This is a genomic window from Rhodococcus indonesiensis, from assembly GCF_047782815.1.
In the GTDB taxonomy this organism is placed as follows: Bacteria; Actinomycetota; Actinomycetes; order Mycobacteriales; family Mycobacteriaceae; genus Rhodococcus; species Rhodococcus indonesiensis.
Map to the genome: position 1 here is coordinate 965,569 of NZ_CP180630.1, position 113,210 is coordinate 1,078,778.

The 113,210-nt window shown below is 70.6% G+C and carries 105 protein-coding genes, 5 tRNA genes and 1 riboswitch (2 of these 111 only partly in view); of the genes, 65 read left to right on the forward strand and 45 right to left on the reverse strand.

Going from position 1 to position 113,210, the window contains the following annotated elements:
• Positions 1-802 carry the 5' portion of a siderophore-interacting protein gene (locus ACM26Y_RS04520; protein WP_416062757.1) on the reverse strand. Its footprint begins 29 nt before the window's first position, so 802 of the gene's 831 nt are visible here — the first part of the coding sequence; the start codon lies at positions 800-802; its stop codon lies beyond the left edge, outside the window.
• Positions 803-831: 29 nt separating this feature from the next.
• The gene (locus tag ACM26Y_RS04525) at positions 832-2,268 is read right to left on the reverse strand and encodes an MDR family MFS transporter (RefSeq protein ID WP_416062758.1); all 1,437 of its coding nucleotides are present in this window, start codon (positions 2,266-2,268) and stop codon (positions 832-834) included.
• Between the two features lie 109 nt (positions 2,269-2,377).
• On the opposite strand from ACM26Y_RS04525, the gene ACM26Y_RS04530 reads away from it, so the two are divergent.
• The gene (locus ACM26Y_RS04530) at positions 2,378-3,271 is read left to right on the forward strand and encodes a phosphoribosylaminoimidazolesuccinocarboxamide synthase (RefSeq protein WP_003936737.1); all 894 of its coding nucleotides are present in this window, start codon (positions 2,378-2,380) and stop codon (positions 3,269-3,271) included.
• Positions 3,268-5,409 carry a S9 family peptidase gene (locus ACM26Y_RS04535; RefSeq protein WP_416062759.1) on the forward strand — a complete coding sequence of 714 codons (2,142 nt, stop codon included), beginning with the start codon at positions 3,268-3,270 and terminating at the stop codon, positions 5,407-5,409. The genes ACM26Y_RS04530 and ACM26Y_RS04535 overlap by 4 nt, the downstream gene beginning before the upstream one ends.
• A 91-nt stretch (positions 5,410-5,500) precedes the next feature.
• Here ACM26Y_RS04535 and ACM26Y_RS04540 read toward each other — a convergent pair whose 3' ends face one another.
• A complete protein-coding gene (locus ACM26Y_RS04540; protein ID WP_416062760.1) occupies positions 5,501-6,190 on the reverse strand; it encodes a response regulator in 690 nt (229 codons plus the stop codon).
• Positions 6,187-7,743: an ATP-binding protein gene (locus ACM26Y_RS04545; protein WP_416063613.1), complete on the reverse strand. Its 1,557-nt coding sequence runs from the start codon at positions 7,741-7,743 to the stop codon at positions 6,187-6,189. The genes ACM26Y_RS04540 and ACM26Y_RS04545 overlap by 4 nt, the downstream gene beginning before the upstream one ends.
• Before the next feature lie 191 nt (positions 7,744-7,934).
• On the opposite strand from ACM26Y_RS04545, the gene ACM26Y_RS04550 reads away from it, so the two are divergent.
• Complete coding sequence (locus ACM26Y_RS04550; RefSeq protein ID WP_416062761.1) at positions 7,935-9,338, forward strand: cation:dicarboxylate symporter family transporter; 1,404 nt, start codon at positions 7,935-7,937, stop codon at positions 9,336-9,338.
• Between the two features lie 92 nt (positions 9,339-9,430).
• Here the strand turns inward: ACM26Y_RS04550 and ACM26Y_RS04555 are convergent, their stop codons facing one another.
• The 5 genes from ACM26Y_RS04555 to ACM26Y_RS04575 form a co-directional block, all read right to left on the reverse strand.
• Positions 9,431-10,474, reverse strand: a complete 1,044-nt coding sequence (locus ACM26Y_RS04555; RefSeq protein ID WP_416062762.1) for a nucleoside hydrolase — start codon at positions 10,472-10,474, stop codon at positions 9,431-9,433.
• Between the two features lie 58 nt (positions 10,475-10,532).
• Positions 10,533-11,450, reverse strand: coding sequence for a LysR substrate-binding domain-containing protein (locus tag ACM26Y_RS04560; protein WP_003936731.1), 918 nt, complete (start codon positions 11,448-11,450; stop codon positions 10,533-10,535).
• Positions 11,451-11,460: 10 nt separating this feature from the next.
• Complete coding sequence (gene ahpF, locus ACM26Y_RS04565; protein WP_416062763.1) at positions 11,461-13,053, reverse strand: alkyl hydroperoxide reductase subunit F; 1,593 nt, start codon at positions 13,051-13,053, stop codon at positions 11,461-11,463.
• 133 nt (positions 13,054-13,186) lie between these two features.
• Positions 13,187-13,750 (reverse strand): alkyl hydroperoxide reductase subunit C, encoded by a 564-nt coding sequence (gene ahpC, locus ACM26Y_RS04570; protein WP_003936729.1) that lies wholly within the window; start codon positions 13,748-13,750, stop codon positions 13,187-13,189.
• A gap of 195 nt (positions 13,751-13,945) precedes the next feature.
• A complete protein-coding gene (locus ACM26Y_RS04575) occupies positions 13,946-15,262 on the reverse strand; it encodes a nitroreductase/quinone reductase family protein (protein WP_416062764.1) in 1,317 nt (438 codons plus the stop codon).
• A gap of 298 nt (positions 15,263-15,560) precedes the next feature.
• Between ACM26Y_RS04575 and ACM26Y_RS04580 the strand changes: the two genes are divergently transcribed.
• Positions 15,561-16,307, forward strand: coding sequence for a Mut7-C RNAse domain-containing protein (locus ACM26Y_RS04580; RefSeq protein ID WP_416062765.1), 747 nt, complete (start codon positions 15,561-15,563; stop codon positions 16,305-16,307).
• Positions 16,308-16,312: 5 nt separating this feature from the next.
• Here ACM26Y_RS04580 and ACM26Y_RS04585 read toward each other — a convergent pair whose 3' ends face one another.
• Positions 16,313-17,017, reverse strand: a complete 705-nt coding sequence (locus ACM26Y_RS04585; protein WP_416062766.1) for an ANTAR domain-containing protein — start codon at positions 17,015-17,017, stop codon at positions 16,313-16,315.
• A gap of 191 nt (positions 17,018-17,208) precedes the next feature.
• Between ACM26Y_RS04585 and ACM26Y_RS04590 the strand changes: the two genes are divergently transcribed.
• Complete coding sequence (locus ACM26Y_RS04590; protein ID WP_416062767.1) at positions 17,209-19,362, forward strand: NAD(+) synthase; 2,154 nt, start codon at positions 17,209-17,211, stop codon at positions 19,360-19,362.
• Here ACM26Y_RS04590 and ACM26Y_RS04595 read toward each other — a convergent pair.
• The 3 genes from ACM26Y_RS04595 to ACM26Y_RS04605 all read right to left on the reverse strand — a co-directional run bounded on the left by ACM26Y_RS04595 (position 19,333) and on the right by ACM26Y_RS04605 (position 24,185).
• The gene (locus ACM26Y_RS04595) at positions 19,333-20,565 is read right to left on the reverse strand and encodes a MalY/PatB family protein (RefSeq protein WP_416062768.1); all 1,233 of its coding nucleotides are present in this window, start codon (positions 20,563-20,565) and stop codon (positions 19,333-19,335) included. The genes ACM26Y_RS04590 and ACM26Y_RS04595 overlap by 30 nt on opposite strands.
• 200 nt (positions 20,566-20,765) lie before the next feature.
• Positions 20,766-21,359: a maleylpyruvate isomerase family mycothiol-dependent enzyme gene (locus tag ACM26Y_RS04600; RefSeq protein ID WP_416062769.1), complete on the reverse strand. Its 594-nt coding sequence runs from the start codon at positions 21,357-21,359 to the stop codon at positions 20,766-20,768.
• Positions 21,360-21,464: 105 nt separating this feature from the next.
• Positions 21,465-24,185 (reverse strand): LuxR C-terminal-related transcriptional regulator, encoded by a 2,721-nt coding sequence (locus tag ACM26Y_RS04605; RefSeq protein ID WP_416062770.1) that lies wholly within the window; start codon positions 24,183-24,185, stop codon positions 21,465-21,467.
• A gap of 254 nt (positions 24,186-24,439) precedes the next feature.
• Here ACM26Y_RS04605 and ACM26Y_RS04610 point away from each other — a divergent pair, with 254 nt between their 5' ends.
• Positions 24,440-25,645, forward strand: coding sequence for a cytochrome P450 (locus tag ACM26Y_RS04610; RefSeq protein WP_416062771.1), 1,206 nt, complete (start codon positions 24,440-24,442; stop codon positions 25,643-25,645).
• 221 nt (positions 25,646-25,866) lie between these two features.
• Here ACM26Y_RS04610 and ACM26Y_RS04615 read toward each other — a convergent pair whose 3' ends face one another.
• Positions 25,867-26,442 (reverse strand): hypothetical protein, encoded by a 576-nt coding sequence (locus tag ACM26Y_RS04615; RefSeq protein WP_416062772.1) that lies wholly within the window; start codon positions 26,440-26,442, stop codon positions 25,867-25,869.
• 466 nt (positions 26,443-26,908) lie between these two features.
• Between ACM26Y_RS04615 and ACM26Y_RS04620 the strand changes: the two genes are divergently transcribed.
• The 3 genes from ACM26Y_RS04620 to ACM26Y_RS04630 all read left to right on the forward strand — a co-directional run bounded on the left by ACM26Y_RS04620 (position 26,909) and on the right by ACM26Y_RS04630 (position 28,763).
• Positions 26,909-27,136: a hypothetical protein gene (locus ACM26Y_RS04620; RefSeq protein ID WP_152975314.1), complete on the forward strand. Its 228-nt coding sequence runs from the start codon at positions 26,909-26,911 to the stop codon at positions 27,134-27,136.
• Between the two features lie 190 nt (positions 27,137-27,326).
• Entirely contained in the window at positions 27,327-28,304 is a 978-nt protein-coding gene (locus ACM26Y_RS04625; protein WP_003936718.1) for an LLM class F420-dependent oxidoreductase, read from the forward strand.
• Between the two features lie 123 nt (positions 28,305-28,427).
• The gene (locus tag ACM26Y_RS04630; protein WP_003936717.1) at positions 28,428-28,763 is read left to right on the forward strand and encodes a hypothetical protein; all 336 of its coding nucleotides are present in this window, start codon (positions 28,428-28,430) and stop codon (positions 28,761-28,763) included.
• An 18-nt stretch (positions 28,764-28,781) separates the two neighbouring features.
• On the opposite strand, the gene ACM26Y_RS04635 is transcribed toward ACM26Y_RS04630, so the two are convergent.
• Positions 28,782-29,030: a hypothetical protein gene (locus ACM26Y_RS04635; RefSeq protein ID WP_289380684.1), complete on the reverse strand. Its 249-nt coding sequence runs from the start codon at positions 29,028-29,030 to the stop codon at positions 28,782-28,784.
• 434 nt (positions 29,031-29,464) lie between these two features.
• Positions 29,465-29,584: riboswitch (cobalamin riboswitch) on the forward strand.
• A 118-nt stretch (positions 29,585-29,702) separates the two neighbouring features.
• Between ACM26Y_RS04635 and ACM26Y_RS04640 the strand changes: the two genes are divergently transcribed.
• From ACM26Y_RS04640 to ACM26Y_RS04655, 4 genes are read left to right on the forward strand one after another with little or no spacing between them, the layout of a single operon-like run.
• Complete coding sequence (locus ACM26Y_RS04640; protein ID WP_416062773.1) at positions 29,703-30,731, forward strand: ABC transporter substrate-binding protein; 1,029 nt, start codon at positions 29,703-29,705, stop codon at positions 30,729-30,731.
• Positions 30,728-31,837 (forward strand): FecCD family ABC transporter permease, encoded by a 1,110-nt coding sequence (locus ACM26Y_RS04645; protein WP_416062774.1) that lies wholly within the window; start codon positions 30,728-30,730, stop codon positions 31,835-31,837. The genes ACM26Y_RS04640 and ACM26Y_RS04645 overlap by 4 nt, the downstream gene beginning before the upstream one ends.
• A complete protein-coding gene (locus ACM26Y_RS04650; RefSeq protein WP_416062775.1) occupies positions 31,834-32,616 on the forward strand; it encodes an ABC transporter ATP-binding protein in 783 nt (260 codons plus the stop codon). The genes ACM26Y_RS04645 and ACM26Y_RS04650 overlap by 4 nt, the downstream gene beginning before the upstream one ends.
• Complete coding sequence (locus ACM26Y_RS04655; RefSeq protein ID WP_416062776.1) at positions 32,543-33,373, forward strand: hypothetical protein; 831 nt, start codon at positions 32,543-32,545, stop codon at positions 33,371-33,373. The genes ACM26Y_RS04650 and ACM26Y_RS04655 overlap by 74 nt, the downstream gene beginning before the upstream one ends.
• Positions 33,374-33,379: 6 nt before the next feature.
• Here the strand turns inward: ACM26Y_RS04655 and ACM26Y_RS04660 are convergent, their stop codons facing one another.
• Positions 33,380-33,784 (reverse strand): DUF1304 domain-containing protein, encoded by a 405-nt coding sequence (locus ACM26Y_RS04660; RefSeq protein WP_054371071.1) that lies wholly within the window; start codon positions 33,782-33,784, stop codon positions 33,380-33,382.
• Positions 33,781-34,242: a hypothetical protein gene (locus tag ACM26Y_RS04665; RefSeq protein ID WP_003936710.1), complete on the reverse strand. Its 462-nt coding sequence runs from the start codon at positions 34,240-34,242 to the stop codon at positions 33,781-33,783. The genes ACM26Y_RS04660 and ACM26Y_RS04665 overlap by 4 nt, the downstream gene beginning before the upstream one ends.
• Positions 34,243-34,330: 88 nt before the next feature.
• Between ACM26Y_RS04665 and ACM26Y_RS04670 the strand changes: the two genes are divergently transcribed.
• Together ACM26Y_RS04670 and ACM26Y_RS04675 are read left to right on the forward strand one after the other, a co-directional pair.
• The gene (locus tag ACM26Y_RS04670) at positions 34,331-35,398 is read left to right on the forward strand and encodes a helix-turn-helix transcriptional regulator (protein WP_416062777.1); all 1,068 of its coding nucleotides are present in this window, start codon (positions 34,331-34,333) and stop codon (positions 35,396-35,398) included.
• A gap of 34 nt (positions 35,399-35,432) precedes the next feature.
• On the forward strand, positions 35,433-36,698 hold the full coding sequence (locus ACM26Y_RS04675; RefSeq protein ID WP_416062778.1) for a serine hydrolase domain-containing protein: 1,266 nt from the start codon (positions 35,433-35,435) through the stop codon (positions 36,696-36,698).
• A 69-nt stretch (positions 36,699-36,767) separates the two neighbouring features.
• On the opposite strand, the gene ACM26Y_RS04680 is transcribed toward ACM26Y_RS04675, so the two are convergent.
• Positions 36,768-37,517 (reverse strand): IclR family transcriptional regulator, encoded by a 750-nt coding sequence (locus ACM26Y_RS04680; protein WP_416063614.1) that lies wholly within the window; start codon positions 37,515-37,517, stop codon positions 36,768-36,770.
• Between the two features lie 8 nt (positions 37,518-37,525).
• Positions 37,526-38,989 (reverse strand): APC family permease, encoded by a 1,464-nt coding sequence (locus ACM26Y_RS04685; RefSeq protein ID WP_416063615.1) that lies wholly within the window; start codon positions 38,987-38,989, stop codon positions 37,526-37,528.
• A 436-nt stretch (positions 38,990-39,425) separates the two neighbouring features.
• Here ACM26Y_RS04685 and ACM26Y_RS04690 point away from each other — a divergent pair, with 436 nt between their 5' ends.
• The 12 genes from ACM26Y_RS04690 to ACM26Y_RS04745 all read left to right on the forward strand — a co-directional run bounded on the left by ACM26Y_RS04690 (position 39,426) and on the right by ACM26Y_RS04745 (position 49,499).
• Positions 39,426-40,016: a MauE/DoxX family redox-associated membrane protein gene (locus ACM26Y_RS04690; RefSeq protein ID WP_416062779.1), complete on the forward strand. Its 591-nt coding sequence runs from the start codon at positions 39,426-39,428 to the stop codon at positions 40,014-40,016.
• Positions 40,017-40,057: 41 nt separating this feature from the next.
• A complete protein-coding gene (locus ACM26Y_RS04695) occupies positions 40,058-40,672 on the forward strand; it encodes a redoxin domain-containing protein (RefSeq protein WP_416062780.1) in 615 nt (204 codons plus the stop codon).
• Positions 40,673-40,709: 37 nt separating this feature from the next.
• The gene (locus ACM26Y_RS04700) at positions 40,710-41,372 is read left to right on the forward strand and encodes a methylamine dehydrogenase light chain (protein WP_416063616.1); all 663 of its coding nucleotides are present in this window, start codon (positions 40,710-40,712) and stop codon (positions 41,370-41,372) included.
• Entirely contained in the window at positions 41,369-42,682 is a 1,314-nt protein-coding gene (locus ACM26Y_RS04705; protein WP_416062781.1) for a hypothetical protein, read from the forward strand. Before ACM26Y_RS04700 ends, ACM26Y_RS04705 begins: the two co-directional genes overlap by 4 nt.
• Positions 42,679-44,289 (forward strand): multicopper oxidase family protein, encoded by a 1,611-nt coding sequence (locus ACM26Y_RS04710; RefSeq protein WP_416062782.1) that lies wholly within the window; start codon positions 42,679-42,681, stop codon positions 44,287-44,289. The genes ACM26Y_RS04705 and ACM26Y_RS04710 overlap by 4 nt, the downstream gene beginning before the upstream one ends.
• A gap of 11 nt (positions 44,290-44,300) precedes the next feature.
• Positions 44,301-44,645, forward strand: coding sequence for a plastocyanin/azurin family copper-binding protein (locus ACM26Y_RS04715; RefSeq protein WP_416062783.1), 345 nt, complete (start codon positions 44,301-44,303; stop codon positions 44,643-44,645).
• Positions 44,642-44,968, forward strand: a complete 327-nt coding sequence (locus ACM26Y_RS04720; protein WP_371382952.1) for a cupredoxin domain-containing protein — start codon at positions 44,642-44,644, stop codon at positions 44,966-44,968. The genes ACM26Y_RS04715 and ACM26Y_RS04720 overlap by 4 nt, the downstream gene beginning before the upstream one ends.
• 45 nt (positions 44,969-45,013) lie before the next feature.
• Positions 45,014-45,850: a methylamine utilization protein gene (locus tag ACM26Y_RS04725; RefSeq protein WP_416062784.1), complete on the forward strand. Its 837-nt coding sequence runs from the start codon at positions 45,014-45,016 to the stop codon at positions 45,848-45,850.
• A 69-nt stretch (positions 45,851-45,919) separates the two neighbouring features.
• A complete protein-coding gene (locus ACM26Y_RS04730) occupies positions 45,920-46,414 on the forward strand; it encodes a glutathione peroxidase (RefSeq protein WP_003936557.1) in 495 nt (164 codons plus the stop codon).
• A 5-nt stretch (positions 46,415-46,419) separates the two neighbouring features.
• The gene (bluB, locus tag ACM26Y_RS04735) at positions 46,420-47,073 is read left to right on the forward strand and encodes a 5,6-dimethylbenzimidazole synthase (RefSeq protein ID WP_003936556.1); all 654 of its coding nucleotides are present in this window, start codon (positions 46,420-46,422) and stop codon (positions 47,071-47,073) included.
• A 29-nt stretch (positions 47,074-47,102) separates the two neighbouring features.
• On the forward strand, positions 47,103-47,807 hold the full coding sequence (locus ACM26Y_RS04740) for a DUF2334 domain-containing protein (protein ID WP_416062785.1): 705 nt from the start codon (positions 47,103-47,105) through the stop codon (positions 47,805-47,807).
• Positions 47,808-47,855: 48 nt separating this feature from the next.
• The gene (locus ACM26Y_RS04745) at positions 47,856-49,499 is read left to right on the forward strand and encodes an FAD-binding dehydrogenase (protein WP_003936554.1); all 1,644 of its coding nucleotides are present in this window, start codon (positions 47,856-47,858) and stop codon (positions 49,497-49,499) included.
• A gap of 54 nt (positions 49,500-49,553) precedes the next feature.
• Here ACM26Y_RS04745 and ACM26Y_RS04750 read toward each other — a convergent pair whose 3' ends face one another.
• Positions 49,554-50,198: an MBL fold metallo-hydrolase gene (locus tag ACM26Y_RS04750; RefSeq protein WP_003936553.1), complete on the reverse strand. Its 645-nt coding sequence runs from the start codon at positions 50,196-50,198 to the stop codon at positions 49,554-49,556.
• A gap of 103 nt (positions 50,199-50,301) precedes the next feature.
• Complete coding sequence (locus ACM26Y_RS04755; RefSeq protein WP_416062786.1) at positions 50,302-50,844, reverse strand: flavodoxin family protein; 543 nt, start codon at positions 50,842-50,844, stop codon at positions 50,302-50,304.
• Positions 50,845-51,000: 156 nt separating this feature from the next.
• Here ACM26Y_RS04755 and ACM26Y_RS04760 point away from each other — a divergent pair, with 156 nt between their 5' ends.
• Positions 51,001-52,479: a carboxylesterase/lipase family protein gene (locus ACM26Y_RS04760; RefSeq protein ID WP_416062787.1), complete on the forward strand. Its 1,479-nt coding sequence runs from the start codon at positions 51,001-51,003 to the stop codon at positions 52,477-52,479.
• A gap of 151 nt (positions 52,480-52,630) precedes the next feature.
• Here the strand turns inward: ACM26Y_RS04760 and ACM26Y_RS04765 are convergent, their stop codons facing one another.
• The 3 genes from ACM26Y_RS04765 to ACM26Y_RS04775 form a co-directional block, all read right to left on the reverse strand.
• Positions 52,631-53,347, reverse strand: a complete 717-nt coding sequence (locus ACM26Y_RS04765; protein ID WP_416062788.1) for a hypothetical protein — start codon at positions 53,345-53,347, stop codon at positions 52,631-52,633.
• Positions 53,348-53,425: 78 nt separating this feature from the next.
• A complete protein-coding gene (locus tag ACM26Y_RS04770; protein ID WP_416062789.1) occupies positions 53,426-55,666 on the reverse strand; it encodes a heavy metal translocating P-type ATPase in 2,241 nt (746 codons plus the stop codon).
• A 27-nt stretch (positions 55,667-55,693) separates the two neighbouring features.
• Positions 55,694-56,002 carry a heavy-metal-associated domain-containing protein gene (locus tag ACM26Y_RS04775; RefSeq protein ID WP_416062790.1) on the reverse strand — a complete coding sequence of 103 codons (309 nt, stop codon included), beginning with the start codon at positions 56,000-56,002 and terminating at the stop codon, positions 55,694-55,696.
• A gap of 194 nt (positions 56,003-56,196) precedes the next feature.
• On the opposite strand from ACM26Y_RS04775, the gene ACM26Y_RS04780 reads away from it, so the two are divergent.
• The 3 genes from ACM26Y_RS04780 to purQ all read left to right on the forward strand — a co-directional run bounded on the left by ACM26Y_RS04780 (position 56,197) and on the right by purQ (position 59,612).
• Positions 56,197-58,578 (forward strand): response regulator, encoded by a 2,382-nt coding sequence (locus ACM26Y_RS04780; RefSeq protein ID WP_416062791.1) that lies wholly within the window; start codon positions 56,197-56,199, stop codon positions 58,576-58,578.
• A 114-nt stretch (positions 58,579-58,692) separates the two neighbouring features.
• Entirely contained in the window at positions 58,693-58,938 is a 246-nt protein-coding gene (purS, locus tag ACM26Y_RS04785) for a phosphoribosylformylglycinamidine synthase subunit PurS (protein WP_003936546.1), read from the forward strand.
• On the forward strand, positions 58,935-59,612 hold the full coding sequence (purQ, locus tag ACM26Y_RS04790) for a phosphoribosylformylglycinamidine synthase subunit PurQ (protein ID WP_416062792.1): 678 nt from the start codon (positions 58,935-58,937) through the stop codon (positions 59,610-59,612). The genes purS and purQ overlap by 4 nt, the downstream gene beginning before the upstream one ends.
• Here purQ and ACM26Y_RS04795 read toward each other — a convergent pair.
• From ACM26Y_RS04795 to ACM26Y_RS04805, 3 genes are read right to left on the reverse strand one after another with little or no spacing between them, the layout of a single operon-like run.
• Positions 59,579-60,700, reverse strand: coding sequence for a sensor histidine kinase (locus tag ACM26Y_RS04795; RefSeq protein ID WP_289378185.1), 1,122 nt, complete (start codon positions 60,698-60,700; stop codon positions 59,579-59,581). The two genes, purQ and ACM26Y_RS04795, sit on opposite strands and share 34 nt — an antisense overlap.
• Positions 60,697-61,509: a response regulator gene (locus tag ACM26Y_RS04800; RefSeq protein ID WP_416062793.1), complete on the reverse strand. Its 813-nt coding sequence runs from the start codon at positions 61,507-61,509 to the stop codon at positions 60,697-60,699. The genes ACM26Y_RS04795 and ACM26Y_RS04800 overlap by 4 nt, the downstream gene beginning before the upstream one ends.
• A complete protein-coding gene (locus ACM26Y_RS04805; RefSeq protein WP_003936542.1) occupies positions 61,506-61,745 on the reverse strand; it encodes an SHOCT domain-containing protein in 240 nt (79 codons plus the stop codon). Before ACM26Y_RS04805 ends, ACM26Y_RS04800 begins: the two co-directional genes overlap by 4 nt.
• 174 nt (positions 61,746-61,919) lie before the next feature.
• On the opposite strand from ACM26Y_RS04805, the gene ACM26Y_RS04810 reads away from it, so the two are divergent.
• The 4 genes from ACM26Y_RS04810 to ACM26Y_RS04825 all read left to right on the forward strand — a co-directional run bounded on the left by ACM26Y_RS04810 (position 61,920) and on the right by ACM26Y_RS04825 (position 65,794).
• Complete coding sequence (locus ACM26Y_RS04810) at positions 61,920-62,501, forward strand: DUF305 domain-containing protein (protein ID WP_054371093.1); 582 nt, start codon at positions 61,920-61,922, stop codon at positions 62,499-62,501.
• Between the two features lie 107 nt (positions 62,502-62,608).
• Positions 62,609-64,699: a copper-translocating P-type ATPase gene (locus ACM26Y_RS04815; protein ID WP_371382941.1), complete on the forward strand. Its 2,091-nt coding sequence runs from the start codon at positions 62,609-62,611 to the stop codon at positions 64,697-64,699.
• 318 nt (positions 64,700-65,017) lie between these two features.
• Complete coding sequence (locus tag ACM26Y_RS04820; RefSeq protein ID WP_289378198.1) at positions 65,018-65,383, forward strand: hypothetical protein; 366 nt, start codon at positions 65,018-65,020, stop codon at positions 65,381-65,383.
• A 60-nt stretch (positions 65,384-65,443) separates the two neighbouring features.
• The gene (locus ACM26Y_RS04825; protein WP_003936538.1) at positions 65,444-65,794 is read left to right on the forward strand and encodes a VOC family protein; all 351 of its coding nucleotides are present in this window, start codon (positions 65,444-65,446) and stop codon (positions 65,792-65,794) included.
• A gap of 25 nt (positions 65,795-65,819) precedes the next feature.
• Here ACM26Y_RS04825 and ACM26Y_RS04830 read toward each other — a convergent pair whose 3' ends face one another.
• Complete coding sequence (locus ACM26Y_RS04830; protein WP_416062794.1) at positions 65,820-66,947, reverse strand: ATP-binding protein; 1,128 nt, start codon at positions 66,945-66,947, stop codon at positions 65,820-65,822.
• Positions 66,948-67,037: 90 nt separating this feature from the next.
• On the opposite strand from ACM26Y_RS04830, the gene ACM26Y_RS04835 reads away from it, so the two are divergent.
• The 8 genes from ACM26Y_RS04835 (at position 67,038) to purM (ending at position 77,207) form a co-directional block, all read left to right on the forward strand.
• A complete protein-coding gene (locus ACM26Y_RS04835; protein ID WP_416062795.1) occupies positions 67,038-68,336 on the forward strand; it encodes a M18 family aminopeptidase in 1,299 nt (432 codons plus the stop codon).
• A gap of 69 nt (positions 68,337-68,405) precedes the next feature.
• Positions 68,406-69,017, forward strand: a complete 612-nt coding sequence (locus tag ACM26Y_RS04840; RefSeq protein WP_416062796.1) for a Uma2 family endonuclease — start codon at positions 68,406-68,408, stop codon at positions 69,015-69,017.
• Positions 69,018-69,082: 65 nt separating this feature from the next.
• Positions 69,083-71,401, forward strand: coding sequence for a phosphoribosylformylglycinamidine synthase subunit PurL (gene purL / locus ACM26Y_RS04845; protein ID WP_416062797.1), 2,319 nt, complete (start codon positions 69,083-69,085; stop codon positions 71,399-71,401).
• A 3-nt stretch (positions 71,402-71,404) separates the two neighbouring features.
• A complete protein-coding gene (locus ACM26Y_RS04850; protein ID WP_416062798.1) occupies positions 71,405-73,177 on the forward strand; it encodes an alpha/beta hydrolase in 1,773 nt (590 codons plus the stop codon).
• On the forward strand, positions 73,174-73,857 hold the full coding sequence (locus ACM26Y_RS04855; protein ID WP_289378174.1) for a CPBP family intramembrane glutamic endopeptidase: 684 nt from the start codon (positions 73,174-73,176) through the stop codon (positions 73,855-73,857). Before ACM26Y_RS04850 ends, ACM26Y_RS04855 begins: the two co-directional genes overlap by 4 nt.
• An 11-nt stretch (positions 73,858-73,868) precedes the next feature.
• The gene (locus tag ACM26Y_RS04860; RefSeq protein WP_371382937.1) at positions 73,869-74,255 is read left to right on the forward strand and encodes a sterol carrier family protein; all 387 of its coding nucleotides are present in this window, start codon (positions 73,869-73,871) and stop codon (positions 74,253-74,255) included.
• A 116-nt stretch (positions 74,256-74,371) separates the two neighbouring features.
• Positions 74,372-75,958 carry an amidophosphoribosyltransferase gene (purF, locus tag ACM26Y_RS04865; RefSeq protein WP_416062799.1) on the forward strand — a complete coding sequence of 529 codons (1,587 nt, stop codon included), beginning with the start codon at positions 74,372-74,374 and terminating at the stop codon, positions 75,956-75,958.
• A gap of 175 nt (positions 75,959-76,133) precedes the next feature.
• The gene (gene purM / locus ACM26Y_RS04870; protein WP_026137732.1) at positions 76,134-77,207 is read left to right on the forward strand and encodes a phosphoribosylformylglycinamidine cyclo-ligase; all 1,074 of its coding nucleotides are present in this window, start codon (positions 76,134-76,136) and stop codon (positions 77,205-77,207) included.
• A 244-nt stretch (positions 77,208-77,451) separates the two neighbouring features.
• Here purM and ACM26Y_RS04875 read toward each other — a convergent pair whose 3' ends face one another.
• The 4 genes from ACM26Y_RS04875 to ACM26Y_RS04890 form a co-directional block, all read right to left on the reverse strand.
• Positions 77,452-77,661 carry a DUF3073 domain-containing protein gene (locus tag ACM26Y_RS04875; RefSeq protein WP_003936528.1) on the reverse strand — a complete coding sequence of 70 codons (210 nt, stop codon included), beginning with the start codon at positions 77,659-77,661 and terminating at the stop codon, positions 77,452-77,454.
• A gap of 184 nt (positions 77,662-77,845) precedes the next feature.
• Positions 77,846-78,820 carry an asparaginase gene (locus ACM26Y_RS04880; protein ID WP_003936527.1) on the reverse strand — a complete coding sequence of 325 codons (975 nt, stop codon included), beginning with the start codon at positions 78,818-78,820 and terminating at the stop codon, positions 77,846-77,848.
• Positions 78,817-79,491, reverse strand: coding sequence for an MOSC domain-containing protein (locus ACM26Y_RS04885; protein ID WP_416062800.1), 675 nt, complete (start codon positions 79,489-79,491; stop codon positions 78,817-78,819). Before ACM26Y_RS04885 ends, ACM26Y_RS04880 begins: the two co-directional genes overlap by 4 nt.
• A complete protein-coding gene (locus ACM26Y_RS04890) occupies positions 79,488-80,618 on the reverse strand; it encodes a YgfZ/GcvT domain-containing protein (RefSeq protein WP_416062801.1) in 1,131 nt (376 codons plus the stop codon). The genes ACM26Y_RS04885 and ACM26Y_RS04890 overlap by 4 nt, the downstream gene beginning before the upstream one ends.
• Positions 80,619-80,673: 55 nt before the next feature.
• Between ACM26Y_RS04890 and ACM26Y_RS04895 the strand changes: the two genes are divergently transcribed.
• The 6 genes from ACM26Y_RS04895 (at position 80,674) to ACM26Y_RS04920 (ending at position 89,740) form a co-directional block, all read left to right on the forward strand.
• Complete coding sequence (locus ACM26Y_RS04895; RefSeq protein WP_416062802.1) at positions 80,674-81,519, forward strand: aminodeoxychorismate lyase; 846 nt, start codon at positions 80,674-80,676, stop codon at positions 81,517-81,519.
• A gap of 202 nt (positions 81,520-81,721) precedes the next feature.
• On the forward strand, positions 81,722-83,218 hold the full coding sequence (locus ACM26Y_RS04900; RefSeq protein WP_003936523.1) for a cytochrome ubiquinol oxidase subunit I: 1,497 nt from the start codon (positions 81,722-81,724) through the stop codon (positions 83,216-83,218).
• A gap of 10 nt (positions 83,219-83,228) precedes the next feature.
• Positions 83,229-84,266, forward strand: coding sequence for a cytochrome d ubiquinol oxidase subunit II (cydB, locus tag ACM26Y_RS04905; RefSeq protein ID WP_289378170.1), 1,038 nt, complete (start codon positions 83,229-83,231; stop codon positions 84,264-84,266).
• Positions 84,263-86,050, forward strand: a complete 1,788-nt coding sequence (cydD, locus tag ACM26Y_RS04910; RefSeq protein WP_416062803.1) for a thiol reductant ABC exporter subunit CydD — start codon at positions 84,263-84,265, stop codon at positions 86,048-86,050. The genes cydB and cydD overlap by 4 nt, the downstream gene beginning before the upstream one ends.
• Entirely contained in the window at positions 86,050-87,711 is a 1,662-nt protein-coding gene (gene cydC / locus ACM26Y_RS04915) for a thiol reductant ABC exporter subunit CydC (RefSeq protein WP_416062804.1), read from the forward strand. The genes cydD and cydC overlap by 1 nt, the downstream gene beginning before the upstream one ends.
• Positions 87,712-88,027: 316 nt before the next feature.
• Complete coding sequence (locus ACM26Y_RS04920) at positions 88,028-89,740, forward strand: BCCT family transporter (RefSeq protein ID WP_416062805.1); 1,713 nt, start codon at positions 88,028-88,030, stop codon at positions 89,738-89,740.
• Here the strand turns inward: ACM26Y_RS04920 and ACM26Y_RS04925 are convergent.
• Positions 89,728-90,399 carry an FABP family protein gene (locus ACM26Y_RS04925; RefSeq protein WP_003936518.1) on the reverse strand — a complete coding sequence of 224 codons (672 nt, stop codon included), beginning with the start codon at positions 90,397-90,399 and terminating at the stop codon, positions 89,728-89,730. The genes ACM26Y_RS04920 and ACM26Y_RS04925 overlap by 13 nt on opposite strands.
• A 229-nt stretch (positions 90,400-90,628) precedes the next feature.
• Between ACM26Y_RS04925 and ACM26Y_RS04930 the strand changes: the two genes are divergently transcribed.
• Positions 90,629-91,864, forward strand: a complete 1,236-nt coding sequence (locus ACM26Y_RS04930; RefSeq protein WP_416062806.1) for a cutinase family protein — start codon at positions 90,629-90,631, stop codon at positions 91,862-91,864.
• Between the two features lie 54 nt (positions 91,865-91,918).
• On the opposite strand, the gene ACM26Y_RS04935 is transcribed toward ACM26Y_RS04930, so the two are convergent.
• From ACM26Y_RS04935 to ACM26Y_RS04955, 5 genes are all read right to left on the reverse strand, one after another.
• Complete coding sequence (locus ACM26Y_RS04935) at positions 91,919-92,224, reverse strand: DUF1416 domain-containing protein (RefSeq protein ID WP_003936515.1); 306 nt, start codon at positions 92,222-92,224, stop codon at positions 91,919-91,921.
• A 2-nt stretch (positions 92,225-92,226) separates the two neighbouring features.
• On the reverse strand, positions 92,227-93,063 hold the full coding sequence (locus ACM26Y_RS04940; protein ID WP_416062807.1) for a sulfurtransferase: 837 nt from the start codon (positions 93,061-93,063) through the stop codon (positions 92,227-92,229).
• Between the two features lie 61 nt (positions 93,064-93,124).
• Positions 93,125-93,592, reverse strand: a complete 468-nt coding sequence (locus ACM26Y_RS04945; protein ID WP_416062808.1) for a DUF4395 domain-containing protein — start codon at positions 93,590-93,592, stop codon at positions 93,125-93,127.
• Positions 93,593-93,810: 218 nt separating this feature from the next.
• The gene (locus ACM26Y_RS04950; protein ID WP_048772577.1) at positions 93,811-94,290 is read right to left on the reverse strand and encodes a thioredoxin family protein; all 480 of its coding nucleotides are present in this window, start codon (positions 94,288-94,290) and stop codon (positions 93,811-93,813) included.
• A complete protein-coding gene (locus tag ACM26Y_RS04955; protein ID WP_003936511.1) occupies positions 94,287-95,066 on the reverse strand; it encodes an LmeA family phospholipid-binding protein in 780 nt (259 codons plus the stop codon). The genes ACM26Y_RS04950 and ACM26Y_RS04955 overlap by 4 nt, the downstream gene beginning before the upstream one ends.
• Positions 95,067-95,193: 127 nt before the next feature.
• Here ACM26Y_RS04955 and ACM26Y_RS04960 point away from each other — a divergent pair, with 127 nt between their 5' ends.
• From ACM26Y_RS04960 to pstB, 6 genes are all read left to right on the forward strand, one after another.
• Complete coding sequence (locus tag ACM26Y_RS04960; RefSeq protein ID WP_054371123.1) at positions 95,194-95,922, forward strand: winged-helix domain-containing protein; 729 nt, start codon at positions 95,194-95,196, stop codon at positions 95,920-95,922.
• Between the two features lie 10 nt (positions 95,923-95,932).
• Positions 95,933-96,829 carry a mycothiol synthase gene (gene mshD, locus ACM26Y_RS04965; RefSeq protein ID WP_416062809.1) on the forward strand — a complete coding sequence of 299 codons (897 nt, stop codon included), beginning with the start codon at positions 95,933-95,935 and terminating at the stop codon, positions 96,827-96,829.
• Between the two features lie 228 nt (positions 96,830-97,057).
• Positions 97,058-98,176: a phosphate ABC transporter substrate-binding protein PstS gene (pstS, locus tag ACM26Y_RS04970; RefSeq protein WP_003936508.1), complete on the forward strand. Its 1,119-nt coding sequence runs from the start codon at positions 97,058-97,060 to the stop codon at positions 98,174-98,176.
• A 58-nt stretch (positions 98,177-98,234) separates the two neighbouring features.
• The gene (gene pstC, locus ACM26Y_RS04975; RefSeq protein WP_003936507.1) at positions 98,235-99,290 is read left to right on the forward strand and encodes a phosphate ABC transporter permease subunit PstC; all 1,056 of its coding nucleotides are present in this window, start codon (positions 98,235-98,237) and stop codon (positions 99,288-99,290) included.
• Positions 99,291-99,294: 4 nt separating this feature from the next.
• Complete coding sequence (gene pstA, locus ACM26Y_RS04980; protein ID WP_003936506.1) at positions 99,295-100,203, forward strand: phosphate ABC transporter permease PstA; 909 nt, start codon at positions 99,295-99,297, stop codon at positions 100,201-100,203.
• Between the two features lie 52 nt (positions 100,204-100,255).
• Complete coding sequence (pstB, locus tag ACM26Y_RS04985) at positions 100,256-101,032, forward strand: phosphate ABC transporter ATP-binding protein PstB (RefSeq protein WP_003936505.1); 777 nt, start codon at positions 100,256-100,258, stop codon at positions 101,030-101,032.
• A gap of 76 nt (positions 101,033-101,108) precedes the next feature.
• Here pstB and phoU read toward each other — a convergent pair whose 3' ends face one another.
• The 6 genes from phoU to ACM26Y_RS05015 all read right to left on the reverse strand — a co-directional run bounded on the left by phoU (position 101,109) and on the right by ACM26Y_RS05015 (position 107,566).
• Positions 101,109-101,816, reverse strand: a complete 708-nt coding sequence (gene phoU, locus ACM26Y_RS04990) for a phosphate signaling complex protein PhoU (RefSeq protein WP_040782189.1) — start codon at positions 101,814-101,816, stop codon at positions 101,109-101,111.
• 74 nt (positions 101,817-101,890) lie between these two features.
• Positions 101,891-103,888 (reverse strand): LCP family protein, encoded by a 1,998-nt coding sequence (locus tag ACM26Y_RS04995; RefSeq protein WP_416062810.1) that lies wholly within the window; start codon positions 103,886-103,888, stop codon positions 101,891-101,893.
• Positions 103,889-104,045: 157 nt separating this feature from the next.
• Complete coding sequence (gene dusB / locus ACM26Y_RS05000; protein WP_416062811.1) at positions 104,046-105,188, reverse strand: tRNA dihydrouridine synthase DusB; 1,143 nt, start codon at positions 105,186-105,188, stop codon at positions 104,046-104,048.
• 120 nt (positions 105,189-105,308) lie between these two features.
• Positions 105,309-106,265 (reverse strand): acyl-ACP desaturase, encoded by a 957-nt coding sequence (locus ACM26Y_RS05005; protein ID WP_289378106.1) that lies wholly within the window; start codon positions 106,263-106,265, stop codon positions 105,309-105,311.
• A gap of 217 nt (positions 106,266-106,482) precedes the next feature.
• The gene (locus ACM26Y_RS05010; protein WP_416062812.1) at positions 106,483-107,064 is read right to left on the reverse strand and encodes a DUF937 domain-containing protein; all 582 of its coding nucleotides are present in this window, start codon (positions 107,062-107,064) and stop codon (positions 106,483-106,485) included.
• A 58-nt stretch (positions 107,065-107,122) separates the two neighbouring features.
• Positions 107,123-107,566, reverse strand: coding sequence for a hypothetical protein (locus tag ACM26Y_RS05015; protein WP_416062813.1), 444 nt, complete (start codon positions 107,564-107,566; stop codon positions 107,123-107,125).
• Between the two features lie 161 nt (positions 107,567-107,727).
• Here ACM26Y_RS05015 and ACM26Y_RS05020 point away from each other — a divergent pair, with 161 nt between their 5' ends.
• Entirely contained in the window at positions 107,728-108,306 is a 579-nt protein-coding gene (locus ACM26Y_RS05020; RefSeq protein WP_416062814.1) for a hypothetical protein, read from the forward strand.
• Between the two features lie 80 nt (positions 108,307-108,386).
• Here the strand turns inward: ACM26Y_RS05020 and ACM26Y_RS05025 are convergent.
• A tRNA-Lys gene (locus ACM26Y_RS05025) sits at positions 108,387-108,459 on the reverse strand.
• Between the two features lie 230 nt (positions 108,460-108,689).
• Between ACM26Y_RS05025 and ACM26Y_RS05030 the strand changes: the two genes are divergently transcribed.
• The 8 genes from ACM26Y_RS05030 to ACM26Y_RS05065 all read left to right on the forward strand — a co-directional run.
• On the forward strand, positions 108,690-109,343 hold the full coding sequence (locus ACM26Y_RS05030) for a TetR family transcriptional regulator (RefSeq protein ID WP_416062815.1): 654 nt from the start codon (positions 108,690-108,692) through the stop codon (positions 109,341-109,343).
• 98 nt (positions 109,344-109,441) lie between these two features.
• A tRNA-Glu gene (locus ACM26Y_RS05035) sits at positions 109,442-109,514 on the forward strand.
• A 57-nt stretch (positions 109,515-109,571) separates the two neighbouring features.
• Positions 109,572-109,645, forward strand: a tRNA-Asp gene (locus tag ACM26Y_RS05040).
• A 37-nt stretch (positions 109,646-109,682) separates the two neighbouring features.
• Positions 109,683-109,759 (forward strand) — tRNA-Phe (locus ACM26Y_RS05045).
• Positions 109,760-109,831: 72 nt separating this feature from the next.
• Positions 109,832-109,905: transfer RNA gene (locus tag ACM26Y_RS05050), tRNA-Asp, on the forward strand.
• A 282-nt stretch (positions 109,906-110,187) separates the two neighbouring features.
• A complete protein-coding gene (locus ACM26Y_RS05055) occupies positions 110,188-111,426 on the forward strand; it encodes a glycosyltransferase family 4 protein (protein WP_054371131.1) in 1,239 nt (412 codons plus the stop codon).
• Positions 111,426-112,157 (forward strand): class I SAM-dependent methyltransferase, encoded by a 732-nt coding sequence (locus tag ACM26Y_RS05060; RefSeq protein WP_003936495.1) that lies wholly within the window; start codon positions 111,426-111,428, stop codon positions 112,155-112,157. Before ACM26Y_RS05055 ends, ACM26Y_RS05060 begins: the two co-directional genes overlap by 1 nt.
• On the forward strand, positions 112,144-113,210 hold the 5' portion of the coding sequence (locus tag ACM26Y_RS05065) for a prenyltransferase (RefSeq protein ID WP_289378113.1). 34 nt of this gene lie beyond the right edge of the window; the window shows 1,067 of its 1,101 coding nt (coding positions 1-1,067); the start codon lies at positions 112,144-112,146; its stop codon lies beyond the right edge, outside the window. The genes ACM26Y_RS05060 and ACM26Y_RS05065 overlap by 14 nt, the downstream gene beginning before the upstream one ends.

Here is a 113,210-nt window from a genome sequence, read left to right on the forward strand (position 1 = left end):
CGTGGTCGGTGGTACGGCCGTACCCGGTCTCGGTCATGCCGCGGCGCCAGTAGCCGATGACGAGGGTGGACCTGCGGTCGAGACCGGCCTCGTCGCGCAGGTAGCTGCGCATCCGCAGCACGGTCTTCGATTCGGCCGATACCCACGCGAATCGCTTCAGTTCGCCGGCGGGGATCGGCACGGCGGTCGCCGCGTCGGCCAGGTGCGTGGTGGTGCCCGCGGCGGCGCCGTCGCGGTGCACCCAGCGGATCTCGATGTCGGCGGGGGAGCGCAGGTCCTGGTGCTCGCCCTCGTCGGCGACCTCGACGACGGCGGTGCCCCGCGCGCCCTCGGGGAGGCGTTCGAGCATGCGGCCGATCGCGGGCAGCGCCGTCTCGTCGCCGACGATCAGGTACCAGTCGGCCGGGGGTGCGACGATTCCGCCGCCGCCGGCCGCCGCGATGCGATCGCCGGGACGGGCCCGCTCCACCCAGGCACCGGCCAGGCCCTCGTCGCCGTGCCGGACGAAGTCGATGTCCATCTCGGCGGCCGCGGGGTCGAGTCGCCGCACGGTGTAGGTGCGGACCTGCGCCTTGAGTGTGGGGTCGGGCCACTCGAGGCGCCGGCCGCCGGTGTTGACCGGCAGGTCGAGGTCTCCGTTCTCCCGCGGGAAGATCAGCTTGATGTTGGGCACCCGGGTCGGGTCGCTCGCGTAGACCTCGACGCCGCGGCCGGCGAACGTGACGCGGCGCATGCGGGGGGTGATGTCCTCGACCTTCGCGACTTCGATGACGCTGGGCAGCAGCCCGTCTTCGTTCGACATGCCTCACACCTTAGGTGAGCCTTTCCAACCTAAGTGGGGTCGGGTGGTTCCGCAGGCCGGTTCGGCATCGTGGCAGCTGTCATGGCCAGGGCCACCGCGGCCACGAGAAGGGCGACGAACACCGGCGCCACCGCGTCGGCGAGCCGTTCCGGCCCGAGAGGTCCCGATCCGGCCGCACCATGTGCGGCCAGCGCCGAATTCGCCAGTGCCCCGAACACCGCGACCCCGACGGCGCTGCCGATCGATCGGGCGAACGAGTACGCCCCGGTCACCACACCACGCTCGGCCCACGTCACGCTCGACTGCGCCGAGATCAGCGCCGGGCTCGCGATCAGGCCCATTCCGAGGCCGACGAGTACGCAACACCCCGCGACCTGCCACACCGGGGACCGCTCGTCGAGCAACGTCAGCAGACCGGTGCCGGCCAGCACCGGGACGGACCCGATCATCGCGGTGTTGCGGAATCCGATCCGCAGGTAGAACCAGCCGGAGCGCGCCGCCGCGAGTGGCCACCCGATCGTCATCGTCGACAGGGTGAATCCCGCCACGAGGGCCGTGGTGCCCAGCGACCCCTGCACGAACGCGGGCACGTAGGAGGTCAGGCCCAGCACCACGGCGCCGACGAGGGCCGCGACCGCGCTGCTGGTCAGCACCACCCGGCGGGCGAACACCCACGGCGGCAGGATCGGCTCCGCCGCGCGCCGCTCCACCCACACGAACAGCAGCAACAGCGTCGCACCGGCCGCGAACACCCCGGCGCTCGGCGCCGACACCCACGCCCAGGCCTGTCCACCCTCGAGCAGGCCCAGGATCAGCAGTCCCGAGCCTGCGGCGAGCGTCGCGGCACCGGCCCGGTCCACCGGCCGCCGTGGCCCGGACGGCCGTGATTCGGTGAACGCCTTCAGCAGCACCGCCACGGCCAGCGCACACAGCGGCAGGTTGATCCAGAAGATCCACCGCCACGACACGTAGTCGGAGAAGACCCCGCCCACGGCGGGGCCGACGATCGCCGACATGCCCCACACGCTCGCGAGGTAGCCCTGGGCCTTCGCACGCTCGGCCACGGTGTAGATGTCGCCGGCGATGGTCTGCGCCATCGGCAGCACGGCCCCCGCACCCAGCCCCTGCACCGCGCGGAACGCGATCAGTGCCGGCATGCTCCATGCCAGCGCACACAGCGCCGAGCCCAGGGCGAACAGCGCGATGCCGAACACCAGCACGGGTCTGCGCCCGTACACGTCCGACAGCTTGCCGTACACCGGCACGAGCACGGCCTGGGTGAGCAGATAACTCGAGAACAGCCACGGGAACTGCGTGAAGCCGCCGAGGTCAGCGACGATGGTCGGGACGGCGGTGGCCAGGACGGTGCTCTCGAGTGCGACGAGCGCGGTGGCGAGCATCAAGGCCGCGAGAATCGGTCCGCGTTCCGAGCGCAGACCCACGTCGATCCGGGGTGCCGCCGACATCACGCTCCTGTTCGGGGTGGGGTTCCGGTCACGATCATTGTCATAGTGAACGATCCCGGGATCGGGCGGGGGTGCCGTGCAGGTCCGGGCGGCGCACTAGGGTGGCACCGTGCGTCCATCACTCGAGTCCTACCCCCACCTCGCCGGCGGCAAGGTCCGGGACCTGTATGTCATAGACGACGAGCACCTGCTCCTCGTGGCCAGCGACCGGATCTCGGCATACGATCACGTGCTCGACACCCCGATTCCCGACAAGGGCCGGGTGCTCACCGCGATGAGCGTGTTCTTCTTCAACCTGCTCGAGGTGAACCATCACCTCGCCGCTGAGCCCGACGACGAACGCATCCCCGCCGAGGTCCTCGGTCGCGCCCTCGTCGTCAAACGGCTGAAGATGGTGCCGATCGAGTGCGTCGCCCGCGGTTACCTCACCGGATCGGGCCTGATCGACTACCGGCAGACCGGCGCGGTGTGCGGCGTCCCGCTGCCAGACGGCCTCGTGGAGGCCAGCCGCCTGCCGGATCCGATCTTCACTCCGGCGAGCAAGGCCGAGATCGGCGACCACGACGAGAACATCACCTTCGACGAGGTCGTCGACAAGGTCGGCCAGGATCTCGCCGTGAAGCTGCGCGAGGACACCCTCGACATCTACGGCCGCGCCGCGATGTACGCGGCGGACAAGGGCATCCTGCTGGCCGACACGAAGTTCGAGTTCGGTCTCGACGACGGTGGCAACCTCGTCCTCGCCGACGAGGTGCTCACCCCGGATTCGTCGCGGTACTGGCCCGCCGAGGGCTACGAGCCCGGCAAGGTGCAGCCCAGCTTCGACAAGCAGTTCGTCCGCAACTGGCTGACGAGCCCCGAGTCCGGTTGGGACCGTGCCTCCGACACCCCGCCGCCGCCACTGCCGCAGCACATCGTCGATGCCACCCGTGAGCGGTACATCGAAGCCTACGAACGGATCTCGGGTCTGTCGTTCTCCGACTGGCTGGGGCCGAGCGCATGACCGCGCCGATCGCCAAGCGGGTCCCGTCCGAGCGGGTTCATCACGGACACACGTTCGTCGACGAGTACGAGTGGCTCCGCGACAAGGAGAACCCCGAGGTAGTCGCGCACCTCGAGGCCGAGAACGCGTGGACCGAGAAGCAGACCGCGCACCTGGCACCCCTGCGGGAGAAGATCTTCGAGGAGATCAAGTCCCGCACGCAGGAAACCGACATGTCGGTACCCACCCGCATGGGGGACTGGTGGTACTACGCCCGGACCGTCGAGGGCAAGCAGTACAGCATCCAGTGCCGCTGCCCGGTCTCCGACCCCGACGACTGGAACCCGCCGGAGCTGGCACCGGGTGTGGAACTGCCGGGCGAGCAGGTGCTGCTCGACGGCAACGTCGAGGCCGCCGGGCACGAGTTCTTCTCCCTCGGTGCGTTCTCGATCAGCCACGACGGGACGCTGCTCGCCTACTCGGTCGACGTCGTCGGCGACGAGCGCTACACGCTGCGATTCAAGAACCTCGGCACCGGTGAGCTGCTCGCCGACGAGGTCCCCGGGACCGCACCCGGCGCGACGTGGGCGATCGACAACAGCCACATCTTCTACCTCACCGTGGACGAGTCCTGGCGGCCGGACACCGTGTGGCGGCACCGTCTGGGAACGTCGCACACCGAGGACGTCGAGGTCTTCCACGAGTCCGACGAACGGTTCTGGGTGTCGGTGGGCACCACCCGCAGCGAGAAGTACCTGATGATCTGGGTGGGATCGAAGATCACCACCGAGGGCTGGGTGCTCGAATCCGCGGATCCCACCGGCGAATTCCGCGTGCTGCTGCCGCGGCGCGAGGGTGTCGAGTACGGCGCCGAGCATGCCGTCGTCGGCGGCGAGGACCGGTTCCTGGTCATGCACAACGACGTCGTCGAGATGGTGGACGACGCGACGGGTGCGGTCACGCGCGAGAAGGCGGAGAACTTCGTTCTCGCCGAGGCGCCCGTGGACGATCCGTCTGCCCTGCGCACCCTCATCGGGCACCGACACGACGTGCGCCTCGAGGACGTCGATGCGTTCGCCGGGCACCTCGTGCTCGGCTACCGGCGGGAAGCGCTGACCCGGCTCGCGGTGTGGCCGCTGACCGCCGACGGCTACGGCGAGCTGACCGAACTCGAGTTCGACGAGGAACTGTTCGCGGTGGGTCCGGGCGCGAACCCGGAATGGCACCAGCCGATGCTGCGGCTCGGGTTCACGTCGTTCATCACGCCCAGCCGCGTCTACGACTACGTCGTCGACTCCGGAGAGCTGTTGCTGCGCAAGGCCCAGCCGGTGCTCGGTGACTTCGATCCGTCGGACTACGAGCAGCGCCGGGACTGGGCGGTGGCCGAGGACGGCACGCGCATCCCGCTGTCGATCGTGGCCCGCAAGGGTACGCCCGCGAACGCGCCGGCGCTGCTCTACGGGTACGGGTCGTACGAGGCCAGCATCGACCCCGGCTTCTCGGTGGCGCGGCTGTCGCTCCTCGAGCGGGGCATGGTCTTCGCGGTGGCCCATGTGCGGGGCGGTGGCGAGATGGGCCGGCACTGGTACGAAAACGGCAAGACGCTGGCGAAGAAGAACACCTTCACCGACTTCGTCGCCTGCGCCCGGCACCTGATCGACACCGGTGTGACCCGGCCGGACCGCCTCGTCGCCGACGGCGGCAGCGCGGGCGGACTGCTCATGGGTGCAGTGGCGAATCTCGCACCGGAGTTGTTCGCCGGAATCCTCGCGAACGTGCCGTTCGTCGACCCGCTCACGTCGATCCTGGACCCGTCGCTGCCGCTGACGGTGATCGAGTGGGACGAGTGGGGCAACCCCCTCGACAACCCCGAGGTGTACGAGTACATGCGCTCGTACAGCCCGTACGAGAACGTCGAGGCGAAGGACTACCCGGCGATCCTCGCGATCACCAGCCTCAACGACACCCGGGTGCTCTACGTCGAACCGGCCAAGTGGGTGGCCAAGCTGCGCGCCACGAAGACCGGCGACTCGCCGCTGCTGCTCAAGACGGAGATGAGCGCCGGTCACGGCGGCGTGTCCGGTCGCTACGAGAAGTGGCGCGAGGTGGCCTTCGAGTTCGCGTGGGTCCTCGAGACGTCGGGCGCATACCGTCCCTGAAAGGTGTTGTGGCCGACTGCCTGGTGGCCGAATGTCACATCGCGTCGATGACATCGACGCGATGTGACATTCGGTCCCACAGGCCGCCCGCTCAGCGCGGGGCGTAGCGGATCTGCGGCCGGCCGGCGCGGCCGTACTCGGTGTGCCGGGCGGCGACGCCGTCGTCGGCCAGGCGTTCGAGGTACCGCCACGCCGTCACCCGCGACACGCCCACCGCGCTGCCCACCTCCGCGGCCGTGAGCGGCCCCGGCGCTTCCCTCAGGCACCGGGCGACCGCATCGAGGGTGTGCGGCGCGACGCCCTTCGGGGACGAGGCGCGCGGATCGGAGGTCCGCAGCGCCGCCATCGCCCGGTCGATGTCGTGCTGGCCGGCGGCCGCGCCGGACGCGCCCAGCGCCTTGCGGTAGGCCAGGTAGTGGTCGAGTTTGTCGCTCAGGGCAGCGAAGGTGAACGGCTTGAGCAGGTAGAGCACGATACCCCGGGCGACGGCGGTGCGGACGACCTCGAGGTCGCGCGCGGAGGTCACAGCGATGATGTCCGGGCTCGGCCGGGTCCCGCTCAACGCCGCGGCGACGTCGAGGCCGCTCATGTCGGGCAGTCCGATGTCCAGCAGCACCAGATCCACGGGCTCTCCTGCCTTCGCGGCCTCGGCGACGGCACGCAGCGCGTTCCGGCCGGTGTCGGCGACGGCGACCACCGTGAACTGCGGCAGACGATCGACGTACGCGCGGTGGGCGTCGGCGATGCGGGACTCGTCCTCCACGACGAGGACGCGAATCACTGTGCGCTGCCTGCGTGCTCGGTTTGCAAGGGGATCTCGGCGACGACCATCGAGCCCAGCGACGGCTCGGTCCGCAGGGTGCCGCCGTGGCGCGCCACCACCTGCGCGACCAGTGCCAGTCCCAGTCCGTGGTGGTCTGCCTTCGTGGAGTAGCCCCGCGTCATCGCGCGGGCGAGGACCTCCGGCGACATGCCCGGTCCGCTGTCCGCAACTTCGACGATCATGTTCGAATCATCCTGTCGTATCGTCACTTCCACCCACGGTTCGTCGACGGCCCGGGCGGCGTCGATGGCGTTGTCCACCAGGTTGCCGACGAGTGTCACCAGATCGCGGGTGCCGAGGGGGGTCGAGCCCAGTGCGGTGTCGTCGGTGACGGTCAATTCGACGCCGCGTTCGGCGGCGTCGTTGATCTTCCCCAGCAGCAGGGCGACGAGTGCCGGTTCCTGCACCGACGCGGTGAGCCGGTCGATGAGCTGCTGCGACAGGCGCAGTTCCTCCGTCGCGAACGCGACCGCCTCCTCGGGACGTCCCAGTTCGACCATCGTGACGATGGTGTGCAGCCGGTTCGCCGACTCGTGCGCCTGCGCGCGCAGCGCGTCGGCGAAACCGCGAACCGAGTCCAGTTCGCCCAGCACCGTACGTAGTTCGGTGCGATCCCGCAACGTCGTCACCGTGGCGATCCGCCGGCCCTCCCACTGCACCGGGCTCCGGTCGACGACCAGGACGCGGTCCTCGGTGAGGAGTACGTCGCCGCGGGCGTCCGCGTCCGGGCCGGTCACGCGCAGCGCCTCGGGCAGATCGTCCGTCGTGACCGGGCCGTCGCCGAGACCGAGCAGGCGCCGCGCCTCGTCGTTGACGACCTCCACGCGTGCGGGCTCGTCGGTGCCGATCACGATCAGGCCCTCCCCGATCGCGTGGAGGACCGCGTCGTGGTGCTCGTAGAGCCGGCGCAACTCGTCCGGCGCGAGTCCGAGGGTCTGGCGGCGCAGGCGCCGGCTGACGAGCACGGCGCCGCCGGTCGCGACGGCCAGAGCTGCGGCCGACAGACCGAGCAGAGCGGGCAGACCGCGGGCGAACTGGTCGGCGACCCTCGCGCGGGTGACGCCGACGGCGACGAGGCCGACGACCTGTCCGTCGTCGACGATCGGCGCCACGGCCCGGATGGACGGGCCCAGCGAGCCGGCATAGGTCTCGGTGAAGACGGTGCCGGCGAGCGCCGGTTCGATGTTGCCGCTGAACGGCAGACCGATCATCGCAGGGTCGGTGTGGGTGTACCGGGTCCGGTCGGGCGCCATCACGACGATGAAATCGGTGCCCGTCGCCTCCCTGATGCGTTCGGTGCGCGGTTGCAGCACCGCCGTCGGGTCCGGTGTGCGCAACGCCGCCGCCGTCGAGTCGGACCCGGCCAGGGATTCGGCGATTGCGACGACGGTGCGGCGGGTGGCGTCGTCGCTGTCGCGGCGCTCGTCGATCCCGACGAGGACGGTGCCGGCGCCGATGACCAGGGCGAGCACGGCCAGCTGCAGTACCAGCAGCTGACGCGCGACGCTCATCGACGGCCGGTGCGCGGTCGGCGGCACGGGCGTACTCCTTCCGGATGCCGGTGGGTCCGCCTCGTGAGCGCGACATCACCTGAACGAAATGAACGCAATCTTCACCGGGTGAGGCTGCGACACCACCATTTCTATCAGGAACGTGACCGCGATCACGAAGCCCCCGAAACGCCCATCCGAGAGGATCCGCCATGAGCACGTCACCAGACTCCCGGGCACCCGGCGCCACGCCACCGGCCAAGCGCAGAGACCGCACGCACTGGCTCTACGTCGGTGTCATCGTGGCAGTGGTGGCCGGCGTCCTCGTCGGCTGGCTCGCCCCGGACGTCGGCAAGTCGTTCGGTGTCCTCGGCACGATGTTCGTCGACCTCATCAAGATGATGATCAGCCCGGTCATCTTCTGCACAATCGTCCTCGGCATCGGCTCGGTGCGGGCCGCCGCCAGCGTCGGCAAGGTCGGCGGCCTGGCGATGGTGTACTTCCTCGGCATGTCCACCGTCGCGCTGGGCATCGGCCTGGTGGTGGGCAACCTGCTCGATCCGGGCAGCGGCCTGAACCTGTCCCCGGAGACCGCCGGCGCCGGCGCCGCGCTGGCCGACAAGGCCCACGCCACGGGCGGGACCATGGACTTCATCGCGTCGATCATCCCCACGTCGCTGCTGTCGGCGCTCACCGAGGGCAGCGTGCTGCAGACCCTGTTCGTCGCTCTGTTGGTCGGCTTCGCGCTGCAGTCCCTCGGCAAGACCGGCGAGCCGGTCCTGCGCGGTATCGGCTACGTGCAGAAGCTCGTGTTCAAGATCCTGTCGATGATCCTGTGGCTCGCTCCGATCGGTGCCTTCGGCGCCATCGCCAACGTGGTCGGGCAGACCGGTCTCGGCGCGGTCGTCCAGCTCGGCACCCTGATGATCGGGTTCTACCTCACCTGCGTGCTGTTCGTGTTCGGTGTGCTCGGCTCCCTGCTGCGGATGGTGTCCGGGGTGTCGATCTTCAAGCTGGTCAAGTACCTGGCCCGCGAGTACCTGCTGATCTTCGCGACGTCCTCGTCCGAGTCCGCGCTGCCGCGGCTCATCGCGAAGATGGAGCATGTCGGGGTCGAGCGCACCACCGTCGGTGTCGTCGTGCCCACCGGGTACTCGTTCAACCTGGACGGCACCGCCATCTACCTGACGATGGCCTCGCTGTTCATCGCCGACGCGCTCGGTTCGCCGCTGTCGCTGGCCGAGCAGCTCTCCCTGCTGGTGTTCATGATCGTCGCGTCGAAGGGCGCGGCCGGGGTGAGCGGGGCGGGCCTGGCCACGCTCGCCGGCGGCCTGCAGAGCCACCGTCCGGAGCTGCTCGACGGCGTCGGCCTCATCGTCGGCATCGACCGGTTCATGTCCGAGGCGCGCGCAGTCACCAACTTCTCCGGCAACGCCGTCGCCACCCTGCTGGTGGGAACGTGGACCGGAACCGTCGACCGCGGTCGCGTCCGCGACGTCCTCGCCGGCCGCATCCCGTTCGACGAGGAGACCATGGTCGACGACCACGGCCCGGCCGCCGCGCAGCCTGCCGTCGTGGTCGAGAAGGAGGAAGCGAAGGTCCTGGCGCGCGCCTGACGGGTCCCGCTCGCGGAACCCCTTGTGGCCGAATGTCACACCGGTTCGATCTGATCGAACCGGTGTGACATTCGGCCATACACGCACGCGTGTCAGGCCGGCCGGAACAGGGCTGCGACGTGCGCACCGACCCGTTCGACGAGGTGATCGAAGAAGGCCGGCGGGTCCGTGGCGACGACGATCTCGGCGTTCGGCGGGCGGCCCCACATGCCGGACCAGTCGGCGACGGTGGTGCCGCGGGTGAGCCGGCCGTCGAGTTCGACGTCGACCGTCGCCGGGCGGGTGGTGAAGGGCACCGTTCCGAGGGCGACCGCCGCCGCGAACGGATCGTGGACGTGTGCCAGGAAGCCCTGACCCTGGTCGCGGTGGAATTCCATGTAGAAGCGCAGCGCATCGGACAGGTGCCGCACGATCGGGTTGGACTCCTGCGAGCGCAGACCGCGCGGATCGTCCGGCGAGAGGATCTCGGCCGGGACGCTTCCCGCGGTCTCGGCGAGACGTCGCAGGTGTTCGGGCCGCATAGCAATCGACTCGGTGGTGTCGAGGGAGCACACGATCGGCCGGCGGTCGGGCGTCACGACGGAGAACGCGTCGAACACCGCCTTCGCGGCCTCCGGATCCACCGCGACGTTCCATTCCGAGGTGGGGGTGGTGTTGCCCGGGTAGTTGAACGCCCCGCCCATCACGACCAGACGGCGCAGCCGGTGGGGGAGTTGCGGATCGAGCCGGACGGCCAGCGCCAGGTTGGTGAGCGGACCGGTGACGAGGCCGACGAGTTCGCCGGGGTGCGCACGGGTCAGTTCCACCCACGCCTCGGCGGCACTGCGGCCCGACGGACCGTGACCGGGGGTGGGCAGGTCGGCGTAGCCGACGCCGAGCGGGCCGTGCGTGTCCTCGGTCGTCATCAGCGGCGCGACGAGCGGCGCCTCCGATCCGACGGCGACCTCGATGTCCGGCCTGCCGCACACCTGCAGCCACGCGAGATTGTTCGCGGTCACCTGCGGGACGGGCACGTTTCCCGCGGTGGAGAGCACCGCGGCGATCTCCGCTTCCGGACTCGCCAGCAGGTAGAGCAGGGCGAGCGCATCGTCGATACCGGTGTCGACGTCGGCGACGAGACGGATGGGTTCGGGCACCCGCCCATCCTGCAGCACGTGCCCGTGGTCCGGAACGGCCGGTGCCGCGGACTGCCGCTCAGGCGGGCGGTGTCGTGTCGACCAGGCCCTCGGGGAGGCGGCGGAACATCTCGGCCAGCTGAGGCAGGAAGTCGCGGAAGCCGCTGGTCTTGCGCCAGAACATGCCGATGTGGCGACGCGGGACGGGATCGGCGAACCGCAGCAGCCGGATCTCCGGGGGCTGCGCGACCGGGGTGGTGACGGCCAGGCGTGGCAGCAGGGTCACCCCCACCCCTGCGATCACCATCTGCCGCAGGGTCTCGAGGCTCGTCGCCCGGAAGCCGTTGCGTTCGGCGGCTCCGGTCAGCCGGCACACCTCGAGGGCCTGGTCCCGCAGGCAGTGACCGTCCTCGAGCAGCAGCAGGCTCTCGTCCGCGATCACCGACAGCGGGGCAGGTTCGGGGGTGGCAGCCAGAGGATGGGAGGCCGGGACGGCGAGCACGAAGTCCTCGGAGAACAGGTACTCCTGGTGCAGGTGGTCGTCGTCGATCGGCAGTGCGAGCACACAGACGTCGAGGTCGCCGCGGCGGAGCCGCTCGAGCAGGTCCTCGGTCTTCTCCTCGATCAACAGCAGTTCGAGGTCGGGGAACCTCGCCCGTACCGACGGTACGACGTGCGGGAGCAGGTACGGGGCGAGGGTCGGGAACAGGCCGATGCGGAGCGTGCCCGACTCCGGGTCGGAGAACTGCCGGGCGATCTCGCGGATGTTCGCGGTCTCGCTCAGAATGATCCGGGCGCGCTCCACGATCTGCGTGCCCGCGCCGGTCAGGGTGATCTGACGCGGGCTCCGCTCGACGAGTTCGACGCCGAGTTCCTGTTCGAGCTTGCGGATCTGGGTCGACAGCGTCGGCTGGCTGACGAAGCAGGCCTCCGCCGCCCGGCCGAAGTGGCGATGGTGCGCCACTGCGGCCAGGTACTCGAGATCACGCAGATTCACGACGGACGAACTACCGGACGGTCGCGGCGACCGAGTCCTCGGCCGGGGCGCTGGTACGGATGAGATGGTCGAACGCGCCGAGCGCCGCCGTCGCGCCGGCACCGGCGGCGACGACGATCTGCTTGTACGGCACCGTCGTGCAGTCGCCGGCCGCGAACACACCCGGCACCGAGGTCTGGCCGCGGTCGTCGATCACGATCTCACCGCGCGGCGACAACTCGACCGTGCCGGCGAGCCACTCGGTGTTGGGCAGCAGGCCGATCTGGACGAAGACGCCCTCGAGCTCGAGCGTGTGCGACGTCTCGGTGGTGCGGTCCAGGTAGGTCAGGCCGGTGACCTTGTTTCCGTCGCCGAGGACTTCGGTGGTCGCCGCGCTGACGACGATGTCGACGTTGGGCAGACTGCGCAGTTTGCGCTGCAGCACCTCGTCGGCGCGCAGCACGGAGTCGAACTCGATGAGCGTGACGTGCGCGACGACGCCGGCGAGATCGATCGCGGCCTCGACGCCGGAGTTGCCGCCGCCGATCACGGCGACGCGCTTGCCCTTGAACAGCGGTCCGTCGCAGTGCGGGCAGTAGGTCACGCCCTTGTTGCGGTACTCGGTCTCGCCGGGCACGTTCATCGAGCGCCACCGCGCGCCGGTGGACAGGATCACGGTACGGGCGAGCAGGGAGGCGCCGCTGTCCAGTTCGACCTCGACGAGGCCGCCCTCGGTGGTCGCGGGCACGAGCTTCGCGGCGCGCTGCAGGTTCATGACGTCGACGTCGTACTGACGGACGTGATTGTCGAGCGCGGCGCCGAACTGGGGACCCTCGGTGTAGGGCACGGAGACGAAGTTCTCGATCGCCATGGTGTCGAGCACCTGGCCGCCGAAGCGCTCGGCAGCGAGGCCGGTTCGAATTCCCTTGCGGGCGGCGTAGATCGAGGCGGCCGCGCCGGCCGGTCCGCCGCCGACGACGAGTACGTCGAACGGGTCCTTCTCGGCGATCGCGGCGGCCGCGCGGTCTGCGGCGCCGGTGTCGAGCTTGCCGACGATCTGCTCGAGGCTCATGCGGCCCGAGTCGAACAGCTCACCGTTGAGGTACACCGTCGGTACGGCCATCACCTGGCGCCCGTCGACCTCGTCCTGGAACAGGGCACCGTCGATGGCGACGTGCTTGATGCGCGGATTGAGCACGCACATCAGGTTCAGGGCCTGCACGACGTCCGGGCAGTTCTGGCAGGAGAGCGAGAAGTAGGTCTCGAAGTGCAGTTCGCCGTCCAGGTCGCGGACCTGCTGCTGCAGTTCCTCCGGCTCCTTCGACGGGTAACCGCCGACCTGGAGGAGGGCGAGTGCGAGGGAGGTGAACTCGTGACCGAGCGGGATGCCGGCGAAGCGGACCTCGATGTCGGCGCCGACCCGGTGGATGGCGAAGGAGGGGCGCCGGGCGTCGTCGTCGCGGCGCTCGTGGGTGATCTTGTCCGACATCGCCGCGATCTCGTCGAGGAGGGCGGCGAGTTCGGCGGACTTGGGTCCGTCGTCGAGGGAGGACACGAGCTCGATCGGCAGGGTCAGCCGCTCGAGGAGGGACTTCAGTTGGCCGGCGAGCGAGGCTTCGAGCATGGGTATCTACTCCATCGACGGGTGGGAAGCGGTGATCGGAAGGCGGCACGGCGCCGGGTGGTTCGGCGCTCCGGGAGCGCGGGGCCCGATGTGGGCCGGGCCCCGCGCCGCAGGAATGTCGGATCCGGAGGTGTCAGATCTTGCCGACGAGGTCCAGCGACGGGGCGAGGGTCTCGGCGCCCTCTTCCCACTTCGCCGGGCAGACCTCGCCCGGGTGCGACCGCACGTACTGGGCGGCCTTGACCTTGCGGACGAGCTCGGCGGCGTTGCGGCCGATGCCCTCGGCGGTGACCTCCATGAACTGGACGATGCCGTCGGGATCGACGAGGAAGGTGCCGCGGTCGGCCAGGCCCTCGTTCTCACGCAGCACCTCGAAGTCGGTGCTGATCTGCAGGGTCGGGTCGCCGATCATGGCGTACTTGATCTTGCCGATGGTCTCGGAGGAGTCGTGCCACGCCTTGTGCGTGAAGTGAGTGTCGGTGGAGACCGAGAAGACCTCGACGCCGAGCTTCTGCAGCTCCTCGTAGTGGTCGGCGAGGTCACCGAGCTCCGTCGGGCAGACGAAGGTGAAGTCGGCCGGGTAGAAGAAGAAGATCGCCCACTTGCCCTTGATGTCCTCGTCGGAGACGGAGATGAAACCACCCTCCTGGTAGGCGGTCGCGGAGAAGGGCTTGATCTGCTTGTTGATCAGGGCCACGTTGAACCTCTGTTCGGTCGATGGGGAATCTGACCTTTCGAACACTAACGAGTTTCGATAGATAAGGCCAATCGGTCGAGCCCATTCCATTGATAGCCTGCATCTATCGACCCGATCGACCCGGAGAAACCCCCAGTTGGGCGACGGAATTGCCGTCGACGCGCAGACGCGGTGGGCGACAGGAAGTGACCGATATCACGGCTGGTGGGGGGCGGTATCGGTGACGCGGAAAACCGGGTAGCGCGGGGCCACGGCCGCGAGCTCCGCCGGGGTGGGTTCACCGGTCAGGCCGAAGTACATGTCCGCCTCCCGAGCGATCTTCCGGTGGCCGGGCTGCCGCCCGCCCCGCAGTAGATAGGCGCGGACGATGTCGGCACGGGCGGGGACCGGTATCTCGGCCAGGGTGACCGCCCGGCGTCGGCGACCGCGAGCCAGCACCGCGCGCCCGCCGGCAGCCCGCACGTTGCGGGCCCATTGGGACTGCCCGGCCAGCGACAGCAGGTACTGCTCGCCGTCGTGGTCCAGCAGCACCAGGTTGGTCCGACGCACGACACCGGAGCGGCGGCCGGGGACCTCGAGCGTCACGACACTCCGCGGACTGAGTCGCAGCCGGGTCAGCGCGTGGCCGAGCCACTGCAGCCGCGCGTACAGCGGCGGTGGGGGCCGATACCGGCCCGCTCCGCCGTAGCGGGGCGCGGCCACGGCGGTCCGGAGCCTGCGCAACCGGCCGGCCCGGGGGCGGTCGAGCTGCCGGGCCAGGTGGTGCAGCGCCCCGGTCGTCCCGGTGGTCAGCGGCAGCCCGTGCCCGGGGGCGAGTATCCGCGGCTCCAGTGCCGCCAGGGCAGCGACGGACCGCACGGCCGCCGGCCAGTTCCAGGTGGTGTACCGGGGTGGCCCGGCCGGCCGCTGCCGGCCGGTCAGCACCCCGGTGACCGAGTTCAGGTCCACGGTCGCCGCGGCGTCCCCGGTGATCAGCACGCCGTCGCTGCGCCGCAGGTAGGCCACGTGCCCAGGGGTGTGCCCGGGGGTATGAACCCATTGCCAGTCCGGCAGTCCCGGCACCACGCCCCCCGGCTCCAGCGGGCGCACGACGTCGGTGATGTCGCCTGCCTGCTCGATCCGCGCCCGAGTCCGCCGGGGCAGCAGTCGCATCAGTGGGGCCACCAGCCACCGGTCCAGCGGCATCGGATACTCCTGCCGGTAGCGGCCTGCAGCCATCGGCAGCTCCGCGGGGTGCACATACACCGGCGCTCGCCAGGTCCGGGCCAGCGCTCCGGCCGCCCCGCAGTGGTCCGGGTGGATGTGGGTCAGCACGATCGCCGCCGGTTTCGTGCCCCGGCCGAACAACGACTCTGCTGCCGCGGTGACGGCCTCGGCGCTGCCGGCCCAGGCCGCGTCCACCAGTACCCACGGCGTTCCCGACCCGAGCAGGTAGACGTTGGGGGCGACGGCAGTCCGCCCGGCCCGGAGCAGGTGGACGCCGGGAGCGATCCGGTGCGGTCCGGTGATCATCGGGTGCTCCTGCTGTGGTGATCGTCGACGATCCCGAGTCGGTGGCGTGCTGCCAGGCCCCGAGCCGGTCGCGAGCCCGGGCGGTCGGCAGCGCACGATCACCCCGCCGAAGGGCGGGCGATCCCGACCACCCTTCGGTTCTCTGTCCGGCAGCGCCGTGAACCGATATCCGGTCAGTGTATTCAACCTGCTCGATGTCGATCGACTTCCGCCGGCACACGCTGCCGCCGGAGGCGCGTGCCGGATAGTCGGGCTCCGGGAGGTTGTGCCGATCCACGCTCCGCGCGACCATCGTTCGATGACCGGCCATGTCGAGGTCCGGGCGTACGCCGAGTTGAACGACTTCGTTGCGCCCGAGTCACGGGGCGTCGCGGTGCGGCGACCGTTCCGGAGCCACCAGACGGTCAAGGACGTCGTCGAGGCGATGGGCATACCCCACACCGAGATCGACCTGATCGTGGTCGACGGGGAGCCGGTGGACTTCGCGTACCGCCCGCGGCCGGGTGCCCGCATCGCGGTCTATCCGCTGTTCGAAGCGCTCGACATCGAACCGATCACCCGGCTGCGCCCGGTTCCGCTGCGTGACCCCCGCTTCGTGGTCGACGTGAACCTGGGTCGCCTGGCACGCCTGCTCCGGTTGCTCGGGTTCGACGTGCTCTGGACGTCCGACATGGACGATGCGGAACTGGCGCGGATCGGGAGTGCCCATCAGCGGATCCTGCTGACCCGCGACCGTGGACTGCTCGAGCGCCGGGAGATCACCCACGGGTTGTTCGTGCACGCCGACCGTCCGCTCGAGCAGATCGTCGAGGTCGTGCGCCGACTCGATCTCGGGGCACGGTTCGCTCCGTTCACCCGGTGCCTGCGCTGCAACGGCAGACTCGTCGCGGTGCCCAAGGAGGAGGTGCTCGAGCAGCTAGAGCCGCTCACTCGCCGCTTCTACGACGACTTCTCCCGCTGCACGGAGTGCGGCCGGATCTACTGGGCGGGCTCGCACCACCGGAAACTGGTTGCTCTCGTGCGGGAGATCGGTGCGGAGATCTGACGCGCTCAGATGCGCAGACCGACCTCGACGATCGCCTGGGCGACGGCGCGCACCGGCGCCTGATGGCGGCGCGCGTAGGAGCGGATCAGTTCGAACGCCGCGGCCGGGGTGACGCCGCGGGCCTGCGCGGTGATGCCCTTGGCCTGCTCGACGACGACGCGGGTGTCGAGCGCGGTCTGCAGTTGCGCCGAGAGCTGTTCCTGCTGGCGCAGCTTGTCGGAGTTGACGATGTAACCGGTGGCCATGTCGGCGAACACCTGCGCGGCGGCGAGTTCGTCGTCGGCCCATTCCCGGGGTTGGCGGCAGTAGAGGTCCAGGGCACCGACCTTGACCTCGCCGAGTTGCATCGGGACGCCGGCGACGGCGGCGATCCCGAGCAGCCGTGCCTCGGCGGCGAATTCCGGCCACAGGTCGTCGCGGCCGCGGACATCGGCGACGGCGACGGTCTCGCCGTGGTTGAACGCGTGGGCGCACGGTCCGGCGTCGAATCGCTCCTGGCACCGTTCCATCGCCTCGATCCGGTCGCCGGCGGCGGTGACGAACCGGAGCCGGCCGTCGACGTGCAGAGTCACTCCGGCCCCCGTCAGTTCGAGCACGGAGGTCACCTTGCGCACGACTGCGTCGAGGGCGGCGTCGACCTCGTACGGGGTCAGCAGGCGCTGCGCGAACTTCGACAGTGCAGCGACGAATTCCTCGTGCCGGTAGGCCATCACCACCCCCTGGGCCGCGCGGACGTATCCCGTCGTACTTCAAGTGTTCCCCGAAACGCCGCGATGATGCCGCGAAAGTCCGGATCCGGACCGCTGCACGTTCCCAAGTGGCGCCGAGCGCCTGGGTCCCTAGGATTCGATCACGCGATCCGGGCGCCGCGGACGCGAGCGACGGAGAAGGAGGCTGTGCGATGACCGAGGAAGCCGGCACTCGGGACGTCCCCGACACCGAGGCGGGAGCCGAGTTCCGGTCCAGCTACCGCCACGGCTTCCTGCGGGTCGCGGCCTGCGCGACGCCGACGGCGATCGTCGACCCGGCGGCGAACGCGGCGACGGTGCTTCGGGCCGCCCGGGTCTGCCACGACGACGGGGTCGGGCTCGCCGTGTTTCCCGAACTGACCCTGACCGGGTACTCGGTCGAGGACCTGTCGATGCAGGACACGGTGCTGGAGGCGGCCGAGCGGGCACTGGCGGAGATCGTCGCCGGGTCGGCGGGCCTGCTGCCCGTCCTGCTGGTGGGCCTGCCGTTGCGGCACCGGCACCGGATCTACAACGTGGCGGCGGTCGTGCACCGCGGGCGGATCCTGGGGGTCGCCCCCAAGTCGTATCTGCCGACGTATCGGGAGTTCTACGAGCGCCGGCAGATCGCGCCGGGCGACGACGTGCGCGGCACGGTCCGGATCGCCGGTCACGAGGTCCCCTTCGGTCCCGACCTGCTGTTCGAAGCCACCGATGTTCCCGGTCTGGTGCTGCACGTGGAGATCTGCGAGGACATGTGGGTTCCGATCCCACCCGGCGCGGAGGCCGCCCTGGCCGGCGCCACGGTGCTGGCGAACCTGTCGGGCAGCCCGATCACCGTCGGCCGCGCCGAGGACCGGCATCTGCTGGCTCGTTCGGCGTCGTCGCGCTGCCTGGCCGCCTACGTGTACTGCGCGGCGGGAGCGGGGGAGTCCACCACCGACCTGTCCTGGGACGGGCAGGCAATGGTGTACGAGAACGGGATGCTGCTCGCCGAGACCGAGCGGTTCCCGCGCGCCGAACGGCACGCGGTGGCCGACGTCGATCTCGAACTGCTGCGCAACGAGCGCACCCGCATGGGCACCTTCGACGACAACCGGCGTCGCCACGCGGACCGGCTCGACGCGTTCCGCCGCATCGCGTTCACCCTCGCGCCTCCACTCACCGACATCGGGCTGCGACGCCGGGTCGAGCGCTACCCCTTCGTGCCGTCCGATCCGGCTCGCCTCGAGCACGATTGCTACGAGGCCTACAACATCCAGGTCGCGGGGCTCGAGCAGCGCCTGCGCGCGTTGAGTGGTCCGAAGTCCGGCGGCCCGAAGGTCGTGATCGGCGTGTCCGGCGGACTCGATTCCACGCACGCGCTCATCGTCGCTGTCAAGGCGATGGACCGGCTCGGCCGTCCGCGCGAGGATGTGCTCGCCTTCACCCTCCCGGGGTTCGCGACGAGCGACCGGACCCGGGAGAACGCGCGCAGGCTGTGCCACGCGCTCGGGGTGACGCTCGAGGAAATCGACATCACCCGTGCCGCACACGTGATGCTCGAGGACCTGGGGCACCCGTTCGCGCGCGGGGAGCAGGTCTACGACATCACGTTCGAGAACATCCAGGCCGGGCTGCGCACCGACTATCTGTTCCGGGCCGCGAACCAGCGCGGTGGACTGGTGCTCGGGACGGGGGACCTGTCGGAGATCGCGCTGGGCTGGTCGACGTACGGCGTCGGGGACCAGATGTCGCACTACAACGTCAACGCCGGGGTGCCGAAGACCCTCGTCCAGCATCTGATCCGCTGGGTCGTCTCCTCCGGACAGTTCGACGACGGCGAGCCGGCCGGCAATGCGGTCGGCGCCGTTCTCGAGGCCGTCCTGGGCACCGAGATCAGTCCCGAACTGGTCCCGGTCGGGGAGGGGGAGACACCGCAGAGCACCCAGGTCACGATCGGTCCGTACGACCTGCACGACTTCTTCCTGTTCCAGGTGCTGCGTTTCGGGTTCCGGCCGTCGAAGATCGCCTATCTGGCGTGGCAGGCCTGGCACGAGACCGGTGCCGGGGACTGGCCGTCCGGCCATCCCGCGCATGCCCGCCGCGCGTACGACCTGCCCGAGATCCGGCGGTGGCTCGGCGTGTTCGTCCAGCGGTTCTTCGCCTTCAGTCAGTTCAAACGGTCCGCGATGCCGAACGGACCGAAAGTTGCTGCCGGTGGCTCGCTCTCACCGCGCGGGGACTGGCGCGCGCCCTCGGACGCGTCCGCGCGCATCTGGCTCGACGAACTCGAACGGGAGGTGCCACACGACTGCTCAGGTGCCGAGGAGGCCGGTCAGCGGTGAGTCGGCTCGCCGCCCGTGCATCGCTGCCGAGATGCCGTCGAGGATGTGCTCGAGGACGGCCGCCGACGTGGCGAAGTTGATGCGCACGAACGCTTCTGCCGAAGGTCCGAAGGGTCTGCCGCCGTCGACCAGCACCCGGCCGAGGTCCCGGATCCGGCGGACCGGATCGTCGACGGCCGCAGCCGAGACATCGACCCAGGTGAGGTAGGTGCCCTCCGGCCGATGGTGGCGGGCTTCCGGCAGGTGCTCGCGCAGCGCGGCGTCGACCCGCCGGCGGTTGCGGTCGAGCACCCGGAGCAGGGTGTCCTGCCAGTCCTGGCCGTGTCGCCATGCGGCCAGGGTGCCGAGCACCGCAGGGGTCGAGACGGTGCCGTACAGGTCGGGCGGTTCTCGGTCCCGCACGGCGAGCAGTTGCTTCGACCCGTAGTGCGCGACGGCACAGCGCAGTCCGGCGATGTTGAATGCCTTGCCGGCCGAGGTGAGGGTGATCGTTCGAGTCCCCGCGTCCGGACCGATCGACGCGAACGGGATATGCCGGTGGGGCGCGTAGATCAGCTCCGCATGGATCTCGTCGCTGACCACGAGCAGGTCGAACTCGGCGGCAAGTTCGGCGATGCGGGTGAGTTCGGGACGGGTGTGGACGCGTCCGGTCGGGTTGTGAGGGTCGACCAGGACGAGCACTTTCGGGCGCTCGGCGACGAGCGAGGCCCTGAGCGTGTCGAAGTCGAGCCGCCACCCCTCCTGGGTGTCGACGAACGGGAATTCGACGGTCCTGCGGCCCATTGTCGCGATCGTGGCCAGGAAAGGCGGGTAGTTCGGGGTCTGGATGACGACGCCGTCGCCACGCTCGGTGTGCAGGTGCAGGATCAACTGCAGTGCCTGGATGAGATCGGTCTGCTCCCGTACGTCGGCGGGGTCGACGGTCCATCCGTACCGGGACTGCATCCGCCGGGCGAACTCCGCGCGGAGCGGGGTGCCGCCGGCCCAGTCGGGGTAGCCGAGTTCGCCCGACCGGGCCGCGTCGCACAGCGCGTTCCCGATCACGGGGGCGATCGGGAAGTCCATGTCGGCCACCCAGGCCGGGAGGGCGCCGGCGCGGACGGCGCGTGCCCACTTGACGCCGGTCCGGCGAGCGAGATCGCCGATATCGAGGTCGTCGAATCCGGGATGACGGCCCTCCGGCGTGGGTGACGCTTCGGTCATCGGTGAGCCCCGGGCCGAAGACGCCTGCGATGCGGCGATCCCCGTCCGGTCGGCGTCGTTCGTCGTCGGGTGGCCGAACGGTCCATGCAGTGAGTGTGCCCGCCCCGCGGACCGGACGGGGTCGAACCCGGCATCCGATCCGGTGCCGTTGCTCCGTCACACCAGGCGGTGGCGAGGGTGCTGTCGCGTCGGCCGGTCGTTCAGCCACGACGTAAGGTGCGGCCGTCGGGCAGGGTTCGGCCGCTCAGCAGCGCCACCAGGCGTCCGCTGTCGGCCCGCACCACCTCGCCACTGCCCCAGGCCCAGTCGGTGTTGTCGGCTTCGAGCCGGACCTCGGTCAGGTCGACACCGAACAGCGCGCCGTTCGCGGCGGTGAGCTGGTCGAGGACGGCTACCACGGCCTCGGTCGGCGCCACCGTCGGCCGATCGAGCGCGACCGTGACGTCGAGGGAGTGGATCACTGCGTGGCTGAGTGCACCGGCCGCCCCGCCGCCCGGCGGCTGCCACGAGTGCAGCAGCGGTGACCGGAGTTGGGCCAGGTGCTCGGAGACCGGCAGGACGGCGTCGCGGGCGGCCACGGTGTCCGACAGCACGGTGAAGTCGCCGCCCGCCGCCGCCATCTCGGCTCCGAACTGCCCGGGTGTGAGCCGTGCCGGCATGGTCACGTGGGCGACCACGTGGCGAACCTGCCACTTCTCGCAGAGCGAGGGTGCGTCCCAGGTCTCCGCGGGGACGGAGGCGAGCAGGTCGGCCAAGCCGCCGTACGTCGGCGCTACCCCGGATTGCAGGTTCACAGTCGGTTCCCTTTCAGTCGGTGGGGCAAGGTGATCGTCGAATTCGTGCTGCGAGAGTTGAGACTCCGCGGGCCGGACGAACTCATCGGGGGAACGGGGGCGTGCTCAGGCGAGGACGTTGTCGTGCAGGTAGTTCGCCAGCTGGGTGCGGGAGCGGACACCGAGTTTTCGGTACAGCCGTCCCAGATGCATTTCGATGGTCTTGACGCTGAGGAAGAGCTCCTCGGCGATCTCCCGGTTGGTGCCGCCGTGCGCGGCGAGCCGGGCCACCTGCAGTTCCTGCGGGGTGAGCCGGTGCCCGGCAGCGGGTGCGGACCCGTCGACCGGCCGGCCGACGGCGCCGAGTTCCGTCGCGGCCTGCGCGGCCCACGTACGGGCACCGATGTGCCGGAACGCGACGAATGCCGCCTCCAGGTGTTCGCGTGCATCGCGCCGACGCCCGGCGCGGCGCAACCGCTCGCCGAAGCACAGGGCGGTCCGGGCGGTGTCGAACGGGGAGGGTGAGCGTGCGTGCAGGTGCAGGGCCCGGGTGAACCACGCATTGCATTCCGCGTCGTCGCCGATCAGGGCCCGCGCCCGGCAGACGAGAGCCCCGAGCGCGTCGGGCAGTCCGAGGTCCGGGAGCAGGCGCAGCTGTTCGCGGACCGCGTCCGGGATCTCTCGTCCCGTCCGGACGTACGCTTCGATCAGGTCGGCGGACGACGCCCGGGTGAGAAGGAGGTCGTCCGCGCCGCCAAAGGGCCGACGGTTCGCCTCCTGCAGAAGAGAGAGGGCGCGGTCGGGCCGATTCAGGCTCAGTTCCAGCAGCCCGAGCGCATCCAGGGCGTCGCGGTGCATCTCGCCCGGGCCGATCCGCTCGCGGATCCGCAACGACTGGGCGGCGTGCGTCCGGCAGGCCTGTTCGTCACCGAGCTGCGCCTCGAGTTCCGCCAGGCATCCGAGGGCCGCGCACAGCACGAGCAGCTCACCCGTTCGGGCGGCCAGTTCGACGGCCTCGGTGGCCGCGCGACGACCGGAGTGCAGACGTCCGAGGCGACTGTCGGTCAGCGCCGTGACGTACAGGGCCAGGGGCAACTGACCCCAGGCGCCTTCGGCTCGGAGCCGGTGCACCAGCGGCTCGAGCACCCGCCGCGGGTCGCCGTCCTCCCCGTGCCAGGCCACGGCGCCCAGCTCCGCCAGCAGAACCCATTCGACGTCGGCGTCGGCACCCGACCGCGCCAGCGCCTCGGCATCCTGCAGCCAGCGCACCCCGTCGGAGGTGTTGCCGGACATCGACAGCGCGCTGCCGATCACGAACGTGCCGAGCAGTGCCGTGTCCGTGTCCCGGGGTGGCGCGGCTCGGATCGCCCGGCGGGCGAGCCGCAGCGCCCCTTCCGGCTCGCCGCAGACGAGCGCTCCCTCCGCCGCCAGGGCCAGCAGGTGCGCACCGCGCGCCGGACCGAGGTCGGCGGCACTCGTCTCCCATAGTCGGCGTGCGACACACGCTGCGCCCGTGTGCAGTTCGACCCGTCCACGGATGCTCGCGCCCACGGCACGCAGCTCCGGATCGGTGGTGTGATCCTCGGATCGGTCCAGCAGTCGCAGCGCCGTCGTGCTGCGACCCGCGCGCCGGGCCGCGTCGGCTGCGGCGCACAGGCGCCGGGCCGTGCCCGGCTCGTCGGCGGAGAACGCGGCGGCCTGTTCCATGACGACCGCGACGGCTGCGCATCCGCGGCGTTCCGACGTCAGCCGCGCGGACTGTTCGAGTTCCCGGGCGGTGTCCTCGTCCGGGGCGAGGGTGGCCTCGGTCAGGTGCCACGCACGACGATCCTGCCGAGCCGGATCGGTGAGCCGGTCGGCCACCGCGCGGTGCAGCGCTCGCCGTCGTGTCGGGGACAGATCGCAGACCGCGGCGCTCCGGATCAGCGGATGGGGAAAGGACAACCGGCCGCCCCCGAACGAGGCCAGCCCGGCGTCCTCGAGTGCCGCCAGGGCACGACGGTCGATCCCCAGGTCGGTCAGGACGGCGGACACCACCGGCAACCCGTCGTCGGCGGCCACGGCCGCGACCTGGAGGGCGTGGCGCGTCGCACCGTCCAGCGCGGCGATACGGGTGCCGAAGATGCCGGTCGCGGCGGTTCCGGCGCGGACCGGGAGGCGCAGTGGCCGGGTTCCGGCGAGTTCGTCGGCCGAAAGAGTGCCGGCCAGTTCCACGAGTGCCGACGGGTTGCCGCCCACCTGCGCGGCCGCCGCCGACACCACGTCGTCCGGGAGCCGCCGCCCCAGGACCGCGGCCAGCAGCTGCCCGGCCGCGACGTCGTCGAGTCCTCGCACCACCGACGTCTCGAGGCCGGCCGGACCCCGCGGTTCGCGGGTGGCGACAAGTATCCCGATCCGCTCGGTGCGCAGCCGCCGAGCGACGAAGACGACGGCGTCCAGAGTCGGCCGGTCCAGCCACTGCGCATCGTCGACGAGCACCAGCAGCGGCGTGCTGCAGGCGGCTGCCGTCAGCGTCCGCAAGAACTCGGCGCCCACCGCGAAGCGGTCCTCCGGGTCGGGGATCTCACGCTCGGCGGAGCCGCGCAGCGCCCGGGGTGCCGGCGCCGCGTGGGCCGGCATCACCGTCAGCAGCCGTTCGAGTGCCGCGAGGGGGAAGGACGTTTCGGCCTCCGCGCCCGAGACCGCCGGCACCCGGAGTCCGCCGGAATGATCGCGGGCGTAGTCGAGGAGAGCGGTCTTGCCGATGCCCGCTTCGCCGCTCAGGACCAGCGCACCACCCGCTCCCTGCCGGAGGGCGGCAAGCAGCCGATCGATGCGTGCGCATTCCGGTCCCCGCCCGAGCAGCACAGATTCACCGTAGCCCCGGGCCGGGGCCGGAACCCCTCTTCTCAACCGAAATGGAAGCACCGGACGCCCGGCTCCACCGAAACGAGACCCGTCGGTACGGGGCGGGGAGGTCCGCGGCACGCTCGTTCGCGTCCCCTGATACGTAGGCCCTGATACGTGGGCCCTGATACCGGGCGTGATGCCCGGCTGAGGGGTAGGCGCGCAGTAGGGTCACTGCGGTAACGGGGAGCGCTGTGACATGAAGTGAGGGGCCCATGTCGGTGTCCGAGATGATGTCGCCGGGAACTCGTGCCTTCTGGGACCGGAGTTTCGCCGGGCGGTTGTCGTTGTTCGAGGCGCTGCGTGCCCGGCCGGCGATCGAGTTCCACGCCGAAGTCACGGGTCCGGGTTTCTGGTCGGTGGTCGGCTACGACGACGTGGTCGCGGTGAGCCGTACCCCGGAGCTGTTCTCCTCGGCACAAGGTTTCACCATCGACGACGTCCCAGCCGAGATCCGCGAGTTCGCGATGTCGATGATCGCGATGGACGATCCCCGCCACCGGAGCCTGCGCTCGATCGTGCAATCGGCGTTCACCGCGGCCTCGGTCCGCTCGATCACCGACCGTATCCGCGGGCATGCCCGCCGGATCGCCGCCGATCTGCCGCGGGGGGAGGTGTTCGACTTCGTCGACCGAGTCGCCGGCCGGTTGCCGGTGCAGGTGATCTGCGAATTGCTCGGCATCCCCGACCCGGATCGGCCGCGGATCGTCGACCTGGCGGGCGAGGTGATCCTCGGGGGCGGGGAGGACTTCGCGACCGCGCCCGGGGGTGCACTGGGACTGGCCCAGATCTACGGATACGCCCTGGATCTGGGGGAGAGGCGCAGGACCGAGCCGGGTAAGGACCTGACCTCGACGTTGATGACCACCGTCGTCGACGGACGGTCCCTGACCCCGTCCGAGTTCGGCTCGTTCGTCATCTTGCTGCTCACCGCCGGTTTCGACACCACCCGGCAAGCGCTGGCATGGGCGCTGCACCTGCTCAGCACGCACCCCGACCAGCTGCGGCTGCTACGCACCGAATTCGCCACCCGCATCGACGGCGCGATCGACGAGGTGATCCGGTACGCCTCCCCGGTGCCGTACATGCGCCGCACCGCCACCGTCGACACCGAACTCGGCGGCGCCCGCATCCGGGCGGGGGAGAAGGTGGTGATGTGGTACCTGTCCGCCAACCACGATGCCACCGTGTTCACGGACCCGGACCGGTTCGACATCACCCGCCCGAACGCCGGCAGACATCTCGGGTTCGGCGCCAAGGACATCCACCACTGCCTCGGTGCCCATCTCGCCCGCACCGAGTTGCGGGTGATGCTCGAGGAACTGCTCTCCGCCCACCCAGGGATCCGCGCGGTCGGCGAGCCCGAACTGCTGTTGTCGGCGTTCGTCAGCGGCCTCGGCTCCCTGCCGGCACGCGTGTGAGACCGGCCCGGATCCGGTCCGCCGCGCCAGGTGCCCTCCCGCCTGCACCCAGGTTCCGGCGTCAGGCGGCCCGCGCTCGCCGCTGTCGGCGCGTCGTTGCGGTTCCGAGGTGGGGCGGCCGGCCTTGCGCCCGGCAGTACCTGACGGCACCACAGTTCGGATGTCACCTGTTCCCATCAGTCCCGACCACCTTCGGCGTGGTTTCGGCCGGCGGTGGCTGGTTACGCATCGTCCAGCGCGTGGGCGTGATCCGCCGCAAAACGTGCCCGGCCCCTGGACGGCTGTGGTCGTTTCTCGTCCTCGCTCTTGTTCGTGTGGTGCGGCGTTTCCTCGTCCTCGTCTTTTCCGTGCTCCGGTTCCTCGCCGACAGTGGAGTCCGCAGTGTGCTGCGGGTGAGTATGCCCGCGACGGCCGATCCTCTTCACCCCCGCGGCCAGGTGCCCGCCGCCGGCGACGACGTTCGCGCCGCGCGACCGGAGGCGGTCGCGGAGCGAACCGACGTGCTCGCCGGTGGCCTCGACCGTGGCGGCCGCCGTGTCGAGTAGCTCGTCCCGAACCGAGTCGCCGAGTTTCGTGATCTCCGGTGACGAGGCGAGGAACTCGGCTCCTTCTGCGAGCAGATCCTGAGGCCCACTGGGGGACCGCCCGCCCGCTCGGGCGATCTTCACGGCCAACTTCAACTGGCGCGTGCGTCCCAGCAGGTATCCGGCGCCGACCGCAGCGGCAACCTCGACTCTGGTTTTGGTTTTCGCGATTTTCATGATCGAACCCACTTGCTGTGTGTCGTCGCCGCGCACTGCCTCGGACGTCGGAGCATGTGGGCGTAGGACGCGTCGGTGCGCGCGGGCATATACCCCTGATTACCCCGCGTCCCAGGTCAGCAATCACGAACTCCATCGGAAGCCCCGCAACGCCTCAGTAGAGAAGGAACCGTGCAGGACACCGCTGTTCGATCCGATCCCGGATCGGGACAGCGGCCGTGAAGCCGGAGTGAGACCGCGTCGGGCGACGAGGCGCGGGAGCTGTACCGGACGACGCTCACCGAGCTCGGCGTCGCTGGGGAGGTGTGCAGGGGGCTCGAACGAGGTGGCATCGAGCGGAGCGGGGGTCCGGCACCGAGACGTCGGGACGTGGCGACATGTCGCCGGGATGCAGGGTTTTCCCCGTCGCCGCCGCCGAGTTCGTCGGCAATTCTGATACACAGCCGATCCATCTCCGTGCCGTCGGCGCACACCGGTCGCGGCACGAGGCGCAAGGAGAAACATGATGAGCAGGAATACGTTTCGTGCGGCAGTAGCAGCGACCGCCATGGCCCCCATGATCGCCCTCGGTACCGGAGCCGCGACCGCGGCACCGGCCGTGCCCACCGCACCCGCCCCCGTCGCCGAGTTCGTGCAGCCGGCGGTGCTGGGTCCGCTCGGTGTCGTCTGTGTTCCGTTGATCTTCGTTCCGGTCGTCGGAGTGCCCCTGTTCGTGGTCTGCCTCGTCTGACCCCGGAGCGACGTCCCGTTGCGGCGACCCGGCCGGGCCGCCGCAACGGGACGGGCGTGCCTACCGAGATGCGCAGCCGGTATCCCGGTAGCTCCTCCCCGACTGTCGTGTACCGAGACGGCCGCTGGGTATCCGGTGGATCGCCGGCCTCGGCGCGGCGCCCGACACCGACCACGGGAGGAAACGAACAGTGACCGACTTCGGCTACACCATGCTCTGCGAGCAGTCCCGGCCCGACCACCTCGTCCGCGACGTGCAGATGGCGGAGCAGGCCGGCTTCGATTTCTCGGTGATCAGCGACCACTACAACCCGTGGCTGGAGGAACAGGGACATTCCGGATACGCGTGGTCCGTCCTCGGCGCCGCGGCGCAGGCCACCGAGCGGATCCCGCTGATGACCTACGTGACCTGCCCGATCCTGCGCTACCACCCGGCGGTGGTGGCGCAGAAGGCAGCGACGATGCAGATCCTGTCCGGGGGCCGCTTCCGCCTCGGACTGGGTGCGGGGGAGAACCTCAACGAGCACGTCGTCGGCAAGGGCTGGCCCGCCGTCGGCACCCGGCACGAGATGCTGGCCGAGGCCGTGGAGATCATCTCGGCACTGTTCGACGGGGGGAACGTGAACTTCCGCGGCGACTACTTCGACGTCGAGTCCGCTCACCTGTACGACCTGCCCGAGGACAGGGTGCCGATCGGGATCGCCGTCTCCGGTCCGCGGTCGTGCTCCCTCGCCGGGGAGAAGGCCGACCTCATGGTCGCCACCGAACCCGAGCCGGACCTGACCCGGATGTTCGACGAAGCGGGGGGAGCGGGCAAACCACGAGTCGGGCAGATCGCCGTCTCCTACGACACCGACCGGGACGCGGCTGTGCAGCGGGCACACGAGCAGTTCCGATGGTTCGGCCTCGGCTGGAAGGTCAACCCGGATCTGCCCGCACCGTCCTCGTTCGCGGCCGCGACCCAGTTCGTGACGCCCGAACAGGTCGGGGCGCAACTGCCGTGCGGCGACGACATCGACGAGTACGTCGACAAGGTCCGGCCGTTCGTCGAGGCGGGGTTCACCGAGGTCGCCCTCGTCCAGATCGGCGGTGACCGGCAGGAACCGTTCATCCGGTGGGCCGAACGGGAACTGCTGCCGGCGCTGCGGAGTCTGCTGCCGGGCTCGTGAAACGCGGGCGGCTCCCACCGCGATGGTCTCGGTAGAAGTCAGTTTTCGCTGACGCCGCAGACCTCGGATCCGTGTGGTCCCGAGACCGCAACCGACGGTCGTCCGGCGTCGAAGGGTGCCGAGATGAACGTCGAAACGCGCGTAGCCGGACTGCGTCAGTGGCGCACCGATCGTCTCGAGGACCTCGTGGCCGAGCTCGAACGCACAACCGATCCGGCCCTGCCGTGTTCGGCCCGCGACGTCGCGCGTACCGAGCTGGCGTCGCGCCGGGAGGGTGGAACGGTGGACTGGGTGTGCCGGGTCAGGACCCAGCCCAGGTCCGGCAGTCGTTCGGCGCTGCTGACCCTGGCGTTGCCCATCAGGCTGTCGGAGCCGGAGGTGCGTCACGCGGCCCTCGCCCGTGCCCGCGAACTGTTCGGGTCCGACGTCGTCGTCGACAGCGTGCAGTTCGGCAACTGAGGAAGTTCCCCGGAACGCTCAGGGACCGAGCCGCACCGCCGAGATCAGACCGGAGACGGTGGCGGCGGTACCGACCGCGACGAAGCCGGTGACCATGGTGGCGACGGCCCCCGCGGAGACCACGGTGCCGAGCACGCTACCCAGCCGCGGACGCAGGCCGGGCATCGTGCGGGCCGGGGCCGGGTCGTCGAGGCGTATCGGGTGGGGCGCCGTCGCGGGCGGCAGAGCGAAGAGAGGATCGGTTCGGTGGGCGAAGTTCTCGGACATCAGTGTCTCCCCGTCCGTCGTTGACACTTTGTGCGTCCAGTGTCGCGGCGGTGGGTCTCCGGCAGATGGCCGCATTTTGAACTCTGGGTTTCGTGGAGCAGGCCTGCACGCGCCCGGACGCCGGCCACCGCCCCCTGCGCGGTGACCGGCCGCCGGTCCGCATCCCCACTCGACGTTCCGGCGCGATCCCCTCCGAGGAGGGGCCGGGAGCGACGGCTCCGGCTGCACGAGAGTGCGGCCTGTCCGACAGCCTCCCTCGTGTGCAACGCATCGGAGCCTGCCGCGGTGCCGGAGTGAGGGCCCGCGAACGGGGTGAAACCGGGGGTGAATTTCGAGCACCCGGCTCGGACGAGAGGACGGCGCCTCGGACGCCGTCCCGGGGACCCGGGCATTCGGGACCGGCCCTGCGATCCGTGCCGATCCTCGACATGCATAATGACCGCAGCGTTGCTGACGCCCATGCAGGGAAAGTCCGGTCCGAGTCCGGCGCTGACCCGCAACGGTAGACCGTCCACCCGACGGTGAGCCCGATCGCCTGCATGGACGTGCGCGACTCCGGTATTTCGTCGTGGTCTACGAGATGGAGTCCAGCAGGGTAGTCGGTGACCTCTGTCCGGGGCCGCTGCCGTGCCGGAGTCTGCCTCGTGCCACCTGAGCAGAGCACGAGGTCCCATGCCCGTCGACTTCCGCCGTCCCGCCCGCGATGCCGCGGCGGCTCTCGCCGTCCTCACCGTCGCCACCGCGGCCCTGACAGGCTGTTCGCGTGGTGCCGACACCGACACCGGCGCCGGCCCGTCCGCCGCGGCCTTCGACGAACCGGTCTCGATCACCAATTGCGGTCGCACCGCCACCTACGACGCGCCTCCGCAGCGGATCGTGTCGATGAACGACCACGTCACCGAAACCCTGATCCAGATGGGTGTGGGGGACCGCATCGTCGGCATGGGGTACGGCGAGAAGGACGACCCGCTCCCCGAGACGGCCGAGCAGTTCCGGGCGATCCCGTCGCTGGCCGCCGAGTACCCGACGTACGAGCAGATCCGCGACCTCGAACCGGACCTGGTCGTCGGCGGGATGCGCAGCGCATTCGACGACAAGACCGGCCGGGGTCGGGACACGCTCGAGCAGGCGGGTATCCACACGTTCCTGTTCTCCGAGTACTGCGGTGCCGGGTTCTCCGATATCGCCTTGCTGGAGAACGACTTCGCCCAGCTCGGCGCTCTGCTCGGTGCCGAGGAGCAGGCCGCGGAACTGACCGAGTCGATCACCGCCGAACTCGACGCGGTACGTGCCCGGCTGGAGCAGGCCGGCGTCGCACCCGTGCGCACCTTCTTCTACGACTCCGGCGAAGCCGAGCCGCTCTCGGTCGGTGGCGTGGGCATCGGCAACCTCATCGCCGACTACGCCGGCGCCGACAACATCACCGCCGAAGGCCCGAAGCCGTACTTCACCACCGGCTGGGAGATCGTCGGTGAGCGTGCGCCCGAGGCGATCGTCGTACTCGACTACGGCGCGACCAGCGCTCAGGACAAGATCGCCTATCTGAAGAACCAGCCGATCGTGGCCACCACGCCCGCCGTGCGTAACGACCGTTTCGTCGTCGTGCCGCTCGACGACTTCTTCGAGAGTTCGCGCATGGTCGACTCGGTCGCGACGATCGCCCGCGGACTGCACCCGGCCGCGTTCCCGGACGCGCAATGACCTCCGCCGGCACCCTGACCGGCCCCTCGTCGCCGCACGCGCCGGCCCCGGCGGTCCGGGAGAGTGCCGGGGGCGCGCCACATCGTTCACTGTGGCTGATCCTGCCGCCGCTGCTCGCCGCGCTCGTGCTGGCGCTGGCGGGCGCCGTGTCGCTGGGCACGGTGAACATCCCCTTCGGCGACGTGTGGGCGATCGTCGTGCACCGCCTCGCACCGGGAACCTTCACGCCGTGGTGGACCGCGGCGCGGGAAGCGATCGTCGTCGACTCCCGCCTGCCCCGAGCGTTGACGGCCGCCGTCGTCGGTGCCGCGCTCGCGATCGCCGGCGTGGTGGCGCAGGCGGTGACCCGCAATCCGCTCGCAGATCCCTATCTGCTGGGCGTGTCCTCCGGTGCCGGGTTCGGGGTGGTGCTGGTGACGGTCCTGGGTGTCGGTGGCGGCGCACTCGGTGTTTTCACCCTGCCGTTCGCGGCCTTCCTGGGAGCCCTGGTCCCGCTGGCCGGTGCGGTCGCGGTCAGTGTGCGCGCCCACGCCGTCACCGCGATCGTCCTCGTCGGCGTGGCGATGTCGATGGTGTTCTCCGCGGCGACCACCTTCACCCTGCTGGTCCTCGGCGACGACCATCAGCTTGGCACCGTGATGCGTTGGCTGGCAGGAGGATTCGGGGATGCGACCTGGTCGATGCTGACCGTGCCCGCACTGGTCCTGCTCGTCGTCGGCGGCGGCGTCCTGCTGTGCGGCCGCCAGCTGAACCTGCTGCTCGTCGGCGACGACGGGGCGACCGCGCTGGGACTGGACGTGCGGCGGTTCCGCATCCTGATCCTGCTCGCGGTCTCGCTGCTCACCGCCGCGGCAGTGGCGGTCTCGGGGACCGTCGGCTTCATCGGACTGCTGATCCCGCACGTCGCCGGTCACCTCGTCGGCCGCAACAGCGTCCGGTCGATCCCCGTGGCGGCGGTGGCCGGAGCACTCGCGCTGGTCCTGGCCGACGTCGTCGCCCGCTCGGTCAGCAGCTCGACCGAACTACCGGTGGGGGTCGTCACCGGCCTGCTCGGGGCACCCGCCTTCCTCGTCATGCTGTGGCGCAGTTACGGGCGGGCCCTGTGATCCGCCTGCGCGCCACCGGGGTCCGTGCCCGGCTGGGCGAACGCATCGTTCTCGACGGGGTGGACCTCGACGTGGCGGCGGGCCGGGTACTCGCCCTCGTCGGACCCAACGGCAGCGGCAAGACGACCCTGCTGCGTGCCTGTTACCGCGCGGTGCCGGTCGGGGCCGGCGCGATCACCGTCGACGACCGGGACGTCACCGACATCAAGCGCCGCTCCCTCGCCCGTCTCGTCGGGGTCGGCGTCCAGGAACCGGTCGCGCTCGGCGGGACGACCGTCCGCGAATCGGTGCGGCTGGGACGCACCGCCCGACGCGGCTGGCTCGAGCCGTTCGGCGACGACGACCGGGCGGTCGTCGAGGACGTGCTCGGCCGGCTCGGGCTGCTGCACCTCGCCGACCGCGACGTGCTCGCCCTGTCCGGGGGAGAGCGCCAACGTGTCTCCATCGCCCGGGCCCTGGCCCAGCAACCCCGGGTGCTGCTGCTCGACGAGCCGACCAATCACCTGGACCTGCGTCACCAGCTGGCCGTGCTGGAGCTACTGCGCAGCCTCGCCTCGGACGGGCTCGCCGTCCTGGTGACGCTGCACGACCTGCGGCTGGCGACCGAATACTGCGACCGCATGGCGGTGCTGGACCACGGGTCGGTGGTCGCCGAAGGAACTCCGGAGGACGTGCTGCGACCCGCACTGCTCGCGGAGGTCTTCGGTGTCCGCGCCCAGGTGGGTGTGGACCGCGACGGCCGGCGCACCCTCGACGTCCGGGGGCCGGCCGATGCCTGACAGCCACCCCGACGCCGTGGCGCGTGCCTATGCCGCGGCCCGGTCCCTGCTCGGCGACTTCGCGCATACTGTCGACCTCGGGTCCGTCGTCGTCCGGGGCGCGGTCACGACCGATCCGCACTGGCTGGCCGAACGGGTCCGCGACACCGGGCGCAGATGGAACTGCCCCGACCCGCGGGTCGCCGGCACGCTCTGGTGGTACTCGGCCAGTTCGACACTCGTGGCCGGACCCGTCGCGATGCTCCTCGCCACCGGCAGCGCCCCCGACCCCGACCCGGCCCGGTGGCGCTGCACGCTGCGGCCGGACGGCTACCTCGGCGCGGTACGGTCCTCGCACCTGCTGACCGGGGCCGACGCCTTCGCGCGTGCTCTCGGGCCGGCGCTGTCGGCGATCGTCTCGCCGCTGGCGGGGGTGTCGGGTGTCTCGGAGCGGGCGCTGTGGGCCGTCGCGTCCGACTCGATCGCCAATCGCGCTCTCGACGCCGGGCGTGCCGCCCACCGCGCCGAGGACGGATGCGCCCTTGCCGCCGTGCTGTCCGTACCGCCGCTGATGCCACCGCGTTTCGTCGACGTGGGGCCGACCGGGACCGTGACGGCGGCGCCAGGCTCGCCGGAATCGGGACGGCGTTTCGTGCGACGCAGCTCCTGCTGCCTGATCTATTGCGCGACCGACAGCGACAAGTGCACGAGCTGTCCGCGCCGGGCACCGGCCGACCGCGACGCGGCGTTGCGGCGGTACGTCGCCGCACGGACGTGAGGCGGATCAGGTCGTCGCGAGCGCGATCAGCGCGATCAGCGCCGGCGCGCACTGCGCCGCGGCACCCACGAGCCCGGCACCGCGGGGCCGGCTCATGGCCAGACGGTCCGAGACGAACAGGGCGATCCCGGCGAGGAACATGAACGAACACGTGTAGAGCACGAGTGCGCGTCCGACCGTGTCCTCGCCGGCCCGCCACAGGGCCACCCCCATCAGCGCGCCGGCGCCGAGAAACAGGTTGTAGAAGCCGACGTTGAACGCCCACATCCGCACCGCCGCGACGTCGCCGGAGGGAATGCGGAACACGTCCTCGTGGACCGACGGCCGCCGGAACAGCAGCGTCTCCCACACGAACGCGAGCAGGTGCACGGCCGCGGCCGCCGACGCGGCGATCTGGGCGAGGGTGATCATGGTGCACCCCCCTCCGCCGCGAGCGCGACCCCGTACCTCTCGGTGACCGCTCGGAGAGCGCGGGCGGACTCGTCCGGCGCCTGCGCGGGGTCGAGGCCGTCGAGTGCGCCGAAGAAGCCGCTCATCGACGTCCCGGCCGCGATCAGCAGGAAGGTCGCGGTGTCGGTCAGGACGGTGAAGGAGTTCATCGTTCCCGGCGCGACCGTGATCGTGTCCCCGCCCGCGAGTTCGTGGACGTCCGTTCCGGAACGGACCAGGATCCGGCCCCCCAGAACGTGATACGACTTGGCCCACGGTTCGGCGTGCATGGGCACCGGCACGGTGCGCGGCGCCTCGACGAGGAAGAGTTCGTACGCCCCGCCGGCGTGTGCGCCGGTGGACAGGGCCGTGACGGTGGCGTCGGGCAGGGTGAGACGACGGCCCTCGCCCATCCTGCAGAGTTCGGTGTTGTCGGTCATGTCTGTCACGTTAGGAAGCGCCCGGACGGTGGCCCATCCCCGGAAACGGGGATGGGTGGTAGCCCCGCCGTCAGCGCATACTGGGGTCATGCTCGAGATCCGGGCGGAGAAGGTGGGCCGGGAGGTCGTGGCGCTCGCCGCTGCCGGCGCCGACGTGACCCAGGTGCACGAGCGTGCCATCGAACTCGTCGGCCGGACGGTGCGCAGCGACCTGACGTGCTGGGCGATGATCGATCCCCGGTCCCTGACGCTCGGCTCCATGACCAGCGGCCCCGACCGGATTCCGCCGGAGTACGAACCGCTGCTCGCCGAGAGCGAGTACCGCGGGCACGACCCCGGCACCTTCGCCGAACTGTTCCGCACCGGCCGCACGGCGACCCGGGGATCGGATCTGCCCCCGGACGAGGTTGCCCACTGTCTTCGCCACGCCGAGGTGTGGCGTCCGCTCGGAGTGGACCACGAACTGCGCGTGATCTTCCGGATCGGGGAATTGTGCTGGGGCGCAGCCGGGTTCGTTCGGTCCGCCGTGGACTTCACCGATGCGGAGGTCGAGTTCCTCACGCAGGTGGCGCCGGCGGTAGCGGTTGCGACCCGCGCCGCCGTGTGCGCCACCGCCCCCTCGAACCGGGGCGAACCGGGTCCGGCGGTGGTCCTGACCGGGGCCGGAGGTGAGCCGCTCGCGCTCACGGCGGCCGCCCGCGACTGGGAGGAGCGATTCGACGAGATCGCACCGGGACGGCTGGCCGTCATGGTGCGCGCCGCCGCGTTCGGCGCGCGTTCGAGTAGGTCGGGTGTGTTCCGAACGCGGATCCGCGACACCACCGGCGGGTGGATCCTGCTGCGTGCCACCGCGCTGCTCGGCGGTGACGAACCGCAGACCGTGGTCACGATCGAGCCTGCAACCGGCGGCGAACTCGCCGAATTGCTGCTCGCCGCCTATGCCCTCACCGCCCGGGAACGGGACGTGTGCCTCGAGGTGATGGCCGGGTACTCGACCGCCGAGATCGCGGGCCGTCGCGGCATCACCCCGAACACCGTCCACGATCACCTCAAGGCGATCTACACGAAGACCGGCGTGCGCAGTCGGGCCGAACTCAGCGCCCTCCTGCGGTCCGAACGGGACCTGCGCCGAGCCGCGCTTGCCGGGCCGGAGTGAGCACACCGGTCGAGCGCATCTGCCAAGATCAGGTATGCCCCTGACCCGGCGGATCCTGCCCGTGCTGTGCGCACTCGGCCTCCTGACAGCCTGCACGGCCACCGACGACGCGGCACCCGGCCCGTCCGGATCGGCGGACAACGTGGCCGCGTCGGGGACCGCCTCGCCGGCCGATCCCGCGCAGGCCGAGGCCGTGGACCGGATCGTGCGCGACACCATGGCGGAGTCGCACCTGAAGGCGGCGATCGTGCGCGTCACCGTCGACGGCAGGGAGATCCTCACCCGCGCCTACGGCGAATCCACCACGGGCGTGCCGGCGACGACCGACATGCACTTCCGCAACGGCGCGGTGGCCATCTCCTACGTCGCCACGCTGCTGCTGCAACTCGTGGACGAGGGGAAGGTCCGTCTCGACGACACAGTCTCGACGTGGCTGCCCGACATCCCGCATTCGGACCGGGTCACCCTCGGTCAGCTTGCCCAGATGACCTCCGGCTACGCCGACTACGTGCAGAATCCCGAACTGTCGGACGCGATCTACCGGGACCCGTTCCGGAACTGGACACCCGAGGAACTCCTTGCCTTCGGCACGTCCCAGCCCCTCTTCTACGAGCCCGGCACCAACTGGAACTACGCGCACACCAACTACGTGATCCTCGGCCTGGCCCTCGAACGGATCACCGGCCGGCCGGTGGCGGAACTGCTGCAGGAGAAGGTGCTCGACCCGCTCGGACTGGACGGCACGACGCCGTCGCAGACGCCTGCGATCCCGGAACCGGTGCTGCATGCGTTCAGCTCGGAACGCCGGCAGGCGCTCGGGATCCCTGCCACGACCCCGTTCTACGAGGAATCCACGTTCTGGAATCCCTCCTGGACGATCACTGACGGGGCCGTCCAGACCACCGACATCCACGACCTGCACGACACCGCGGTCGCCGTCGGCACCGGCACGCTGCTCTCACCGGAGTCGTACCGGGCGATGGTGTCGACCGACCTGCGCGGCCGGACCACCGCGCTTCCCGGTTGCCCCACGTGCTTCCCGCAGTCCGAGGGCTACACCTACGGACTCGGGGTGGTGATCACCGGCAACTGGCTGATGCAGAACCCGCTGTTCGGTGGGTACGCCGCGGTCGAGGCATATCTGCCGTCGCAGAAGATCGCCGTCGCCGTCGCCGTCACCTACGAGCCGGCGGCCTTCGACGACGCCGGTGCGTACTCGAACGAGGCCGACACGATCTTCCGGCGGATCGGTGCGCAGCTCGCCCCGGGCGATGCGCCCCCGCCGCGGCCCATCCGGTGACATGCCCGCCCACGCTCACCCGGTGACATGCCCGCCCACGCTCACCCGGTGACACCCCCGTCCACCCGGTCACAGCAGCCCCGACAGCCGGGCCGAGCCGTCGACGAGGAACCGCACGAGCGCCGCGTCGTCCGGGGTGACCCGCGACGCCGACCCCTGCAGGTAGAGGCCGCCGACGACGAACGCCGACCGGTCCCGGATCGGCGCCGCCAGCGCGGCCCGCCCGATCCGGCACTCCTCACCCTCGTACGCGTAACCCGCGACAGCAACGGCGCGCAGTTCCTCGGCGAGAACACCGGGGTCGCAGATCGTGTGGTCGGTCAGGCGCCGCAGCCGCGGATCGGGACGCACGTGCGGATGGTGCGCGAGCATCAGCTTGCCGAGGGCGTTGGCATGCAGGTTCTTCGCCAGCGCACCGACAGCGACGATCTCGTGGTCGGGATCCTTGTCCACGAACCGCAGCCGCCCGGCCGCGAACGACGCGACATGCACCCCGAAGCGGGTGCGGGTCCGCAGCTCCTCCACGGCGTCGTGCAGCGTCGGCGACGGGCTCGTCTCGACGGCCGCCCGCGCCAGTTCCGCGGTGCGACGGCCCAGCGCGAAGCCGGACAGGTCCGGCACACGGACGAGGAACCCGTCGGCCACGAGCAGGTTGAGCATGCGGTACGCGGTGGTCGGCGGCACCCCCGCGAACCTGGCGATCTCCTTCGCGGACGTGCCGGGGCCGAGCTGCGCGACCGCCTCGAGCATTCCCAGTGCCTTCTGCACCGCGCTCGGCTGCTGCCCGCTGAAGTGCGAGTCGTCCGCGTGCACGGACATGTGCGCCGTCAAGCCGGGTCCCCGTCGCGGGAATGCGGGACGTCCGGAAGTATGCGCGGACGCCCGTCCGCACCGATCACGAGAGTCCCCGCCCCGGGGAGGATGTCCCCGGTCTCGACCGAGTCGAACGCCCCGATCGTCGCCAGGCTGCCCGGCCGGACCCACCGCAGGACGTACTGCCACACCGTGCCGGACACCGCGACCGCCGCGAGTGCCGCGGGCACGATCCACACGCCGTGCGCGGTGCCGTCGACGGCGATGTAGCCGAGCAGGCCGACCCCCAGGACCGACACGAACACCGCGGCCGCCCGCGTCACCACGGTGTGCTCGCCGATGCGGTGCAGGAACCGCAACGACGCGACGGCCACCAGCGTGTAGGCGATGACGAGGCCGATCTCCACGACACCGTCGAACGACCCCGAATCCGCCTCCGCGAGGGACGCATACAGGCATGCGCCGGTGAGGCCCGCGGCAGTGAAGGCGAGCACGCCCACATGCGGGGTGCGGAACCGGTCGTGGACGCGGGCGAGGGTGCTCGGCAGCACCCGCTCGACGCCCATCGAATACAGCAGCCGCGAACCGGCCTGCGTGCAGCCCAGGGTCGACGCCAGCCACGAGCACGTCATACCCGCCTGCACGGCGAGCACCACGCCGACGCTCGCGCCGGACGCCGTGCCGTCGAAGTACGCGCCGACGACGACGGCGGCGTGACCGGACAACGCGGCCCAGGCTGAGAACACGAACAGCACACCGACGACGACGGGAGAGATCAGCACGGTGCGCGTGACGGTCACCAACGGCCGCTTGGCCTCCGGACCGAAGAACGCGGCGCTCTCGAAGCCGGCCATCGACAGCACGGTGAGCATCGCGAGGAACGGCATGATGCTCAGCGGGGCGTCCGGCAGTTCGGTGGTGGCCGGGCCCGCACCGGCCGGGGTGCCCACCATGAGCGCCACGATGAGCACGAGCGAACACGTCTCGACGAGTAGGATCGCGCGCGTCGCGAACCGCACCCCACGCACGGTGATCACCGCGACGGCGAGCGCCACGAGACCGATGGTGACCGACCACGGCGCGGCGCCGGACACGTGCACACCGAGCAGGTCGGCAATGCGGAGCAGGCTCTGCGCGGCCTGCGACATCACCGAGATCGAGATGCCGAGATAGCCCACCAGCAGGGCCGCGCCCGTGGTGAGGGTCGCGCGGATACTCAGGCCCTGGAACACGAAGCTGTAGAGCGAGCCGGCCGCGGCGAGCCGCCGCGTGAACTGCGTGATGCACAGCGCCACCGACACCACCACGGCGGTGGTCCCCGCGATCGCGAGCAGACCGCCCACTCCCGGGCGGTGGGTCACCATCCACAGCGCGATGAATACCATCCCGGTGGCCGGCGCGATCGTCGACAGGGACTGGCCGAGCAGATCGATCGGGGTGAGCTGCCGGCGGCCGAGGGCACGCAGCGGTGAGTACACCGGATCCCGGCGAGTTCCGGCATCCCGTGAGCGGGCAATCGCGGCCCGGAGTGCGGTTGTCACGATCGTCGTGTCCCGTCTGTGCGTCCGTGCGGCCGGCGGTGCCGGCACCCGGGCGGTGAACCGCCTCCGGGCGAGGGACAACGTAGCGCCGCGGTGTTACGCGACGGTTTCCTCTGCGAACGACATGTGGACGGCAAGTGGGAATCCGCTCGGGACAGCGCTGTGGCCCGCGCCACCCCACGGCCCAGGTGCCCGGCGAACAGGTCCTCCGAGAGGTCGAGAAACCACGCCCACCTGCAGCGTTCGCATGGGGCGCGCCGCGACGCCCGGTTCCACTCGCGGTACCCCCGGACGTTTCCCCGACGACCCGTTCGCGACGCATCCGGTGCGCACGATTGAGCGGCACGATCATTCGACTGCGAAGGGGACGACCATGATGTGGGCGGTGGTAGCGGCGCTCGTCGGCGGGACGTTGTTGCTCGCGGGGGTGCCGAAGGCAGGCGATCACGAGGGGCTGCTGCGCGTCGTCCGCGGTTACCGGTTGCTGCCGTCCGGGATCGAGCGGGTGGTCGCGCGGGTGCTGCCGGCCACGGAGATCGCGGTAGGTGCCCTGCTGGTGCTCGGCGTCGCCGGCCGCGTGGCCGCGGCCGCCGCGTCGGTGCTGTTCCTCGGCTTCTTCGTCGGCCTCACCGTGAACCTCGCCCGGGGTCGGCGCGAGCTCGACTGCGGCTGTTTCGCGTTCGGTGATCGCGATGCGGCGCCGCGTATCGGCTGGTTCCACTCCGTGCGGGCCGGCGGGTTCGCCGCCTTGTCGATCGCGCTGGCCCTCACCGGACCGCCGGAGATCGGCGTGCTCGAACAGGCGGCGGCACTCGCGCTCGCGGCGCTCGTCCTCGTCGCCGGACTCGCGGTGGCCCAGTTGCGCGCCGTGGTCCACGTCGGGCGCCGGTCCGTCGACGAACACCTGACCCAGGCGTCCGCCGAACTGCGTGCGGTCGCCACCGCGTCGCGCTACGGCGCCTGAGAATCCCTCTCCCGAAACCCTTCCCGAGACAGGACCGATAGATGGACACCATTCTTCTCGTTGCGGTCACCGTGCTGACGGTGGCGGTCGCCGTGCTGTTCCTGATGGTGCTCGCGCTGGCCCGCGAGATCGGCCGGGTGCAGGTCCGGCTCGGCCCCCTCGGGGCCCGCATGATGGACACCGGCCCGAAGATCGAGCAGGCGGGTCCGTCCTTCCGCGGCCTCACCGACCACGTCGGACGCACCGTCGGCATCGGCGGGCACCGGGACCGGCCGCAGCTGCTGCTGTTCACGGCGCCCACCTGCTCCACCTGCAAGAGCCTGCTGCCCGGCGTCCGCGCGATGGCCAAGGCGGAGAGGGACCTCGACGTCGTGATCGTCTCCGACGGCACATCCGAGGAGCACCGGCAGTTCCTCGCCGGCAGCAACATCGGCACCGAACTGAGCTACGTGGACGGCCGCGACGTCGGCATCGCCTACCAGGTCGGCACCACGCCCTACGGGGTGATCCTCGACGAGCACGGCAAGATCCGCGCCAAGGGCCTGTGCAACCACATGGCCCAGGTCGAGAGTCTGCTCAACGCCCTCGAGACCGGCACCCCGTCGCTGCAGCACCTGCACGAACAGGCCAAGGCCCGCGCCGCCGCGAGCGCCTGAATCCCCCCCGGACGAACGGAGAGATGCATTGGACGAGATGTACGAGAACCGGTACCCGGTCGACAAGGAGACCGTCGAGGAGCAGGCCGCCTGGATGGCCGGCAAGGGCGGTTCGTTCATGAGCCGGACCGGACGCCGGATGTCGGAGCAGGTGTCGCGCCGCTCGATGATCAGCCGTCTCGGCCGCTGGACGATGGGCGTGTCGGGAGTGGCGCTCATCAGCTCGCTTCCGGTGACCCGCACCGCATTCGCGCAGGAGCCCGCACCCGATCCCGGTCCGGAACCGCTCGTGCCCGTCTACGACGGCAAGGATCCGGCCGAGTGCGAGTACTGGCGCTGGTGCAACATGGACGGCACCTCCTGCGCGGCCTGCAACGGCGGCGGAGTGACCACGTGCGCGCCGGGCAGCAGGCCGGGTGCCGAATTCTGGGTGGGCTGCTGCACCAACCCCGACACCGGAAAGACCTACCTGATCGCCTATTACGACTGCTGCGGCGCCCCGTCGTGCTCCAACGCGTTCTGCGGCGAGCCGGACATGCAGGCCGTCATGTACAACCCGGTTTCGGGCAGTTACGACCAGGAGATCATCTGGTGCGTCTCCGACGAATCCCAGTCGTACACCTGCACCATGGCCCCCATCATCGGCGAGGACTGCCAGGCCCGTCCCGCCGAGCGCCCGAAGGTCGGTGCCGGATCATGACATCGCGTTCCCGCCACCTCGTGCGTCCCGCCGCAGCCGCCGTGCCCCTCGCGCTGCTCGTCACCCTCGCCGGCTGCGGCTCGTCCGGCGACGACCCGAACACCGCCGGCGACGTCACCTATCCCACCGTCGAATTCACCACCCCCGGGGAAGGCATCGCCCTCGGCCACGACGACCAGGAGATCGGCGACACCATCCCCGAACCTCTGCACGTCTCCGAGATCGAGCCCATCGGGCGCGACGAACTCGTCGCCGTGGCAGGCGGATTCGGAAAGCTGGAGCTCGGCGTCAACGTCCTCGACCCGAAGACGGGTGTCGCCGGCAGCCGCATCGTCGTCGGGCCCGGCATCTGGGACCCGGTGATCCACGGCTTCGTCGGCGAGACCCCCTCCGACCCGGCCGTTCTCGCCGCCGAAGTGTGGCGTCCCCGCGGCTCGCGGGGCGCCGCCGACTTCACCGTCAGCACCTACTCCGGAAACCTGCTCGAGCCCGACGAGGCGCTGCTGCCCGACGTCGCGCGCGTGCACTCGCGGCCGGGTTCCAACGCGGTCACCTCCGACGGGCGGTACTTCGTCACCTGGGACGACGGGCTCTACGGCGTCCGCGTCGTCGACCTCGAGACGAAGCAGCAGAGCGGAGCCGTGCAGATCGTCGGCTGCGGACCGTTCACCTGGACCGTGGACCACGAGATCTACAGCGTGTGCGAGGAGACCGGTGAACTCGTCCGGATCTCCGTCGGCGACGACGGCGTGCCCGCCGAGACCGCCCGGGCGAAAGTGTTGCCGGACGATTTCGTCAGCGCCCGGAAGGTCGGGTGGGCCGCCGAGGCGCGCAAAGCCCTGCTGGTCGGGGAGAACGGCGACGTGTACGTCTTCGACTTCTCGAACGGACTGCCGCAGGACGCGGTGACGCCGATCGGCAACGCCGGCCGGCCCGAGGGCCGGTTCGCGAGCGACGTCATCGACAACACCGGCACCCGGATCGCGATCGCCTACACCGACTCACCGATCCATCCCAGTTCCGCCCGCGGCGGAGACCTGGCCCGCATCGAACTGTCCGACGCCGCGAATCTCGCACCGATCCGGACGCTGAGCCTGCCGGACCTGGGACTGGCCGACATCGCGAGTATGGCGTTCTCCGTGGACGGAGCGACGTTCTACGTCCTCGGCGGCAACCCGGAGGGGCAGGGCGAGGCGACGCAGCGCATCGTCGGGTTCGACGCCGCGACGGGGCAGCAGGTCTCCTCGGCGGAGATCAGCGGCAACGTCGAGGATTTCACCGACCTGCTCACCCCCGAGGTGATCGGATGAGACCACCCGGCACCGTGCTGGACCGGCGCAGGTTCCTGGCCCTCGGCTCCCTCGGGGCCGGGGCGCTGGGGATGAGCGCGCTCGGGTTCGGTGCCGCCGGCTGCGCCACCGCATCCTCCGGTACGCAACCGGCCGGCGCCGGCGCGGCGAACCGATCGGCGGCCGATCTCGACTACATTTCCCCGGCCGACCCGGAGGTCGCCGCCTCCGAGGCCGCCCGCGGCTGGAACGGCACCGTGGCGTCGTTTGCGCTGGCCGCCGGCGTCGCCACCGTCGACCTGGGTGGTCGTCTCGTCGACACCTGGACGTACGGCGGGCGGGCCGTCGCCCCGGAACTGCGGGTCCGCAGGGGTGACCGGCTCGACGCCGCGGTGCGCAACGACCTGGATGCCGACACCACCGTCCACTGGCACGGCATCCGGATCCGCAACGACATGGACGGTGCTGCGCCCGTCACCCAGGCGGCGATCACGCCGGGCACGACGTTCGACTACAGCTTCGTCGTCCCGGACCCCGGCACCCACTGGTATCACTCGCACAGCGGCCTGCAGGCCGACCGCGGGCTGTTCGGGGCCCTCGTCGTGGAGGATCCCGACGACCGCACCGGCGCCGACGCCGACGCCGTGCTGGTCCTCGACGACTGGGTCGACGGTCTCGGCACCACACCCGACGCGGTGCTCACGGCGCTCAACCCCGCAATCTCCGGTGGGCACGGCGGCCACGGCGGTGGCGCGGCACCCGGGCCGCAGCCTCCCGGCGACCTGTACGTCGCCCGGCAGCTGGTGAGCGCCGGGCACGGCGACTCCGCGGCGCTCGGTGGGATGACCCAGCACATCGCGTATCCGCTGCACCTGATCAACGGCCGGCCCCCGAACGATCCCGCCCCGGTCGTCGCCGCGGCGGGGCAGCGCGTGCGGCTGCGGATCGTCAACGCGGCGGCCGAGACCCCGTACCGGTTCGCGGTGGCCGGGCACGAACTCACGATCGTCGCGGCGGACGGCTTCGACGTGCAGCCCACCGTCGCCGACACGATCGTCGTCGGCATGGCGCAACGCTACGACGTTCTCGTCACCGTCCGGTCGGGCGTGTGGCCGATCGTCGCGAAGGTCGAAGGGCGGCCAGGGTATGCCTCGACGGTGCTGCGCACCCCGGACGCGGTGCCGATGGCCGACGCCGACGTGGGCGGCGCGATCCCCGAACTCGACGGCCGGCTCGTCGCGGAGAGCGCGTTGCGGCCCGTCGAGGCCGTGCGGCTCGATCCACGCGAACCCGATCGGGACTACCGGATCGAGCTGATCCAGGCCGGGGACCGCTACGTGTGGGGCATGGCCGGGGTCGATGCCGGCCGCCTGATCATGAAACAGGGTGAACGCGTCCGGATCACGATGAAGAACTCGTCGACGATGTGGCACCCGATGCACACGCACGGGCACACCTTCGCGATCGGCGCCTACGGCGGGCTGCGCCGCGACACCGTCAACGTGCTGCCCGGCACCGAACTCGCGATCGAATTCGACGCCGACAATCCGGGTGAATGGATGTTCCACTGCCACAACGCCTACCACTTCGAAGCCGGTATGACCGCGAACTTGCGGTATATCCGATGAGAGGAATCCTGATGCGAAAGTCCGCCGTTCTGCTCGCCGGCCTGCTGACCGCGGTGAGCCTGTCTGCCTGCGGCACCGCTGGAGGTTCGGCCGAGCCCGCCGTCGTCGTGGAGGTGAAGAACATGGCCTACAACCCGGAGTCGGTGACGATCGAGAAGGGCCAGACCGTGGAGTGGCGCTTCGACGACGGCGGACTGCCGCACGACGTGGTGGGGGAGGGCCCCCTCGAGGGTCGGCTGAAGAGCGAGCTCCTCACCGAGGGAACGTATTCCTACACCTTCGACGACGCCGGCACCTTCACGTATCACTGCACGCCGCACCCGATGATGGTCGGCACCGTGATCGTCCGGGAATGAGCCGGCAGCCGGGGTGGGCTGCGGCCCTGCTGCTTCCGCTCGTCGCGGCCTGCGGCCCGTCCGATCGACCCCCGGACGCGGTGGTGGTCGTCAGCAATGTCCACTTCGCTCCGCCCGACGTGACCGTGCCGGCCGGTGGCACCGTCGAATGGCGGTTCGAGGACGGCGGGGTGCTGCACCAGGTCGTATCGGAGGGGTGGTTCGACAGCGGGATCACCGCGGAGGGTACGTACTCCCGCACATTCGACGAACCGGGCACCTACCCGTACACCTGCTCGGTCCACCGGTACATGACCGGAACCGTCACCGTCACCGAATCCTGAACCAGCCGTCCATATCCGGAGAACACCGATCCCTTGGAGGAAGTCATGACCGCAGTACTCGCGCACGAGCCGCTGACGACGGATGTGCCGGACATCCGTCCCACCCTGCAGAAGGCCGTGCCGTCGCGCACTCGCGCGGTGCTGATCGCCGCCGCCGGCGTCGCCGGTGCCGGGGCCGCGGCGCTGCTCACCCCGGCCGGGCCCGCCGCGACGACCGCCGCGGTCGTGGGTGCCGGAGCCGTCACCGCCCTGGCCGCGAACTGGTCGACGTGCGGCATGTCGGTCGTCGGCGTCGTCGCCGCCCCGAAGCAGCCCGGCCGTCCGGGTTCGTCGACCCCGGTGCGCAGGCTCGGCTGGCACGCACTCGGTTCGATCGCGACCGGTGCCCCCACCGGCGCGCTCGTAGGGGCGCTCGGTGCCCTCGTCGCCGGGGCGGTCCCGGTGACGTGGGCGCTCCTCGCGTGGGGCGCCGTCGCACTGGCGTACGGCCTGCACGAGCTGGGCCTGGTGACGCTGCCGACGCCGATGCGCCGCAGACAGCTGCCGCGGCACCTGCGCCGGTCGATGGCACCGTGGAAGGTCTCGCTGCTCTTCGGCGCCCTCATCGGGCCGGGTTTCGTGATCTTCATCCGGTCGAGCGCGTACTACCTGCTGGTGCTCGGCGTCGCCGCGGTCGGCTCACCCGTCCTCGGCGCCGCGCTGTTCACGCTCGTCTCGCTCGGCCGGTGCATGCCGAGCCTCCTGGCAATCGTGCACACCCGCGGGGGCGGGTCGATGCCGGGCTTCCTGTCGGCGATGTGCGTGGTCGACCGCCGGGTGCAGACGCTGACCGGCGCCGCGCTCGTGGCCCTCGGCGCATTCGCGGTCGTCGCCGCACTGTGACGTGCCTGCTCGCGGCGACCCCGGGGTGCACTACCGCCCCCGGGGCCGTCGCGACTAACGTCGGGCGGCATGACGACTTCTCTGCAGAACATCGGCATCAACACCCTCGGCGGGGTGCCGACCTCCCTCGCCGAGTTCGACGGTCGCGCGGTCCTCGTGGTCAACGTCGCCTCCAAGTGCGGCCTCACCCCGCAGTACACCGCGCTCGAGAAGCTCGCCGTCGAGTACGCGGACCGGGGCCTGACCGTCGTCGGCGTGCCCTGCAACCAGTTCATGGGCCAGGAACCGGGCACCGCCGAGGAGATCCAGACCTTCTGCTCCACCAACTACGGCGTCACGTTCCCGCTGATGGAGAAGATCGACGTCAACGGCGAGAGCCGGCACCCCCTCTACACCGAACTCACCCGGCACCCCGACGCGAACGGCGAGGCCGGCGACGTGCAGTGGAACTTCGAGAAGTTCCTCGTCGCACCCGACGGAAACGTCGTCGCCCGGTTCCGGCCCCGCACCGAGCCCGACGCCCCCGAAGTGATCGCCGCCATCGAAGCCGCGCTGCCCCGCTGACTGCGATGACCGACACCATCGATGCGCGGGCGGCGCTGTACGAGGTGATCCGTGCCCGCCGTGACGTCCGCGCGGAGTTCACCGGCGAACGCGTCGACGAGCAGGTCCTGTGGCGGGTTCTGGGGGCGGCGCATGCCGCACCCAGCGTCGGCAACACCCAGCCGTGGGACTTCGTCGTGGTCCGCGACCCGCAGCGGCTCGCCGAATTCGCCGACCACGTCGCCGGGTGCCGTCGCGCGTTCGCGGACTCGCTGCCGGAGGAACGGCGGCGCACGTTCGATCCCATCAAGGTCGAAGGCATCGTCGAGTCCGGCACCGGGATCGTGGTCACCTACGACCCGTCGCGCGGCGGGCGGAACATCCTCGGCCGACACACGATCGACGACGTGGGCGTGTTCTCGGCGGTGTTGTCGATCCAGAACCTGTGGCTCGCGGCCACCGTCGAAGGACTCGGCGTCGGCTGGGTGTCGTTCTACGACGAGGCGTTCCTCGCCGACTTCGTCGGAGCCCGGCCCCCCGTGCGGCCGATCGCGTGGCTGTGCGTCGGTCCCGTGACCCGGTTGCAGGAGGTGCCCGACCTGGAGCGGTTCGGATGGCGGACCGGCCGGCCCCTCGCCGACGCCGTGCATGCCGAAACCCTTCAGGTGCGCGACGCCTGACGTTCACCCGGCCCTGTCACCGTGGAGCCATGAGCGGCCAGCTGATCGTGTCGGTGTCGGGCATCAGGGACGAGACCCGCCCGGCGGTGGACGCCTTCGCCCGGGAGATGGACGCCCGCGGCGTGCCTCTGTCGTTGCTCGTCGCCCCGCGCCTCAAGGATCACTACCGGCTCGCACGTGATCCGCACACCCAGGAGTGGCTGCTCGAGCGTCGCGAGGGCGGCGACGCCATCGTGCTGCACGGCTACGACCAGGCCGCGACCAAGCGGCGGCGCGCCGAGTTCGCGGTCCTGCCCGAACACGAGGCGCGGCTGCGGCTGCTCGCCGCCGACCGGGTGCTCGAGGAGACGGGACTGCGGACCCGGCTGTTCGCGCCGCCGCGCTGGCTCGCCTCGCCGGGGGCCGTCGCGGCGCTGCCCGCCACCGGGTTCCGGCTGATGGCCGGCGTCGCCGGGATCCACGATCTGTACCGCGACACCGTCACCCACGCGCGGGTGTTCGGCATCGGGGAGGGTGCCAAGGCCGAACCGTGGTGGTGCCGGGCGATGGTGATCGGCGCCGGCCGGGTCGCCCGTCGCGGCGGGCTGCTGCGGCTGTCGATCTCGGGCAAGCAGCTCGACCGTCCCGGACCGCGGCAGGCGATGCTCGACGCGGTCGACCTCGCCCTGCATCTCGAGGCGCAGCCCTCCGTCTACCGCTGGCCGCCGCGCGCACGCACACTCGGCGCCGCCTGACCCCGGAGATCTTCCCACGCTAACCTACTCTGCAGTAGGTTGGCGGGCATGGATGCAGACGTGATCGTGGTGGGCGCCGGTCTGGCCGGACTCGTCGCCACAGCCGAACTCCTCGACGCCGGGCGCACCGTCGTGCTGGTCGACCAGGAGAACTCGCACAACATTGGGGGACAGGCCTTCTGGTCGTTCGGCGGGCTGTTCTTCGTGGATTCCCCCGAACAGCGCCGGCTCGGCATCCGCGACTCGTACGACCTGGCCCTGCAGGACTGGATGGGCAGTGCCGCGTTCGACCGGGAGGACGAGGACTACTGGCCGCGCCGCTGGGCGCAGGCCTACGTCGAGTTCGCGGCCGGAGAGAAGCACGCGTGGCTGAAGGAACGTGGGCTGAAGCTGTTCCCCATGGTCGGCTGGGCCGAGCGCGGCGGCTACGACGCCGGCGGTCACGGCAACTCCGTGCCCCGCTTCCACATCACGTGGGGAACCGGACCGGGACTCGTCGAGATCTTCGCCCGGAAGGTGCTCGACGGCGTCGACCGTGGCCGGGTGGTCCTGCGGAACCGGCACCGCGTCGACGACCTCGTCGTCACCGGCGGTGCCGTCACCGGGGTGCGCGGAACCGTGCTCGAACCGTCGTCGGCCGCGCGGGGGGTGGCGTCGTCGCGCGTGGCGACCGGCGAGTTCGAATTCTCGGCCGGCGCGGTGATCGTCACGTCGGGTGGCATCGGCGGCAACTACGACCTGGTGAAGAAGAACTGGCCGAAGCGGCTGGGAGACCCGCCGAAGCACATGCTCACCGGGGTGCCGGCGCACGTCGACGGGCGGATGCTCGAGATCACCGAGCGTGCCGGGGGGCGCATCGTCAACCGCGACCGGATGTGGCACTACACCGAGGGCATCACCAACTACGACCCCGTCTGGCCCAATCACGGCATCCGCATCCTGCCCGGCCCGTCGTCGCTGTGGCTCGACGCGACCGGCAAGCGACTTCCGGTGCCGCTGTTTCCGGGCTTCGACACCCTCGGTACCCTCGAGCACATCGTGCGCAGCGGGCACGACCACACCTGGTTCGTGCTCGACCAGAAGATCATCGAGAAGGAGTTCGCGCTCTCCGGTCAGGAACAGAATCCGGACCTGACCGGCCGCGACATCCGCAAGGTGCTGCAGCGGGTCAAGCCCGGCGCGCCGGCACCGGTGGAGGCGTTCAAGCAGCGCGGCGTCGACTTCGTCGTCCGCGACACCCTCGCCGAACTGGTGGCAGGGATGAACGAGCTCACTCCGGACGCACCGCTGGACTATGCGACGGTCCGGCAGGTCGTCGAGGCCCGGGACCGCGAGATCGCCAACAAGTACACCAAGGATCTGCAGGTCGCGGCGATGCGCGCGGCCCGCGCGTACGTGCCGGACCGGATCACCCGCATCGCGGCCCCGCACCGATTGCTCGACCCCAAGGCCGGTCCGCTGATCGCGGTGAAGCTGCACCTGCTGACCCGCAAGACGCTGGGTGGGCTCGAGACCGACCTGTCGGGCCGGGTCCTGACGACCGGCGGATCGGTGTTCGAGGGCTTGTTCGCGGCAGGAGAAGTCGCCGGGTTCGGCGGCGGCGGAGTGCACGGCTACCGCTCGCTCGAGGGCACCTTCCTCGGCGGCTGCATCTTCTCCGGCCGCGCCGCCGGTCGCGCCGCGAGCCGCTGACGCGGCCGGTGTGTCTTTCGGGCGGCTACCGCAGCCCGAAAGACACACCGGCGGTTACGCCTCCACCGAATCCTCGGCGGGCAGCACCCGGAACTCGGTGCCCTCCGGCGCCATCTCCGAGTAGCGGCCGTAGAAGATGCCGGTGGCCTGGTCCGCGACGATGCCTTGGTGGATCGGCACGGCCACCCGCGGGTTGACCGCGCGCAGGTAGTCCACCGACTCCCAGATCTTCAACCACGGCGCCGCGGCGGGCAGCGCGAGCACGTCGACCTTCTCGTGCGGGATGTACAGCGAATCGCCCGGATGCAGCAGCCGCGCCGGGTTCTCGTCGTCGCCGAGCAGATAGGCGGTGTTGTCGACGACCGGTAGTTCCGGATGGATGACGGCGTGCCGGCCGCCCGTGCCGCGCACCCGTACGTCGCCGACGGTGAACGCGTCGCCCGGGTGCACGGCCCGCCAGCTTCCACCCAGCTGCGCGGCGGTCTGTGGGTCCGCGAACAGGGCGGCCCCCGGGTTGGCCTCCACCAGGGCCGGCAGCCGCGCCGGGTCGGCGTGGTCCGGGTGCTGATGGGTGACCAGGATCGCGTCGAGCCCGGTGATGCCCTCGAAGCCGTGCGAGAAGTTGCCCGGGTCGAACAGGATCGTCGCGCCGAGATGTTCCACGAGCAGGCAGGAATGTCCGAAGTGGGTCAGTCGCATAGACCCGAGTATGGACCGTCGGGCGCGGCTGTGCGCCGAGCGGAGTTGTCGTCCTGTCGGCCTACGGACATGAGCGGTACATTCGCTCATGTCCGCGAGCGCGTCAGCGCACGTCTTCGGATCCGCTCGCCACCTGCTGTGCGAGCGACCGGCCCCACTGCTCGGCGCGGTCCTCCTCGTCGGGCTCGAGTGCCGACTGCTTGTCGACGAGGAAGCTCTCCGGATCGGCGACGAGCTCGAACCCGTGCTTGCGCAGCTTCCTGGCGATGCCCTTGCCGGCGCGGCCGGTGAGCACGGCCGCCAGGTCGATGCGGGTGTCGAACGCTGCGGCCCTACCACCGCCGGACGGCAGCGAATCGAGCCACTCGCGGACGCCCTCGCTCTCGGCGTCGGGTTCGAGCGTCAGTCCGCTGTCGGGTTTCTCGGCCTGTTCCGCCGCACCGTGGCGTGTCGACTCGCGGCTCATGCCGTGCGCGTGTGTGGGGCCGCCGACCACCACCAGGTCGTACCCGGACAGGTTCTCCTCGTGCGCCTGGGTGACGGGGACCGTGCGCACCGCGTCTGCCGGTCCCAGTCCGCGCGCGACGGCTTCCGCTACGTGCCGGGTGTTCCCGAACATCGACTCGTAGACAACCAGTGCTCGCATGCCGCACCTCCTCGGCCGGATGTCGAAGTCCGTCCACCTCAGAATAGGAGACATGGGACCGGGCGAATATGCCTTTCCTGCCGAGATCGGCGATACATTCGCTCGGTGGCCTGCGACGGTGGGCCGGCGGCCGTGGCACGACGAGGGGAGCAGGGTATGACGGATACGGTGCAGACCGGCGCGGGCGCGGTCCGGGGGACGGTCACCGACGGGGTGTGGGCGTTTCTCGGCATCCCGTACGCGGCGGCCCCGGTGGGGCCGGCGCGGTTCGCCGCCCCGGCACCGGCGCCCCGGTGGGAGGGGGTGCGTGACGCCACCGCGCCCGGTCCCACCTGTCCGCAGTCGCCGTACGCCGCACCGGCGGCCGCGTTGCTCGGCAACGTCATCGAACCCGGCGACGAGTGCCTGAACCTGTCGGTGTGGACCCCGGACCCGGGTGCCTCGGCACTGCCGGTGATGGTGTGGATCCACGGCGGCGCATTCACCCGTGGATCGAACCGGATCGAGAGCTACGACGGGCGTGCCTTCGCGCGCGACGGGGTGGTGCTGGTGTCGGTGAACTACCGGCTCGGGATCCCCGGATTCCTGTCGCTCGACGGCGCGCCGGACAACCGAGGCCTGCTCGACCAGCTCGCCGCGCTGCGCTGGGTGCAGGACAACATCCGGGCGTTCGGCGGCGACCCCGACAACGTGACCGTGTTCGGTGAATCGGCCGGCGGCATGAGCGTGGCCGCGTTGCTCGCCTCGCCCGCCGCGACGGGCCTGTTCCACCGCGCCGTCCTGCAGAGCGGCAATGCCACCGCGGCCGCGGACGTCGAGGACGCGCGCCGGGTGACGGCCGTCCTCGCCGGCAATCTGGGGGTGCCGGCCACCGCCGCGGCGTTCGGTGCCCTCGACCCCGGCCGCCTGCAGTCCGCGCAGGACGACCTCGGCCTCGAACTGGCGCAGAATCCGGACCCGGCCCGATGGGGTGCGTCGGTGGTACAGCGCGGACTGGGGGTGATGAGCCTGTTCCCCACGATCGACGGGGAGGTGCTCACGTCGCTGCCGATCGACGCGCTGGCCGCCGGAGCAGGCACGGATGTGCCGGTGCTGGCCGGAACGACCACCGACGAGTTCCGGTTCTTCCTGGTGCCGACCGGCATCGCCGCGGCGATCACCGCGGACACCCTGCCGTTCGTCCTGCACCGGTACGGGATCGATCCCGCGACCGCCGATCTCTACGCCGGCCACCGTCCCGGAGCCACTCCCGGGGACGTGCTCGCAGCGATCCTCACCGACTACGCGTTCCGGTCGGGCACCGTCGCCCTCGCCGACGCGATCGTCCGCGGCGGTGGAACGGCCCGGCTGTACGAGTTCGCCTGGCCGAGCCCGGTCCAGGACCTGCGGGCGTGCCATGCGCTCGAGATCGCGTTCGTCTTCGACCGTCTCGACGTCGCCCACCGGCTCACCGGAGACCGGCCCCCGCAGTCGCTCGCCGACGAGATGCACCGCGCCTGGGTGCAATTCGCGACCACCGGAGATCCGGGGTGGGCGCCGGTCGGTGCCTCGCGACCGGTCCGGGTGTTCGGGGGCGAGGGCGATCCGGTGGTGACGGATCCACGGTCCGACGAGCTGGCGTGCTGGATCGGCTGACGTCCCCGCCCGGATCCGGATGACGGTGCGTCCCGCGTCCGGCCGGCCGCCCCCCGCCCGTGGCCGAATGTCACATCGGTTCGGTCAGATCGACGCGATGTGACATTCGGCCGCCCGCCCCCGTCTCCGGGTGCCGACCGTCGAGTGTCCGTTACCGCTCGGTGCCGGCGACGAGCTGCTCGACACGCTCGTGGAAGATCCGCCAGCGACGCTCGTTCTCGTGCGTGAGGACGGCGCTGTGTGCGGCGAGATCCGAGGCATGGTCGAGCATTTCCGCGGCCGAGAAGAGATAGCGCGGAGCGACACGGTCCGCTGCGAGGTCCGCACGCAGCGCGGCGGGGGCGAAGTCCACCCGCTCGAGGATCGCGACCGACCGGTCGAGGTGGCGGGCGACGAGTTCGGTCGTCGACGCGCACTGCCAGTCGTGGGAGACGATCCGGTGCCGTTCGGCGAGCAGATCCGCCAGCGCCGGGTATGCGAGCAGTGCCGCGAGCATGTCCCAGGCCGCCGCCATGGCGGACGCGAGCCACTGCCCGGTCGTCCGGCTCGCCTCGGCGAGTGCGCGGAGGTCGGCCTTCAACCGGGTGATCTCCGCGGGTTCGCCGCCGCCCTCCATGAACAGGATGCCGAGCGTCTCGGTGGCGCGGTCGTCGTTGAGGTCGGGTGCCCCGGCGAACGAGCTCGGCGACGTGTCGTCGGCCGGGGCGACCACCGACCATCGTTCGGCGAGGGCCTTCAGGGCACGGGAGCTGCGCTGGAGCCGGATCACGTCGTGGTAGGGCGATTCGGAATAGAACTTCTCGTGCTCGCGGTGGAAGCGGGCGAGGTTGCGCACCGTGAGCAGCAGCGGGTCCGGCTCGGCCTGCATGCGTCGAGCGTGACACAGCGCGACGCGGCGCCGCCGGGGAATCGACGACTCCCGGCAGCGCCGCGTCGGCCTCGCCGCTCAGTTCGGGCTGAACCGCCGCAACCGCAGGCTGTTGCTCACCACGAATACCGAGCTGAACGCCATCGCCGCCCCCGCGATCAGCGGGTTGAGCAGCCCGAGCGCCGCGAGTGGCAGGGCCGCGACGTTGTAGGCGAACGCCCAGAACAGGTTGCCCTTGATGGTGCGCAAGGTCGCGCGGGCGAGCCGGATCGCGTCGGGAGCGGCCCGCAGGTCTCCACGCACGAGGGTCAGGTCCGAGGCCTCGATCGCGACGTCGGTGCCGGTGCCCATCGCCAGTCCGAGGTCGGCCTGGGCGAGGGCGGCCGCGTCGTTGACGCCGTCGCCGATCATGGCGACGACCCGGCCTTCGTCCTGCAGCCTCGCGACCACCTCGACCTTGTCGGCGGGCAGGACCTCGGCGATGACCTCGTCGATGCCGACCTGCTTCGCGACGGTCTCGGCGGCGCTGCGGTTGTCGCCGGTGAGCAGCACCGGCCGCAGACCGAGTTCGCGCAGTTCCGCGATCGCCGCGGCCGAGGTGTCCTTGATCGTGTCGGAGACGACGACGATCGCCCGGATGCGCCCGTCCCAGGCGATCCACACCGGTGTGCGGCCCTCGGCTTCGGCGGCCCAGGCGCTCCGTCGCAGCGGTTCGGGCGCGGTCAGCGACCACTCGTCGCGCAGCCAGGACAGCCGGCCCGCGAGCACGGCGTGACCGTCGACGACCCCGGAAACGCCCCGCCCACCGTGGTTTTCGAAGTTCTCCACGGGTAGGAGAGCGCCGGCGGCCGCGGCCCGCTCGGCGACGGCGCGCGCGATGGGGTGCTCGGAAGCGTGCTCGAGCGCCCCGGCCAGGCGCAGCGCCTCGCCGTCGTCCTCACCGTCGGCGGTGTGCACGGTCGCGACGGCCATGCGGCCGGTGGTGACGGTGCCCGTCTTGTCGAGCACGACGGTGTCGACGCGGCGGGTCGATTCGAGGATCTGCGGTCCCTTGATGAGGATGCCGAGCTGGGCGCCGCGACCGGTGCCGACGAGCAGTGCGGTCGGGGTCGCGAGACCCAGCGCGCAGGGGCACGCGATGATCAGCACCGCGACGGCTGCGGTGAACGCCGCTGTCACCGAGTTGCCGGTGAGCAGCCATGCCGCGAGGGTGAGCAGCGCCAGTCCGATGACGATCGGGACGAACACCGCCGACACCCGGTCGGCGAGCCGCTGCACCTCGGCCTTGCCGTTCTGCGCCTCCGTCACCAGCCGCGCCATCTGAGCGAGCTGGGTGTCGGCGCCGACGCGAGTCGCGCGGACGACGAGGCGGCCCCCGGCGTTGACGGTGGCTCCGACGACGGGGTCGCCGGGCCCGACCTCGACCGGCACGGGTTCGCCGGTGAGCATCGACGCGTCGACTGCCGACGTGCCCGAGACGACGACGCCGTCGGTGGCGATCTTCTCGCCGGGCCGCACGACGAACCGGTCGCCGACGGCGAGTCGGCCGATCGGGATCCGGGTTTCGAGGTCACCGTCGCGGAGCACGGCGACGTCCTTGGCGCCCATGTCGAGCAGTGCCCGCAGCGCCGCGCCCGACTGCCGCTTGGCGCGGGCCTCGAAGTAGCGTCCCGCCAGGATGAAGGTGGTGACCGCGGCGGCGACCTCGAGGTAGATGTGCGGCTCGGAGCTGCCCGTGGGCAGCAGATCGAACGACATGCGCATGCCGGTCATGCCGGCGTGGGTGAAGAACAGTGCCCACAGCGACCAGAGGTACGCGGCCGTGACGCCGACGGAGATGAGGGTGTCCATCGTGGCGGCGCCGTGCCGGGCATTGGTCCAAGCTGCGCGGTGGAAGGGCAGCGCCCCCCATACGACGACGGGGGAGGCGAGAGTCAGGGTGAGCCACTGCCAGTTGTCGAACTGCAGTGCCGGAATCATCGACAGCAGCACCACCGGCACGGTGAGGACCGCGGAGACGGTCAGGCGCTGCCGCCAGGCCGCCGCCTCGTCCGGTTCGGGGGCGGCCTCGGTGGTCTCCTCGTCCCGCGCCGGGGCGGGGAGGGCGGCGGTGTAGCCGGTCGCCTCGACGGTTGCGACGAGGTCGTCGGGGGCGACCCCCTCCGCGTAGGCGACCTTGGCCTTCTCGGTCGCATAGTTCACGCTGGCGGTCACCCCGTCCATGCGATTGAGCTTCTTCTCGATGCGCGCCGCACAGGAAGCGCAGGTCATGCCGCCGATCGAGAGTTCTACCTCGTGCACCATCTCACCCGTGGTCATGAGCGGGTCCCTTCTCGAGTCGACGGGTCACTGCGGGGCGAGGCGGTAGTCGCCGGCCTCGTCGAGGGCGGTGGCGACGGCGCCGGCGTCGAGGCCGTCGACGCTGGTCACGGTGACGGTGGAGACACCGCCCGCGACGAGCTCGACGTGGACGTCCTCGACACCGGGCAGGGCGCGCAGCTCCTCGGTGACGGCTCCGGCGCAGTGGCCGCAGGTCATGCCGACGACGGGGAAGGCCTGGGTGTTCATTCGGGGGTCCTCACTGCTCGGTCCGGTGGGGTGGTCGGCGCAGCGGCAGCCGCCGGCCGTGTCGGTCAGGGGCAGGAGCCGGGTCATCGCGATCCTCCTCTGGTCGTGTGTCTCCTTTATACCCCCTAGGGGTATGTATGCGCCAGGGGGGTCGGTCCGTTCCACGGAATCCCGGGCACTCGTGCGCACCTCCCCTGTGCGGCGAGACCACGAAGCTCGTGCCGGCCCGTTCTATCCTGAGAAGCTCCGACAGGACCGACGGCAACATGTGAGGCAACGAGGTGGACGACGCAACTTCGGCCCGCACCCTGTTCCCGGGGCCGGATCCGACCGCGACCGCCCACCGCGATGCCGACTGGGCGGCGACCCAGCTGGGGCCGATCGACACCTGGCCACCCGAACTGACTGCGGCTGTGCGGACCGTCGTCCCGTCCCGGGTACCCATGCTGCTGTGCTGGGGGCCGGACCTCGTTCAGATCTTCAACGACGCCTTCCGGCCCCTCCTCGGCGAGAAGTTCCCCGCGGCGGTTGCCCAACCGGTCGCCGAGTGCTGGGCCGAGGTGTGGGACTCCCTCGCTCCCCTGTTCGCACAGGCTCGGCGCGGCCGGTCGACCCTCTCGGAGCGGATGGAACTGTCGATCCGTCGTTTCGGATACATCGAGGAGACCTACTGGACGTATTCCTACAGTCCGGTCCGCGCCGCCGACGGCACCGCCGCCGGGATCTTCGTCGCCACCACCGACGTCACCGAGCAGGTGCTCGCCGAGCGCCGGACCGCCGTCCTGCGCGAACTCGGCCAGCTCGCAATGACGGAGACGGACACCGCCCACGACGCCTGCCGGGCCGCCCTCGGCCTGCTCGCCGGCCACGGGGAGGATCTGCCGTTCGGCAGTGCCCACCTGTGCTGCGACGAGACGATGGCGACGGTTGCCGAGTTCGGCACCGTTCCCGGCGCCGCGTCGGACCTGTCGGAGGTGATCGCCCGGGTCGCCGAGTCCGGCAAGGCCGAGACCGTCGCGGATCTCGGTCCCGACGGCGACACCGCGGTGGTCCTGCCGCTCCCGGTCTCCGCTGGTGGCCGGCCCGGCTCCCTCGTGCTCGGCATCAGCCGGTTCCGCGAGCTCAACGAGCAGTACCGGGTGTTCCTGGACATGGTCGCGGTGCGCGTGTCCACGGCCCTGTCCGATGCGCAGGCCTACGAGGCCGAACGCCGACGAGCGGCCGAACTCGCCGAGCTCGACGCCGCCAAGAGCCGGTTCTTCGAGAACGTCAGCCACGAGTTCCGCACCCCGCTGACGCTGCTCCTCGGCCCGCTGCAGAGCCTGCTCGACGAGCACACCGCCGCGTTGCCTCCCGCCCAGGTCGCCGCCGTGGCCGCGGCGCGACGGGCCGCCCTGCGTCTGCAGCGGCTCGTCGACATGCTCCTCGACGTCGCCCGGGGGGACGCCGGTCGGCTCGCCGCCCACAGCGAGCCCACCGACATCGTCGCGGTCACGCGCGACGGTGCCGAGCTGTTCCGGGACACGGCGGACCGCGCGGGGCTCGCGCTCGAGGTCGACGTCGACGATGTGCCGAGCCGGTACGTGGCCATCGACCGCGCGATGTGGACACACATCGTGCTGAACCTGTTGTCCAACGCGATCAAGTTCACCCAGGCGGGGTCGGTCTCGGTGACCCTGCGGGGTGACGGGGCGAACCTCGTGCTGCGTGTCGCCGACACGGGCACGGGCATCGCGGAGGCCGAGCGCGGCAGGATCTTCGACCGCTTCTACCAGGTCGGCGACCGGTCCGGCCGCAGCCGCGAAGGGTCGGGTATCGGGCTGTCCCTCGTCGCGCAGTTCGTCGCCGCACTGGGCGGTTCGGTCTCCGTCGACGACGTCGCTCCGCACGGGTCGGTGTTCACGGTGACGGTGCCCGCGGTGCCGAGTGCCCAGCCGCCGCCCGGTGCCGCGGACGACGTCGTCGCCTCGGCCGGCGCGGCGTACCTGGGGGAGGTCGAGGCGTGGCGGCCCGTCGCGGTGCCCGCGGCCGGACCGCGCGAGGGACAACCGTCCATCCTCCTCGTCGAGGACAACGCGGACATGCGTGACCATCTCGCCGGCCTGCTCACCGCCCAGGGCTGGCACGTCGACGTCACGGCCGACGCCGAGTCCGCGCTCGAGCGAATCCGGTCCGAGCTTCCCGACCTGCTCCTCACCGACGTCATGCTGCCGGGGCGGAGCGGGTTGTCGCTGCTGCAGGCCGTGCGCGACGACGAACGGCTGGCGCGGCTTCCGGTGATCCTGCTCACGGCCCGGGCCGGATCGGAGTCCGCCGTCGAGGGGCTGCGGGCCGGTGCCGACGACTACGTGGTCAAGCCGTTCCATCCCAGCGAGCTCACGGCGCGGGTCCGGGTGCACCTGGAGATGTCGCGGCTACGGGAGGAGTTGCTCGCCGCGAGTGCGCACGAGGCCGCCTCGCTCCGGATCGCTTTGGATACCCGGAGTGTCACGAGCCGCGCCGTCGGCCTGCTCATGGCTGCGCACCGGGTCGACGCGGACACCGCGTTCGCCCAGCTGTCGGCGATGTCCCAGGCGACGAACGTGAAGGTCCGTACCCTCGCGGCCGAGATCGTCGAGAACTTCACGGCGTCGCTCGCCGAGCAGCAGCCGCCGCGGCCGTGACGGCCCTGCCGGCGTGCGGCCCTGCCGATTCCGGGCCGCCCGGAGACGGCCGGTAAACTGCGGGACGTCCGGTGTCCGTCCCCGGGCGCCAGCACTACTACCGAGGAGCAGCACGTGGCTCGTGTCGTCGTCGAAGTCATGCCCAAGGCCGAGATTCTCGATCCGCAGGGCCAGGCCATTGTCGGGGCGCTGTCGCGACTGGGCTTCGCGGGCGTGTCCGACGTCCGTCAGGGAAAGCGCTTCGAGCTCGAGGTCGACGGCAGCGTCGGCGACGCCGAGGTCGAGAAGATCGCCGAGGCGCTGCTCGCCAACACGGTCATCGAGGACTGGACCGTGCGCCGGATCGACGGTGACGCATGAGTGCACGCGTCGGGGTCATCACCTTCCCGGGCACGCTCGACGACATCGATGCGGCCCGCGCCGTCGAACTCGCCGGCGGTGAGGCGGTCAGCCTCTGGCACGGCGACGCCGACCTGAGGGGAGTCGACGCGGTGATCGTGCCGGGTGGCTTCTCCTACGGCGACTACCTGCGCTGCGGCGCCATCGCGCGATTCGCCCCGGTCATGGGCAAGGTCGTCGACGCCGCTCGGGGCGGTATGCCGGTGCTCGGCATCTGCAACGGCTTCCAGGTGCTGTGCGAGGCCGGTCTGCTGCCGGGTGCCCTCACCCGCAACGAGGGCCTGCACTTCATCTGCCGCGACCAGTGGCTGAGGGTGGAGTCGAACGACACCGCGTGGACCACCCGTTACGAGGCCGGTGCCGAGATCCTGGTGCCGCTCAAGTCGGGTGAGGGCCGGTTCCAGGCCTCGGAGAAGGTGCTGGACGAACTCGAGGGTGAGGGCCGCGTGGTGTTCCGCTACGCCGGCGACAACCCGAACGGCTCACAGCGCGGCATCGCGGGCATCTCGTCGGCGAACGGCCGCGTCGTCGGTCTGATGCCGCACCCCGAGCACGCCACCGAAGCGCTCACGGGCCCCAGCGACGACGGGCTCGGCATGTTCTACAGCGTTCTCGACGCGGTCGTCTCCGCCTGACCTCCGTTCGCAGGCAGGGTCAGGTCGAAGCGGGCACCCCGCCCCGGCCCGTCGCTCGCGGCCGTGAGATCGCCGCCGTGGGCGCGGGCGAGGCTGCGCGCGATGGTCAGACCCAGGCCGCTGCCGCCGGGGCTGCGGGCCGGATCGACCCGATGGAACCGTTCGAACACCGCGTCGAGCTGATCCGCGGGTATGCCGCCGCCCGTGTCGCGCACCCGCACCCGTACGGTCGCCCGGTCCGCTCGCTCGCACGTGACGACCACCCGGCCCCCGGCCGGCGTGTGCCGTAGGGCGTTCTCGAGCAGGTTCGTCAGGATCTGTGCGACGCGCTGCGGATCGAACCGGACCGGCGGCAGCGACTCGGGCAGATCCGCCTCGAGTCCGACCTGCTTGTCGGCGAACCGCGGGGCCGCGGCCGACACCGACGCCGCCACCGTCGCGGCGAGGTCGCCCTCCTCGGGGTGCAGGTCGAGTGCGTGCTCGTCCGCGGCGGAGAGATCGGACAGGTCCGACACGAGACGCCGCAACCGGTCGAGCTGATGGTGCATCACCTGCCACGAGGTGGCGTCGGCAGGCAGCACGTCGTCCTCGATGCCCTCCAGATAGGCCTCGAGCGTCGCGACGGGGGTGCGCAGTTCGTGGGCGAGGTCGTCGAGGAGCCGGCGGCGGGAGAGCTCGGTGGTGTACAGGCGGCCCGCCATGTCGGCGAAGGCATTCTCGAGCCGGGCGAAGTCCGCATCGCCGGACCGGGTGATCGGCGCGTCGTAGCGGCCGCGGGCGACGTGGCCCGTGGCCTCGACCAGCCGGCTCACCGGCGCGGTGATGCGGCGCATCAGGACGACGGACGTGATCGCCGCGGCCCCGAGCGCGACGGCCGCACCGGCGGCGAGCGCGACTGCCCCGGCCTGGGCGAACGCCTCCTCGGTGTGCAGGCGCACCTGCGCGTCCTCCACTCCCGCGTGAGCGAGGTGGTAGTGGAACAGCGGGGCCGCCACCAGCGTCGCGACCACGGTGAGCGTCGCCGCCCCGACGAACAGCACGAGCAACTGCGCGATCAGCAGCCGCCCCCGCAGTCCCAGCCGGTTCACCCCTTGGCCTCCATCGCGTACCCGACCCCGCGCACCGTACGGACGAATCGGGGGGCGGCGGCGTCGTCACCGAGCTTGCGGCGCAGCGCCCGGATGTGGACGTCGACGATGTGCTCGTCGCCGAACCAGTTCGGGCCCCACACCTCGTCGATGATCTGCCGCCGCGACAGCGCCGCCGACGGTCGGTCCGAAAGTGCCAGCAGCACATCGAATTCCGTACGCGTCAGTGCGACGGGTGCGTCGTCGACCGAGACGGTGCGCGACACCGGATCGACGACGAGCCCGCCGATGCGCCGCGGTGCCTCCGCCGCGGTGCCGCTCCGGGGACGGCGCAGCATGGCCCGTGCTCGGGCGACGAGTTCCCTCGGCCCGAAAGGCTTCACGACATAGTCGTCGGCGCCGACCGACAGGCCGATCACCTTGTCCACCTCGTCGCCCCGGGCGGTGAGCATGAGCACGTACGCGTCGGAGAACGTCCGCAGTTGCCGGCACACCTCGATCCCGTCGAAACCCGGGAGCATCAGGTCGAGCACCACGAGCACCGGATCCGTTCGCCGGGCGAGCGCGACGGCCGTCGGCCCGTCGTGGGCGAGTGCGACCTCGAAGCCCTCCCGTTCGAGGTAGCTGGCCACCACCTTCGCCAGGGCTGCTTCGTCGTCGACTACGAGGATGCGCGGACCGGAGGTGTGCACGCGGCCAGGGTACCCAGCGCTCACCGCCGCCCGTCCCCGGTCGCGGGCCGGATGGGCTACCCGCCGGCCGTGCCCGGCGATCGAGGAACTGCCTCGCGTGCCGAGCCGGCCGGTCATCGCCGCGTCCGTCGCGGTGATCGCGCGTCCAGTTCGTCGCGCAACGCTCGGTAGGTCTCGAGGTCGATCTCGCCGGAGGCGAGGCGCCGATCGAGGATCCGGCGGGCGTCGTCGCCGGGATCCGGTGGGGCCGCTGCCCGGACCACCGCCCACACCACCACCCCGGCGAGCGCCAGCCAGAACCCCGCCATCGCGAGGGCCGCGGTCCAGCCCGCGCCGCCGTACCAACCCATCATCGCGCACCTCCTGTGACGAGTGTGCGCGCCGCCGCATGTAGGCGGGCCTTGCGGGCGATGAAGTTTCGATGAAGGACCGGCCGGGCCGGGGCTGCGGCGCCCGGACCCGGTCGGTGCGGCGGGTAGGTTCGAATCATGTTGTGGAACAAGAGAGTAGTAGCGGCAGCGGCGGCGGTGCCGCTGGCCCTGGTGATCGCGGCATGTGGCAGCGACGAGCCGCAGCAACAGGCAGGGACGTCGGCTCCGGGCACGTCCCAGACCTCGCCTCCGGCCGCGCAGGCGCAGTTCACCGATGCGGACGTCGAGTTCCTGCAGGAGATGTATCCCCACCACGCACAAGCCGTGCAGATGGCCCAGGCGGTGCCCGAGCGCAGCGAGGATCCGCAACTGATCGACCTCGCCGCCCGCATCGAGGCCGCCCAGGCACCCGAGATGGAGCAGATGGAGTCGCTGCTCGCCGAATGGGGGCAGGAGGCGCCGGACGAGGACGGAATGGGGCACGGCGGCATGGGGATGCCTGGCGGCATGCCGGGAATGATGTCCGACGACGAGTGGGACTCCATGATGGGGGCCCGCGGCATGGACTTCGACCGCATGTGGCTGACCATGATGATCGTCCACCACGAGGGTGCGATCGAGATGTCGCAGACCGAACTGGCCGAGGGTGTGAACCCGGAGGCGCGGGCGCTCGCCGAGTCGATCATCGCGACACAGCAGGCCGAGATCGACGAGATGCGCGCCATGCTCGAGCGGTAGTCCCGCCGTCGTGACCGAATCGTGACCACCCGATCCCTTCCATTGATACCCCCTGGGGGTATCAATGGAAGGGCCCACGGAATTGGAAACGGATCGAGGCGAAAGCCATGACACAGCTCGAACATCACGGACACGCGGTCCACACCCCGCCCCCCGGAGGGCAGGACACCGGTCGCGCCCGGGACCGGCACGCCGGCCACGGGCCCCACGGTGAGGTCTTCCGGCGCAGGTTCTGGGTGAGCCTGGTCCTCGCGGTTCCGATCGTGGTCTTCAGCGCCATGTTCGCCGATCTACTCGGCTACACGCTGCCCGACGCCGCATGGGTCGGATGGGTCTCGCCCGCCCTGGGCACGGTCGTCTTCGTCTACGGCGGCAGCCCCTTCCTCGTCGGAGGGTGGCACGAGCTGCGCGACCGCCGGCCCGGGATGATGCTCCTCATCGCCATGGCCGTCAGCGTCGCGTTCGCGGCGTCCTGGGTAACCACGCTCGGATTGGGCGGATTCGACCTCGACTTCTGGTGGGAACTGGCGCTGCTGATCGTGATCATGCTGCTCGGGCACTGGCTCGAGATGCGGGCGCTGGGCTCGGCGTCGCGCGCACTCGACGCCCTGGCCGCGATGCTGCCCGACACCGCCGAGAAGGTGACCACGGACGGCGTGGTGCCGGTCCCGCTCGGCGACCTCGCCGTCGGCGACGTCGCACTGGTGCGGGCCGGTGCGCGCGTCCCGGCCGACGGCACGGTCGTCGACGGCCGCGCCGAGGTGGACGAGTCGATGATTACCGGTGAGTCCCGCGCCGTGCCCCGCGCCGTCGGCGACACCGTCGTCGCCGGCACCATCGCCACCGACAGCGCGCTGCGCGTACGCGTCACCGCGGTGGGGGAGGACACCGCGCTCGCCGGCATCCAGCGCATGGTCGCCGACGCACAGGCCTCGTCCTCGCGAGCCCAGGCGCTCGCGGACCGGGCCGCCGCCTTCCTCTTCTACTTCGCCACCGTCGCCGGCGTCCTCACCTTTGCCGTGTGGACGCTGCTCGGCAACGTCGACGAGGCCGTCGTCCGTACCGTCACGGTCCTGGTCATCGCGTGCCCGCACGCGCTGGGCCTGGCCATCCCGCTCGTCATCGCCATCTCGACCGAGCGCGCCGCCCGCGCCGGCGTACTCGTCAAGGACCGGCTGTCGCTCGAGCGAATGCGCGGCGTAGACGTCGTCCTGTTCGACAAGACCGGGACCCTCACCCAGGGCCGGCACGTCGTCACCGACGTCGTCGCCACCGCCGGCACCACCGAGGACGACCTGCTGGCGTTGGCCGCCGCCGTCGAATCCGACAGCGAGCACCCCGTCGCCCGCGCCGTCGTTGCCGCCGCCGGCGGTCGGGCTACGTTGCCGGCGAAGGACTTCCGCTCCCTGCCCGGACGCGGGGTGCGAGCGGTGGTGGACGGCGCGACCGTGTTCGTCGGCGGTCCGGCCGTCCTCGCGGACCTGCGGGCGCACGTTCCTGCCGACGTCGAGGCCGCGACCGGACCCTGGGTCGCACGCGGGGCGTCGGTGCTGCACGTCGTGCGCGACGGCGCGGTGCTCGGAGCCGTCGCGCTCGAGGACGCGGTACGCGAGGAGTCGCGGCAGGCGATCGACGCCCTGCACGCCCGCGGAGTGAAGGTCGCCATGATCACCGGGGATGCGCTCCAGGTGGCCGACGCCGTCGCCGCCGACCTCGGTATCGACGAGGTGTTCGCGAACGTGCTACCCGAACACAAGGACGCGAAGGTCGCCGAGCTGCAGGCCCGCGGGCACCGCGTCGCGATGGTCGGCGACGGCGTCAACGACGCGCCGGCGCTGGCACGGGCCGACGTCGGCATCGCCATCGGCGCCGGCACCGACGTCGCCGTCGAGTCGGCCGGGGTGGTCCTGGCCGCCGACGACCCGCGCGCCGTGCTGTCGGTCATCGCCCTGTCGCAGGCGAGCTTCCGCAAGATGTGGCAGAACCTGGTCTGGGCCACCGGGTACAACATCGTCGCGGTGCCTCTCGCGGCCGGTGTGCTGGCCTTCGCCGGGGTGGTGCTGCCGCCGGCGGTCGCCGCGGTGCTCATGTCGGTGTCCACGATCGTCGTGGCGCTGAACGCGCAGTTGCTGCGCCGGTTGGACCTGGATCCGGCGAAGGTCGCAGCCGGGAGTCGACCCGATCGTCGTCCGACGTGACGAGAGAACATGACGAGAAAAGGACACCGTCGCCGTCCCGATCGGCGGCGGGGTCCCTTCTTCTCCGATCCGGAGCGGCCCCCAACCGGCTCCGGCGGGCACTGCCGAATCCCCCGATCGGCCGTGCCGGGCACCACTATGCCGCATGTCGCGGTCGTTGTCTCGAGTAGCATTACGCATCTTTGCCGGGGCCGTCCCGGCCACCGCTCGGCCGGGCGGAACCTGCCCTCAGCCCAGCGGTTCGCCGCGAATTCCGCCTTTCCCGGGTACGGGAGCGCCGCGGCGTGTCACGCTCGAACCATGAAGACCCGGACTGCTGTGGTGGCGGCGGTCGCCGCCCTTTTCCTCCTCACCTCCTGCGGATCCGACGACGAGACGTCGGCGCCCGCGAGCACCACCCGCCCGGCCGGCAGCGTCGCCTCCAGCGTCGTCGAACGTGCCGTCGACGCGGCGAAGCTGGGGACGTTCGTCGCGACGTTCCGGACGGGATACCCGAACCTGGCCGACGGCAGGGACGATGCCTCCATCGAGGCGATCGTCACCGAGACCTGTCCCTTGATCGACGACGGTGCGAGCGACGAGGAGATCCGCGACAACGTCGCCGAACTGTCCGCCAACGGCGAGGTCACCCCCACCGATCAGCAGGTGGACCGCATCACCCAACTCGTTCGCGCCGCCTGCTGACGGCGACCCCGGTGCCGTTGCGGCACAACCTTGTCGGGCCCGTCCGCTACCGTCCCGGCCATGACACTGAGCATCGGCATGATCACCGTCGACAGCGCCGACCCCGGTCCGCTCGCCACGTGGTGGGCCGAACAGACCGGCGGCCGGATCGAACAGGACAACGAGGGCTGGTTCTTCGTCGTCGGAATGCCCGGCACTGCACAGAAACTCGGGTTCCAGAAGGTTCCGGATCCGACACCGGGCAAGAACCGGATCCACCTGGACCTGGTCGCGCCCGACCTCGACACCGAGGTGAGCCGGCTGGTCGAGGCGGGCGCGAGCGAGGTACACCGCCAGGACATGGGCGGGTTCCGGTGGGTCACGCTCACCGACCCGGACGGCAACCAGTTCTGCGTGGCGAGCAACTCCTGAGGTTCTCCGGTAGAGCGGTGGCGTGTCACCTTTCTCGTGGCGGCACGACCATCGAGGCGGCATGCTCGCGCAGGTACTCGCGCAGGTAGGGCATGGTGAAGTCGAGCCGGCCGTAGCCGGCGGGTTCGACGAGTTCGGCGTTGATCAACCGGAGCCGGTACTGGCTGGCGTAGGTGCCGTTCACGCCGAGGCGTCGCGCGACGTCGCCGATCCGGCTGGGACCGTCGTCGACCGCCATGGCGACGAGGAAGCTGCGGTCGATCTGCGACAGATCGGCCAGGCTCGGCTCGAGCACGAGCGAGCCGATCCGCCGGCGGGCCGCCGCGATGCCGTCGGCGACGTCCTCGGCGGTGATGCGTTCCCGGTCCGGATGGCGGCGCCACACGTTGTGGCCCACCAACTGGATCAGGAAGGGGTATCCGCCGGTGGCGGCCGCGGCCGTGCGGCACTGCTCGTCCCCGATCGAGCGTCCCGACTCCTCGACGGGGACGCGGATCGCCTCGGCGACGTCGTCGAGGGACACGGGGCCGAGGACGTGCCGGTCGGCGCGGCGCAGGAACGTGACGACGTCGTCGCTCAGCAGGTCGCTCACCGCGGCCGGGAGCCCGGCGCCGACGAACGCCAGCTCCCGCTCCTCCCGGAACGCGTGCTGGACGACGGCACCGAGCTCGCGCAGGTCGCCACTGCGCCGGCGGTGCATCTCGTCCACGCTGATCAGCAGCCCGGTGCCGTGGTCGGCCAGGATGCCGGTCAGCTCCTCGAGCTGCCGGCGTAAGCCGGCCTCGGGCCGATCGTCCGCGACGTCGGTCCAGCTCACCGAGACCCCGGCGACGGACCCGCCGGACAGCCGGCGCCGGGCCGGTGGGTCGCGGTGCTCGTGCAGCAGCAGGGGCAGATGCTCGCGGGTGAGCCGGTCGACGAGCCCGGGGGTGGCGGTCTCGGAGATCACCAGCCAGCCCCGGCGGCGGGCCTGCTCCTCGGCCTGGTTGAGCATCACCGTCTTCCCGACTCCGCGTGCGCCGGTGTAGAGGGTCGCGCGTCCGGGCGCGCCCGGACCGTCGTCGAGGGAGGCGCCGAAGTCCTCCACCAGGTCGCCGCGCCCGACGAGCAGGGGCGGCGTCACCCCGAACGACGGTCTGAACGGGTTCCGCACCGGGCCAGTCTAGCTGGAGTTTTAGCTCCTTTTAGTTCTTTTGGTGCTTTTAGCGGTGTATAGCGGTGCGGGCGGTGCGAGGATGCACCCATGCCTACGACCACCCCCGCCGACGCCCAGGGCCTGTGCAACTTCGTGGATCTGTCGCCGTCGCCGTTCCACGTGTGCGCCACCGTCGCCGCCGCTCTCACCGACGCCGGCTTCACACAGCTCACCGAGACCGAGGTGTGGCCGAACGAGCCTGGCCGCTACTACCTGCTGCGGGGCGGTTCGCTGATCGCGTGGAGCACCGAAGGCGCCGACGGCGACCCCGCCCGCCCGTTCCGGATCGTCGGCGGCCACACCGACAGCCCCAACCTGCGGGTCAAGCAGCACCCGGATCTCGCCTCGGCGGGCTGGCAGCTGGTCGGCCTCGAACCGTACGGGGGAGCCTGGCTGAACTCGTGGCTGGACCGCGATCTCGGCATCTCCGGCCGGCTCACCGTGCGGACCGGCAGCGGGGCCGAGGACGTCCTCGTGCGCGTCGACCGGCCGATCCTGCGGGTCCCGCAACTCGCCATCCACCTGTCGGAGGACCGCAAGGGCGTGCAACTGGATCCGCAGCGCCACGTCAACGCCGTGTGGGGAGTGGGCACCGCGCCGCGGTCCTTCCTCGCCTTCCTCGCGGAGGCCGTCGAGGTCGAGGCCGACGCGATCCTGGGCTGGGAGCTGATGACCCACGATCTCGCCCCGTCCACACTGATCGGGGCGGATGCGGACCTGCTCAGCGCGCCGCGCCTGGACAACCAGGGCACGTGCTACGCCGGGACCGCGGCGCTGGTCGCGGCCGTCGGGCACGTCGCCGAGAACGGTGGTCCGGTGCCGTTGCTCGCGCTGTTCGACCACGAGGAGGTCGGCAGCATGTCCGACCGTGGGGCGTTCTCCGACCTGCTGAACACCGTGCTCGAACGGGTCGTGCTGGCCCGCGGCGGCGGCCGCGAGGACTACCTCCGGACGATGGCCGGCTCGGTGGTGGCCTCCGGCGACATGGCTCATGCCACCCACCCGAACTACCCCGACCGCCACGAGCCTGCCCACCGCATCGCGGTGAACGGCGGCCCCGTGCTCAAGGTCAACCAGAACCTGCGCTACGCCACCGACGCCGCCGGTGCCGCTGCCTTCGCGCTCGCCTGCGAGCAGGCCGGAGTGCCGTTGCAGAGCTATGTGCATCGCGCCGACCTGCCGTGCGGTTCGACGATCGGCCCCATCACCGCCTCCCGGACCGGACTGACGACCGTCGACGTCGGGGCCCCGCAGCTCGCAATGCACTCGGCGCGCGAACTGATGGGAACGAAGGACGTCACCGCATACGCCCGCGCGCTCGAGGCGTTCCTCACTCCGCCCAACTGACCGGCACGGTGCGGCATCCGGTGCCAGACTGAGGGGACAACACGCCCGAGCGCGAACGGTGGTGATCCTGTGACCGGCCCGTCGTTCCCCGACCATCTGCTGACCCTCGCCGAATGGGCGGAACTGCCCGAGTACGAACAGTTCCACGTCGAGGTCTGCGAGGGGGTCCTGTCGGCGTCGCCGCGGCCCGGGTACCTGCACCAGCACGTCGCGTTCGGACTGGTCGCCCAGCTCGCCGATCAGCTGCCGAAGGAACTCGCTGTACTCGGAGACGTGGAGGTGCTGCTCACCGAGACCCCGCTGACGGTGCGCTGCCCGGACGGCATCGTCGTCGACCGGACGCTGGTGGACGACGATCCGGACCGTGCGACGGCGGCCGACGTCCGGCTGGTGGTGGAGGTCATGGCCGAGGGCACCGTCCGCACCGATCGGGTCACCAAGTTCTCCGAGTACGCCGAGGCCCGTATCCCCGTGTACTGGATGATCGACCTCGTCGAGCCCGCGACGCTCGGGGTGTTCGTGCTCGACGACGGGTGGTACCGCTACGACGGGGAGTACACGGGGAAGGTGACGCTCCAGGCCGCGGGGCACCGGGTGAGCGTGGACCTCGACGCCTTGACGGCGGTGCGGCCGCCGCAGCGGTCCGCACCGGTGGACGGCGCCGGGCGTGCGCCCGGATAGACTGGCCGCGGCAGCGCGCGCCCGGCCTGCCGTTTCGATCCCAGAGTGAAGGGACCCGACGCCCAGTGTCACCGCAGGTGGATACCGTCACCCACGCCGCCGAAACCCCCGAAGTCGCCCAGCCCTTCCGCGAGCTGGGACTGAAGGACGACGAATACGCCCGCATCCGGGAGATCCTGGGCCGTCGTCCCACGGATGCCGAGCTGGCCATGTACTCGGTGATGTGGTCCGAGCACTGCTCCTACAAGTCCTCCAAGGTGCACCTGCGGTACTTCGGGGAGACCACCACCGACGAGATGCGGGCCTCGATGCTCGCGGGCATCGGTGAGAACGCCGGCGTCGTCGACATCGGCGACGGCTGGGCGGTCACCTTCAAGGTCGAGTCCCACAACCATCCGTCCTACGTCGAGCCGTACCAGGGCGCCGCGACGGGTGTCGGCGGCATCGTCCGCGACATCATGGCGATGGGCGCGCGTCCGATCGCGGTCATGGACCAGCTGCGCTTCGGCGCCGCGGACGCGCCCGACACCCGGCGCGTCGTCGACGGCGTGGTCCGCGGTATCGGTGGTTACGGCAACTCCCTCGGCCTGCCCAACGTCGGCGGCGAAACCGTCTTCGACGCCTCCTATGCCGGCAACCCGCTCGTCAATGCGCTGTGTGCCGGAGCGATGCGCAAGGAGGACCTGCACCTGGCGTTCGCGTCCGGCACGGGCAACAAGATCATCCTGTTCGGCGCGCGCACGGGCCTCGACGGCATCGGCGGCGTGTCCGTCCTGGCGTCGGAGACCTTCGAGGGTGACGAATCCGGTTCCGGACACGAAGCCGAAGGCGAAGCTGGCCCCTCGAAGTCCCGGAAGAAGCTGCCGGCGGTGCAGGTGGGGGATCCGTTCACCGAGAAGGTGCTCATCGAGTGCTGCCTCGACCTCTACCGCGAGAAGCTCGTCGTCGGCATCCAGGACCTCGGCGGCGCCGGCCTCGCCTGCGCGACCTCCGAGCTGGCCGCCGCCGGCGACGGCGGCATGCACGTCGCGCTCGAGCGGGTCCCGATGCGCGCGACCGGCATGACCCCCGCCGAGGTGCTCTCGAGCGAGTCCCAGGAGCGCATGTGCGCCGTCGTCGCGCCCGAGAACGTCGACGAGTTCATGGCTGTGTGCAAGAAGTGGGACGTGCTGGCCACCGTCATCGGCGAGGTCACCGACGGGGACCGGCTCGAGATCACCTGGCACGGTGAGACCGTCGTCGACGTGCCGCCGCGCACCGTCGCGCACGAGGGCCCGGTGTACCACCGCCCGGTGCAGCGCCCGGACTCGCAGGACGCGCTCGTCGCGGACACCACCGCGGGGCTGAAGCGGCCGCAGACGCCCGACGAGCTGAAGTCGACCCTGCTGAAGATGATCGGCTCGCCGCAGCTGTGCAGCCGCAAGTGGATCACCGAGCAGTACGACCGCTACGTGCGGGGCAACACGGTGCTCGCCGAGCACGCGGACGCGGGCGTGATCCGCGTCGACGAGCAGACCGGCCGCGGGATCGCGCTGGCCACCGACGCCTCGGGCCGATACACCCAGCTCGACCCGTACGCCGGGGCGCAGCTCGCCCTCGCCGAGGCCTACCGCAACGTCGCCGTCACCGGTGCCACCCCGAAGGCCGTGTCCAACTGCCTGAACTTCGGTTCGCCCGAGGATCCGGGTGTGATGTGGCAGTTCCAGCAGGCCGTGCGCGGTCTCGCGGACGGGTGCGCCCAGCTCGGCATTCCCGTCACCGGCGGCAACGTCAGCTTCTACAACCAGACCGGGGCCACCCCGATCCTGCCGACCCCGGTCGTCGCCGTGCTCGGCGTGATCGACGACGTGCACCGGCGCATCCCCACCGGTCTCGGCCTCGAGCCGGGCGAGACGCTCATCCTGCTGGGGGAGACCCGCGACGAGTTCGACGGTTCGATCTGGGCGCAGGTCGAGCACGATCACCTCGGTGGCGTGCCGCCGAAGGTCGACCTCGAGCGGGAGCGGCTGCTCGCCGAGATCCTCACTGCTGCCTCGCGCGACGGCCTGGTCTCCGCCGCCCACGACCTGTCCGAGGGTGGTCTCGCGCAGGCGGTCGTCGAGGCCGCGCTGGCCGGCGAGACCGGCTGTCGGATCCTGCTGCCGGAGGACGCGGATCCGTTCGTGACCCTGTTCTCCGAGTCCGCAGGCCGGGTGCTGGTGGCGGTGCCGCGCACCGAGGAGACCCGCTTCACCGGCATGTGCACGGCGCGCAACATGCCGTGGGTACGGATCGGGGTCGTCGACGAGGGCTCCGACTCCGTCGAGGTGCAGGGTCTGTTCTCGGTCCCGACGGCCGAACTGCGCGAGGTCTACGAGGGCACACTTCCGGCACTGTTCGGGTGAGCGATGGTCGGTTCCCAGGTCGATCGGCTGGCGTCGATAGAGGCCCGGCAGGGCCGGATCATCGACGCGGTCACCGAATTCGGTGACCGTCACCCCCACACCGCCCAGGTGTGGGGGGCGCTGAGCCTGGATTTCACCGGCATAGCCTTCGCGGGCCTGTTCTTCTGCTGGTCGCTGACTCCGTCGCTGCTGCCTCGGGACTGGTTGTTCCAGGGCCTCATCGGCGGCATCAACGTCGCCATCGGCTACGGGGTGGGATGTGCCGTCGGCTGGGTCGGCGGCCGGCTGCTGGCGAGGCGGCCGTGGTGGCCGCCGCCGTTGCCCGTGCTGCGGGCGATCAAGGTGGCGGTGCCGGTCGCCGCCGTGCTCGCGTCGCTGGTGGCGCTCGTGTTCGCGTCGCGGCAGCAACGTCAGCTGGCCGCGCTGATGAACGCCGAGGGCACCACGACCAGCGGGTATCTGCGGACCCTGCTGCTCGCCGCCGCCGTCGCGCTCACCCTGATCGCCACCTGGCGCGGACTGCGTGAACTCGCGGGGATCGTCGCGTGGCAGCTGGTGCGGCGCCTGCGCATGCCGCCCGGGGCGGCGCGCTCGCTCGGGGCGCTGCTGGTGGTGCTGGTGGTGTTCATGCTCATCGACGGCGTGCTGGCCCGAGGCGCCTACGCGGGGCTCAACTGGGTGTTCGGCATCCAGAACGACGAGACCCGGCCGGGAGTCACGCAGCCGCTCGTGCCTGAGAAGTCCGGGAGCCCCGAGTCGTTCGCGGCGTGGGACACGCTCGGCTACCAGGGGCGCGACTTCGTCGGCCGAGGTCTCGACGCCGCCGAGCTGACCGCGATCAACGGTGCCCCGGCCCGGGAACCGATCCGGGTCTACTCCGGATTCGAGACCGCCGACACCCCCGAGGCGCGTGCCGACGTCGTGATCGACGAGCTCGAACGCACCGACGCGTTCGACCGCGAGGTGCTCGTGATCATCCCGACCACCGGAACGGGGTGGGTCAATCCGACTGCGGCGATGATGATGGAACTCGTCCACAACGGCGACGTCGCCCTCGTCGCGTGGCAGTACTCGTACATGCCGAGCTGGATCTCCTTCCTCGCCGATCGTGAGAAGGCCGCCGCCGCGGGCGACATGCTGATCGACCGGGTCTACAACCGGTGGCTCGCCCAGTCCGCCGAGCATCGGCCGAAGCTGTACGTGTACGGGGAGAGCCTCGGAACTCAGTCGGGGGAGGGCGCTTTCGACACGGTCGCCGCGATCCGTGACACCGTCGACGGCGTCCTGTGGGTCGGCCCGCCCAACTCGAACCGCTTGTGGCGCCAGCTCGTCGACCGCCGCGATCCGGGCACGACCGAGGTCGAACCGGTGTACGCGGACGGCCTGGTGGTGCGCTTCGCCGACGACCGCGAGTCGATCGGGGAACCCGACACCCCGTGGCTGTTCCCCCGGATCCTGTACCTGCAGCACGCGTCCGATCCGGTGGTGTGGTGGTCCCCGGACCTGATCTTCAGCCGGCCGGACTGGCTGTCCGAACCGCCCGGCCCCGACCGGCTTCCGCAGATGCGCTGGTTCCCGTTCGTGACCTTCTGGCAGGTCTCGGCGGACCTGACCAACGCCGCCGGGGTGCCCGACGGGCACGGTCACAACTACGGCACCACGGTGCTCGACGGCTGGATCGCGGTCACTGCGCCCGCCGGCTGGACCGAAGCCGACACCGAGCGGGTGCGGTTCGCGCTGACCGTCATCGACGATCTGCAGGGACCGGAGAAGTGAGCCGGCCGGGACGGATTCACCGCCGGCCGTGGCTCGGCCCGGCGGTCGCCGCGGCGGTCGTGGGCTGGGGCGCGGTGCTTCCGGCCACCCGGCTCGGGCCGCGCGGGCGCGCCGTGCTGTCGGCGACCGTCGGCACGGCCGCGGTGTTCGCGGCCCGGGCCGCGGGCGTCGAGCGGGGGATGCTGGGACTGGATCCGCGGCATCTCGTGTCCGGCGCGCGGTGGGGTCTGGCCGCCGCCGCCGTCCCGCTGGCCGCCTACGGAGTCATGCTCGCCGTCCCGTCGCTGCGGGTCCGGCTCGTCGACGAAGCCCGCGCCGAACGCGAGGACTTCTACGAATGGGTGGGGCTGCACATTCCGTTCGGCACCGTCGCCGCCGAGGAGCTGCTGTTCCGCAGCGTTCTCGCGGCGCTGCTCGGTCCGGGCACGGCGGCGTCGGGTCTGCACGCGGCGGCGTTCGGGCTGTGGCATGTGCAGCCCGCGCGGGACGCCGGTCACCACGTGCTCGGCACCGTGCTCGTCACCGGACTCTCGGCGGTGGTCTTCGACCGGCTGCGCCGTCGCAGCGGCAGCGTCCTCGCACCCGCCCTGCTGCACCTGGCGCTCAACGTCGGCGGGGCCGTGGCGGTGCGGCTGGCGGGGCTGCCGTCCGAGGAGGACGACGCCGCCCGGCGTAGCTAGGCTGGCTCGCCGTGGCACCGCGCAAACCCGTCGACCCCGCCGAGCTCCGCGCCGCCGTCCTGCGAGTCGGTCCGTGGCTGCGGGACGAGACGGTCGATGCACCGGCCCGCGCCGACCTCGCGACGGCGGTGCGCCTGACCGCTCGCGCTCTGGAGCAGGCGGCGCCCGGATCCAGCGTCGAGGTGCGGGTGCCGCCGTTCGTGGCGGTGCAGTGCATCGAGGGGCCCCGCCACACCCGGGGGACCCCGCCCAACGTCGTCGAAACCGGCCCGCGGACGTGGCTGCGGCTGGTCACGGGTCTCGTCGATTTCGCCGACGCCGCCGCCGCGGGATCGCTGGACGCGTCCGGTAGCCGTGCGGGGGAGATCGCGCACTGGATGCCGCTGCTGCGGTTGTGAGACGGAACGGCTGCGCACGACGGAGGAGGCCCCGGTGACGGTCGGAGCGGGGCACCGTCGGCCGACCCGTAGAATGGCCTTGCCTCTCTTTTGTCCAGCCCCCAGGGAGCACCCCGGTGACCAGTGCCGATCTGTCGGTTCACACACGTAATCTCCTCGCAGCCGAGGAACCCGAGAACGAACCTCGTGAGGAGTGCGGAGTCTTCGGAGTCTGGGCTCCGGGCGAGGATGTGTCCAAGCTCACGTACTACGGCCTCTATGCGCTGCAGCACCGGGGACAGGAGGCGGCCGGTATCGCCGTCGCCGACGGCTCCCAGGTCCTGGTGTTCAAGGATCTCGGGCTGGTGAGCCAGGTCTTCGACGAGCAGACCCTCGCCGCCATGTCCGGCCACATCGCGATCGGGCACTGTCGCTACTCCACCACCGGGTCGACCACCTGGGAGAACGCCCAGCCGATCTTCCGCACGACCGCGGCCGGCACCGGCGTCGCCCTCGGTCACAACGGCAATCTGGTCAACACCGCCCAACTCGCCCAGCGCGCCCGGGAGCTGGGCCTCGGCGACGATCGGCGGGCGGTCACGGCCACCACCGACTCCGACATCGTCGGCGCGCTGCTCGCGCACGCCGCGGCCGACAGCACGGTCGAGCAGGCGGCCCTCGAGTTGCTGCCGACCCTGCGCGGTGCCTTCTGCCTGACCTTCATGGACGAGCACACGCTCTACGCGGCGCGCGACCCGTGGGGAATTCGGCCGCTGTGCCTGGGCCGCCTGGACCGCGGCTGGGTCGTGGCCAGCGAGACCGCCGCGCTCGACATCGTCGGCGCGTCCTTCGTGCGCGACATCGAGCCCGGCGAGCTGCTCGCCATCGACGCCGACGGCGTCCGCTCGAGCCGCTTCGCCAACCCGGAGCCCAAGGGCTGCGTGTTCGAGTACGTCTACCTCGCTCGTCCGGACTCGACGATCGCGGGCCGCTCGGTGCATGCCACCCGCGTCGAGATCGGCCGGCGACTGGCCAAGGAACACCCGGTCGACGCGGACCTGGTCATTCCGGTGCCGGAGTCGGGCACTCCCGCCGCCGTCGGCTACGCCCAGGGCTCGGGGATCCCCTACGGCCAGGGCCTGATGAAGAACGCCTATGTGGGCCGCACCTTCATCCAGCCGAGCCAGACCATCCGCCAGCTCGGTATCCGGCTCAAGCTCAATCCGCTGCGCGAGGTCATTCGCGGCAAGCGACTCGTCGTGGTCGACGACTCGATCGTTCGTGGCAACACCCAGCGGGCCCTGATCCGGATGCTCCGCGAGGCCGGTGCGCTCGAGATCCACGTGCGGATCGCGTCGCCGCCGGTGAAGTGGCCGTGCTTCTACGGCATCGACTTCGCATCCCCGGCCGAGCTGATCGCCAACGGCGGCGGCACCCGCGACGTCTCCGAGCGGACCGGGCACGACTTCGACGAGATGGTGGAGATGGTGCGCCGCTCGGTCGGCGCGGACTCCCTCGGCTACATCTCGATCGACGGGATGATCGGCGCCACCGAGCAGCCCGCCTCGCGCCTGTGCGCCGCATGCTTCGACGGGCACTACCCGATCGCGCTGCCGAAGGAGCACGCCGTCGGGAAGAACGTGCTCGAAGGGATGCTCGGCGGGGCTGCGGGGGCCACGCCGGTGCTCGACAACGACAACGCGGACGCCCTGAGCCGTCCCTAGACCCGTCCGCCGTCGCAAGGACGGCGGCCCCGGTTTCGCGTCGTCGCGCGTCGGCGGTCCGGCCCGGTCGGGTACCTTGAGGTGCGCGATCGGCGGGCTTCGGCGTGCGTCCGCGCGTCCGGCAGCGATGCCGATACACCTGTTCACCACAACTCGAGGCTGGAGCCGACAACCCATGACCGAGGACACAACCCCCGGAGCTTCCTACGCAGCGGCGGGCGTGGACATCGAGGCCGGCGATCGAGCCGTCGAACTGTTCGCGCCGCACGCGAAGAAGGCGACCCGCCCGGAGGTGCTCGGCGGCCTCGGCGGATTCGCGGGGCTGTTCGCGCTCAAGGGCGACTACAAGGAACCGCTGCTCGCGGCGTCCACCGACGGGGTCGGCACCAAACTGGCGGTGGCGCAGGCCCTCGACAAGCACGACACCGTCGGTCTCGACCTCGTGGCGATGGTCGTCGACGACCTGGTCGTCTGCGGCGCCGAGCCGCTCTTCCTGCAGGACTACATCGCGGTCGGTCGCGTGGTGCCCGAGCGGGTGGCCGAGATCGTCGGCGGCATCGCGGCGGGCTGCGTCCAGGCCGGCTGCGCCCTGCTCGGCGGCGAGACCGCCGAGCATCCCGGCGTGATGGCCGACGGGGACTACGACCTGTCCGCCACGGGCGTCGGCGTCGTCGAGGCCGACCGGCTGCTCGGGCCCGACCGGGTGCGCCCGGGCGACGTGGTGATCGCCATGGGTTCGTCGGGGCTGCACTCGAACGGATACTCGCTGGCGCGCAAGGTCCTTCTCGACATCGGCAAGATGAGCCTGACGGCGCACGTCGACGAGTTCAGCCGCAGCCTCGGCGAGGAACTGCTCGAGCCGACCCGGATCTACGCGAAGGACTGCCTCGCGCTCGCCGCCGAAACCGAGGTCCGCACGTTCTGCCACGTCACCGGCGGAGGGCTCGCAGGCAACCTGGCCCGGGTGATGCCGAAGGGACTCGTCGCCGAACTCGACCGGACCACGTGGAGCCCGGCACCGGTGTTCGGGCTCATCGCCCAGCGCGGCCGCGTCGAGCGGACCGAGATGGAGAAGACCTTCAACATGGGCGTCGGCATGGTCGCGATCGTCGCGCCCGAGGACGTCGACCGGGCCCTCGCGGTGCTCACCGCGCGCCACATCGACTGCTGGACGCTCGGTACCGTGCGCAAGTCTCAGGACCAGGACGACGTGCGGGCCGTGCTGGTGGGCGACCACCCGCGGTTCTGAGCCGGCGGCGGTCGGCCGATACCGGAAACGGATCCGACACCGGACACGCATCGCACCGATACGCGCAGCGCCCGGGCCGTGCAGGACGGCCCGGGCGCTGCGCGTCGTGGTGACGAAGTTTTCCGGATCGCCTCACCTGCCGGCCGGGTTTCGCAGCGGTGTGCGAGATCCGGACGGCGAGGAGGGTGCCAGCGAAGGGGGGAGTCGGTGGTCCGACTCCCCCCTCCTGTGCGTGAGGCTCGGGTCAGCGACGCCAGTCGTCGTCGTAGTCGTCGTCCCAGGGGGAACGACCGTCCGGTCCGGAACGTTGGTCTGCGAAGACCTCGTCCCGGTGCGAGTTGGGTGTACCGCCAGACAATTCCCGCTGGAGGCTCTCGAAGTCGGTGGCCGGTGAGCTGTACTTGAGCTCCCGTGCAACCTTGGTCTGCTTTGCCTTAGCCCGGCCGCGGCCCATGGCTAACCCCCTCGCGCCTTGACGGGGCGGCCTGGGGAATTTGGCGGCCCCGGTTAATTGAGTATTTTCCTGGCCACCACTCTAGCGTGGAAAAGTCGGTTCCGCCTCCACACACCGGGTGGCGGCGGTGTCCGATTGGTCTCACCCGCAGGCGACCTGGGCAAATGCGGTCACGAGGGAGCGTTCAGAGCACTCCGGGGATAGCCCGGACCGTGCCGACCCGGATGCCACCGCCGAGCACCGGCTGCGACGCGAGCTCCGCGTGCTCCTCGGACCACGTCACCCCGAGGTGGTGCAGCAGGGCGGCGGTGAGGGGAAGACGGGCCCGCTCGTGGCCGTCGTCGATCTTCAGTGCGAACGCGGTGCCGTCCGGCAGGGCACCCGCGTGCACGCCGTCCGCCCCGGCCTTGCACAGCAGTCCCGGCACCGCGGGCATCAGCCGGGCGTCGTCCTTGCCGGTGCCCGAGACGAGGTGCGGATGACTCCGGATCGCATCGGCCACGGCCCGTTCCGGCGTCCCGGCCCCGGCAGTCGCGAGCCGCGAATAGGCCCGGGCGAGATTGAACAGGGGCAGCGGCACGATCGGCAGGCCGCACCCGTCGATGCCGAGATCGGTGTCCTCGACGTCGCCCGCGAGTTCGAGGATCGTCTCGGTCACGGCCTGCTGCAGCGGATGGGCGGAGTCGAGGTAGCCCGGCTCGTCCGAACCGGCGCGGACGGGCCAGCCGTTCGCGGCGCACGCTGCGAGCATCGCGGCGTGCTTGCCGGAGCAGTTCATGTACACCGTCCGCCGAGGGTGACCGGCGACGACGATCGTCGCCCGGGCCGGTTCGCTGCCGGGCAGGTCCGGCGGGCACTGCAGGTCGTCCTCGGTGAATCCGTGCGCGGCGAGCAGTGCCTCCACCAGCCGGACGTGCCCAGCCTCGCCCTCGTGCGAGGCCGTCGCGATCGCCAGTTCCTCCGTCGAGCGCGGCACGAAACCCTGCCGCAGCAGCGCCACCGCCTGCAGCGGCTTGTTCGACGACCGCGGATAGATCGGCGTGTGGATCTCGCCCAGTGCGAGCCGCACCTCACCGTCCGGGTCGAGCACGACCAGCGAGCCGCGGTGCACGCATTCGCGGAACCCCGATCGCACCACTTCCACGAGTTCGACGCTCAATACTCCACCTGCACCTCTCGTCCGGCGACTCGTCTGCGAGCCTTGTCGGCGACACTAGGGGACAGGTCGTCCTGCTGCGCGAGCATCTCCGCGATCCGCGCCGGGTCCCGGCCGGTGAACAGATCCCGCACGGTCACTCCGTGCTCGGGTACGTGCACGACGAAGATCCCGTCGCCCGCCTCCACCGGGCCCTCGGCGAGCACCTTCAGATAGGCCCCGGTGTCGCCGCGCGCGGCGAACCGCCGCACCCAGCCCGGTTCCTGCGCCCACACCCCGAACGTCCCGCACGGCGTGCGCGGCCCGGTGACCTCGAGGAGCAGACCGCCCGCGCCGATCCGCCAGCGCTCGCCGATCACCGCATCCGACGTGGCGATCTTGTTCACACGCAGGTTCTCGCCGAACCACCCCGCGGGCAGTTCACGGCCGAGCTCGTCGGCCCAGCGACGTGCCTCGTCCTCGGCATACGCGTAGACCGCCTTGTGGCGACCGCCGTGATGGGCGGTGTCGCACTGCCGGTCGCCGGTCAGTCCGAGGGGCCGGACCTGCACGGGTCCGGCCACGGGACGCTTGTCGATGGCCGTGTGCGGGACACGGCGGGTGCCGCTGTCGCGGACGGTGTGCACCACGCAGACCGCCTCGACCCGACCGGTCGGCGGGTTCGGGTGGCTCACCGCCCCCGGAGCCGTTCCACGGCGAGCCGGCCGGCCTGCACGGTGGCGTCGTCGGGGACCGAGTCCGGATCGATCGCCGCGGCACAGGGCCCGGCGACGAGGGCCGTGCCGACGGGCACGTTCCGCTTGATCAGAGCCAGCGCGACGGGGCCGAGCTCGAAGTGGTCGACCACGGTGCCCAGCCGCCCGACGGCGCGGCCGTCGGCGGTCACCGGGTCGCCGGGTTCGGGCCGGCCCTCGGCGGAGCCGTCGAGGTGCAGCAGGACGAGATGCCGGGGCGGCTTGCCGAGATTGTGCACCCGCGCGACGGTCTCCTGCCCCCGGTAGCAGCCCTTGTCGAGATGGACGGCGCCGTGCTCGGCCGGGCCGCCGATCCAGCGGGCCTCGTGCGGGATGGTGCGCTCGTCGGTGTCGAGACCGATCCGCGGGCGCAGCGCGACGACGCGCAGCGCCTCGAACGCCCAGGTCCCTGCCGGGCGGGCCCCGGCGTCGACCAGGGCCGTGAACACGTCGGTGAGCCGCTCGCGGGGGACGAGCAGGTCCCAGGCGTCGTCCGTGGGCCAGGGCATGCGCCGGACGAGCCCGCCGCCGGGCAGGGCGACCGCGGCGTAGCCGTCGGCGGGCAGGGCGTCGATGCCCAGCGCGGCCAGGACGGGGGCATCGCCGGCGTGCGGACCGAGCAGGCTCAGCACGGCCATCTCGTTGCCGTCCCGCGGCTCGGCCTTGGACCAGAACACCATTCTGGTCAGGAACGTCAGCAGGTCCGGCCCGCGCTGCGGTTCGGTGTCGATCCAGGTGACGCCGTTCAGGTCGGTCTGTACGAAGTGGTGCTCGACGCGGCCCTGGGCATCGAGGCTGAGGTTCTCTGCCGAGGCGCCGTCGGGCAGCTGCGCGACGTGCTGGCTGGAGATGGTGTGGAGCCAGCTCAGGCGTTCCTCGCCGGAAATCGCGACGACGAATCGGGTCGAGCGGTCGACGACGGCCACGCCGGTGAGGGCGGCGCGCTGTTCGCCGAACGGATCGCCGTAGTGCCAGGGCAGTCCCGTGTCCGGGGTGCCGGCCGGCGCGGGAACGGCACCGGGACGAGCGAGAAGTGGGCTGTCGGTCACGAAGGGAGTGTCGGCCACGACACCCAGTCTAGGAGCGCGGGTCTGTGCCCGGCGGAATGGATAGGGTGTGCGCATGGCTGAGCGGGTGCTGGTGACGCTGGACGGCGAGGTTCGGGACGCGGATGTGCCGCTGCTGCACGCGGACGACATCGGGGTGCTGCGGGGCGACGGGGTGTTCGAGACGCTCCTCGTGCGCGGCGGTCGGGCGCGGACCGTCGAGCAGCACCTGAGCCGGCTCGTGTCCTCCGCCGCGGCGGCGGGGCTGCCGGCGCCCGAGCGCGACGACTGGCGGCTGGCGATCGACGTCGCGGTCGACCAGTGGGGCGCGGAGCGGGAGGGGGCGTTGCGCCTGGTGTACACCCGCGGCCGGGAGGGCGGCAGCGAGCCGACCGCGTTCCTGTTGCTGACCCCGGTGGCCGAACGGGTGTACAAGGCTCGCGCGGACGGTGTGTCCGTGGTGACGCTCGATCGCGGATACTCGGTGGATCTCGCGTCGAAGGCGCCGTGGCAGCTGCTCGGGGCCAAGACCCTGTCCTACGCGACGAACATGGCGGCGCTGCGGCATGCCGAGTCTCTGGGCGCCGACGATGTGATCTACATCAGCAGCGAGGGTTTCGTGTTGGAAGGGCCACGTTCGTCGGTGCTCGTCGCGCGCGGGCGCACGCTGATCACCCCGCCGCCGGAGCAGGGAATCCTGCCCGGCACCACCCAGCAGGCGCTGTTCGACGTCGCGGGCGACCACAACTTCGTGGTGCGGTACGAGCCGGTCCGTCCTGCGGATCTCGTTGTGGCAGATGGTGTCTGGCTGGTCTCGAGCGTCGCGCTGGCGGCGCGGGTGCACACCCTGGACGGCCACGATCTGTCCCGGCGGTCCCTGGTCGGCGAGGTCGAGGCCCTGGTGGACGCCGCGGTCGAGTGAGGGCCGGATCCCACGTCGCGGAGCACGCGCTCGCGGGGATGTGTCGGTCGACACCGTCGACGGTCCTGTCCACCTCTACTACTGTGGGTAGTAACAAGGTCGCCGACGCGTGCGGCGGATGGTCCCTTGTGCACAGAGTCCGAGGCCCCGAGCCCGCGCCCCGGACTCGGAGCCTGTCCCTGGGCGTCACCTCGGAGTAGCCATGGATGTGTTGGACCTGTCCCGGTGGCAGTTCGGCATCACCACCGTCTATCACTTCATCCTCGTCCCGCTGACCATCGGTCTCGCCCCGCTCATCGCGATCATGCAGACCATGTGGGTGGTCACGAAGAAGGACCACTGGTACCGCCTGACGAAGTTCTTCGGCAAGCTCTTCCTCATCAACTTCGCCCTCGGCGTGGCCACCGGCATCGTCCAGGAATTCCAGTTCGGCATGAACTGGAGCGAATACTCCCGCTTCGTCGGGGACGTCTTCGGCGCCCCGCTGGCGCTCGAGGGCCTGGTGGCGTTCTTCCTCGAATCGACCTTCCTCGGCCTGTGGATCTTCGGCTGGGGGCGGCTGCCGAAACTGGTCCACCTGGCGACGATCTGGCTGGTCGCGATCGGCGTGAACGCCTCCGCGTACTTCATCATCTCGGCCAACTCGTTCATGCAGCACCCCGTCGGCGCGACGTACAACCCCGAGACCGGGCGTGCCGAGCTGACGAGCATCTGGGAACTGCTGACCAACAACACCGCGCTCGCAGCATTCCCGCACACCGTCGCCGGGGCGTTCCTCACCGCCGGCACGTTCGTCGCGGGCATCGCCGGCTGGTGGATGGTGCGCAACATGCGCCGCGCCGCGCAAGCCGAGCCGGTCGAAGCCGACCGGCTCGAAGGCGAGGCCCGCGGCATGTTCCGGCCCGCCGCCCGGCTCGGCATGCTCGTGATGATCGTCTCCGGTGTCGCGCTCTTCGTCAGCGGCGACATCCAGGCGAAGCTCATGTTCGAACAGCAGCCGATGAAGATGGCGTCCGCGGAGTCGTTGTGCCACACCGAGACCGACCCCAAGTTCTCGGTCCTGACGATCGGTACGCACAACAACTGCGACGGTGTCATCCATGTCCTCGAGGTGCCGTACGTGCTGCCGTACCTCGCGCAGGGCGAGTTCACCGACGTCACCCTGCAGGGTGTCGAAGACCTGCAGGACCAGTACGAGCAGCAGTTCGGCCCCGGCAACTACCGCCCCAACCTGTTCGTCACCTACTGGTCGTTCCGCGCCATGATCGGCCTGGCCGCCGGGTCGGCCGCGCTGGCCGTCGCCGGGCTGTGGGTGACCCGCCGCGGCCGCGTCCCCGATCAGAAGTGGTTCGGGCGGCTGAGCATCCTCGCCATTCCCACGCCGTTCCTGGCCAACAGCGCCGGCTGGATCTTCACCGAGATGGGCCGCCAGCCGTGGGTCGTGCACCCCAATCCGACCGGCGTGGACATGATCCGGCTCACCGTCGACCAGGGCGTGTCGAACAACTCGGCCGGCATGGTGATCGCCTCGCTGGTGGCGTTCACCGTCGTCTACGGCGCGCTCGGCGTCGTGTGGTTCTGGCTGATCCGGCGGTACACCATCGAGGGCCCGCTGCCGCACGACGCCCACCCGCCGGGTGAGCACGACGACGAACCCGACGACACCGGCCGGCCCAAGCAGCTGTCCTTCGCGTACTAGGAGATCGGTCATGGGACTTCAAGAGGTCTGGTTCGTCCTGATCGCGGTGCTGTTCACCGGGTACTTCGTGCTCGAGGGCTTCGACTTCGGTGTCGGCATGCTGATGCCGGTGCTCGGACGTGGCCGCACCGAGACGGCCGATACCCGCCGGCGGGTGCTGCTCAACACCATCGGGCCGGTGTGGGACGGCAACGAGGTGTGGTTGCTGACCGCGGGCGGCGCGATGTTCGCCGCGTTCCCCGAGTGGTACGCCACCCTGTTCTCCGGGTTCTACCTGCCGCTGCTGCTGATCCTGCTCGGTCTCATCGTCCGGGTCGTGGCGATCGAGTACCGCGGCAAGATCGACGACCCCACCTGGCGGCGGCGCTGCGACTGGGGCATCGTCTTCGGCTCCTGGGTGCCGGCCGTGTTGTGGGGCGTGGCGTTCGCGAACATCGTCCGCGGCGTCGCGATCGACGAGAACAAGCAGTACATCGGCGGCTTCTTCGACCTGCTGAACCCGTACGCCCTGCTCGGTGGTGCCACCACCGCACTCGTGTTCGCGCTGCACGGCGCGGTCTTCATCGCCCTGAAGTCCGCCGACGAGGTGCGCGAGGACGCCGTGACCCTCGCCGCCCGTCTTGCCGTTCCGGCGGTCGTCGTGGCCGGCGCCTTCGTGCTGTGGACGCAACTCGCCTACGGCAAGACCTGGACGTGGCTCCTCGTCGGCGCCGCGGCGGCCGCGCTGCTCGCCGTCGTCGCTCTCACGCGCGCGGAACGCGAAGGGTGGGCCTTCGTGTTCACCACCGTCGCCATCGTCGGCACCGTCGTCCTGCTGTTCGGTTCGCTGTTCCCGAACGTCATGCCGTCCACACTCGGCGACACCCTGTCGCTGACGATCGAGAACGCGTCGTCGAGTCCGTACACACTGAAGGTCATGACATGGGCGGCGGTGATCGTCACGCCGGTGGTCCTGATCTACCAGGGCTGGACGTACTGGGTGTTCCGTCAGCGCATCTCCACCAAGCACATCCCGAAGTCCATCGGCCTGTCGCTCGGGGCGAAATGACCGCGCCCGCCGACGCCGCGGTGCGTCCGTTCGGCTCCGTTCCCGGAGCGGCGGATGTGCCCCGGCATCGCGGGCCGATCGACCCGCGGCTGTGGCGCTACTCCGCCACAGCACGCGGCTATCTGGCGCTCGCCCTCGTCACGGCCGCGATCGACGTCGCGATGATCGTCGTGTCCGCACTCGCGATCGGCGCGGTCCTCGCGGGGGTGCTCACCACCGGCACCACGGAACTCGGGGAATGGCGGACCGAATTGCTGGTCCTGGCCGGGGCCGTCACCGTGCGCACCCTGGTCACGTGGGTGCAGTCCCGGTTCGCGCACCGTTCGGCGAGCCGGGTCGTCGCCGAACTCGAGCACGAGGTGCTCGCGGCGGCGACCCGGTTGCCGCCGCGGGAACTCGAACCACGCCGCGACGAGATCGCCACGGTGCTCACCCGCGGGCTCGGTGGGCTGTCGGAGTACCTCACCGGATACGTGCCGGCACTGCTGCTCGCCGTCACACTCACCCCGATCACCGTGGTGGTCATCGCGTTCCAGGACCTCACCTCGGCGATCATCGTCGTCGTGACACTGCCGCTCATCCCGGCGTTCATGATCCTCATCGGACTGCTGACCAAGGGCCGGGCCGACCGCACGCTGCGGACCATGACGACGCTCTCGGCTCAACTGCTCGACCTGATCGCCGGTCTGCCCACGCTGCGTGCACTCGGCCGGGAACAGGGCCCGGCGCAGAAGGTACGCGAGCTCGGCGACGACCACCGACGCACCACCATGTCGGCGCTGCGCGTGGCGTTCCTGTCCGGGACGGTGCTCGAATGGCTCGCCACCCTGTCCGTCGCGCTGATCGCGGTCGGGATCGGTCTGCGCCTCGTCTACGGGGACATGGCACTCGAGGCGGGCATCGTCGCGCTGATCCTCGCCCCCGAGGCGTACCTGCCGCTGCGTACGGTGGGCGCGAAGTTCCACGCCGCCGAGGACGGCAAGGCGGCCGCCGAACGCGCCTTCGCGATCCTCGACCGTGCGTCTGCCGCCCCGTCGGACACCGCCGGTGCCGGATTCGATGCGACCTCGGCCGAACTGACGTTGTCGGGTCTGAGTGTCGCGAGCCGCGACGGATACGCCCCGTACCGGCTCGATGCCGTGTGCCGGCCGGGTGCCGTGACCGTGCTGACCGGGGCGAACGGTTCCGGCAAGTCGACGGCCCTGCTCGCCGTCCTCGGTCTCGCGGAGCCGGCGGAAGGGCGCGTCGAGGCCGGTGGCCGTCCCGTGACGGCCGACGACGCGTGGTGGGAGCAGGTGGCATGGCTGCCCCAGCGGCCCGTGCTGCTGCCCGGCACGCTGGCGGACAACTTGCGCCTCACCGGCGTGGACCCCACCACCGACGGGCTCGAAGATATTTGTGCGGCAACAGGATTCGACGAAGTGCTCGATGCGTTACCCAGCGGCTGGGACACCGTCGTCGGCGCCGAGGGCAGCGGACTGTCGCTCGGGCAGCGGCAACGGCTCGCCCTCGTCCGCACCCTTGCCGCGGACCGGTCCGTGCTGCTGCTGGACGAGCCCACCGCCCACCTCGACGACGCAACCGAGGCCACGGTTCTGGCGACGGTGCGGGAACTGGCGCGTCGCGGACGCACCGTGGTGATCGTGGCGCACCGCCCCAGCATCCTGGCGATCGCCGACTCCGTCATCCCGGTCGTCTCCGACTCCGTCGTCCCAGTCGTCTCCGACTCCGTCGTCCCAGTCGTCTCCCACTGCGACCCGGCCTCCGGCACGGGGGAGCGGTGATGAACGACCTGCGCCGCGCCATGGCGCTGCTCGAACTGCGCCCCGGGCGGGTCGCCGCCGCCGTCGCCGCCGGCGTCGCCACCTTGGGCAGTGCCCTCGCGCTCGCCGGCCTGTCGGCCTGGCTGATCATCCGGGCGTGGCAGATGCCCCCGGTGCTCGACCTGACGGTCGCCGTCGTCGCCGTCCGGGCCCTGGGCATCTCCCGCGGGCTGTTCCGCTACCTCGAGCGAATCGCGAGCCACGACACCGCCCTGCGGGGAACCACCGCCGCCCGCACCCGGGTCTACCGGCGCCTCGCCGACGGCGACCCGGTGGCCTCCGCCGGCCTGCGCCGCGGGGACCTGCTCGCCCGCACCGGGGCCGACGTCGACGCCCTTGGGGACGTGGTGGTGCGGGCGCTGGTGCCCATCGCCGTCGCCGTGGTCCTCGGACTCGCCGCCGTCGGCTGGCTCGCGCTGATCTCCCCACCCGCCGCGGCGATCCTCGCCGTCGCGTTGCTCGTCACAGGCCTCGCGGCGCCCTGGGTGTCCGCCCGTGCCGCGGCCCGCGCCGAAGCCGACAGTGCGGCCGCCCGCCTCCGGTTCTCCCGCGACGCGGTCACCGCACTCGACCACGCCGCAGAACTGCGGGTAGTGGGCCTGCTCCCGCAGGCCGTCGGCCGGGCCCGCCGCGCCGGTGTGGACGCGGTGCGGGCCACCGACCGCGCGGCCGTCCCCGCGGCGTACGCGGAAGCCGCCGTCCCGCTCTCCGTCGGTGCGAGCGTTCTCGGGGCGTTGCTCGTCGGCATCACGCTCTTCGCCGACGGGGGTGCGAGTCCGATGTCCCTCGGGATCCTCGTGCTGCTGCCCCTGTCCGCGTTCGAAGCCACCGCGGCGCTGCCCGGCGCTGCCGTCACCCTCACCCGCGCCCGGATCGCGGCCCACCGCATCGTCGACCTGCTCGACCGTGCCGATCGGCCGGTGCCGCACGGCGCCCGGCCCGTCGCAGAACCGTGCCACCTGCGTGCCGCCGACCTGCGCAGCGGCTGGCCCGGTGGCCCCGACTCCGGGCCTCTCACGCTCGATCTGCCACCCGGCGCGCGCGTCGCCGTCGTCGGGAGCAGCGGAAGCGGCAAGACCAGCACGCTGATGACCCTCGCGGGGCTGCTCGAGCCCGTCGCCGGGACGGTCACCCTCGACGGTGTGCCGCTCGCCGAACTCGAGCCGGCAGCCCTGCGGCGGACGGTGGGATTCTTCGCCGAGGACGCCCACCTGTTCGAGACGTCCGTGCTCGAGAACCTGCGGGTGGCCCGCGGCGACCTCACCGAGGCCGAGGCGCTGGACGTGCTCGGCGACGTCGGGCTGGGGGAGTGGGTGGCCGGCCTGCCCGAAGGGCTGCACAGCACGCTCGTCGGCGGTGCGCGCGCCGTCTCCGGCGGCCAGCGGCGCCGGTTGCTGCTCGCTCGGGCCCTGGTGTCCCCCGCACGGGTGCTGCTGCTCGACGAACCCACCGAGCACCTCGACGCCGCGGACGGCGCACAGCTGCAACGACTGCTGCTGAACCGGGACGCCGGCTTCGTCGCACCCGAGCGCACCGTCGTCGTGGTCACCCACCAGCTGCCCGGCGACACCGCGGCCGACCTCGTCGTTCGCCTGAGGAAAAATTCGTTGCCCGCGGTCTGAGCGGCGCGTACTTTCGGGCGTACACGAGAAAGGAGGTGGTCTGAATTGAAGTATCGGACACGTGAGGTGGCTGCGCGCTAGCCGCTGTCATCGACGACGGGATTGTCGACCGCGCAGCGGCCGGCGAATACCACGCAGTCACCCGGCCCCCGAGCCATCCGGTCCGTCCGACCGGAATCCGCCGACCAGGCGTCCGCGGAGAACGGCTCGGGGGCCGTTTGCGTGTCCGGCACGGTGTGTGGACGCGCGGTTCGGGGTACCCCTGTTCGCGGTAGGCGTCACGTACACCTCGCCACCGGAACGAAAGGGTGTCCTCATGCTCGAGCGAGCCCACGGCCTGTTGCGCCTTCGTACGTCGCCCGGGGTGTTCTTCGTCTCGGCGCTGATCGCCCTCGTGTTCGTCGTCGTGACGATCGCGTTCACCACGGCTGTCGACAACCTGTTCAGCTCCGTCTCGGGCTGGATCATGACGAACCTGGGCTGGTTCTACATCCTGGGGGTGTCCACCTTCCTGGTCTTCCTGGTCGGCCTCGCGTTCACGCACTACGGCCGGGTGCGGCTCGGCGGCGACGACGACCGGCCCGAACACTCCACCCCGGCGTGGTTCGGAATGCTGTTCGCCGCCGGCATCGGCACGATCCTGATGTTCTGGGGCGTGGCCGAACCGATCTCCCATTTCGCGAACCCGCCGATGCAGGACGTCGAACCGGGGTCCGCGGCCGCCGCCACCGAGGCCATCGGCTTCACGCTCTACCACTTCGGGTTGCACACCTGGACGATCTTCGCGCTCCCCGGCCTGTGCTTCGGGTACTTCATCTACAAGCGGAAGCTGCCACCCCGGGTCAGTTCCATCTTCGCCCCGATTCTCGGTGGCCGGATCTACGGTCCGATCGGCAAGACCATCGACGTGATCGCGATCGTGGGCACCGTGTTCGGCGTGGCCACGTCGGTGGGGCTGGGGACTCTACAGGTCAACGCGGGTCTGGCCGAGCTGTTCGGCCTCCCCGAGAACGGTCTCGTCCAGATCGTCCTGATCGCGGTGGTCACCGTGGCGGCGGGAACCTCGGTGGCGCTCGGTCTCGATCGCGGCATCAAGCGGCTGTCGAACCTCAACATCGGCATGGCCGTCGCCCTGCTGGCCTTCGTCCTCGTCACCGGACCCAGCCTGTTCCTGCTCAAGGGCATGATCGAGTCCGTCGGCATCTACGGGAGCATGCTGCCGCGGCTCGCGTTCTGGAACGACACGTTCGGCGACACCGGCTGGCAGAACACCTGGACCGTCTTCTACTGGGCGTGGACCATCACGTGGGCGCCGTTCGTCGGGATCTTCATCGCCCGCATCTCGCGTGGCCGCACCATCCGTGAGTTCGTCGCCGGCGTGCTCGGACTGCCGGTGCTGTTCTCGGTGATCTGGTTCAGCGTGTTCGGAATGGCCTCGTTCGACATCGAGCTGAACGGCTCGGGTGGTCTCGCCGACCGGGTCGTCGGCGACGGCGACATCCCCGGCGCCCTGTTCGAGTTCCTCGGCAACTTCCCGTGGGCCGGCGTCATGTCGCTCTTCGCCGTGGTGATCGTGGTGATCTTCTTCATCACCTCGGTCGACTCCGCCGCGATGGTCCTGGACATGATGGCCGCCGGCAACGAGGGACGGGTGCCGCTGCACCAGCGCCTGTTCTGGGCGGTCCTGATGGGGCTCGTCGCCGCGACCATGCTCGTGGCCACCGGGAAGGACGGTCTCGACGCGCTGCAGCAGGTCATCACGGTGATCGGATTGCCGTTCTTCGTGATCGGCTTCGTGATGATGTACAGCCTCGTCAGGGGGATCCGCGACGACCTCGGGGAGCGGGCCGAACCGGTGACCCGGCAGTGGAGCCGGGTGCGCACCGCCGAGGAACTCGAGGCCGCCGAGCAGCGGCCCGCTCCGGAGCCCGTCGTGATCACCCGGGCCGTGCCGGATCCGGACGACGAGCCCGGCAACGGTGCGGATTCCCCGGCGCGGGGATCAACCCGGGAAGATCAACCGATGTAGCGAGCGAGCCGCGCGGACATGTGCGGCTGCAGGTCCCCGTCCGCGGTGACCCGTTCCTCGACGTAGGCGAGGTCGCCGCCCTCGACGATGCCGTACAGGCGCTTGGCGCCGCCGACCACCTCGCCGGACTGGCTGCGGATCACCACGTCGGTCGCCAGTTCCCAGGACGACTGGGTCAGAGCAGTGCCGTAGTACAGCTCGACGACGCCGGAGCTGTGGTTCAGGAGCAGCTCGAGGGTTTCCGGATCCTCGCTGCCGGGCGCGCCGGTGCCGGCGACCCGCCAGAAGCCGCTCTCCCGGCGATCCGGACCGCTGTAGGCGCCCTCCTCGTCGAGGCGCCACGAACGGGCCTCCCACACGAGGTAGTTGCCGCCGTCGTGGGTGACCACGATCTGCTGGCCGAAGCGGTAATCGCCGGTGCGGGGGTCGTTACCCTCGCCTTCACCCCGCCACACACCCACCATGGGCAGCAGCGCCAGCAGCTCCGGATGCATGTCCGGGCCGAGGCGCAGATTCGCGGTGTCCTCGGGGACGGGCAGGCCGCTCAGGATCGGGACGTTCTTGTCGGCAGTCGCCTTCGCCCGTTCGAGGGCATCGGCGACGGCCTTGTCGCCGCTACCGCGGACGACTTCCCGTTCCTCACCGGACTCGGCACTCACGGCTGATCGGTCACCAGACGGTAGAGGACGTACACCGCGAACCACGTGATGAGCACGGCCGCCAGGACAAGGAGAGCTTCGAAGAAGATGACCACGGCCATATCCTAGACGGCGTCCCGAAAGCGCGGAAACCGACGTCCCCTCCGGGCGCGCGACGCGGCGCGCGGGATAGTACCGTGCACGGGGCCGGGCGGGCCCTTTCGCCCGGAAAGCCCGATTCGGAGGTCGTGTGCGCTCCATCCGTCTGCTGCTGCCGGTCGCCGCGGTCCTCGTGGCCCTGTCCCTGACCCCGCCCGACGCGGCCGCCGTCCCCGGGGCGGGGTCGAACAGCGGTTCGTCCGGGTCCGCCGTCCATCCCGACAACTACGCACTCGAGTGCCCCGACCTGCTGATCGTGGCGGTCTCCGGCGCCACCGACTCCGAGGCCGACCGCGACCCTGTGGTCGAGGAGTCGCGTCAGCTGTGGTCGAACTGGGTCGGCAACGTGACGGTCCCCGCCGGTGAGGCCACCGCGGACCGCCCGGGCACGATCGGCTGGATGTACGTCCCGTACCCGGCCACCTACGGTCTCGGCCTGTTCGAGGACGTGCCCACCTATCAGGATTCGGTGGCGGCGGGTGTCGCGTCCACCAACCGCATCCTCGACGAACGTAAGAGCGCGTGCGGGGAGCGCACCCGGTTCGCGCTCGTCGGATACAGCGTCGGCGCCGAGGTGATCGAACGGGTGACCCGCGAACTCGGGCACCGGCCCGACGACGCCCATGTCGCACCGGACGACATCGCCGGGGTGGTCCTCGTCGGTGACCCCTACCGTCCCGCGGGTGCCGACTCGCTCGGCGGGGCCGGTCCGCGCGGCGGCGGATTCATGTCCTCCGGGCCCGCCGACTACGGGGCGCTGGCCGACCGGGTGGTGTACTCGTGCCGGCGCTACGACGTGGCGTGCGACGCTCCCGAGGACATCGCGGTCCTCGAACTGGCCCTCGGCATGCTCGGGCAGATGCGGTTCACCCTGACGAACCCGATGCAGACCGTCGACGACCTGGGACGCACGGTGGCGGTGACGGCGGCCCGCGCCGCCGCGCACATCGTCACCCGGGACGACTGGTGGCAGTCCGACGAATCCCTCCTCGACGTGCTGCGCAAGGTCGTCGACAAGACCTACCCGGTGGATCCGAGCGCCGACGTGAGCCCCGAACGGCTGCGGGAGATCCGCGACTGGGCCGTCGGGCCGGGCCGGCCGATCGTGCTGGAGAAGTTGCGCGCCGAGGGGGCCGGTTTCGCCGACGACAACAGCGGCATCGTCGACCTGTTCGTCGAGCCGTACATCCTGCTGGGCTTCGTCCAGCACATCGGCTACTGGAACACGAACCCGCACGATCCCTGGTACTCCGACAGTGAGCGGATCGTCGACTGGATCGTCGCGCTCGCCGAAGCCGAACGGGCGAGCGGACAACCGCAGAACTGACGAACGACGGCGGGGCCCGTTCCCACGAAGGGAACGGGCCCCGCCGGATCGGTCCTACTTCGCGACCGTGACCTCGACGTGGTGGACGCCGGGGGCCGTCGGGCTCACGACGACGTCACCGTTGCCGCGGCCGGACAGCGCGCGGACCTTCCAGTCGCCGGGCGCGGCGAAGAACCGGAAGTCACCGGTGCCGGAGGCGACGACCTCGGCGGTGAACTCACCGGTGCCGTCGAGCAGGCGCACGAAGGCGCCGCCGACCGGCTGGCCGTCGGTGTCGACGACACGGCCGGTCAGAACCGTCTCCTTCTCGACGTCCACGCCGGCGGGCAGGGTCTGGGACTGAACGGGTGCACCACACATGGTCAGCGAACCTCCAACTCGATCGGGGCTCCGACGAGCGAGCCGTATTCGACCCAGCTGCCGTCGTAGTTCTTGACGTTCTTCTTGCCGAGGATTTCCTGCAGGACGAACCAGGTGTGGCTCGAGCGCTCACCGATCCGGCAGTAGGCGATGGTCTCGCGGCTGTCGTCGAACCCCTTGGCCCGGTAGAGGGCCTCGAGGTCGTCGTCCGCCTTGAAGGTGCCGTCCTCGTTGGCGGTGGTGCTCCACGGGATGTTGATCGCACCCGGGACGTGGCCGCGCTGCTGGGCCTGCTCCTGCGGCAGGTGCGCCGGGGCGAGGATCCTGCCGGAGAACTCGTCGGGGGAGCGGACGTCGATGATGTTCTTGGTGCCGATCGCGTCGATCACCTCGTCGCGGAAGGCGCGGATCGAGTGGTCCGGCTCCTGCGCCTTGTACTCGGTGGCCGGGCGGGTGACCTCGTCCTTGGACAGCGGGCGCCCGTCGAGCTCCCACTTCTTGCGGCCGCCGTCGAGGAGCTTGACGTCCCGGTGCCCGTAGAACTTGAAGTACCAGTACGCGTAGGCGGCGAACCAGTTGTTGTTGCCGCCGTAGAGCACGACGGTGTCGTCGTCGGCGACGCCCTTCGCGGACAACAGGGCGGAGAACTGCTCCCGGTTCAGGAAGTCGCGACGGACCCCGTCCTGCAGGTCCTTGCGCCAGTCGAGCTTGATCGCACCTTCGATGTGCCCACCGTCGTAGGCGGCGGTGTCCTCGTCGACCTCGATGAACACGGTCTTCGGTGCGTGGAGGTTCTGCTCTGCCCAGTCTGCTGAGACCAGGACGTCGGAGCGAGCCATGGAGTTTCCTTTCGGTGCTGTGACACTCTCGCGTCGAGTGGAACGGTGCGGGGGGAGGTGGTCAGGCGGCGACGGTCCGGAAACGGGCCACGAGCGGATAGATCCGGCAACCGAGGCACACCCCGAACGCGGCGTTGAGCAGCGCGGCGAACAGCGCGAAGCCGGTGGCGACCAGCCCGGTCAGGTCGGCGCCGAGGAGGAAACCGAAGGTCCCCACGGCGGCGAACACGAACCCCACGAGCTGCGCGAACCGCAACGGGGCGACGGGTTCGGTCTCGGTGGGCGCGCCCGACCGGGGCGCGACGAACCGCGCGAAGAGCAGGCCGTAGGGGCTGCGGCGCGGCCCCAGGGCCGCGCCGGCCGCGAACACCACGGTCTGGACGGCGAGCAGTACGCCGGCCACCGTGGTCGAGACCGACGCGACGACCAGGACGACGACGAGAACGGCGGTGGTGATCCACGCCGCGAACCGGGGGCCGCGGACGTCTACCTGCGGGCTCCGGCGGGTGGTGGCGGTGGTGGTGGGCATGGGTGGTACTCCTGCTGGGAGGGGACGCGTGAGGGCGGACCGGCGCGGTGACAACCGCGGGGACCACACCGGCGAGGGCGGCGGATGCCGCGGAGACGGTCGGACGTCTCGGCCGGGGTGATCAGCAGCAGGTACAGCAGAAGCCGCCGAGGCGGCACAGATCGACTGTGCGGCGTCGGGTGAGCATGAGCTCTCGGCGGGTCGACACGGCAGGCAGCTTAGTCGACGTCTCGGCGGATCGGGTCCGCGGGGGTGCGCAGCGGCACCAGCGCGGCCCGCAGGTCGGCCGCGGCCGGCACCCCCGACACCCGGTACCTCTCGGTGCCGGCGGCGTCGAACAGGAACGTCGTCGGCAACGACAGCACACCGAGTTCCCTTGCCAGCTGCGGGTTCTCGTCGATGTCCAGTTCGAGGTCGCGGGGTGCGGGCAACCCGTCGCCGGTGGCTGCGAGGTCGGCGACCACCTGAGCGACGACCCGGCGCACCGCGGCGCACGGTCCACACCAGTCCGCGGAGAAGTGCAGCACCACCGGCGCATCGCCGGTGCCCACCCCCACCGCGGCCAGGAGGGGATCCGGCCCCGACGCCGGGGCCGGGGCCGGATCGACGACGCGGACCTTGCCTTCGCGGGCCCGCAGGACGGTCCCGATGATCAGGGCGGCAGCCACCACCACCAGCAGGACGACGACAGCGGTCACAGGCGCTGCACCTCCTCGAGATCGATCGTGGTCTGGTGCGCCTCACCCTCGATCACAATCGTCGAGCCGCGGGCCTCGACCGCGGTCGGGCGCACTCCGAACGGCAGGTTCTGGGGTTCGATCGTGGTGGTGAACAGACCCAGCACCGTCGGCTTCAGCAGATCCGGGACGGTGAAGTCCGCCTGTCCCTCCGGGCCGAAGTACAGGTCCGACGCCACGATGCGCACCGTGTCGCCCTCGAGCAGCAGGTTCGCCTGCACACTGACCTCCGCGGAGACCGGGCCGACCGGAACCGTGCCGGTGAGGACGACCCCGCCCGCGGTGGTGCGACCGGAGCCACCGGACCCGCCCGTGCCGTCGGACTTGTCGGCCGGGGGAGCGGACACCTGCAGGTCGGGAATGCCGTAGAGCTGACCGAGCTCGGTCGCGTCGATCATCACGCGCCCGTACAGCAGATCCACCGGCACCGTGCGGATCGAGCCGTCGAGCAGTTCGCCCGCGTCCGCGTGAGCACCGATCAGGTTGGCCTCGATCGTGATGTCACCGAGCGTCCCACTGGGCACACCCTGCGCCCGGATCTCGACGTTCTCGTAGTGGCCGGACCGGGCCTGGGTCAGGAACGGGAACCCGTGGATGGTCACCGCCGGATCCGCCGTCAGCGCACCACCCTCCCGCAGCGCCCGTGAGACCCGGTACTCGGACCACGCCGCGGCGCCGAAATCGATCAGGAGCGCGACTCCGACGAGCGTCACGAGAGCGAGGATGAGTTTGCGCACCGCACCATTGTGACGGACGGCTCGCACCGCTTCCCGAGCGCGGTTGCCCGGTGAACGCCCTCGTGGCGCTAATCTGTAGCGCGTCGTTCACACGAGTTTCGCGCAGCGCGCGAAGAATGGAGGCACGGTGGAGCTGTTGCTGCTGACCTCCGATCCCGACCCGGAGGCGGTCCTGCCTTCGCTGTCGCTGCTCGCGCACTCGGTGCGTCCGGCGCCGACCGAGGTGTCGTCGCTCCTCGAGGCGGGCTCCGCGGACATCGCGATCGTCGATGCTCGCACCGACCTGGCTGCGGCCCGCGGCCTGTGCCGGTTGCTGGGCAGCACCGGATCGGCGATCCCGGTCGTCGCCGTGCTCACCGAGGGGGGCCTGGTGGCAGTGAACCCGGAGTGGGGGCTGGACGACATCCTGCTCACCACCACCGGACCGGCCGAGCTGGACGCGCGCCTGCGACTGCTGGTCGGCCGGTCCGGCGGTGCGGCCGGCCCCGAGAACAGCGGCAAGATCACACTCGGGGAGCTCTCGATCGACGAGGGCACCTACACCGCCCGGCTGCGCGGCCGTCCCCTCGACTTGACGTACAAGGAGTTCGAGCTCCTCAAGTACCTCGCACAGCACGCCGGCCGGGTCTTCACCCGCGCGCAGCTGCTGCAGGAAGTGTGGGGTTACGACTTCTTCGGTGGTACCCGCACCGTCGACGTGCACGTGCGGCGCCTGCGCGCCAAGCTCGGTCCCGAATACGAGTCCCTGATCGGGACGGTCCGCAACGTCGGCTACAAGGCGGTGCGTCCCACCACCAAGACCGGGAAGGGCGGCTCAGCCAGCGTCGAATTCGAGGACGTCGAGTTCGCCGACTAGGCTCGCCGTCGTGGAATTCGTCAGTCGACTGTCCGCCGAGCAGGCCGCCGAGGTGCGAGCGCTCGTCGCCCGCGCGCACGCCGCCGACGGAACGGCCCCGGTGTCCGAGCAGGTGCTGCACTCTCTCACCGGCGACGGTGACGAGCAGCACCTGGTGGCCACCGAGGACACCGCGATCGTCGGCTACGCCAACCTGGTCCCCGGCCACGGGGAGCACCCGGCGATGGCCGAGGTGGTCGTCGATCCGCCGCACCGCCGGCACGGTGTGGGGTCGCGGCTCGTCGCCGCCGCACTCGAGACCGGAGGTGCCGGCACCCGGGTGTGGGCGCACGGCAACCTCGAGGCCGCCCGGGCGCTCGCGGCGCGGCTCGGTCTGACGCCGGTCCGCGAACTCCTGCAGCTGCGGCGCCCCCTCGGGGAGCCCGAACTGCCGGCCCTGCAGGTCCCCGACGGTCTGCTCCTGCGGACGTACCGGGGACCCGAGGACGATGCGGAACTGCTGCGGGTCAACGCGGCTGCGTTCGCCTGGCATCCCGAGCAGGGCCGGTGGACGGAGCGCGACATCGCGCAGCGCCGCAGCGAGTCCTGGTTCGACCCGGAGGGGGTGTTCCTCGCCTTCGACGAGCAGGATCCGGACCGGCTCCTCGGCTTCCACTGGACGAAGGTGCACGCCGCCACGGCGGACCAGCCGGCGATCGGCGAGGTGTACGTGGTCGGTATCGATCCCGGAGCTCAGGGGCGCGGTCTCGGCCGGCTGCTCACCCTCGCCGGGTTGCGGTACCTGCAGGAGCGCGACCTCGGTGCGGTGCTGCTGTACGTCGAAGGTGACAACACCGCCGCCCTGCACACCTACGGCCGGCTCGGGTTCGAGCGATTCCACGTCGACCTCGCCTACGTCGGCGCGTGAACGCAGCACGTACCGCGCGCGCCCGTCCCGTCGTCGTGTGACGTCGACCATACGGACTGCAGGTGTACTTTTCGCGTTCACGCCGCGTTCATCTTCGGGCGTCCAACCGTCAACCCGTCCTCATTAACTTTCCATTACGGGCCGCAGCATGCCGGTCCGGCGCCGGGATCGCCCCGCGCCTGATGCCGCCGCCCGTGTCGCGGGCGTGCGAGTTCCGGAGGAGAACGAGTGAACCTCAAGCGCAATGGCGCCCTGCTCGGTGTGGTGGCTGCAGGTGCCCTCACCCTGGCCGCATGCGGCAGTGACAACAACGCCGCCTCGACGGACGTGGACGCGTCCGCCTCGGCTGCGACGTGTGAGGGCAAGGAGACGCTGTCCGCCGCCGGGTCGTCCGCGCAGAAGAACGCGATGGACCAGTTCGTGTCCACCTACATCGCGGTCTGCCAGGAGAAGGGCAAGAACGTCAACGTCGCCTACAACCCGTCGGGTTCCGGTGACGGACGCACCCAGTTCATCGCGAACCAGATCGACTTCGCCGGCTCCGACTCCGCCATCAAGGCCGAGCAGGCCGCCCAGGCCGCCGAGCGGTGCGCCGGCAACCCCGCATGGAACCTGCCGCTGGTCTTCGGTCCGGTCGCCATCGCGTACAACGTCGACGGCGTCGACAATCTCGTGCTGAACGGCGAGACCGTCGCCAAGATCTTCAACGGCACCATCAAGCAGTGGAACGATCCGGCCATCGCCGCCCTCAACGAGGGTGTGAGCCTTCCGGATTCGGCCATCACCCCGATCGTGCGCTCCGACTCGTCGGGCACCACCGACAACTTCCAGAAGTACCTCGAGGCCGCCTCGAACGGTGCCTGGACCACCGGAGCCGGCTCCGACTTCACCGGCGGTATCGGCGAAGGCGCCAAGGGATCCGCCGGTGTCGCCCAGGCCGTCGCCAGCGCGCCCGGCTCGATCACCTACGTCGAGAAGTCCTTCGCCGACCAGAACGGCCTGACCATGGCTCGGATCGACAACGGATCCGGCGCGGTGGAGCTGACCGACGAGTCCGCCGGCAAGGCCATCGAGGCCGCGACCTTCGCGCCCACCGGTGAAGGCGATCTGACGCTCGACCTGAGCTCGATCTTCGGGACGACGCAGGAGGGTGCCTACCCGATCATGCTCGCCACCTACGAGATCGTGTGCTCGGCCGGCTACGACGCCGACACCTCGGCTGCCGTGAAGTCGTTCCTCGTCAGCGCCGCCAACGAAGGCCAGGAGGGTCTCGCCGAGCAGGGCTACGTGCCGCTGCCCGAGTCCTTCAAGGCGAGGCTCACCGAGTCGATCAACGCCATCGCCTAGCCGATGAGCGCCGCGGACCGTACCGTCAATCACGAGCAGAGAGAGATCGCGAGCGCAGATGAGTGACGCGCCCACCAAATCCGCACCTCGCACTCCCGGGTCCGGCGACGACGCCGGACCCGGGGCGGGCGGTCCGCACGGCAACATCCCGGAGGCCACGATTACCACCCCAGCGCGCGGCGACAGCAAACCGCTGACCAGACCGGGCGACCGGATCTTCAGTTCGCTGGCCTCCGGGTCCGCTGTCCTCATCTCGCTGATCATCGCGGCCATCGGGGTGTTCCTCGTCTGGCGCGCGGTGCCGGCGCTGCAGCGCAACACCGTCAACTTCCTCACCAGCCGCGAATGGGTCACTCAGGACATCGCCGAGATGTCGTTCGGTGTCCTCGACCTGTTCCAGGTGACCGTGCTGGTGTCGTTCTTCGCGCTGGTCCTCGCGATGCCGGTCGCCCTCGGCATCGCGATCTTCCTCACCTCGTACTGTCCCGCGCGCCTGAAGAAGCCCCTGGCCTACGTCATCGATCTGCTCGCCGCCGTGCCGTCCATCGTCTACGGCCTGTGGGGCCTGCTCGTCCTGGCCCCGGCGATCCGCCCGCTGGCGACGTGGCTCAACGAAAGTCTGGGCTGGTTCCCGCTGTTCGCCTCCGGTTCGGGCTCGATTCTCGGTGGCGGCACGATCTTCACCGCGGGCATCGTGCTCGCCGTGATGATCCTGCCGACCATCGCCGCGGTGAGCCGGGAGGTGTTCGTGCAGACGCCGACTCCCCACATCGAGGCGGCGCTCGCCCTCGGCGCCACCCGCTGGGAGGTCGTCAGGACCACGGTCATCCCGTTCGGCAAGTCGGGCTACATCAGCGGTTCGATGCTCGGTCTCGGTCGCGCCCTCGGTGAGACCATGGCGCTGTACCTGATCCTGCGGACCACGTCGCAGCCGTTCTCGTGGTCGCTGTTCGACGGCGGCGCCACCATCGCCTCGAAGATCGCCCTGGGATACGCCGAGTTCAACAACGACATCCAGGCCGGTGCCTACATCGCCGCGGGTCTGGTGCTCTTCGTGCTGACCTTCGTGGTCAACGCCGCGGCGCGTGCGGTCGTCGCAGGAAAGAAGGACTGAAGCCATGACGACCACACTCCTCGAGACGCCGGTCAAGGGCCCCACCTTCCGGGGCGTCGGCGCCCGCCGGCGCGCCTCGGATCTCACCGCCACCGTTCTGGTCACCGTGTCGGTGCTGGTCGCGCTCGTGCCGCTGGCATGGGTGCTGATCACCGTGATCGCCAAGGGTATTCCCGCCCTGACGAGCGCCACCTGGTTCACGAACTCCCTGAGCGGGTTGTCCGCGTCCGCGATGGGCGGCGGCATCTACCACGCCCTCGTCGGAACCCTGCTGCAGGGCCTGGTGTGCGCGGTCATCTCCATCCCGATCGGCATCTTCGTGGCGATCTACCTCGTGGAGTACGGCGCCGGCACGCGACTGGGCAGGATCACCACCTTCATGGTGGACATCCTCAGCGGCGTCCCCTCCATCGTCGCCGCACTGTTCATCTACGCCCTGTGGATCGCCACGTTCGGATTCCCGAAGTCCGCCTTCGCGGTGTCCCTGGCGCTGGTCCTGCTCATGGTTCCCGTGGTGGTGCGCAGCACCGAGGAGATGCTGCGGATCGTGCCGCAGGACCTGCGCGAGGCCTCCTACGCCCTCGGCGTGCCCAAGTGGAAGACCATCGCGCGCATCGTGATCCCGACCGCGCTGCCGGGCATCATCACCGGCGTCATGCTGGCCCTGGCACGCGTCATGGGCGAGACCGCGCCGTTGCTGATCCTCGTGGGCTACGCGCCGTTCATCAACTTCAACCTGTTCGGCGGCGAGATGGGCAGCCTGCCCGGCGTCATGGTGGCGGAGATGAACAACCCGACCGACGCGGGCACGATGCGGATCTGGGGCGCTGCCCTCACGCTCATCCTCGTCATCGCGATCCTCAACATCGTCGCCAAGGTGATCGGCCACTACTCCCAGGTGCGGACCAAGTAGGCCTCCTCATGCACACACCCTCCGATTTCGATACACCAGTAGGGAGCCGGTAATGGCCAAGCGTCTGGACCTCAAGGACGTCAACATCTTCTACGGCAAGTTCCACGCCGTCGCCGACGTGACGCTGGCCGTGCCGCCGCGCAACGTCACCGCGTTCATCGGACCGTCGGGCTGCGGCAAGTCCACCGTGTTGCGCTCGCTCAACCGCATGCACGAGGTGACCCCCGGTGCCCGCGTCGAGGGCTCCGTGCTGCTCGACGGCGAGGACATCTACGACTCGTCCGTCGACCCGGTCGGCGTCCGCAAGACGATCGGCATGGTGTTCCAGCGCCCCAACCCGTTCCCCACCATGTCGATCCGCGACAACGTCGTCGCCGGCCTCAAACTGCAGGGCGTGCGCGACAAGAACAAGCTCGACGAGATCGCCGAGCGATCGCTGCGCGGCGCGAACCTGTGGAACGAGGTCAAGGACCGTCTCGACAAGCCCGGCGGCGGCCTGTCCGGTGGTCAGCAGCAGCGCCTGTGCATCGCCCGCGCCATTGCGGTGCAGCCCGAGGTGTTGCTGATGGACGAGCCGTGCTCCGCTCTCGACCCGATCTCCACCCTCGCCATCGAGGATCTGATCGCCGAGCTGAAGCAGGACTACACCATCGTGATCGTCACGCACAACATGCAGCAGGCGGCGCGCGTGAGTGATCAGACCGCGTTCTTCAACCTCGAGGCCACCGGCAGGCCGGGCCGGCTCGTCGAGATCGACGACACCGAGAAGATCTTCTCCAACCCCACCCAGAAGGCCACGGAGGACTACATCTCCGGTCGCTTCGGCTGAGTGCGACCGCGACCTCGGCACCGCGCATACGACGACAGGCCCCGCCCTCGGAGGGCGGGGCCTGTCGTCGTATGCGTCACTGGTCCTGCGGATACACCGTGAGCTTGTCGACGCGTTCGCGCATCGCCCGGAAGTCCTCGTCGGTGGGGAGCTTTCCGGTGACCAGGAAGATCACGCGACGGCCCACTTCGACGGCGTGGTCGGCGAACCGCTCGTAGAACCGTCCCAGCAGTGTCACGTCCACCGCCGCGGCCACGCCGTGCTTCCACTCCCGGTCCATCAGCACCGTGAACAGGTGACGATGGAGATCGTCCATCGCCTCGTCCTCCTGGTGCAGCCGGGCCGCCCGCTCGGGATCGCGCGTCTCGAGGATCTCCTTGGTCGCTGCCCCGAGCGAGACCGCGATCCGGCCCATCTCGGCAAAGTAGCCGTTGACCTCTTCGGGCAGAACGTGATTGGGGTGCCGGCGCCGCGTCGCCTTGGCGACGTGCAGGGCCAGCGCGCCCATCCGGTCGATGTCGGCGACGATCTGGATGCCGCTGACCACGGAACGCAGGTCGCCGGCCACCGGCGCCTGGAGGGCGAGCAGCGAGAAAGCCTTCTCCTCGCACTGCGTGCTCAGGTCCGTGATCTTGTCGTGCTCACCGATCACGGTCTCGGCGAGCGCGAGATCCGCCTGGAGCAGGGCCTGGGTGGCTCGCTCCATCGCAAGGCCCGCAAGGCCCGCCATCTCTCCGAGGAGATCGGCGAGCTCGGTCATCTGTTCGTGGTATACGACGCGCATAATGACACAGACTACGGCGCACACAAAGCCGGTTCACGAGCAGCGGGTGAACGAGGGGTGAATGACCGGGCTGCTCACGCGCAGGAGTCGTCGCCCGCGTTGGTGATCGACAGGTCCACCGGCAGTTCGTTCTCCTCGGCAGCCTGGATCGGCACCGTCGGCAGGACCGACCCCGCCTCGGTCGGAGCGGTGATGCTGCCGACGAATCCGGTGCCGAGGACGAGTTCCACGATGCCGCCGAGGTCCGCGGATTCCTGCAGTACAGCCCCCGGCACCGCGGATGCCAGAGTCAACGCCTCGGCTTCCTGCCCGGGCGCGAAGCGCACGACGGTCTCCTTGCTCGTGCCGGAGTAGTTGCCGACGCTGTAGATCGGGAAACCGTAGGCGCCGAGTTCTTCCGCGGTTCGGGCCGCGAGGCCGGACGCGCCGGACGCGTTGGATACCTGCACCGACACCGTCGACGGATCCACTGCGGTCTGTGCGGGCAGGGCCGCCGCCGGCGGGGGCGCAGACGATTCCGGCTCGGGAGCGTTCCGCTTCTCCCCGGGGAGCGGGTCGTCGTCGATGATCGCGCGGAAGATCGCCTCGATGTCGTCGAGACGCGGGATCTCGTTGCCCCACTCGTTGGTTCCGGCCGTGGGCACGGTGAGGAAGGTGACGGCGCCGGCTTCGACCCGTTGCAGCGAGCGACCGAGCCGGACGAGCGACTCGGTGTCGACGTTCTCGACGAACGTGGCTCGGGTGAACGCGTTGATGAACCCGTTCAGTTTGCCCGGGTCGAACAGGACCTTGTTCGACATCGCCGAGCGCAGCAGCGACGACAGGAACTTCTGCTGCCGGGTGATACGTCCGTAGTCGCCGTTTCCTTCCGACTCGACTTTTCGTGCCCGCACGTAGTCCAGCGCCTGCCGGCCGCCGAGGGTGTGGGTGCCCGCGGTCTCGATGAGGGTGCCGAGTTCCCCGTCGACCAGGGGGGTGGGGGTGCACACCTCGACGCCCCCGACCTCGTCGACCATGCTCTCGAAGCCGGCGAAGTCGATTCCGACGAAGTGTCCGATCTTCAGGCCGGAGAGCTTCTGGATCACCTTCACCAGGCACTTGGGCCCGCCCAGCGCGTAGGTGGCGTTGAGCTTGTCGCCCTCGGCGGAGGGAAACGTCTCCGACGTGTACTCGCCGGTGGTGCTGTCCCAGCCCCGGCACACGGGCCGTGTCACGTCCAGGTCGCGCGGGAAGGAGACGGCGACGACGCGACTGCGGTCGGCGGGGATGTTGACGAGGATGACGGTGTCGGCGCGAGCGCCCTCGGCTTCGGCTTCGGTGCCGGCACCGATCTCGCCGCTCGCGCCGGCGCGGGTGTCGGTGCCGATGATCAGGTAGGTCTCGTCGCCGGTCTGTCCGCCGGGGTCGACGATGTCGGTGGATTCGGTGTCCAGCGCCGCGATCTGGGCGAACCCTGCCTCGGTGGACCGCACGTAGCCCCACACCAGGCCGCTGCCGACGAAGGTCAGCACGGACAGCAGGGCCAGGACGGTGCGGCCCGCCGTCGCGAGGCGTCGGCGTTTGCGTCGTTTGCTCAGAGCCAGTCTGCTCGGGCCGTTGTCCCCGACCGCCTGGGGCAGCGCGACCGGTTGGTCGGGCTCGTCGTTCCGTCCGTCGGCGCGGTCGTCGCGCGGGGGCTCGGGCGGCGGGCTGTCCGGCGGGGCGGAGCCGACGGCCGGGATCTTCTCGGTGGGGTCGTCGTCGACGGGCGGTGGCTGCGGCGGACGGACGGGTTGCGGGTTCGGCGCGGCCGGTTCGGGTTCGGGGCGGCGGACGGGGTTGCCGTCGCGCCCCACCTTGTTCATCAGCGCCGCGACGGTGACCTGGTCGGGGTTCTCGCCCGGAGTGGCCGAGCGGCGGGGACGGCCGGTTTCGGCACCGCGGGCCGTGGGCGGCGGTCCGGCGTCGCCGGGTAGATCCACCGGGCGCCGGCGTGCCCGGCCGGTTCGTGAGCTGCGATACCCGGAGTCGGCGATAGGACGTTCCCACGGAGCGCGACTGTCGGGCAGGCCCGAATCGTGCTCCTCACCCACCGATTCCCTCGCCTCTCCGCGGATGTCCCGCTTTCGTACGCACCCGCCACCACGGCGATCCCGTCATGATACTGGCGGCCTCGATCCGGATCGACGTGTCCGCCGAACAAGAGTCCGGTACGGTCCGGTTCATCCGGTTCGCACTGCCGAGTCGACGTCAGCCGCCCGAGTGCATGACGTCGGCACCTGCCGGCACCATGCAGTCCTCGGGGTCGTCGAGCCAGCCGTCCGGCAGTGCGACGGTACCGGGGGAGCCCTGGCGGCCGCGAGGGCCCTCCGCGTCCTTGGGGAAGGGCACCGTCGGGTCGAGGCGGCCGAGCAACTCGTCGAGTTCGGCGAGGCCGGACACGCGCGCCAGGGCGTTGCGCACGTCGGAGCCGGCCGGGAAGCCGCGCAGATACCAGGCGATGTGCTTGCGGATCTCGCGCATGCCGCGGTCCTCGCCGTGGTGGTCGGCGAGCAGTTCGGCGTGCCGGCGCATGATGCTCGCCACCTCGCCGAGGTTCGGCGGGGTGGGCATGGGGGTGCCGTTCAGGGCGGCGCTGAGCTCGGCGAACAGCCAGGGCCGGCCGAGGCATCCGCGGCCGACGACGACGCCGTCGCAGCCGGTCTGCTCCATCATCTTCTGGGCGTCCTCGGCTGCGAAGATGTCGCCGTTGCCCAGGACCGGTACGTCGGTGACGTGCTCCTTGAGCCGCGCGATCTCGTTCCAGTCCGCCTCACCCGAGTACCGCTGGGCGGCGGTGCGGGCGTGCAACGCGACGGCGGCGGCACCCTCGCCGGCAGCGATCCGGCCGGCGTCGAGGTGGGTGTGGTGGTCGGCGTCGATACCGATGCGGAACTTCACGGTCACCGGGATGTCGGTGCCTTCGGTCGCGCGGACGGCGGCCGCGACGATGTTGCCGAACAGCCGTCGCTTGTACGGCAGGGCAGAGCCGCCGCCCTTGCGGGTGACCTTCGGCACGGGGCAGCCGAAGTTCATGTCGATGTGATCGGCGAGGTTCTCGTCGACGATCATCTTCGCGGCCTGGTAGGTGACGTCCGGGTCGACTGTGTACAGCTGCAACGACCGGGGCGTCTCGGTGGGGCCGAACGTCGTCATGTGCATGGTGACGGGATGACGTTCGACGAGTGCCCGGGCGGTGACCATTTCGCACACGTACAGCCCCGACGTGCTTCCCGAGCGTTCGAGTTCGAGCTCGCGGCACAGAGTGCGGAAGGCGACGTTGGTGATTCCCGCCATCGGCGCGAGCACGACCGGGCTGTTCAACTCGAGCGAGCCGATGCGAAGGGATGACATGAAGAACCTCGAAGACGGCGTGAAGAAGAAGTGCGTACAACTGTGCCCGGCGCCGAATCCGGCACCGGGCACAGGATAGCTGTTCGGGGACGCTGCCCCCGAATCACGCAGCGGCGAGGATCAGGATGCGGCTTCGGTGCGCTCGCGACGGGCGGCGTCGCGGGCGAGGGACCGATCGCGCATCTCCTCGAACTTGACCGCCTGCTTCTCGAGCTCCTCGAGGAAGGTGCCGAGCTCGTCGAGGATGCGGGCGCCCTCGGCGCCGAAGTCCTCACGCTCGAAGATGCGCCACTTGCGGAGCACCGGCATGACCACCTCGTCGAGGTGCTGACGCAGGTCGTAGATGCCGTGCTTGGCCATCAGCACGCCGTTGCGGCGGAAGTTGGGCATGCCGGCGCCCGGCATCTGGAAGTTCTTCAGCACGTCGGTGATCGCCGCAAGGGTCTGATCCGGAGCCACATCGAGAGCCGCCTCGCAGATGTTGCGGTAGAAGATCATGTGCAGGTTCTCGTCGGCGGCGATGCGCTGGAGCATCTTGTCGGCGATCGAGTCGTGGCACGCCCGGCCGGTGTTGCGGTGTGAAACGCGGGTGGCCAGCTCCTGGAAGGTGACGTACGACACCGAGTGCAGCATCCCGACCTCGTTGGGCGAGGCGAACCCGTTGGTCATGTGCTCCATGCGGGCATTCTCGAGAGCGACGGGGTCGACGCCGCGGGTGACGACGAGGTAATCGCGCATCACGATGCCGTGGCGGTTCTCCTCGGCGGTCCAGCGGCCCACCCACGTGCCCCACGCGCCGTCGCGGGAGAAGCTCTCGGCGATCTCGCGGTGGTAGGAGGGCAGGTTGTCCTCGGTGAGCAGATTGGTGATCATCGCGGCCTTGGCGACCTCGTCGAGCTTCGACTGCTCGGGCTCCCAGTCCACGCCGCCCATCGCGGCGAAGTTGCGTCCCTCGTCCCAGGGCACGTAGTCGTGGGGGTGCCAGTCCTTGGCCATCGAAAGGTGGCGGTTGACGTTCGCCTCGGCGACGGGCTCCAGCTCGCGCAGAAGCTCCAGCTGAGTCAGAACTCGCGTCATTCCGTATACCTCTCTACAACTCTGCGTATCACGAACGAATTACAGGCTACGGCACCGTAGGTTCGGTGCCTGCATGTCTGTGACGTACTCCAAATTCGGCCGACCAGGGCCTGACCGCCGATGGGACCCTTCACAGGCGGTGACGTCGTTATCCTACCGGGTGGACTCGGCACCCCGGCGCGACGCGCGGGAATGAGCCCGTGTCCCGTCCGGAACCTCAGCGCTTGCCGCCACCGAGGAGTCCGCCGAGCAGATCGCCCAGGCCGCCGCCGTTGCCGCCCAGGACGCTGCCGAGAACTCCGCCGAGGCCGCCGGAAGCACCCCCGCTTCCCGTGCCGCCCGACGCGCTGCGCAGGAGCCCGCCGAGCAGATCACTCAGGCCACCCGGCTCGCCGGACTTCCCGGCCTGCCGGGCCAGGTACGTCAGCACGATCGGAGCGAGGATGGGCAGCAGCCGCGCGACCAGGTCGCTGCCGCCCGCGCCGTCGGCGCGGCCCAGCGTCTGCACGACCCGGTCCTTGTTGTCGCCGAACACGTTCGACACGATCCGGTCGCCGTCCGCGGTGTCCACATCGGTCACGTTCACCCCGCCCTCGAGCAGGGGCGAGTCGCGGTGCTGGTCGAGCGCCGACAGCAGGGACGTGGCGCCGTCCGGATCCCGGGTATTCGCCTCGAGGCCGCCGACGAGCGTGGGCAGTGCGGCCCGCACCGCGGTGGCCGCCGTCTGCTCGTCCACGCCGAGTCGACGAGCGATCTGGTCGACCGGGATCTGCGAGAGGAGTTCGTCGAGTGAGGACATGGGCACCGAGGGTAGTCACCGTCGTCGCCCCGGTCGCGGTTCCACGTCGGCGTTTCGGCTACGCGGACGTCCGCCGCCCCGCGATCACCGCGCACAGCAGCGCGACCCCCAACCCGCTGAGGAGCAGCACGAACCCGGTCTGGTTCGTCAGTGCGGTCGCGTGGTTCGCCCGCACGTAGTCGTCGAACTGTTGGTGGACCCGCACCGCGAAGGCGCCGGTCGCGACGAGACCGAGTACCACCCCGGCCCAGCCCGCGACCGCCGAATCGAACAGGGCGGCCAGGAGCAGCAGGACGGCGGCGAGGACGAGCGGTGCCGCGAGTGTCTGATGGACCGGAAGGTCGGCTGCGCCGAGAGCGGAGACGTCGCCGGCCGAGATCCCGTCGCGCAGGTCGGTCAACGGGATCTCGGTAGGCCGGGCCCCGGCCAGCACCGGTAGGAACGAGCCGATACCCAGGGCGACGGCGGACAGGAACAGGCCGAGGTCCACGAAGCTGCGCACGCCACTCCCATCGATCGCCGGATCGGTTTCGTGAGCGATGACACCCTAACCACAGTTCGGGTGCGGTAGCAGCGCGGAACCGGCGATTCGGACGCCGTGTCGGGTGCGCGGGTCCGTAATCTGAGGTGACGGCACACCGGACCCGGAAGGGGAACTACGTGATGGCGGGCAACGAGACGGCACAGCGGTCGGGACTTCCCCCGTGGGCGAAGAAGGCCTTGTGGAGCGTCGCCGCCGTGCTCGCACTGGTGGTCGCGTACTTCGCGCTGGCGGCGTTCGTCCCTCGATGGTGGGCACAGCGGGTCGCCGGGCTGGCCGACGCGGGCTTCGCCCGCGGGACGGCCTGGGGCCTGCTGTTCGGCATGGTGTGCACCTTCGTGCCGTTGGCCCTGTTCGCCGCGGTGTGGCGGATCCGGACGTGGCGACGTCATCGCGTCCTGCAGGTGGTGTTCGTCGTCGCCGCCGTGGTGGTGGCGATCCCCAACTTGATGACGTTGAGCATCGTGCTGGGCAGCGGGAACGCGGCCCATGCGGGGGAGCGGATCCTCGACGTCGATGCCCCCGGATTCCGGGGCGCGACGCTCGTCGGCGCCGTCGTCGGAGTGGTCCTGTTCCTCGTGTTCGCCGCGCTGAGCTTCATGTACCGCAAACGCGGCCGCGATCTCGAGCGCGAGCGGGCCCGGGACGAGCCGGAGTTGCGAAGCGACCGTCCGGGCAGGGTGGCCGGCGCGCCGGACTAGCCGGCGGCGACGAGGTGCGGCGAGACGCGGGCCGGTGGCCGGGAGTGTCCGTTCCTGCCGGTGGCCCGGGAGTGTCGCAGTGCCCCCACCAGGGCTCGAACCTGGGACCTGCGGATTAAAAGTCCGTAGCTCTACCAACTGAGCTATAGGGGCGTGGGCGCACAGTCTAACTGCATTGCGCCGGTCAACAGTATCGGACGGGCGTGCCGCTCGAAGGCTCGGGTGCGCACCCCCTGCGGCGCACCCGAGCCGGGTAAAAGCATACCACTTGGTGTGTTCCGTGCGAAGGCGGGAAATGCCTGGCTGCGCGCGTGCCGGTCGGGCGGCGGCTACAGTGGCGATCGGGGGGGACCGCCGGTCACGTTCGGAGGCACGAACCCCCAATGTCACGTCAGCAAGAGCGGGCGCGGCGCACCCGCGCGGCCATTGTCGAATCCGCGGCGATCGAATTCGCCCGGCGCGGATACGGCGCCGCCTCGGTCAATGCGATTCTCGAGCACTCCGGGGCCACCAAGGGCGCGATGTACTTCCACTTCGATTCGAAGGAGGAACTCGCCCGGGCGGTGCTCGCGGAGGGCCTCGAACGTTATCGGGTGATCACCGAGCGGTGGTTGAACGCGCCGGGGCTCGATCCCTTCGAGCGGTTGCACGGCCTCGTCGGAGATCTCGCCGACGCACTGCAGAGCGACGTCATCATCCGGGCGGAGTTCAAACTCGTGACCGAACCCGAGTTCGACGCCGAGGCCAAGCTGCGCGGCAGCTCGGTGTGGGGAGCCGCCGGCCGCCGGCTGGCCGTCGAGGCGCGGGACCTCGGGCTGTTCCGCGCCGGAGTCGACCTCGAACGGTTCCTGGGTGTGCTCGGGGCGTGCCTGGCCGGCCAGCGCTACTTCCACGATCTCACCGCCGAGGACGTCGATGTGCGGGCCCGGTTCGCGGAATGCCTGGACGTGTGCCTCGAGGCGACGGCCGCGCCGGAGTGGCTCGAGCGGCGGCGTGGTGGGCCGGAGTCGCGCGTGGAAGGTGAACAATCGGCGTGACCTGCTGATTTGTGAATCCGGAAACCGGTGTCCTAAGCTATCCAAGCTCCCAACGGAACGCGAACCCGTTGAGGGTGCGGGTCGGAGTAATCCGGCGGGCCCCCTTCGTCTAGCGGCCTAGGACGCCGCCCTTTCAAGGCGGTAGCGCGGGTTCGAATCCCGTAGGGGGTACGCTTGCGGAAGCAGTATCACCGCATGCAGTACTGTTCGACCACAAGTGAAGAGCATGGCCCTGTGGCGCAGTTGGTTAGCGCGCCGCCCTGTCACGGCGGAGGTCGCGGGTTCGAGTCCCGTCAGGGTCGCAGAGTTGGCAATTGGCATTCGGTTCGGGTGCCGTCCGGCCAGGTAGCTCAGTTGGTACGAGCGTCCGCCTGAAAAGCGGAAGGTCGCCGGTTCGATCCCGGCCCTGGCCACCACACAACTTCATACGGTAGGCCCACCGCCCGGCGGTGGGTTTTCTGTGGAAATCCCCTTCCGGGGATGCACACGGCCCTGTGGCGCAGTTGGTTAGCGCGCCGCCCTGTCACGGCGGAGGTCGCGGGTTCGAGTCCCGTCAGGGTCGCTTCACGGCGAAGGCCCGGTCCCGAAACGGACCGGGCCTTCGTGTCGTCCGGTGCAGCCGCGCCCATCGGCGCGGATCGGTTCCCGCCGTCCTGTCTTCCGGCGGGTCTTCGACGGCGGAACATGTCCCCACGCTGTACGTTCAGTTTGCACCGGACCCGGTGCGGATCCGGCGCTGATCCGCAGGGCAGAGCCGGGTCGGGTGTCGGGCGAGAACATGTTCTAGAGTGAGTTCGATCTTCCGGACGGACGCACTCCGGTGACACGACGAACGAGGTGATCTGTGCGAGTAGCTCTGCTGTCGTACCGCAGCAAGCCGCACTGCGGTGGTCAGGGCGTGTACGTTCGACATCTCAGCCGCGAACTCGCGGCACTCGGTCACGACGTCGAGGTGTTCTCCGGTCAGCCGTACCCCGAGCTCGACGACGGGGTCACCCTGGTGAAGGTCCCGAGCCTCGACCTCTATCGCGACGACGACCCGTTCCGCTTTCCGCACCCGCGGGAAATCCGCGACACGATCGACCTTCTCGAACTGGGCACGATGTGGACGGCGGGGTTCCCGGAGCCGTTGACCTTCAGCCTGCGCGTGGCCCGGCTGCTGCGCGACCGGGCCGGGGAATTCGACGTCGTGCACGACAACCAGTGTCTCGGCTACGGCTTGCTCCGGATCGCGGACGCGGGCCTGCCGCTCGTCGCGACCATCCACCATCCGATCACCCGCGACCGGGAGCTGGACCTCGCGAGCGCCCCGACGCTGCGCCGCAAGATCACGTTGCGCCGGTGGTACGGATTCCTGCGCATGCAGGCCCGGGTGGCGCGACGCATCCCGACCCTGCTCACTGTCTCGAAATCCTCCGAGGACGACATCCGTACCGCGTTCGACATCCCCGACGGGCGCTTGCGCACGATCCCGCTGGGGGTGGACACGGAGGTCTTCGCCCCGCCGGCGACCGAACGCGTGGCCGGCCGCATCGTGTGCGTGGCCAGCGCGGACGCACCGCTCAAGGGCGTCGCCAATCTGCTCGAGGCGGTGGCGAAGCTCCGTACCGAGCGGCAGGTCGAGCTGGTGCTCGTCACCAAGCTCGCCGCGGGCGGCGTCACCGAGAAGCTGATCGAGCAACTCGCCATCGGGGACTCGGTGCGCACCGTCTCCGGGATCGACGACGGCGAACTGGCCGAACTGCTCGGTTCGGCGCAGGTGGCTGCCGTTCCGTCGCTCTACGAAGGGTTCTCGCTGCCCGCAGTCGAGGCCATGGCCTGTGCCACGCCGCTGGTGGCGAGCCGGGCCGGCGCGATTCCCGAGGTGGTCGGCGATGCGGGCATCCTCGTGCCACCGGGCGACAGCGAACAGCTGGCTGCGGCGCTGGCACGGGTTCTCGACGATCCCGCCGAACGGGCCCGGCTGGGGTCGGTGGCGCGGGCCCGGGTGCTCGAGCGATTCAGCTGGGCGGCCGTGGCAGCCCGGACCGCCCAGGCCTACCGGGATACCGTTGCAGCCCAGGCAGGAAGGACCGAAGTCTGATGCTGACAGTCGATTTCGACCGGCTGGGGATCGAACCCGGCGACCGTGCCATCGACATCGGCGCGGGCGCCGGACGGCACTCGTTCGAGCTCTACCGCCGGGGCCTCGACGTGGTGGCGTTCGACCGCAGCGCGGAGGACATGAAGGCCGTCGGCGACATGTTCGCGGCGATGGAACTCGAGGGCCAGGTACCCGAGGGAGCACTGGCCCGGGCCGAGGTGGGCGACGCCCTCGCCCTGCCCTACGACGACGAGACCTTCGACGTGGTGCTAATCTCCGAGGTGCTCGAGCACGTGCCCGAGGACGACCGCGCCATCGCCGAATTCGTGCGGATACTCAAGCCCGGCGGCGTCGCGGCCGTCACCGTCCCGCGGTGGTTGCCGGAGAAGGTCTGCTGGGCGCTGTCCGACGCGTATCACGAGGTCGAGGGCGGCCATGTCCGGATCTACAAGGCCGACGAGCTGGCAGCGAAACTGACCGCCGCCGGCCTGACGGTGCGCGGCCGGGACCACGCCCACGCCCTGCACTCGCCGTACTGGTGGCTCAAGTGTGCCGTCGGCGTCGACAACGACGACAACCCCCTGACGAAGGCATATCACCGGCTCCTCGTGTGGGACCTGATGCAGGGGCCGTGGCTGACCCGCACCGCAGAGTCGTTGCTGAACCCGGTGCTCGGCAAGAGCGTCGTGTTCTACCTCGAGAAGCCGACGGTTCCCGTTGTCGGCCGCTGACTTCCGCCCCGGCGGGGCACGGCGGGTAGTTCCGGCCGTGCCCGGGGTGCTGTCGGAGGAACAGTGCCTGCAGACCGCCCGTGCGATCGCCGACATGCAGGAGCCCTCCGGAGCTGTCCCGTGGTTCCCCGGCGGTCACACCGACCCCTGGGACCACATCGAGTCCGCGATGGCGCTCACCGCCGCGGGGCTGCTCGAGGAGGCGGAGGCAGCCTTCGACTGGTCCCGTCGGACCCAGCGCCCGGACGGCTCGTGGCCCATGCAGTTCCGCGGGGACGTCGTCGAGAACCATGACGCCGACACGAACTTCACCGCGTACATCGCTGTGGGGGTGTGGCACCACTACCTCGTCACGGGCGACACCGACCATGTGGTGCGCTTGTGGCCGACGGTGCGGGCAGCCCTCGACCATGTGCTCGAGCTGCAGACGCCCGGCGGCGAGATCTACTGGGCGCGCGGTGAACACGGCACGGCCGACGAAGCCCTGCTGACGGGGTGTTCGAGCATCCACCACAGTCTGCAGTGCGGGCTGCGTCTGTCGGAGGTGGTCGGGGACCCGCATCCGGACTGGGAGGTCGCGTGGTACCGGCTCGGCCACGTGCTGCGACGGCATCCGGAGGCGTTCACGCCCAAGCCGGAGTACTCGATGGACTGGTACTACCCGATCCTCGGCGGGGCGGTGCGCGGTGCGCCGGCCCGGCAACGGATCAGGGAGCGCTGGGACGATTTCGTGGTCGGCGACATCGGCATTCGCTGTGTCGACCACCGGCCGTGGGTGACGGGTGCCGAGACGTGCGAACTCGTGCTCGCTCTGGACGCGATCGGGGAGACCACGACGGCCCGGAATCTGCTGGCCGCCATGCAGCACCTCCGCGACCCGGACGGATCGTACTGGACCGGAATGGTCTTCACGGACGGCAAGCGCTGGCCCGTGGAGAAGAGCTCCTGGACCAGCGCCGCGGTCGTCCTCGCCGCCGACGCGCTCTCCCGCAGCACCGCGGGCAACGGCGTGTTCCGCGACGCCACCGCACCCGCCGGTTGGGTCGCGGCGGA

Bases quoted from the DNA above. Each gene is read 5' to 3' on its own strand.
- ACM26Y_RS05020 (WP_416062814.1), top strand. From the start codon at position 107,728: ATGGCGGGCAACGAGACGGCACAGCGGTCGGGACTTCCCCCGTGGGCG.
- ACM26Y_RS04550 (WP_416062761.1), top strand. From the start codon at position 7,935: ATGAGCACGTCACCAGACTCCCGGGCACCCGGCGCCACGCCACCGGCC.
- ACM26Y_RS04690 (WP_416062779.1), top strand. From the start codon at position 39,426: ATGATGTGGGCGGTGGTAGCGGCGCTCGTCGGCGGGACGTTGTTGCTC.
- ACM26Y_RS04590 (WP_416062767.1), top strand. From the start codon at position 17,209: ATGACCGAGGAAGCCGGCACTCGGGACGTCCCCGACACCGAGGCGGGA.
- purM (WP_026137732.1), top strand. From the start codon at position 76,134: ATGACCGAGGACACAACCCCCGGAGCTTCCTACGCAGCGGCGGGCGTG.
- ACM26Y_RS05010 (WP_416062812.1), bottom strand. From the start codon at position 107,064: ATGTCCTCACTCGACGAACTCCTCTCGCAGATCCCGGTCGACCAGATC.
- ACM26Y_RS05030 (WP_416062815.1), top strand. From the start codon at position 108,690: ATGTCACGTCAGCAAGAGCGGGCGCGGCGCACCCGCGCGGCCATTGTC.
- phoU (WP_040782189.1), bottom strand. From the start codon at position 101,816: ATGCGCGTCGTATACCACGAACAGATGACCGAGCTCGCCGATCTCCTC.
- ACM26Y_RS04805 (WP_003936542.1), bottom strand. From the start codon at position 61,745: ATGATGGGTTGGTACGGCGGCGCGGGCTGGACCGCGGCCCTCGCGATG.
- ACM26Y_RS04775 (WP_416062790.1), bottom strand. From the start codon at position 56,002: ATGACCCGGCTCCTGCCCCTGACCGACACGGCCGGCGGCTGCCGCTGC.
- ACM26Y_RS04665 (WP_003936710.1), bottom strand. From the start codon at position 34,242: ATGACCGACAACACCGAACTCTGCAGGATGGGCGAGGGCCGTCGTCTC.
- ACM26Y_RS04755 (WP_416062786.1), bottom strand. From the start codon at position 50,844: ATGCGAGCACTGGTTGTCTACGAGTCGATGTTCGGGAACACCCGGCAC.
- ACM26Y_RS04715 (WP_416062783.1), top strand. From the start codon at position 44,301: ATGCGAAAGTCCGCCGTTCTGCTCGCCGGCCTGCTGACCGCGGTGAGC.
- pstA (WP_003936506.1), top strand. From the start codon at position 99,295: ATGACGACCACACTCCTCGAGACGCCGGTCAAGGGCCCCACCTTCCGG.
- ACM26Y_RS04575 (WP_416062764.1), bottom strand. From the start codon at position 15,262: ATGATCACCGGACCGCACCGGATCGCTCCCGGCGTCCACCTGCTCCGG.
- ACM26Y_RS04670 (WP_416062777.1), top strand. From the start codon at position 34,331: ATGCTCGAGATCCGGGCGGAGAAGGTGGGCCGGGAGGTCGTGGCGCTC.
- ACM26Y_RS04545 (WP_416063613.1), bottom strand. From the start codon at position 7,743: ATGAGCGTCGCGCGTCAGCTGCTGGTACTGCAGCTGGCCGTGCTCGCC.
- ACM26Y_RS04695 (WP_416062780.1), top strand. From the start codon at position 40,058: ATGGACACCATTCTTCTCGTTGCGGTCACCGTGCTGACGGTGGCGGTC.
- ACM26Y_RS04945 (WP_416062808.1), bottom strand. From the start codon at position 93,592: ATGCCCACCACCACCGCCACCACCCGCCGGAGCCCGCAGGTAGACGTC.
- ACM26Y_RS04700 (WP_416063616.1), top strand. From the start codon at position 40,710: ATGTACGAGAACCGGTACCCGGTCGACAAGGAGACCGTCGAGGAGCAG.
- ACM26Y_RS04895 (WP_416062802.1), top strand. From the start codon at position 80,674: ATGGCTGAGCGGGTGCTGGTGACGCTGGACGGCGAGGTTCGGGACGCG.
- ACM26Y_RS04635 (WP_289380684.1), bottom strand. From the start codon at position 29,030: ATGTCCGAGAACTTCGCCCACCGAACCGATCCTCTCTTCGCTCTGCCG.
- cydB (WP_289378170.1), top strand. From the start codon at position 83,229: ATGGGACTTCAAGAGGTCTGGTTCGTCCTGATCGCGGTGCTGTTCACC.
- cydC (WP_416062804.1), top strand. From the start codon at position 86,050: ATGAACGACCTGCGCCGCGCCATGGCGCTGCTCGAACTGCGCCCCGGG.
- ACM26Y_RS04730 (WP_003936557.1), top strand. From the start codon at position 45,920: ATGACGACTTCTCTGCAGAACATCGGCATCAACACCCTCGGCGGGGTG.
- dusB (WP_416062811.1), bottom strand. From the start codon at position 105,188: ATGTCATCCCTTCGCATCGGCTCGCTCGAGTTGAACAGCCCGGTCGTG.
- ACM26Y_RS04620 (WP_152975314.1), top strand. From the start codon at position 26,909: ATGATGAGCAGGAATACGTTTCGTGCGGCAGTAGCAGCGACCGCCATG.
- ACM26Y_RS04765 (WP_416062788.1), bottom strand. From the start codon at position 53,347: ATGCAGGCCGAGCCGGACCCGCTGCTGCTCACGGTGCGCAACCTCGCC.
- ACM26Y_RS04935 (WP_003936515.1), bottom strand. From the start codon at position 92,224: ATGTGTGGTGCACCCGTTCAGTCCCAGACCCTGCCCGCCGGCGTGGAC.
- ACM26Y_RS04660 (WP_054371071.1), bottom strand. From the start codon at position 33,784: ATGATCACCCTCGCCCAGATCGCCGCGTCGGCGGCCGCGGCCGTGCAC.
- pstB (WP_003936505.1), top strand. From the start codon at position 100,256: ATGGCCAAGCGTCTGGACCTCAAGGACGTCAACATCTTCTACGGCAAG.
- ACM26Y_RS04940 (WP_416062807.1), bottom strand. From the start codon at position 93,063: ATGGCTCGCTCCGACGTCCTGGTCTCAGCAGACTGGGCAGAGCAGAAC.
- ACM26Y_RS04640 (WP_416062773.1), top strand. From the start codon at position 29,703: ATGCCCGTCGACTTCCGCCGTCCCGCCCGCGATGCCGCGGCGGCTCTC.
- ACM26Y_RS04675 (WP_416062778.1), top strand. From the start codon at position 35,433: ATGCCCCTGACCCGGCGGATCCTGCCCGTGCTGTGCGCACTCGGCCTC.
- ACM26Y_RS04645 (WP_416062774.1), top strand. From the start codon at position 30,728: ATGACCTCCGCCGGCACCCTGACCGGCCCCTCGTCGCCGCACGCGCCG.
- ACM26Y_RS04815 (WP_371382941.1), top strand. From the start codon at position 62,609: ATGACACAGCTCGAACATCACGGACACGCGGTCCACACCCCGCCCCCC.
- ACM26Y_RS04525 (WP_416062758.1), bottom strand. From the start codon at position 2,268: ATGTCGGCGGCACCCCGGATCGACGTGGGTCTGCGCTCGGAACGCGGA.
- ACM26Y_RS04680 (WP_416063614.1), bottom strand. From the start codon at position 37,517: ATGTCCGTGCACGCGGACGACTCGCACTTCAGCGGGCAGCAGCCGAGC.
- ACM26Y_RS05060 (WP_003936495.1), top strand. From the start codon at position 111,426: ATGCTGACAGTCGATTTCGACCGGCTGGGGATCGAACCCGGCGACCGT.
- ACM26Y_RS04770 (WP_416062789.1), bottom strand. From the start codon at position 55,666: ATGACCACGGGTGAGATGGTGCACGAGGTAGAACTCTCGATCGGCGGC.
- ahpF (WP_416062763.1), bottom strand. From the start codon at position 13,053: ATGCTCGAAGCCTCGCTCGCCGGCCAACTGAAGTCCCTCCTCGAGCGG.
- ACM26Y_RS04745 (WP_003936554.1), top strand. From the start codon at position 47,856: ATGGATGCAGACGTGATCGTGGTGGGCGCCGGTCTGGCCGGACTCGTC.
- ACM26Y_RS04740 (WP_416062785.1), top strand. From the start codon at position 47,103: ATGAGCGGCCAGCTGATCGTGTCGGTGTCGGGCATCAGGGACGAGACC.
- ACM26Y_RS04875 (WP_003936528.1), bottom strand. From the start codon at position 77,661: ATGGGCCGCGGCCGGGCTAAGGCAAAGCAGACCAAGGTTGCACGGGAG.
- ACM26Y_RS04835 (WP_416062795.1), top strand. From the start codon at position 67,038: ATGCCTACGACCACCCCCGCCGACGCCCAGGGCCTGTGCAACTTCGTG.
- ACM26Y_RS04705 (WP_416062781.1), top strand. From the start codon at position 41,369: ATGACATCGCGTTCCCGCCACCTCGTGCGTCCCGCCGCAGCCGCCGTG.
- ACM26Y_RS04710 (WP_416062782.1), top strand. From the start codon at position 42,679: ATGAGACCACCCGGCACCGTGCTGGACCGGCGCAGGTTCCTGGCCCTC.
- ACM26Y_RS04595 (WP_416062768.1), bottom strand. From the start codon at position 20,565: ATGACCGAAGCGTCACCCACGCCGGAGGGCCGTCATCCCGGATTCGAC.
- ACM26Y_RS04630 (WP_003936717.1), top strand. From the start codon at position 28,428: ATGAACGTCGAAACGCGCGTAGCCGGACTGCGTCAGTGGCGCACCGAT.
- ACM26Y_RS04585 (WP_416062766.1), bottom strand. From the start codon at position 17,017: ATGGCCTACCGGCACGAGGAATTCGTCGCTGCACTGTCGAAGTTCGCG.
- ACM26Y_RS04580 (WP_416062765.1), top strand. From the start codon at position 15,561: ATGACCGGCCATGTCGAGGTCCGGGCGTACGCCGAGTTGAACGACTTC.
- ACM26Y_RS04850 (WP_416062798.1), top strand. From the start codon at position 71,405: ATGGTCGGTTCCCAGGTCGATCGGCTGGCGTCGATAGAGGCCCGGCAG.
- ACM26Y_RS04900 (WP_003936523.1), top strand. From the start codon at position 81,722: ATGGATGTGTTGGACCTGTCCCGGTGGCAGTTCGGCATCACCACCGTC.
- ACM26Y_RS04535 (WP_416062759.1), top strand. From the start codon at position 3,268: ATGACCGCGCCGATCGCCAAGCGGGTCCCGTCCGAGCGGGTTCATCAC.
- cydD (WP_416062803.1), top strand. From the start codon at position 84,263: ATGACCGCGCCCGCCGACGCCGCGGTGCGTCCGTTCGGCTCCGTTCCC.
- pstC (WP_003936507.1), top strand. From the start codon at position 98,235: ATGAGTGACGCGCCCACCAAATCCGCACCTCGCACTCCCGGGTCCGGC.
- ACM26Y_RS04720 (WP_371382952.1), top strand. From the start codon at position 44,642: ATGAGCCGGCAGCCGGGGTGGGCTGCGGCCCTGCTGCTTCCGCTCGTC.
- ACM26Y_RS04920 (WP_416062805.1), top strand. From the start codon at position 88,028: ATGCTCGAGCGAGCCCACGGCCTGTTGCGCCTTCGTACGTCGCCCGGG.
- bluB (WP_003936556.1), top strand. From the start codon at position 46,420: ATGACCGACACCATCGATGCGCGGGCGGCGCTGTACGAGGTGATCCGT.
- ACM26Y_RS04825 (WP_003936538.1), top strand. From the start codon at position 65,444: ATGACACTGAGCATCGGCATGATCACCGTCGACAGCGCCGACCCCGGT.
- ACM26Y_RS04760 (WP_416062787.1), top strand. From the start codon at position 51,001: ATGACGGATACGGTGCAGACCGGCGCGGGCGCGGTCCGGGGGACGGTC.
- purQ (WP_416062792.1), top strand. From the start codon at position 58,935: ATGAGTGCACGCGTCGGGGTCATCACCTTCCCGGGCACGCTCGACGAC.
- ACM26Y_RS04725 (WP_416062784.1), top strand. From the start codon at position 45,014: ATGACCGCAGTACTCGCGCACGAGCCGCTGACGACGGATGTGCCGGAC.
- ACM26Y_RS04610 (WP_416062771.1), top strand. From the start codon at position 24,440: ATGTCGGTGTCCGAGATGATGTCGCCGGGAACTCGTGCCTTCTGGGAC.
- ACM26Y_RS04800 (WP_416062793.1), bottom strand. From the start codon at position 61,509: ATGACCGGCCGGCTCGGCACGCGAGGCAGTTCCTCGATCGCCGGGCAC.
- ACM26Y_RS04750 (WP_003936553.1), bottom strand. From the start codon at position 50,198: ATGCGACTGACCCACTTCGGACATTCCTGCCTGCTCGTGGAACATCTC.
- ACM26Y_RS05005 (WP_289378106.1), bottom strand. From the start codon at position 106,265: ATGACGCGAGTTCTGACTCAGCTGGAGCTTCTGCGCGAGCTGGAGCCC.